This window comes from Bacillus sp. 1A (assembly GCF_052682215.1).
This window is the reverse complement of sequence record NZ_JBQYLZ010000001.1, coordinates 5769601-5884943: the sequence shown is the minus strand read 5'-3', so window position 1 is coordinate 5884943 and position 115343 is coordinate 5769601. Positions and strand designations below refer to the sequence as shown.

Below are 115343 nucleotides of genomic sequence, written 5' to 3'. Positions count from 1 at the left end.
AAATTGAAGGTTATTCCAGCCTATTCACTCGTTTATAAAAGTGAAAAACAGTCATTATCTACTGTAATGAACAAGCTAGAAGAATATAAGAAGAATCGCCATTTTGAATTTTTCGTTTTTCCTTATTCAGATGAAGTACAAGTGAAATTTACAAATGAAACAACGGGTAAAAAAAGTGACTTGAAATGGCATAAACTAAAGGTAGAGTTGCTTGAAAATAAGATGTTTTCTTTGCTATCTAAAGGATGTAAATGGTTTCCTTCTATAAGTAAAGGAGTAAGTCGATTATCGGCTAAAGCTGTACCGAATACAAAGATAGTTGGTCCGAGTTATGAAGTATTTGCTACGTCGCGTGCGGTTCCATTTTATGAAATGGAGTATAGTGTTCCTTCAAAGTATATGCGGGCTGTTGTAGAAGATATTTCAAACCTTATTGAAAAGAAAAAGTATAAAGTGCACTTCCCAATTGAATGCCGTTATGTGAAAAGGGATGATATATGGCTCAGTCCAGCGTACGGAAGGGATTCAGCGTATATTGCCGTTCATATGTATAAAGGTATGAAGTATGCTGCTTATTTTGGTGAGGTGGAGAAAATTTTTCTAAAGTATGAAGGGCGCCCGCATTGGGGGAAAATGCATACGTTAACGTACGAAAAATTACAAAATATATATCCAGAAATGCATTCGTTTCTAAAGGCGAGAAAGTTACTAGATGAAGCAGAAATGTTTTCAAACCCTTACACAGAAAAATTATTTACGATTATGAAAAAAAGCTGACAAAGTATTACTTGTCAGCTTTTTTTAGTATAATCGCATTTCTTGTTTGACTAATGCGCTCGTAAAATAGTAACTTATCACGACTAAATACATGTAATAAAACATGAATAATAAATAGACCGTTAATTACAAATTGGAATAATAGTATAACTAGTAATACTAAAGGCTCTGTATGATTTAAGATAGAGCTACTCGAAAGAATATAATTGATTCCGCCTAAAATGAAATAGAATATCCCGTAACGAATGAATAATTCTTTTAGTGTAATACGCTCAGCTTGTCCTTTAATGTAAATCCGAAGCAACGCTTTTCCTATTGTTCTTCCATTCGTAAAGTATGGAATGATAATAAAGTAAATGAAGATTGAACATGTAATGAAAAGGAGTTCGTATACATTTGTATAAGATTGGATGTTAGCGATAAATAGTGAATTTCCTTTATTTTTAATGAAAGGTACAACGATAGATAAGAAAATCCAATCAATTTGCATAGCGATGAGACGACGAATGAATCCGACTGGTTTCGTTTCTAAATCAATATGAATATCTAATTCGCTTGTTTTCGGAAGGAAGTACGTAAAGATTGGTGCAATGATAAAACCAATTACGCCGCCTAGCGTGTTTAAAAACAGATCGTCAATATCAAATAAGCGGTATGCACAATTATAAATACCATATAATCCAGTTACTTGTGTTAATTCAAAGAATAGTGAAAGACAAAAAGAAATACACACTGTTTGTAAGAAGCTACGTCGGAAATAATAACGTAAGTACATACCGAACGGAACGGTTAGTAAAACGTTAAAAGCGACTTGTAAAAACGCAGATTCCTTTAATAAATAGAAGTACGTAGCTGGCTTCGTTAAAATCGCCGAGGTATGATTACTAATCTCTTGTATGAAATAAAATGGCGAGAGTTGCATATGTTGCGTATTAGCCGGTTGTAAGCTACAAGTATCATACGTTTGTGGTAACGGCAAAATCACAAGGAAATAGGCATTTAATAAGTAAAGTAATAATGAATATAAAATAAATGAACGCCATTTATTCAAATAACCGTATTTGCGGTAATTAAATATTAAAAAAGGGATTAATAGAAACATTGCTAAAATAGGAAATAAAATAAATGCTGTTTTTATTGGAAATAAATATGCAGTCAAAATGAAGCTCCTTTCAATGGAATTTCGTTTATCATTATAACGTTAAAAGAACCTTAAAACAAAATTAAAATATTTCGAAATAAAAAAAATTTCAAATTTAAACGGGGTTAAGTTATACTAAATTTAATATAAGGATATTGTGATTATTATAAGTTGAGAGAGGGTACAAGATATGCGATATGAGCTTTTTTCTGTAAGTGGGGATCATATTACAACTTTTGAAAGTACATGGCGTTTTCAGGAGGGAGAACAGATTTTTGTTCATGATGATCAAACAAAACGAAATTTTATTATTATCCGCCTAACGCATGATGTATTTCAACAAAATAAACATGTTATTCGTTTGTATTGTCAAGAAAAGAAAGTATACGCATAAAAGGGACCCCTCTTACTGTACAGAAAGAGGGGATTTATCATTATAAAGATATAAAAAAGCGAGTCATCCTAGTTTAATAGAATGACTCGCTTTTCGCTTTGTAAGTTTCACTTTATAAGAAAATAAGAGTAAGTACACCTACGATAATACAATAGAAAGAGAAATATTTTAAATTTCCTTTTGCCATAATGTTCATAAACCATTTTAATGAAATGTACGTCATGATAAATGTTGCGATAAACGCAACGATATATGGCACGAATAATGTGTCTAGGTTTGGATCTTTTGCAATGTCTGTAATACTTAGTAATAAACCACCTAAGCTAACAGGGATATATAGTAAGAATGAGAAACGAAGAGCTGTTTCTTGCTTCATACCAAGTAACATCGCTGCGACGATTGTTGCACCTGATCGGCTTATTCCAGGAATTAATGCGCAAGCTTGTGCTAATCCGACAATAATTGCATCTTTCATAGAAAGATCGCCATCATTTTTACGTCCACGTAAGTTTCTAATAATCCAAAGGCCGACAGCAGTAATAAGAAGGGAAATCCCAACCATTTTCACACCTTTTAAGTACTGGTCGATGTAATCTTTAAATAAAACACCGATAACACCTGCTGGAATGGTCGCAATAACAAGGTAAATAATAAAGAAGAAATCTGATTTTGCGTCCTCTGCTCTTGTAAAGATATAAGATAGACCATTCTTCGTTAGACGAATTAAATCATTTCTATAAATAAGTAATACAGCTAATAATGAAGCTGAATTAACAAGTAGTTCGAAGCTGAACCCTTCTATTTTTAGTCCTAGCAAATGTTGTGCTAAAACGAGGTGACCACTTGAAGAAATCGGAATTGGTTCTGTTAGCCCTTGGAACAGACCGAGAATTAAATATTTTAAAATGTAGTGAAATTGTTCCATAATAACCTCCTTGTTTATTAGTCGAAAGAAACAACTTGTCCATTATAACAAAGATACGGATGAATATTGAGAAGAAATAAATATTCGAAATATAATAAAAATCCCTTATAAAAGTATAAGGGATTTTTATTATTAATGAGAAACTACTGTTTCTTCAAGACTTTTCGTTAATTGAATATCGACTTTCTCAGCATCATGAATGTGATTCATAATAGTAGTATTTAACTTTTGGAACATTTGTTGTGTATTAGCGAATTCACGTAATATATCATCATTACAAGATTTTTGGTTTTCGATAGCTTTAATAACATTGGTAGCACCGTTTTGTAACGTTTGAATCATAATTAAAATATTTTCGATTCTAGCGTTTGTATCGGCACTCATTTCTACACCTTCATCGACTAAATGTAAATTATCTTTTGTGTTATCGTATGCTTTTTCAATTTCTTCTTGAATTTTTTTCGTTAAGTTGCCTATGTTTTTTGTACTTTCCGCTGTACTTTCTGCTAGTTTTCTTACTTCATTAGCAACGACAGCGAATCCTTTACCGTGCTCTCCAGCACGCGCAGCTTCAATACTCGCATTTAAAGCAAGTAAATTTGTTTGTGCTGCAATGTTTTGAATGACTTCTACAATTTGCTCGATTTCTTTTGAACGTTCACTTAAATGATTCATACTGTTAGACGTACGCTGAGATTGTTCACCTAATTTGTTAATTACAATAAGTAAACGGTGAACAGATTCTTTACCTTCATTAGAACAGTCAATAATTTCTTCAATAGATTGAATTAAGCTTTGTTCTTTTTGTAACATTTCGTTATTCAATTCATTGGAATGTGTCGTGCGTGTTGAAACATTTTCGAAACATAAGTTTAATTGTTGAACTAAATTTTGAAGTGTATGGTGCTGGCTATTTACAAGTTTATGTTCTTGAACAACGCTTTGTACACGATCGTGGATAGAAGAAATAGTCTCTTGTTGTTCGATATCCTTTTGTTTTAATTCTGCTTCTAGTTCTTGTATACGACTTTCTAATTGATCAATTTTATGTTGGAGTGATTTCTTTTGAGTAAACATATATTTATTTCAACCGCCTTTAGAAGTTATATTTTCTCTATATTTGGATTTTAGCATCTTTTATAATTTTTAAATATAGGAATTGTTAAATATTTAAGAATCTATTACATTTTATGCATAATTCCCTTTTTTTCGTCATGAAAAATAAACTGTATTTAATGGTATTGTAAACAAACTGTAAAATAAATCATGTATAACTGTATAAGAAGGGAGTCGGATTATGAACTATTTTAAGCGAATCAGTAGTCTAGTATTAGCAGGAATTATAGGTCTTTCTAGTACAGTCGCTGTAAAAGCAGAGTCAAACGACGAGAAACTTAACAACATGCAACAGCAATTACAGCAAAACGATGCAGATATGCAAAAGAAAGAGCAAGAGAAGCAAGCTGTTAATAAAGAAATTAAAGGTATCGAAAACGAACTACATAATTTAAATAATACAATTGCAAAAAATAAAGAGGATCAAGCTGCTATTCAACGTAAAATCGATGAAACACATAAGCAGATTGAGCAAAAAAAGAATGAAATTGTCGTTTTAGAGGATAAAGTCCTTGCTCGTAAGGATATTATGAGAAAACGTATGGTTTCTGTTCAAAACAGTTCAAATACAAGTTTAGTAGTAGAAGTTGTAGTAGAGTCAAAAAACTTTGCAGATTTCTTACAACGTATGAACGCAGTTTCTACTATTCTAGAAGCAGATAAAGAAATTTTACGTCTACAAGAACAAGATCTTCGTCAAATTGAAGAAGATAAGAAAACAATTGATGAAAAAGAAGCATCTTTAGTAGTAGACAAACAAAAATTAGCAAAAGCACAAGCTGAGTTGCAAGATAACTTGAAAAAACGTCAAGCTAACTTACAAACAGTTCAAGATAAATATAATCAGGTTGCAAGCCAACTTAATTTAGCAGCAGAAGAGAAAGCTAAAATTGAGTCAAATATGAAGGCAGTGCAAGAAACAATTGCTCGTGAGCAAGAAGCAGCAAGAATTGCAGCAGAAGAGCGTGCGAAAGCAGAAGCAGCTGCAAAGGCTGAGCAAGAAGCTTTAGCTAAGGCACAGGCGGAAGTTGCTGAAAAGAAAAAGCAAGAACAAGCTAGTAAACCAGCCGAACCTGTTGCTAATAATAATTCGAAGGTAGAACCTGCACAACCTTCTAAGCCAACTGCTGGTGGAAAAGAACTTTATGTACATGCAACAGCGTATACAGCAGACCCAGCTGAAAATGGTTATGCAGCAGGTCAACAAGTATATTCTGCATGGGGAGGCTATAATTTAACTGCAAACCCAGGAATGAAATTAATTGCGGTAGATCCATCTGTTATTCCATTAGGTTCTCGCGTATATGTTGAAGGATACGGAGAAGCAATTGCAGCAGATACTGGTGGCGCGATTAAAGGTCACAAAATTGATGTTTTAATGCCGGATAAAGCTTCGTCTAGTAATTGGGGCAGAAAAAATGTTAAGCTTACAATTTTAAATTAATACGTAATCCAACTTTACAATACGTAAAGTTGGATTTTTTTATAAAAATAATGTTAAGTTGAGTTTACATTTTGTTAAGGAAAGCATACAATGAAATTGGGAGGTGGTAAATTTGTCCATTTTAAATAGAGTGAAGGAATTAAGAGCTCGATTTAATTTTTCGCAAAGTGTATTAGCAGAAAAGGTTGGAGTGACGAGACAAACAATCGCTGCAATTGAAAAAGGTGATTATGTTCCTTCATTGTTATTAGCACTTACGATTTGTGATGTATTCGAGTTAAAGATGGAAGATGTGTTTGTTTTAAATAAGGAGGGGGAAGAGGATGAATAGACTTGTATTTTCTTATATGTTAAATGTACTTTTAATGGTATTAGCAGGTTGGGCGTTTATTGAGTTGTATTATTTTACTATCGAAGTTGCTAACTTTATTCAAACGGAGAGAGTACCATTTGAAATTTCATTGAGTTTAATGCCGCTAACATTACTATTAATATTTAGTATTGTATCGACTATTCTTTATAAAATTCAAAAGAAAAAATATAAAAAGCTCTCGTATTGGATGTTTCCACTATTATTTCCTCAAGAAGATGAACGAGAAAAGGCAATTACAGAAAAAGCTTGTCGTACTACATTTATGTCATTATGGTACGTGTTGCCTTGTGCGGTTGGTTTTTTAACTCTTTCTCCAATTGCTAATCTATATATTCCTGCATATCCGGTATATATTGCATTTAGTATTTTCTTTATTCAAATGACGATTTTCCACGTATCCTTATATCGAAATAAAATCGCTTAAAAAGAAACCTTCTTGCATCGGCAAGAAGGTTTCTTTTTAGCTTATACTTGTACATATAGCAATATTATCTTATCATTTTATATAGAGTAAGATTTTGTATGGGAAAGGAATTGTATATGAATAAGCAAAGAATTTATAGTATAGTAGCAATCCTTCTATTTGTTGTAGGTGGTGTGTTAATCGGAAAGCCATTTTATGATGGATATCAGGCTGAAAAGAAACAGACTGAAAATGTGCAGGCTGTTCAAAAGATGGATTATGAAAAACATGAGACGGAATTTGTAGATGCTTCGAAAATTGATCAACCAGACTTGGCGGAAGTAGCGAGTGCATCATTAGATAAGAAACAAGTAATTGGTCGTATTTCGATCCCGAGTGTTTCATTAGAACTTCCTGTTTTAAAATCTTCTACTGAGAAAAACCTATTATCAGGTGCAGCAACAGTAAAAGAAAATCAAGTAATGGGAAAAGGGAATTATGCATTAGCGGGACATAACATGTCTAAAAAAGGTGTTTTATTTAGTGATGTAGCCTCTTTAAAAAAAGGCGACAAAATTTATTTGTATGATAATGAAAATGAATATGAATATGCGGTTACTGGTGTATCTGAAGTAACTCCTGATAAATGGGAAGTTGTAGAGGATCATGGGAAAGATGAGATAACACTTATTACATGTGTATCTGTGAAAGATAATTCTAAGCGTTACGTTGTTGCTGGTGATTTAGTAGGAACGAAGGCGAAGAAGTAAAAAAGAAGGTCAGCTCTTTAAAGAGTTGACCTTCTTTTTTACTAATGTTGAGAAATAATAGAATATTTTAGTTAGTATTTAAGTATTTTTCTATTTATGTATAATAAAGTTAGAATTCAAGATTTTGGGAGGAACAAGAGTGAAACAACAGGTGAAGAAACTTCTTTTAACAACAAGTGTAGCGTTATTGGTAGCTCCAATTTCAGCCTATGCGCATCCAGGGCGTACAGATGCTAATGGGGGACATACGTGTCGGACAAATTGTGAAAAATGGGGATTACAGTACGGGGAATATCATTATCACAATAAACCAGCTTCTAGTAGCGGTGCAACGAATCCAGCTCCTAGCACTAATAATGGTGCTGTAGAAGCTGAAAGACAAGTAGAAGCGCAGCGCAATGCTGAGGCTGAAAAACAACGTGCCGCAGAGGCGCAGCGTAAAGCTGAAGAAGAGAGACAACGTGTAGCGGAGGAACAAAGAAAAGCAGAGGAAGAGAGACAACGTGTAGCTGAAGAGCAAAGAAAAGCAGAAGAGGCACGTAAGCGAGAGGAAGCACAGCGTCAAGCTGATATGGAAAAAGGGCAGCTTGAGGGGCAAAAAAGTGGAGAGACTGATTTTAAAGCAGGGAAAAATGATAGGGAATCACATTTAGCTGGAAAATCAGATACATATAAAGAAGCATTCAAAACTGCATATGCTGCATCTTGGTCTTTAGAAGAGCAGAAGAAAACGCATTTTGAAAAAGGAAAAGAGCAAGGTTTAGCACAAGAGACGATGGAAGATAGTCAAATTGCTCCGGAGTTTAAGCCGAACTTTGCAGAAGGTTTCCAAGTAGGGAATAAAGAAAGAACAGAAAAAATTGAAAAAGAGCAAGCTGAACTAGGGGAAAAGGCAGGTAAGGAACTAGCCGGAAAGAACCCTGGAAATAGAGAGAAAGATGTGTACGTGAAGGCGTATGAAACAGCTTATGAAAAGGGCTATAAGTCTACAAAAAAAGCAGTAGAAAAGGCTGGCTATAAGTATGCATTTGAAAACTATGATTTGAAAGTTCCTGCTAAGTATGAAAAAAATGAATCGTTAAAGAAATGGTTTATTGAAGGATTTAAATCAAATAAAAAAGCAGCAGAAATTAGAGAAGAAGGATATAAAAAAGGAGACAGTTGGCTTGCATTCTTCTATAAGAATTTTGTGCCAAGTGAATATAAAGAACATAAAGAGCTGTACGAACAAGCGATAGAAAAAGGTAAGAATGCATAAAAAAAGATGAGGGGAATCCCTCATCTTTTTTTAATCCATCCATTTCACTAATTTCTTAGAAATTAGTAATAAAACACAACCTAATACAATTGCTACAGCTCCGATTACTGTAAATACTTCAGCATATCCAAGTGAAGTTGTGAAGCTTGCAAGTTGTCCGCCTAAAATGTTAGCAATTCCTGAGCTTGCTAACCATACTCCCATTAATAAAGAAGCAAGTTTTACTGGGGCAAGTGCACTAACCATTGATAGTCCAACAGGTGATAAGAATAGCTCACCTAACGTATGGAAAAGATACGTAAAGACGATAAATAGTAAGTTTGCTTTTTCTGTAATGTTATGTTCATCACTACCTGTTTTTAATGTAGCGATAACGAGAATGATATAACCGATACCAAGCAAGATCATACCAAGTCCCATTTTAGTTGGGATTTTTAAATCCCCGCGCTTGCGAGTTGCAAGTTTTGCCCATAATGCTGAAATGACTGGAGCAAGTAAAATAATAAATAATGGATTGACCGATTGGAACCAAGATGTTGGAACTTCCCATCCGAACACAGAGCGGTCTACAAATTTGTTTGTATATAATGTTAAAGAGCTACCAGCTTGTTCAAAGCCAGCCCAGAAGAAGACAACGAAGCATGTTAAAATGACGATAACTGCGGTACGTTGTTTTTCTTTTTTTGTTAACGGTGTATCTCCTACTGATGGTTGTCCATCTGTTGTTTGCAAATCACGAGTTGGTCTTTTACCGATATCACCAAGGAAGCGATTTGATAATGTTGTAAATAAAATTTGTCCAATGATCATTCCAATTGAAGCGGCTAAGAAACCGTAACGGAATCCAAAGTGAACAACGCCATCCACTGTTGTTTTGAATAAATTTTCTGATAAAAATCCGCAAACGAGTGGAGCTAAAAATGAACCGACGTTAATACCCATATAGAAAATCGTAAATGCACTATCACGTTTTGGATCGTTCTCTTCGTATAATTCCCCAACCAGTGTAGAGATGTTCGGTTTGAAAAATCCGTTACCGATAATAATAAGCGCTAATCCGAGGTATAGGCCGACTTGGTTTTGCATGGCAAATAGTGTAAGGTTACCGATTGCCATTGTTATACCACCAATTGTGATCGCTTTTCGTCTACCTAGGAACCGGTCTGTTAAGTATCCACCAATCATTGGTGTGAAATAACAGGCTCCAGTGTAAAATCCGTAAATGGAGAGTGCCCACGCAGGACTAAACCCAAGACCACCGCTTACTAAAGCTGTCGTTAAATATAATGTTAATAATCCTCGTAATCCATAGTAACTAAATCTTTCCCACATTTCTGTAAAGAAGAGTAAGTATAAACCTGGAGGATGTTTCTTTTTTCTTTGTTGTTCTCTTTCTAGTTGTATCGTTGATTCCATGTTATTTTCCTCCTGACACAAACAAAAACAAAGTTAATAATTTTGTACATTTAATATTTTACCTTATTAACTATTATAAGTCAATAAAGGTTGATTTTTCAGAAGAAATTGGAAAAGAGGGATAGCTATAGAATGGGTGTTTCTTTTATGTTAGACTATGGACTATGTTTTCTTTGTTAGGAAGCGGATTATTGCACTTTTTTATATGTGAAATTGATTTCATAAAAGATGAAATTAAAGAAGGAGAAACAAATGAAATTGTTACAGAAAAAAGAAATTTTACTGATTAGCCTTATGTTATTCTCGATGTTCTTTGGAGCAGGGAATCTTATATTCCCACCTTTCCTTGGGTATGAAGCAGGAGAACATGTGTGGATTTCATTAATAGGATTTATTATATCAGCAACAGGTCTTCCTATATTGGGTGTTATCGCTATTGCGAAAGCGGGAAGCTTTCAAACGTTAGCGGGTAGGGTTCATTCTTCATTCGCCATTATTTTCCCTTGTATCGTGTATTTATTTATTGGACCAGGTCTTGGTATACCACGTGCAGGAAGTTTAGCTTTTGAAATGGGACCAGGTCAGTTCTTCACGGAATTGGGAAGTGTAGTTTTATTATGTTACACGGTTATTTTCTTTAGTATTGTGTACTGGTTAAGTTTATCACCGTCTAAATTAATGGGGTTGTTCGGGAAAGTTTTAACACCGTTATTATTAGGTATGATTGCCCTTATTTTTATAAAGAGTATGTTTACATCAGTAGGCAGTGTGAAAGAGGCTGCTGGAAACTATGGACAAGCTCCTATGTTCCAAGGCTTTTTAGATGGATATTTAACAATGGATGCGCTAGCCGCTTTAATTTTTGGGATTGTTATTGCAAATGCTCTTCGTGCAAAAGGTGTTGAAGATGATAAAGGTTTAGCGAAATATATGAGTATTGCTGGAATTGGTGCAGGACTTTTATTATCTATTATTTACATCATACTTGGATATGTTGGTTCAATTAGCGGTTCGTTAGGTACATTTGATAATGGGGCGAACGTGTTAGCGCAAGTTATGACTACATTATTTGGACAAGGCGGGGTCGTTTTATTAGGTCTTATTTTTACGATCGCGTGTTTATGCGTTTCAATCGGGCTTGTTACATCTTGTAGTCAATTTTTCGCAAGTGCATTTCCGAAAGTAGCGTATAAAGTTTGGGCATTTATATTAAGTTTTGCTAGTATGATTTTAGCTAATTTAGGATTAACGCAAATTTTAAAAGTATCAGTACCGATTCTTGGATTTATTTATCCAGTTGCATTAACACTCATTATTCTAGGGTTATTCCATAAATATATTGGAAAGTATGCATACGTATATGCAGTAACTGTTGGGATTGTAGCAGTATTTAGTGCAATTGATATTTTCAATAAAAATGTGATGATGAATCAGTGGACGCCAATATTGAAATACATTCCGTTTTATACAGAAGGTGTTGGATGGATTGTTCCAGCTATTATAGGTGTTTGTATAGGCGTTATCGTGAGTAGCGTTCTAAATAAGAATAAATGAGTAAAAAGGTGTTTTCCTATTTCGGAAAATACCTTTCTTTTTTTGGAAAAATGGTATTGAAAATGAATAGACTAAGAGTATGATAAAGATAATTGGTAATATATAGATTTCGAATGAATGATGAGGGGGGAGCGTATGAAGGAGGATTTAAATAAGAAAATAGAAGCGCTCGAAACGGCAATTGAAACAATTCAAGAAGCGCTTTTTGAATTGAAAGCAAAACAAAAAGAAATAGAAGTAGAAAATGCTCAGCGACATGTTAGTAAAGAAAAGAAAGAATATATTGAAACGGTGATGGAGGAAAAGCAAAAAGAAGAAGTAGTTACAATAAAAGAGCCTGTACAAGAACGTGAGGTAAAACAAGTGGATATATCTGCTTTTAAACCAGAACCATTTAATATTATTAAGTTTTGCCAAACTTGGTTACCACGCATATTTGTCGGCATTATGTTACTTGGAGTAATCTGGTTATTTAAAGCAGGGGTAGATGCTGGGTTATTAACACCTGCAATACGAATTGTGTTTGGTATTGTCCTATCAATCGGTTTTTATTATATAGGTGATATTCAAATTAAACGAGAGCGGCAAGCGTTGGGTTTAGTATTAGCAGGAGGAAGTATTACGGGTATAGTTTTAACAACATTTGCGGCGCATTATTTATATGGGTTTATTCCAGCAAGTGTTGCGTTTGTATGTAATATTGCATGGGTCATTTTAGGTATTTATGTAGCGAAGAGGTATCAATCGGAATATCTTACTATATTCGTAGCCGTAGGAGCTTTCTTCGTGCCATTCTTATTAAATAGTACGACTCCTAATCCATATATTTTCTTTGGATATGAGACGATACTAACACTTAGCTTATTATGGTATGCGTTGAAAAATCGTTATCAGTATTTATATATGATTTCTTATGCTGTTGCTGCTATTGTCCTTTTTGTTTTCTTTGCTATTATGTCAATGTTAGTAGAGGATTTGCAAATACAGTTAACGGTTGTTTATGGTTTGATTCACTTACTATTATTTTGGCATATGTTTACGGAGAGAAGCTTTATATTAGAGCCACGCTTGGCGATATTTAGTGCGAATGCAGTTTTCTTTATATTAGCCATTTCAAAAATACCTGAATTTACAACATGGGGATTAATGATTAGTGCACTCGTTCACGCTACGATGTTCGTGTTTGAATATAGAAAAAATAGGCATTCTTCATTTACAAATCTTTTATTTGGTTTCGCAATGGGTGCATTTAGTTTAGCGATTTTATATGAGTATAGTTTAGTGAATGCAGCGATTGTATTATTATTACAAGGTTTTCTCGGTATGGTGACTGCTATTAAAGTAAAACAACAAATAAAATTATATGTTAGCGCGACGATTTACGCGATTGGAATGATACAGACTATTTTTAGCCCGTTCGATCATTTTGTTTCAGCTGGGTTTGTTGCTCATATTATTTTAATAGGTACATTTTATTACTGCATGAAACGAGCGAAAGATGTATTAACGAGCTTTGGAAAATATGTTTATTCTATAGCACTCTATTGGTTTATGGTTATCGTATTTATTGCAATTACTAGAGTCGGTGAAGTGCTGTCTACAGATGGAAGTATAATAAGCGTATCTGTATCGTTATTATGGATGGTATATGCATTATTTGCCGTTTGGCTTGGAAGGAATAAAAATATGAATGAAATATTGTATGCCGGCTTAGTCGTGTTAGTCGTAACGATAGGGAAGCTATTCCTTCTGGACTTACCAGAAGTATCGATGATGATCAGGGCTGTGCTATTCTTAATTGTAGGTAGTATAGGTATCGTTATTTCAAGAATGTTTTTCTCGAAAGAAGAGAAGTGAGAAGAAGGCAATCCGCATGCGGATTGCCTTTTTCATCATTTCTTATTAATCGTTACAGCCTCACTATATTTCGCTGTTGTATTTTGGCGTAGACGAAGTGTTGCTTGTCCAGTTGTATTTGAATCAAGTTGTACGTTCACAATTTTTTCAGCAGAACCAAAGCTGTTTGTTGTGAATGAGAAGGCGCTACTATATCCGAAAGTAGATGGCCAAGTGCCGTTTGTATTTTGGACTTTTGCTACTTGTGTTCCACCAGTCGAGAAGATACCTAAAGAATAGTTATTATAAGTTGTATTAGGTAATAAGTTGTTTACTTGAATCTTTATTTGGAACACTTCATTGTTTGGTAGAATGCTAGGGCGTGTAATCACATAATCATTTGCTGTTACGGCGCCGTTATATCCGTATGAACCAGATTTAAATGTATTTGTATTAAACCATTGGTAACCCGCGTTTGGTGCACTCCAAGGTTCTGGTTGTGGCTCTGTTGATAAGCTTGGTTGTTCAAATGTTTGTAAAGCAGTAGGTGAATCAAGTTGTAAACCGTTTACTTGATCTAAGCTTGTAAATGTTTCTTTATTCGATAGCCAATTTACGATATTTTCTAGTAAGATAGCATCGTTTTCTTCTTTATATCCATCGTAAGTTTTCTTTGTTTGGCCAGAATCTTCACGAACGTATTTTGGCGATGCATCTTCAACTGGAGAAGAATCACCGATAAAGGCAGCTTTTCCAAGTCCTACTTTTGCGATTGCAGCATATGGACCCTCTGCAACGCCACCGCCGTTATAAACACCACTATCAACAGCGTTATTCCATTTTGACGGATTTTCTGGAAGATAAACAAGTCCTTTTGCTAGTTTTGGATTTGTAATTGCTAGAGTAGAACCAGCATGCATTGCTACCGATGAAACACCTTTTGTAATTCCGAATGATTGTTCAGGCGAAACAATGTTTTTAGCTGAAACATCACCAAGTGCATTGTAACGGAAGCGAATACCGAAATTATTAGATAGCCAATCGGAACTTTCTACTCCTTGCATAGCTTGTGAGTTTGCTTCTTCGTTAGACATTCCTTTTGCGGGATTTTCCCAAGCACCGCGTCTATATCCATTAAATACTTCAGAAGAGTCCCAGCGATTTTTATTACGATCTGCATTATAATGATCGGCAATGAAGAAGATACTGCCGCCATTTTTTACATATTGTAACATTGCATCTTGTTCAGATTTTTTGTAAGGAATATTTGCCTCTGGAACGATAAACACGTTGTAATTTTTTAAGTCGTCGTATGTAATAGGTGTTGATTTACGAAGTTCTTTTACATGATATCCATTTTGGGCAATGCCGTTTCCGAAATCAGAAAAGCCGCCATCAATAACCCAGTCAGCTGTCCCTGCAGTTTGACCGTGCGTATTATCAAATAATACTTTCTTCCCATTGTTTTGATTTACAACCTTTGCAGCAATTTCTGGAGCTGGGTCTACAGAGCTTTCGGCATAAGTAGACGGTATGAACGAACTCCCCATACTAAGTGTAATTGCTGTTGCTAAAGAAAATGTAATCCATTTTTTATTCTTCATAGAAGAATCCCCCTAATAATAAATATATGTGCTTTAATAATGTAATTTATTTTTCTGAAAAAATAAAGACGGAAAACGTAAAAAATATTAAAAAATTGTAAAAATACCGTGAATTTTGTTGAGAAATATTTATATAGACAATAAAAAATCCCTTCCAATTAATAAGGAAGGGATAGCTTGTTTAACTAATCTTTGAATTAGGTGTTTCATCAATCTTATGAAATCCTTTCATATAATACACGATAGCTAAGCCAATAAGCCAAATAGGACCAACAATCAATGCAATTCTTGTATCTTCTGAATACGCCATAATACCTAATACGAGTGCAAGGAAAGCGAGTGAGAAATATGAACTGAATGGATGTAAAGGCATTTTATATGTTAGCTTGTCCTTTTTATCAGTTTGCAAACCTTTACGGAATTTAATTTGAGCGATTAAAATGATCCCCCAAGTCCAAATTGCCCCGAAAGTTGAAATACTAGTCAGCCATGTAAACACTTTTGCGGGCACAAGATAGTTTAATATAACACCAACGAGTAAAACGATAGCTGTTGCTACAATTCCTTGACTCGGAATACCGTTTTTATTTAAACGACCGAATCTTTCAGGAGCTTTCTTTTGTTGTGCCAATGTAAATAGCATACGCCCTGTACTAAATAAACCACCGTTACAAGAAGAAAGTGCAGCTGTTAATACGACAAAGTTAATAATACCTGCTGCTTTTGCAATGCCGATTTGTTGGAATGTTAATACGAATGGACTTCCTTTCTCGCCAAGTTCATTCCATGGATAAATTGCCATCATAACGAATAATGCCCCGACGTAAAAGATTAGGATTCTCCAAAATACGTTATCGATAGCTTTTGCGAGTGTTTTCTTCGGGTTTTGAGCTTCACCAGCTGTAACACCAATTAGTTCAACGCCTAAATAAGCGAATAATACCATTTGTAAGGAGAGTAGTAATCCGGAAAATCCATTTGGGAACCAGCCACCATGTGACCAAAGATTTGAAATACCAGTAGCGATACCACCATTTCCGAATCCGAATAAAATAATGCCAGCTCCAACTACTATCATACAGATAATTGTGACAATTTTGATGAGAGCAAACCAAAACTCAAGTTCTCCAAATACTTTTACTGATAAGAAGTTGAAAGCGCTCATTAATAATAGAGCGAGTAGTGCCCAAGTCCAGCGCGGGATATCTGGGAACCAGTACTGCATGTAAATGCCAGCCGCCGTAATTTCGGCCATACAAGTAACAACCCATAAGAACCAGTAGTTCCAACCAGTAATATAGCCAGCAAGTGGGCCGATATAATCATTAGCGTATTTACTAAAAGAACCGGCAACCGGTTGTTCAATTGCCATTTCTCCGAGCGCTCGCATAATGAAAAAAATAACGAGTCCAGCGATCATATAACCTAGTAAGATGGAAGGACCGGCTAGTTTAATAGCAGAAGCGGATCCTAAAAATAGTCCAACGCCAATAGCTGAACCGAGTGACATTAAAGTAATATGTCGTTCTTTTAAACCTCGATTTAAAGTTTCAGATTTGTTTGTGTGCTGCATAAGAAGAATCCTCCTTGTAGAGTGAACGATATTTGAATGCGTTTACTAAATATTTAACTATTTCAAATTATAAAACATTTCTATCTGTTATGCTACAAAAATAAACATGATTAACTGTACTACATCTGTACTTGTCAGACTTAAACTTAAAATTCGAACTATTAGTGAATATATTGACTCTTCTTTTTATTGATTGTTAAGATTAAGTATTATATTTTCTCACATACTAGTAAGAAAAGAATATGTGATAATAATTCAGATGTAGGAAGGGTACATAACCATGTTTCAATTACAAAAATATAACACTTCTGTGAAGCAAGAGCTTTTAGCTGGCATCACAACTTTTTTTACATTTGCGTATATTCTTGTCATCAATCCGAAAATATTATCTGATGCAGGTGTACCATTTGATCAAGCTTTTACGGCAACTATTATTGCGACTGTTATAGGGACGCTATGTATGGCGTTTTTAGCTAACTATCCAATTGTTATTGCTCCAGCTATGGGAATGAATGCGTATTTTGCTTATTCTGTTGTTCAACAGGCAGAGGGGATTACATATGTCATTGCGTTTTCAGCAGTATTTGTAACAGGTATCATTTTTCTTTTATTATCTTTCACTTCATTTAGGCAAAAGCTAATTGTCGCAATTCCTGATAGTTTAAAACATGCAATTGCAGGTGGAATTGGACTATTTATTGCTTTTATTGGATTACGCCTTTCTGGAATTATCGTTGATCATCCATCTAATTTAGTTACGATTGGTGATTTTCATTCTCCAGCCGTTATTTTAACTTTAATTGGTTTAATATTAGCGGCGGTATTAATGGCATTACGTGTGAGCGGTGCATTATTTATTAGTATGATTGTGACAGGAGTTATCGCCTTCTTTACAGGGCAATTGAAGTTTACGGATAAAATTGTTGCGATGCCTCATTTACCAGAGGGAATTATCGTTTCAAACCCAATCAATGCTTTTTCAGATGTAATTGAATACGGATTATATGGTGTTGTATTTTCATTTTTACTTGTACTGTTATTTGATACAACAGGTGCATTACTCGGTTTAATTAAACAAGCGGGTTTAATTACAGATAATACAGAGAAACGTTTTGGTAAAGCGTTTATTGCAGATGCAATTGGTGGGACTACAGGTTCTATCTTTGGAACAAGCCCAACAGCAGCGACGATTGAATCGTCAGCTGGTATTGCTGCAGGTGGTAAAACAGGATTAACAGGTATTGTAGTTGTCGGTCTAACGATTATAACGGCATTCTTCAGCCCTGTGATTGCTTCTTTATCAAGTGTAGCCGCTATTACAGCTCCTTCATTAATTATTGTAGGTAGCTTAATGGCGCAAAGTCTTCGTGATATTAATTGGAATGAATTTGAAGATGCATTACCAGCATTTTTAATTTTTATTGGTATTCCGTTAACGTCTAGCATTGCGAATGGAATTGCAATTGGATTTTTAGTGTATCCAGTCTTAAAGATTGTGAAAGGGAAAGGGATGGAAGTACATCCGTTACTATACTTATTTACAATTTTATTTGGATGTCATTTATTCTTATAATATAGGAGAGGGGGCTTCTTATGAGGGGCTCCTTTTTTGTGTATAATAAAGTGAAACTTAAATTAGCAACGTAAAATATAAATTGCTTATTGGAATATATATTATAATAAGGGTGGAGGAGAAAGAAACAGTAAACAAAAACATAGACAAAAGTAGGCATATATAGTGAAAAGTAATTATGAAACAATATAAACCGAAAGAATTTTCAGAAATGCTTAATGTCTCTGTTAAGACATTGCAAAGGTGGGACAATCAAGGTGTTTTACCTGCTTACCGAAACCCAAAAGGAAGAAGATATTATACAGAAGAACAGTATAAGAAATATATGGGTATTCAAGAAGAACTTGTTCAGGATTTAATATCTATCATTCATGTATTTAGCTGTAGAATATATGGGTTGAGAAAATACAAAAAGAAAATGTCGGAGGATGAAGACTTATGAAAAGAGCATATTTAATAGAAATCAAACCGACAACTGAACAAATTAGTAAAATCCGTCAAACTATTGGGGTGTGTCGATATGTATATAACCTGTATATCTCTAAAAATAAAGAGGTATATGAGTCGGAGGGGAAATTTCTTAGTGGTTATGACTTTTCCAAATGGTTAAACAACATTCATACAAAAGAGTGTGACCAGTGGATTAAAGAAGTGTCGAGCAAAGCGGTAAAACAAGCGATTATGAATGGAGATAAAGCTTTTAAGCGGTTTTTTAAAGGTTTATCTAAGTTTCCACGATATAAAAAAAAGAAGAAGCAAGATGTGAAGTGCTACTTTCCGAAAAACAACAAAACAGATTGGACAGTAGAAAGACATAGAGTAAAAGTCCCTACAATTGGTTGGATAAGGTTAAAAGAGTATGGATATATTTCAAAAAATACAACTGTAAAAAGTGGTACAGTATATCAAAGAGCAGGAAGATACTATGTGTCTATACTCTGTGAAGTGAAAGAGGTAAAACCAAATGCAACTCTCAATACAGTAGGTCTAGGAATTGATTTGGGAATTAAAGACTTCGCTGTACGTAGCGATGGAAAAACTCACAAAAATATAAATAAAACAGTACAAGTAAAAAAGATAGAAAAACGGTTAAAACGTGAACAACGCTCTTTATCACGCAAATTTGAAAATATAAGAAAGAGAGGTGAACAACCTGTTACTAATAAAAGAGCGAATATAAACAAAAATATTCTTAGGGTGCAACAACTACATGCTAGGCTAGCAAATATTCGATTAGCGTATGTAAAGTCTATTGTAAATGATGTGGTGAAAACCAAGCCAACGTTTATTGTAGTAGAAGATTTGAATGTGAAAGGTATGATGAAGAACAAACATCTATCTAAAGCTGTAGCGCAACAATGTTTTTATGCTTTTAAAACATGGTTATTAACGAAATGTAGGGAATATGGAATTGAACTACGGCAAGTGGACAGATTCTATCCATCTTCTAAAATGTGTTCATGTTGCGGTCAAAAAAAGTCGGATTTAAAGCTGTCTGACCGAGTATATACATGTGAATGTGGCAATGTAATAGATAGAGATTTAAATGCGTCAATCAACCTTTTACAAGCAAAAAAATATACAATACTAACGTAAATAGATTGTATATATGTACGGTGGGCTACATCGGAATTTACGCCTGTGAAGTGTCACAGCAAACTGTAGTAGCAAGTGATTAGCGAGGCAGGGCACGTAGAAGCAGGAATACTCTAAGAATATACATTTGTCTATATTTTTAGTAGCAGGAACATGAATGGCTGTAAGTAAAATAAAAGTCGCGCGTGTTCAGTTAGATTTAACACAGCAACAATTAGCAGAAAAAGTAGGCGTTACAAGGCAAACGATTAGTTTAATTGAGAAAGGGAAATACAACCCATCTTTAGATTTATGTTTGAAAATTTGTTATGCGGTAGACAAAACATTGAATGATTTATTTTGGGAGGAAGAGGAGTGAGAGGATGAGGATTGTGAAAGATGAACGTTTAATGATTGAGGGGCTAAAACATATTAGACTCGTTTTCATCTTACAAAATATCGTCATACTAGGTATTGTTTTTTATCGCTACGTTTTGCAAGGTGCAGAATATGAAAGTGTTTCTGATTTATTAATGGTATTTATGGGCGGGATAATAGTTATTAATTTTTTAAACTTAAAAAATTCGGTGGAAGTGTATGAGCATACAGGTGGAGTATCACGCAGCTATTTCATGAAATTATTATTCATTCCGGTAGGTATTGTTATTGGGATTTTAGCTATTTGTATCGTTGTAACACCGGATATTTCGATAAAAGAAATTAGCATAACAGGACTTATTATGTTTGCTTGTTTTTTAGTTCCTAGTTTGTTTATATACATATATATGAAAAAAATAAAAAATGAAGATTGAAATATAAGAAAAGCTTTCCCATATTGCGGAAAGCTTTTCTTATATTCTTTTATACAGTACTTTATGAAGGCCAATCGGTTCAATTTCAAAGATTTCACCATGTTCCTGAAAGCCTAAGCGCTTGTAATAGTCAGCTACAGTAATTCGGCCATTACACCATAATATATTTGCTTTACGTTCTTGCAAGACTTGCTTCGCCTTCTGAATTAAGGAGCTTCCAGCACGTTTGTTTCGAAATTCAGGTAATGTGGCCATTCCTCGTAGACGATAATGAACACCTGCTAGTAAGTCAGGGTATATCTCTTTTGAGAAGGAAGCGATACTAATTAGTTCATCATTTATAAATGCGCCTAAGTGAAAGGTGTCTGTTTCATAGTCGGAAGAGTATTTACAATCTGCTAATGTTTGATTCGGGCGTAAAATTTTTTGACGTAATACGTAAGTTTCAGATCCCTCAATATTTTTCACGGTAATCATATTAACATCCTTTCTTATAAGGCGTTTTCTGTTAGTTGTATAAAGAAATAGGCAGGTGCGGCGAAAAGTCCGAGTATGCTAGCAGTTCCGAGAAGGAGTGAAAGTAAGAGGCAAGAGTATTTTATTCCATTCGATTTTTTCCATCCGTAACTACAAATTTCAATGCTAACACCGATGAGAATAATGGCAACGAGTATTTCCGCCAATAATAAAAGAGCTAAAGTTACAATAGACATAATGTGATCCATCCTCATAATATGTGATAGTAACATTTTACCATATGGAATGGAAAAAAATGCCCCCTCAATTATGTGAGGGGGCATTTTTTATTCTAATATGCTTTTTAATGTATCGATATGCTCTTTTGAACCTGTGACAAGCAATGTATCACCATGTTGTAGTCTCGTATCACCATGCGGGATTAATGCGTTATTACCGCGGTAAATTTGAATGACGAGTACATCGCCTAAAAACGGAAGACGACGTAGTGCAACACCGTTATATGTATTGCTACGTAGTTCGACTTCACGGACTGTTTCGTTTGCTGTTGTAATTAAGCGAACGAGACTTGGTTTATCAATAAGTGCACGTAATAGAATACGTGTAGAGTTGATTGTTGAGAATACGGCGATATGTTCTTGCGTTGCCTTTTCTTGTAGAAGCGGATCTTCTACACTTGCGATAACATGTTCAACACCTAGTTCTTTTGCGTGTTCTGCTAATAATAAGTTTTGTTCATCATCACTTGTTGCAACAACAACACGATCTGCATGAAATGCTGTTTGTTCAGTTAATGATGCGATTGTGATGTCATCTAATTTCACGATAGGGAAGTCATGTGATTTTGCTTCCTCATCATTTATTTTATTTTGACGCATCATATATAGTGTTACGTCATAATCTTCTCGTTTTAAATCAAGTGATAACGGAAGGGTAATTCTGCTTGCGCCAATAATAGAAACTTTTGGTTTTGGTGTTTCTACTTTTGGGAACATTTTTTTAAATAATATAGGTGCAAAAATACAAGTAATAACTGCGCTTAAAATAAGGGAAGCAGATAAGCTTGGACTGATGATCCCTAGTTTTTCACCAATTTGTGCGGCTGCAATAACTAAAGAAAGTGTCGATGTTAATAAGATGGCACTTCCCAGTACGATATTACGTGGGTACCATTTTCGTAAAACGAGTGATGGTAGCAGTTTTGATATAAAGAGTCCCACAATTAAAATTGGAATCATTAGCATACTAGAAGGTTCTTTGAAAATAGACCAAACCTCTAAGTTTACACCAACCATCACGAAGAAAATAGGAATGAAGAAACCATATCCGATGGAATCCAGTTTTTCAACCATATCTTCATTTGGTGATAATAACGATACGAGTACCCCTGCTAAGAAGGCACCTAAAATATTTTCAGCTCCAACAGATTCAGATAACCCAACTAATATTAAGATGAGTGCAAAAACAGCTCGTGTATCAATTTGTACACTACCAGCTTTTAAGCTATCTAAGTATGGAATGTTTTTAAAGCGTTTTGCAACGAAGTAAATAACAATACCAGCGCCGAATAGAAGAAGAAGGAGCCACATGCTTTGACCGCTTTCGGAATTTAATCCGACAAATACAGCGAGTAAAATCATTGTAACTAAATCTGCAATAACAGCGACTAATAAAATGATTTGGCCGATTGCCGTTTTTCCTAAGTTATTTTCTTTTAATGTTGGTACAACAACACCTAAAGAAATAGTGGAAATAATTAAAGTCATAAACATTGCATTATCTACGAATCCTAGCCATACGAATAGTAATGATAGGGCATAAGATAAGATGAAAATAAATAAAAAGATAATGCTTGCTGCCTGGAATGTGTTTGGTTCGTTTGTCGTATTCTTTTTCCCTTTTTGTTTAAAGATAGAAAAATCAATTTCTAAACCGCTTAAGAACATTAAGAAGATAAATCCTAGTGTCGATAAGACTTGAAGCCACATATCTGGCTCAATAATATTAAACCCACTTTTACCTACAAAGATTCCTGCGATGATTTCTGCAACAACGACAGGAAGTGCTTTTAATTTAAAGCGTTGTAACAAAAGGGGAACGAAAAACGCGATTGCAACGACAACCATAAGTGATAGAACAGAAGTATGATGTTCCATTGCGTTCTCTCCCTTCAAATAAATATAGTACCTATTTAGCCATATAATAGGTAGAAAAGCAACGCATATGGATTCGATTTCATAAAGAAAGAGTTTTCTTAACATTTGTCATAATAAGTATATTTTTCGTGATTCTGTTGTTAATTCCGTAATGTGGATGTGATAGGGGAGGGGATAAAGTGAAACTTTAATCAGTGGGGTTATTGCTCATTAATGAGGGATAAAAAAAGACTGCTGAGGAATCTCAGCAGTCTTTTTCATGTACATTACATTGAGAAGAAGATCCATACAGTTAAACCAACTGTTGCAGTTGCAACGAAGAAACTGTATATCATTGTAAGAATTTGAACTCTTCCTTCTCCTTCTTTTAAATGCATGAACATAATTAATTGTAATAAAGCTTGCGCAACAGCCATTATGATAATAGTTGTTAAGACTGTTGAAAGTGGCAATGTTGTGTAAAGTGCCACGTATAACGCTAGAAACGTTAGTGCAAGCGATAAAATAAATCCGAAAACGTGTGACCAAGGGAATCCGCTATGCGCATGCCCGTTTGCTTGGTTGTTATTTTGATCCATTTACGCCACCATCCCGTTCAAGTAAACTAGTGTGTAAATAAAGACCCAAACAAGATCAAGGAAATGCCAGTATAAGCTGATAATGAATACTTTACGAGCTGTAACTGGTGTTAAACCTCGTTTTAAAATTTGGATAATAACACAAGTTGCCCAAATGATACCACCTGTTACGTGGGCACCATGCGTTCCAAGAAGAACGAAGAATGCAGATAGGAAAGCACTTGTTTGAATTGTTGCGCCTTCACCGATGTACATAATGAACTCTTCGATTTCAAAGAATAGGAAACCTGCACCTAAAAGTAATGTAAGGATGAACCATCCAAGCATTGCTTTTTGGTTGTGCTTACGCATTTCGTGAATTACGATACCACATGTGAAACTACTTGTTAAAAGTAGTAATGTTTGAATTAAAAGCGTTTTAAGTTCAAACAGTTGCGCTGGGGTTGGGCCATCTGCCGTACGACCAGCAAGTACTAGATAAGAGGCGAAAAGTGTTGCGAACAGCATAATTTCAGCCCCAAGAAAAATCCAAAATCCTAGGATATTCAATCTGCTTTGCTCGGATTGATATTCCAAAGGTAAGCTTTTATCTAAAGCCGCCATATCATTTCACCTCTCATGCTATATGTTCTGTTTCTTTAATTTCATCAACGCTTACGTAGTAGCCATCATCATAATCGAATGAACGATAGATTAAGCAAGCTAAAATACCAACGCCGCCGATTGCTGCAAGCCAGAACCAGCTAAATACTAATGCGAAACCTGCAAGACCGAAGAATAAAGACGCAATAATAGGCACACCAGAGTTACTTGGCATGTGAATTGGTTTGATATCTTCTGCTGCTGGTGTAACTGTTTCTCCGCGTTTTTTCATGTACCAGAAAGCATCAGCTTCTTTGATTTCAGGAAGTTTCGCGAAGTTGTAATGTTGTACAGGAGATTGAGTTGCCCATTCAAGTGTACGGCCATCCCATGGATCTCCAGTTGTGTCACGTTCACCGTGACGAGCACTCCAAATTACGTTGTAACAAAGAATTAGGAAACCAATACCCATCATTACCGCACCAACAGATGCGATTTGGTTTAGCCATCCCCATCCAAGACTTTCAGAGTAAGTGTACATACGACGAGTCATACCGTCTAAACCTAAGAAGTACATTGGGAAGAAACAGATATTGAATCCGCTCATAAAGATCCAGAATGTCCATTTACCTAGGCGTTCGTTTAACATATGACCAGTCATTTTTGGATACCAGAATGTGAATCCAGCAAGCATAGCGAATACTGTACCTGCGATTAATACGTAGTGGAAGTGAGCAATTAGGAAGTAGCTGTTATGGTACTGATAATCAGCTGCTGCCATACCAAGCATAACCCCTGTAACCCCACCGACTACGAAGTTTGGAATAAATGCCAATGACCAAAGCATTGGAACTGTAAAACGAATACGTCCTTTATACAGTGTAAACAACCAGTTAAAGATCTTAACCCCGGTTGGAATCGAAATCGCCATTGTCGAAATCGAGAAGAATGAGTTAACCGCTGGACCTGCACCCATCGTGAAGAAGTGATGAAGCCATACGACGAAACTTAGTAAAGAAATTGCAACCATTGAGTATACCATCGCACTGTAACCGAATAGACGTTTACGTGAGAATGTACTAATGATTTCAGAGAAAATACCGAATGCCGGTAAAATAACGATATATACTTCAGGGTGACCCCATACCCAGAATAGGTTGGCCCATAACATTGGCATACCGCCGCTCGCCATCGTAAAGAAGTGAGCATCGAATAGACGGTCAAATGTCATTAATGCAAGAGCAACTGTTAATACTGGGAAAGCGAAAATAATGATAACTGTTGTAATTAAGATTGACCAAGTAAACATTGGCATTCTCATTAAAGTCATACCAGGTGTACGCATTTTTAAGATAGTAACAAGGAAGTTAATACCGGTCATTAGCGTACCGAGACCTGAAATCTGTAATGCAATTGCGTAGTAGTTATTTCCTACACCAGAAGTAAACTCTGTACCTGCCATTGGGAAGTAAGAAGTCCACCCAGCGTCTGGAGAACCACCGATTACGAAAGCGATGTTGAATAACATTGCTCCGACAAAGAATAACCAGAAACTTAAAGCATTTAAGAACGGATATGCAACGTCACGAGCACCAATTTGTAATGGTACTACAAGGTTCATTAATCCCATAACGAATGGCATCGCCATGAAAAGAATCATAACTGTACCGTGTGTTGTGAAGATTCCGTTATAGTGTTCAGCATTTAAATAAGTTGTTTCTGGGAATGTTAACTGTGCACGGATCATTAAACCGTCCATACCACCACGGAATAACATGATAACCGCAGAAATAATATACATGGCCCCAATCTTTTTATGGTCAACAGTTGTTAACCATTCGTCCCAAAGCCATTTCCATTTTTTATACTTTGTTAGTACGAAAATGATTGCTAATGTCACAAGAACGATAGAAGCGTCTGCACCGTAAATAATCGGGTCACCTGTGACAAAGAATTCATCAAGCTTCACTGTGTTCACTCCAATCTGTTGGAATAATAGCTATTATTTTTTGTTTTTGTAGTAGTTGTAATCACAATATTCAAGTGATTTTGGATCTACATAACTTAAGTGGTGACTAGAGAATGTCATACGACCAACTACACCAGGTTTAACAATTTCGTTGTACTTATCTTCTGTTAGTTTAGGAGCAGTTTGTTGTACTTCTTTAACCCACTTGTCATATTTCTCTTTAGTTTTTGCTTCAACTTCGAACTCCATATGTGTGAATCCTTCACCAGAGAAGTTCGCACTACGGCCTAGGTAAGAACCAGGCTTATCAGCTTGTAAATAAAGATCCATAATCATGCCATCCATAGTGTACTTCATACCACCAAGTTCTGGTACCCAGAAAGCATTCATTGGACCGACAGAAGTCAGTTTGAATTGAATTGGTACACCAGCTGGGATGTTTAAATAGTTAACGGTTTCAATTTTTTCCTCTGGGTAACTGAATAACCATTTCCAGTTTGCAGATGTAACATAAATCTCAACTGGTTTAATATGTTTGGACTCTTGTGGAACCTCTTCCGAAGCATACGTTGCTTTTACTGTTGGAATCGATAATGCGATAACGATAATAACAGGAACAAGCGTCCAAATAATTTCTAATAATGTGTTACCGTGTTGTTCAGGTGGCTCGTAGTCCATATTCTCTGGTTTTTCACGATAACGAATCAAGATGACTGTAAACAAGATGAATACAATTGCGATAATTAATGACATAAGCAAGAATGACCAAACAATTAAATCATACTGTGCTTTTGCAACAGGTCCTTGCGGATTTAATACTGCGAGTTTCTTATCACAGCCGCCGAGGAACAGAAGTAATGATAACGGAAGAAGCGAAGCCAGCTTCCAAAACGTTTTCTTTAGTTGCACGATTGAAAATCTCCTTTCTCCTTGGATTGAAACTATGCCAATAAAACAATATAAACCTATTAATTTATAGATGGCAATAGTTTTTGTGATATTGTTAAAAAATAGACACAAATGCACACTTTTTAAGGTGAATATCATTTGTAACTTGATAACATTGTAAACTATTTTCCAGTGAAAAACGTGATTGTGGAAATTTTAAGATAAATAAAGTTATACCAAGATATCCAAGAAATAGAAAAAAGCTATCTTATGATAAGAAAGATAGCTGAATATTTTGTATATTTAGTTTACTTCTTTTTTTAGATTTATTTGTTGTTCAAATGTGACAACTTTTTTATATTTCAATTGGTATAAAATGTAACAAAAAATCATAAATGGAATACCACAATAAAGAGCAATTCTCTGATCTGGAATGAAAGCTAAACTAACAAATGTAATGAAATTGAGTGAGAATGCTACGATTGGATAAAATGGTAGCGATAATTTAAATCATTTTGTTCTACTTGTTGATTCATATGTCCCTCCCCCGTTATTTTCTTGTATGTATGAACTGATTTTTATTCCGAGTTTTTAAACATTAGTGGGGGATGTGACACATACTTGGCTTATTTATTATGAAATGAATGGAGTATGTAAAAATACGAACTATGACTAAATGCTCTAAGTGTGCTTTTTGTTAATGGGATGATATATTAATTATGTGAATCATTTTGGTTTCAGCAAAATGATTCAGAAAAGTATGTTGTTTTTTCTTTTTATTAAAATAATTAGAAATTTATAACGATAAAAGTGTGAACAATAATTCACAGAATCTTTCTAGCAAACTAGTAAGAAGAAAGGTACAATGATAAGAGGTATGTCTGTAAAATAATAATTAATGGAGTTTTGTTTAAAATGAAAAAGTTAAAATATCTTTTTGTTTTTGGAATTATATGTGCTGCTGCGTTTTTTATAGGGAAAGATAAAATTATACAAAAGGCGCAAGTGTTCCGTTTAGAGTTTCTATCTGAAATGAAAGAAGCGACTATGATTGAAAATGTTCCGTTTATAAAGCAGTTACCAGAATTACCTCGTGGATGTGAAGTTACAAGTTTGGCTATGTTGCTACAATACAAAGGTATACAAGTAGATAAGATGCAACTTGCTAGCGAAATTCATCGTGTTCCATTTGAACAAAATGGTTTACGTGGAAATCCTTATGAGGGGTTCGTTGGAAATATTTATACGAAGGCAGAGCCAGGGTATGGTGTATATAATCAACCCATTTTTAATTTAGCAGAAAAATATGCTCCTGAAAAAGTAGTTAATTTAACAGGTAGAGACGTGCAAGATATGTATAAAATAGTTAGTTCCGGTTCGCCAGTATGGGTCATTATTAATACAACGTTTAAGCCACTAGCCGAGAGTAGTTTTGAAACATGGAATACAAGCTCTGGCGAAGTGAAAATTACATATTATGAACATAGTGTAGTAATAGTTGGGTATGATCAAAACTTTGTATATGTAAATGATCCACTTAAAAATAATCCGCGTTTTGCTGTTCCGCGAGCAGAGTTTGAGAAAGCTTGGGAGCAAATGGGGAAACAAGCGATTACTATTTTATAATACTGAAAAAGTCATCTTTTTGATGGCTTTTTATTTTTAAGTTATTATAACGGAAAATTCGGAAGATTCTTTTAAAAGTTAACAATTCACGTTATAATAACATTTAACTTGGTGAAGAAGGGGCGAAGAGAAATGGATGTTGCAAAGGAACTGGTTTTATCGAAAAATCAATTAATTGAGTGGAGAAGGCATTTTCATAAGTATCCAGAGTTATCTTTTCAAGAAGAAAAAACATCACAGTTTGTATTCGATATACTTCGAAAAATCCCATATTTAGAAGTGTCAAGACCTACTAAATATAGTGTAATGGCAAGGTTAATTGGTAAGCAACCTGGTAAAACCATCGCGGTTCGTGCTGACATGGACGCTCTTCCTATTCATGAAGAAAATGAGTTTGATTTTATTTCTACACATTCAGGTGTGATGCATGCATGTGGCCATGATGGACATATAGCGATATTACTTGGGGTCGTACATAAGTTAGTAGAAAAAAGAGAGAAGATTAAAGGAGAGATTCGTTTTCTCTTCCAACATGCAGAAGAAAACTTTCCTGGCGGTGCAGAGGAAATGGTTGCAGCGGGTGCAATGGAATGTGTGGATTATATTATTGGTGCTCACCTTTGGGCATCGTTAGAGGTTGGTAAAATAGGTGTAATTTATGGTCCTGCAATGGCTGCCCCAGATGTTTTTAAAATTACGATAGAAGGAAAAGGTGGACATGCTGGAATCCCTCATGAAACGGTTGATAGTATTGCAATCGGTACACAAGTCGTTTCGCAACTTCAGCACATTGTATCTCGCCTCACGAATCCGTTAGATTCCCTTGTAGTATCTGTTACGCAATTTCATGCTGGGACAACCCATAATGTGATTCCAGAACAAGCGGAGATTGAAGGGACAGTGCGGAGTTTAAGACATGAGTTGCGAGAAGAAACAGAGAAAAGGATTGAACGGATTGTGAAGCATGTGACGGAATCTTACGGGGCGAAATATACATTTTCTTATGAATATGGATATCGACCAGTAGTAAATGATTATGAAGTTACAGAGATTATTGAGCAAACAGCATTACAGCTTTATGGAAGAGAGCAAGTTACTCGTTTACAGCCGACGATGGCTGGAGAAGATTTTTCAGCATTTTTACAAAAGGCGCCAGGTACATTCTTTTTTATCGGAGCGGGAAATAACGAGAAAGGAATTATATATCCTCATCATCATCCTCGTTTTACGATTGATGAAGATGCATTACCGATTGGAGTGGAAGTCTTTGTATCATCCATTATGAATTTTATAAGTAAAGGAGAATGAGATGAAGAAAATACACGTATTAGCGCTTATTCCAGTTTTTTGTTTAGTTATTGGACCCGTATTTGCTAATTCAGTTACTCCTTACGTATTAGGGATGCCATTTTTATTGTTTTGGATATTATTATCGGTACTCATTACGTCTCTTTGTATGGGGCTTGTGTACGTATTTGATCCTGCTAATAAGGGGGATGTAAAATGACCGCCTTACTTATCATTATTTTATTTTTGTTTCTCGCACTATTTTTAGGAATTCGGGCACAACATGGAAAAGATATGAATTTAGAGCAATGGTCAGTTGGTGGAAGAGGATTTGGCACTATTTTTATTTTTCTTCTTATGGCAGGTGAAATTTATACGACGTTCACATTTTTAGGCGGAAGTGGATGGGCGTATAGTAAAGGAGCACCTACTTTCTATATTTTAGGTTATGGTGCACTAGCTTATATTTTATCTTACTTTTTATTGCCGCCAGTTTGGAAGTATGCGAAAGAGCATAATCTTGTTTCGCAGCCAGATTTTTTTGTGAAGAAATATAAGAGTCAGACACTTGGCATTATCGTTTCTGTCATTGGGGTTATTTCGATTATTCCATACCTTGTTTTACAGTTAAAAGGACTAGGAATTATCGTTTCGGAAGCATCTTACGGAAGGGTATCACCGGTTATTGCAGTGTGGATTGGTGCAATTGTTATAACGATATATGTAATGGTTTCAGGTATACACGGCTCTGCTTGGACAGCAGCTTTGAAGGATATTATGATACTGTTTATCGTTATGTTTTTAGGTATATATTTACCGTACCATTATTACGGGGGATTTCAGCCGATGTTTGAAGCGGTAGAAGCAGCGAAACCAGGATTTTTATCTTTACCTGATGAAGGGATGAGCATTTCTTGGTTTGTTTCTACTATTGTATTAACAGCTCTCGGTTTCTATATGTGGCCCCATACATTTGCTTCTGCTTTCTCTGCAAAAAATGAAAAAGTATTTAGGAAAAACGCGGCGCTCATGCCCCTTTATTCTTTAGTATTGCTTTTCGTATTCTTTGCAGGTTTTGCTGCTATACTGCAAGTTCCAGGGTTAAAGGGAGGGGATGTAGACCTTTCGTTATTCCGTCTCGCTCTTCAAACATTTGATCCATGGTTTATTGGGATTATTGGTAGTGCAGGAGTATTAACAGCATTAGTTCCGGGTTCCATGCTTGTTATGGCGGCGTCTACTTTATTAGCAAAAAACATTTACCGAACAATGGTCCCATCTGCTTCAGATAGACAAGTTGCTAAAGTGGCAAAATTATTTGTGCCTGTAGTAACGCTTGTAGCTGTTTTGTTCACTTTTAAAGGTGGAGAAACAATAGGGGCACTTCTTTTAATGGGATATAGTATAGTGACACAACTTTTCCCTGCACTTGTATGTAGTTTGTTTCCACGTCAAGTTATTACGAAGCAAGGGGCAATTGCAGGGATGGGGATTGGGTTGTTAGTGGTCGCATATATTACTTTATCTGGTTCAACTATAGCTACGATGTTTCCAGCTTTCCCTCAATATATAAAAGATTTAAATGTAGGTATAGTCGCATTGTTAATGAATATGATTGTAATGTTTATTGTTAGCGGGTTCACGAGAAATGTGTCTATAAAGACAGACAATATAATAGTAGAAAAGTAATCCGTGTGCTAGAGCTATCTTTGAAAAGAGATAGCTCTTTTTTGTATATATTTTCTTCTATTAGCGTAATCTAACTAAAAACTTGTTGAAAAGGAAGTTAGGTGGGGGAATTGTTAGAGTTAAAAGGTAACTTATTTGAAGTTATGAAAGAAATTAGGAATGAGTTAGGTTCGCCTAATGATTTAACAATTAGGGAAGTTGCCCTTGCTGGTAGTTTTACGCGCTGTGCGGTTATCTTTTTATGTGGGTTAACAGATAAGGATAATGTTTATAAATATGTAGTTCGTACACTTCAATATGAAGAAGTACAAAAAGAAGAAGCTGTTGTTCAAACATTATTGGATCGTTTTATTTCTATTGCAGAAGTCGGTATGAAGACAACGTTTCCAGACATTATAAATGCGATTTTAGCAGGAGACACAGTTATATTAATTGATAATATTCAAACCGCTATTGTCATTAATAGCCGAGCATGGGAAAAAAGAAGTCTAGAATCTCCAGTAACAGAAGATTTAATACGTGGACCAAGAATTGGATTGAATGAAGATATTAACGTAAATAAGATGTTAATTCGCCGCAGCTTACGTGATCCGAAGTTAAGGTTTCGATCCTATATTATGGGGAAGCGATCGCAAAAAGAAGTAACTTTAGTCTATATAGAGGATATTATTAACCCTTATATTGTAGACGAATTAGATCGACGGCTTCAATCAATAGTGGCAGACGTTATTCTTGAGACAGGAACGATTGAGCAATTAATTCAAGACAATAATTTATCACCATTCCCGCAATTTTTGAATACAGAAAGACCTGATAATATAGTGGCTGCGCTAGCGAAAGGAAAAGCGGCCATTTTAGTGGACGGATCACCATTTGCTCTTATCGCTCCACTAGTGTTTGTTGATATTTTTCAATCTGTGGAAGATCATTATGAGCGCTGGGTAATTGGTACGTTATTAAGAATTTTACGTATGGGATCAGGTATTGCTGCTGTTTTACTACCTGCCATGTACGTAGCGCTTGTATCGTATCATCAAGGGCTTATTCCATCTAAATTAGCTTATTCTATTGCGGGAGCGAGAGAAGGAGTACCATTTCCAGCATATATAGAAACGTTAATGATGGCATTAACGATGGAGTTAATACGAGAAGCGGGAATTAGGTTGCCAAAACCGATGGGGCAAACGATTGGGATTGTAGGTGGTCTTGTAATTGGAGAAGCTGCGGTGAACGCAGGGATTGTAAATCCATTTTTAGTAATTATTATTGCAGTTACTGCAATTGCTACATTTTCACTGCCTGTATATAGTATTACGATTACGTTTCGGATTTTACTTTTTGTCTTTGTTTTAGCGGCGACTGCTTTTGGGCTATATGGAATTATTTTAGCTCTTATTGCACTTGCGGTTCATATTACAAATTTAACAAGTGTTGGTGTACCGTATACAACTCCAATTGCTCCTGCATTTTATAAAGATTGGAAAGAAGAGTTTATTCGCATGCCAAAATCGATGTTGAAAGATAGACCAGAGTATTTACAAACGAAAGATTCTACAATACGTCCAAAGGAGGGAGAATAATTGAAACCATTTGAGTATGGCGATGAAGAAATTGGATCTCGGGAAATTGGGTTTGCGGTATCATCGACCATTATTGGTATAGGCGCATTATCTATGCCGAGGGATATTGCCAACCAAACTTTATTTTCAGATGGTTGGATTATTTTGCTTTTGGGTGGATTGATATGTGCAGTTTTAGGTTGGTTTGTAACGAGGGTGGCTATTTTATTTCCGAAACAAAACTTTGTTCAATATACAAGTACACATTTGACGAAGCCTGTTGCATACACAATTAGTAGTATTTTAGTATTGACGTTTGCTGCTTTGACTGCATATGAATCGCGAATGATTGCAATTATTTCGCAAACGTATTTATTTAGTGATACGCCGGTACAGCTACTATCTTTCTTCTTCTTATTAGTTGTTATTTATGGAATAGCAGGATCGAGAGCAGCTTTATTACGATTAAATGTTATGTTCTTACCTATTGTTTTAATTGCGATAATGCTTCTTTCTTTATTAAATATAAATTTAATGGAAATAAATAATTTATTTCCAGCTTTTCAAACGAAAGTAAGTCAATACGCTGTTGGGGTTAAAAATTCTATATTCACATTTATTGGATTTGAGGTAGCTCTGTTTTATGCTGTGTTGTTGAATGATAAGACAGCGAAAAAGGCACCAATGGCAGTTGCAAAAGCCGTGATAGTAAATGTGCTCTCATACATTTTAATTTATGTAACTTGTATTAGTGTTTTTACGTATATGACAACTCGTGGATTGACATATCCAACGATTGAATTAGGGAAAGAAATTGAAATTGGTGGGGGGTTTTTAGAAAGATTTGATGCGATTTTTTTTACGACTTGGATTATTACTATTTATAACACGACAGCAATGTATTATGACGTCGCATCTTTATTGTTCTGTGCTATGTTTCCGAAAGTGAAGAAACATATTTTTATTTTCGTAAGTGCTCCTATTATTTTTATGGTGAATATGCTCCCTGGTAATTTAGATACGTTATCAAGTTACGGAACGTATTTAGCGTGGATAGATATGGGGTTTGTCGTATTAGCTCCTTTGTTAGTTTTGATTGTATATAAAATAAAAAGAAGGAATGGTAGAAATGAAACACCTTCTTAAAATTATAATGGTTATGGTTTTAGCTGGATCTATTAGTGGGTGCTCTGAACTGGAAGAAATAGAAGAAAGAGGATTTGTAGTAGGCGCAGCTTACGATATTGTGAAGAAAAAGAAATCAAATCCGATTATGAAAGGGACGTATCAGATGGTACTTCCCAGTAAGTTAGCACAACAAGGTGGACAGGGCGATGGAGGTAGTGAAAATTATATTAATGTGAGTGCAAAAGCAGATAGTGTCTTTGAGCAAATCCGAATTATTGCTAAAAAAATTAGTCGAACATTATTTTTTCCACATATACAAGTGATTATTTTTTCGGAAGAATTACTGGCGAATCCGTATGTTTTGCAAAATACGTTAGATGTATATATTCGTGATCATGAAATGAGAAGAAATATTCGTTTGTTTGTTTCTGAGAAAGATGCAGAATCTATTTTAAAACAGAGTGCAAAACCTGAAAATTTACCGGCACAATATATTGATATGTTAGCTGAACATCCTCCGAAAAACGCTCAAATGATTGAGGCGGCGAGAATTGGTGAAGTGCAGGGGAAAATGATTGCAAATCGAAGTTTTGCATTACCTCTTTTAGGGCTAACAAAACAAGGTGTGCAAATGGAAGGAGCGGCATTGGTTCGTGGAAAGGATAATAAGTGCGTTGGAACTTTGAGTGGAGAACAAACATTAGGAATGAACTATATAATAGGTAAAAAAATTGGGGGGTTCTTTACTGTTCGTAAAAAGAATCAGCTCATTACATATGAAATTCATAAGTTGCGCCGAAAGATCCAGGTTTCTACTGAAAATGCTACAAAACCGAAGTTTGATATTCATTTGTCCACAGAAGGCATATTAGCTGAGTTGCATTTTAATGAACCGAAACAAGTGATGAATGAAAAACTTTTAAAGAAAGAGATTTCAAAGGAAATGACGAAGCGTATTGAAAAGTCTATACAGCTTGTTCAAAAAAAATATAAGGTAGATGTATTGGAATTAGGAGAGGTATATAAGAGGCATAATTATAAAGAGTGGAAAAAAATAAGTAAAAATTGGGATCAAGGCCAGAATTATTTTAGTAATGCTGAAATTCACGTTCATGTTGATCCAACAATTGAACATTCAGGTTCAGCTTTACCAAAGAAAGTGAAATAAGGTGATGGAAGTTGTTTACTGGATTGGGGATTAGTTGCACGATATTAATGGCGGTTCTTCCGGGAGCCATATACTTTATTCATAAGAAACTCACAACGTATGGAGCACAGCCTTGGAATACTGATGCACAAAAAAAGAAACCTGAATGATTTCAGGTTTCTTTCGCGCAAAGCAAATTTGAAGGGGGATACCTTCTATGTATGCTTTGCTTATACAAGCCCTAACCAATGTACCAATTGTGTAGAGAGGAATGTCACAACAATGGCGATAACGGTAGGGATTGCAAACGATAAGAATGTCCATTTTGCACTTTTTGTTTCTTTATATATGTTAACCAGTGTTGTTCCACATGGGAAATGAAGAAGTGAGAACAACATTGTGTTTAACGCTGTTAACCAAGTCCAGCCATTTTCTAAGAATAGATTTTTAATTTGGTTAAAATCATCTATTTCAGTTAAAGCTCCGGTTGATAAGTAAGACATTAATAAAATCGGGATAACAATTTCATTTGCTGGTAGTCCAAGAATGAACGCAGCTAAAATGAATCCATCAAGTCCTAACATTTTAGCGAATGGATCTAGGAAGTTTACAAAATACATAAGTAAGCTTGTGTCACCGATGAAAATATTAGCTAGTAACCAAGTTAATGCAGCCGCAGGGGCAGCTACAACGATAGCTCGTTTTAAAACATAAATTGATTTATCGAGTGTTGCACGTACAATTGTATTCCAAACTTTTGGCTTACGGTACGGTGGTAACTCAAGAGTGTAGTGAGTTGGCACACCTTTTAAAGCTGTTTTTGATAGTACCCAAGAAACAGTTAATGTCATAATAACACCAATTACAACCATTCCAACTACAACGCCAGCAGTAACTAATGTTTGCATACTACCTGTATAACCAGCAGCCATAAATAATGAAGCCATTAAAATTAACATAGGCCAGCGACCGTTACAAGGAACGAAGTTGTTTGTTAAGATTGCAAGCATACGTTCACGTGGTGATTCAATAATACGCGTTGACATAATAGCGGCTGCATTACAACCAAATCCCATTGCCATTGTTAAAGATTGTTTGCCATGTGCACCGGAACGTTTAAATAAGCGATCCATATTAAAAGCGACACGTGGTAAATATCCGTAGTTTTCTAATAGTGCAAACATAGGGAAAAAGATTGCCATAGGTGGCAACATAACGCTAATAACAGCACCGATACCACGGAATAAACCAAGTATTAAAATGCCATGTAACCATTCAGGTGCATGTGCTGCCTGGAACCAAGATGTTAAATATCCTTCGGCCCATCCGAAAAACTCAGCAATCATATCAGATGGTACGTTAGCACCTGCAATTGTAAGATAAAAAATAATAGATAAAATACCGAGCATAATTGGAAATCCCCAGATTGGAGATGTGAAAATTTTATCTAGTTTTTCAGAACGATACAATTTATCAGTATTTGTATATTGAACAGACTCTTTACATATGCTTGCAGATGTTCGATAAATATCTCCGACAATATCATCTCGTATATCTTCTTTTGAGAGTGCTTGTGCATGTTGAATAATATAGTCTAATGGAAGAGCTTTACTGGCTGAGTGAGATTCCATTCATTACGACCTCCCTTACAAGTGGTTCATTATGGTGTTTTTGAAGTGTAGTTAAGAAATTTTTATCTCCATCTAATATACGTAACGCAATCCAACGTGCTGGATACGTATCACCGAACACTTTATAAATTTGTGGTTCTAATTCCTGAATCATATTTTCGATTTTTTCACTGTAAGAAATTTTAATTGGTGTTGGAATTAATTTTTTATTTGCTACTTTAGCGATAACACTTAGCAAATGTCCAATACCTACTCGGTTACGAGCAGAAATCTTAACTACAGGTACACCGAGCGATTTTGCTAATTTCTTTTCATCAATAACGATGCCTTTTTTCTCCGCTTCATCAATTAAATTAATACAAATGACTACGTTGCTCGTCATTTCCATCACTTGGAGTGCTAAATTTAAATTTCTCTCCATAGCAGTTGCATCTATAACAACTACAGTTACCTCTGGTTTTTCAAATATAATATAATCTCTTGCTACTTCTTCATCCGCAGAATTTGAATATAGTGAGTAAGTTCCAGGTAAATCTATTAATGTATATTTACTGCCGTTATGTTCATATTCCCCTTCAGCTTTTAAAACAGTTTTTCCCGTCCAGTTTCCAGTATGTTGTTTTAAGCCTGTTAAAGTATTAAATAATGTACTTTTCCCGGTATTCGGGTTACCAGCTAAAGCAATGCGATGTTTGCTCATCTGAAATCATCTCCTATTAATACCCCGAAAATAAGGGAACTTTCTTCCTTGCGTAGTGCAATAGTTGTGTTGCTTACTTGATAAGCGACCGGATCTCCGAGAGGACTGCGCTGTAATACTTTAATTGTTGCCCCAGGAATAAATCCTAAGTCTAATAACCGCCGTTTCATAGTTCCTTCTAATTGTATCTTCTCAATTTGTACGAACTCTCCTGTCTTAAATTCGGAAAGTGGTTTTGTATTAGCCGATACCATAAAAGTTACCTCATCTCTATATTGTTAGTTTAAGTTTAAAAAGTTTCCTTAGGTAAACTTTTTGTTAGTAATATAGTAGACTACATTGGATGATGCTGTCAATTGGTACTTTAAAAATATTCATTTATTTTTAGAATTGTTCCAATTTATTTAGTTGTACTAAAAAATATTACTGAAATTCTGTTTAATGTAAATAAAGTAAGAGTGTAAAAGTTAAAAAATACAATGGATTTGTAAATGTATCTTTAACTAAAAGGGGAAAAGAGCGAAAAATATTTACATTGAATTTACATTGTTAAGAATAAATTTACATTACAGCTTAATTAGTGTGGATTTTGTTGGATTCTTTAACTATAAATGTTGGGATTCCTAGCTTTTAAGGGTTATTATCGTCATTTACTTAAAATTAAAAATTGCTTAACACTCACATAATATTGTTGTCCTACAATGAATTTGTGTTCGAAAGAAAATGAATTCGAAAAGCGATAATCCAAATGGGGGTACAAGAAATGGTTATGAAAAAAGGTATTAAATTTTCTTTAGCGGCTTTAGTGGTAGCAGGAGCGTTAGTTGGATGTGGGAAAGCAGAAGATACAGCTAGTAAAGAAACTGCTAAAGGAAGCGATAATACAAAACAAGAATTATCAGGTACGATTGCGGCGGCTGGTTCTACAGCTCTTCTACCTCTTGCGGAGGAAGCTGGAAAGAAATTCATGGAGAAAAATTCAAAAGTTTCTATTCAAGTTCAAGGTGGCGGTAGTGGAACTGGGATTAACCAAGTAGCATCGGGTGCAGTACAAATTGGTAATTCAGATGTTCCGTCGGGAGATAAAATAAAAGATGCTGAAAAAGCGAAAGAATTAGTAGATAACAAGGTTGCGGGTATTGCATTCGCACTTGTCGTAAATAAAGATGTAAAAGTTGATAACTTAACAGTGCAACAAGTACAAGATATCTTCACTGGGAAAGTAACAAACTGGAAAGAGGTAGGCGGGAAAGATGAAAAAATCAACGTAATTAACCGTCCAGCTTCATCTGGTACACGTGCTACATTTGAAAAGACAGTTATGAAAGAAGCGAAAATTAACGATGGAACTGGTACAACACAAGATTCTAACGGTGCAGTAGAGCAAGCGATCAATTCTACTCCAGGTTCAGTAAGTTATTTAGCAATGTCTTACATGGTTGGCGATAAAAAAGGTGCGCTACAAACAGTGAAAATTGATGGTTCTGAACCAAAAGTTGAAAACATTTCGTCTGGTAAATATCCATTCTGGTCTTACGAGTACATGGTAACAAAAGGTGAAGCGAAAGAAGCAACGAAAGCTTACATTGATTATGTAAAAGGCAAAGACTTTGAAAAGCAAGTAGAAGATATGGGTTACATCCCAATGTCTAAATTAAATAAGTAATAAATTTTTATGGGGCTGGCTGCAAGGCCAGTCCTGTTCATTTCAATCTATGAAGTGGGGTCTGACCTGTGATGAAGGGGAAAAAACAAATTAATTACGTAAAAAGTGAATATATAGGAAGATCGCTTGTTACGTTTTGTGGTATTTTTATTGTTTTAATTACATTAGCTATTATTGCTTTTATTTGCGGTAAAGGTATTCAATCTTTTACACAAAGTGGTATCTCATTTACTGAGATGTTAACATCGACAAAATGGAATCCAAATGCTGACGAAGGAACCTTCGGGGCTTTGATTTTTATTGTAGGTTCAACGGTGGTTTCGTTAGGTGCGGTTATTATTAGTGCGCCAATTGCTATAGCTCTTGCTATATTCATGAATTTAATTTCGCCAAAGTTTGGAAATAAAGTATTGAAGCCCGTTTTAGAATTATTAGTTGGTATTCCTTCGGTTGTATACGGATTATTAGGGGTTACGATTTTAGTGCCGCTATTACGTGATTCGTTCGGGGGAGTGGGATTTAGTCTAATTGCGGGTATTGTTGTATTAAGTATTATGATTTTACCTACTATTGCTAGTATCGCTTCTGATGCAATACGCTCTGTTCCATTTGATTATTTAGAAGCTTCTTATGGTCTAGGATCAACGAAATGGCAAGCGGTTAGCCGAGTGATTGTTCCTGCTGCGAAAAAAGGGATTTTAACAGGTGTTGTTTTAGGTTTAGCGCGTGCTTTTGGTGAAGCATTAGCGGTTCAAATGGTAATCGGGAACACAATTAAATTACCAGAAGGAATATATAGCCCGACAGCGACGTTAACTGGTATTTTGACAATGGACATGACAAATACATTAAACGGAACTGCTTGGAATAATGCGCTATGGACTTTAGCGATGATTTTACTTGTTATTTCATTCCTGTTTATTTTAGTAATTCGAGCGATTGGGCAAAGAGGTGAGCGATAATAATGAATGCAAGAACGGTAAATAAAGTTTGGACAGGTATCTTTTATGCAGTTGCAGCTTTAGTTGTAGCTCTGCTAGTATTCTTAGTGTTTGAAATTCTGCAAAAGGGATGGGGATTTTGGGATCCTGATTTCTTGTTTGGAGAACCAAGTAATACAAGAGCTGGTGGTGGGATTGGTCCACAGTTATTCAATTCCTTCTACATGCTTGTTATAACGCTTGTTATATCTATTCCTCTTGGGTTAGGTGCTGGAATATATTTAGCAGAGTACGCAAAACAAGGGCGTTTTTTAAATTTTGTTCGTTTATGTATTGAGACAATGGCGTCGTTACCTTCGATTGTTGTTGGTTTATTCGGTTTGTTAGTGTTCGTTACCATGACAGGTTGGGGATACACAGTAATGGGCGGTGCTCTTGCTTTAACTATTTTAAACTTACCAGGTTTAACACGTGTTTGTGAAAATGCGATTTCAGAAGTGCCTCATAATGTAAAAGAGGCGAGTCTTGGATTAGGTGCAACGAAATGGCAAACAATCGCTCGTATTATTATTCCGTCGTCATTACCGCAAATTATTACAGGTATTATTTTAGCGGCGGGTCGTATATTTGGTGAAGCGGCAGCGTTAATTTACACAGCGGGTTTAACATCTCCGATTTTAAATTCAGCGGCGGACTTCTCAAGTCCTGCGCATCCTTTAAATCCGTTTAGACCAGCTGAAACGTTAGCGGTTCACATTTGGAAGTTAAATTCTGAAGGAGTTATTCCGGATGCAAAGTTGATTGCGACAAAATCTGCAGCTGTATTAATTATTATGGTATTACTATTCAACGTTATTTCACGCTTGGTAGCATCTGTATTGCACAAACGTTTTACAGGAACGAAAAGAAAAAGTAAAACGACGAAGAAGGTAAAAGCAGCATAAAATACAAAAAGAACTCTCTACTTATAAGTAGAGAGTTCTTTTTGTATTTTAATATAGAAGGAATGGATGTCATGATTGTTGAATTTGTAATTGATTATATAGATGAATAGGTTCGGATGAGAGGGGGAGTTAATTTGTTTTTTCTGCAAATGTCAGGTTTTCCTGGATCGGGAAAATCGACAGTTTCTAGGCATATAGCGAAGTTAACAGGTGCTGTAATTGTAAATCATGACGTTTTGAAATCGGCATTGTTACAATCCTTAGAAATGAAAGGGATTGAATCGACGATTGTTGGAGGAGTATCATACGATGTTGAATGGGCATTACTTGATTCTTATTTAGGACAAGGGCATAGTGTTATATTGGATAGTCCATGTCTATATGAAGATATGGTTGAAAAAGGAATTAAGCTTTCTAATAAACATGGTGTGAAATATAAATATATTGAGTGTTATCTGAATGATATGGAAGAGATTAATAATAGGTTACAAACACGTAAGCGTATGGTCAGTCAAATTGAAAAGGTAGAGTCGGAAGTAGCTTTTAAAAAGTGGTTAGATGGTAGTAAAAGACCTCTAAATAGTGAATATCTTATTGTGGATTCTAGTAAACCTCTAGAGCAATATGCGGAAAAAATGATGGATTATATGTGTAGGTAGAGAAAAAAGCGTTATCTTCATTCGTGAAGATAACGCTTTTTCTTTAAATATCAGGTGTTTCTGTAGAAGTGCTTATTTTTCTGCGAGAGCGTCTTTTTCTTCCGATTTTATCTAATAGTTCATACATAACTGGAACAACTACTAATGTAAGAACGGTTGAAACTGCTAAACCACCGATGACAACGACTGCCAAACTTTTTGATACCATACTTCCTGCTTGGGATTGGCCGAATAGGAGTGGTAGCATAGCGACGATTGTCGTTATAGCTGTCATAATAATTGGACGTAATCTAGTGGATCCTGCTTCTAGTAAGGCATCTCTTGTTTCCATTCCATGTTCCCGATTTTGTTGCACTCTTTCTATTAATACAATCGCGTTTGTAACGACAATCCCGATTAACATTAATGCACCGATCAAGGAATTTACATCAACGGGTGTTCCTGAAATGATTAATCCTAAAATACCGCCAACAGCAGCTAATGGCAGGGAGAACAAAATTGCAAAAGGAGCCCGCGCCTGTCCGAAGGTGATAACCATAATTAAATATACAATCCCGATTGCAATCCCCATAATTTTGAATAAATCTGTGAAGTTCTCTTGCATAGATTCAGTTGCACCTGCAATAGTTACTTTTGCGCCGCTAGGTAAGTCTAAGTTAGCTATCGTTTCGTTTACTTCTGCGCTTACTTTACTTAAATCTTCATTTGAGGCCTCGGCAGTAATTTGAATCGTTTCTTTTCCGTCTTTATGGAAGACTTCTGTTTGAAGTTGCTTTTCTGAAATAGTTGCGATGTCTTTTAAAGGAATTGGTCCATTGATAGGTGATAGTATGTTTGTGTTTAAAATGTCTTCTTGTTTAGTAATGTTTTCTTTTTTGTGTTCTATTATAATAGTTGTTTTTTCATTATTAATTGAAACTTCACCAATAGGTGATTTCTTCATAAGGAATGCTACTTGTTGTGCTGCTAATTCTGGTGTTAAGCCTAGTTGTTCGGCCTTTGTTTGATCAACATGGATTTGCCATTCTTTCTTAGAGTCTTCTAAATTTGTTTTTACTTTAGAGAGAGCAACCATATCTTTTAGTTTTGTTTCGGCGATAGTAGCAGCCTCTTTTAAATTCGTTTCGTTAGTTGCTGTTACGTTAAATTGCAAATTGTTGCCACCACCAGAGCTTGAATAACTTGTTTTTATATAATCTAGTTCAGCAGGCTCAAAAGCTTTATGTTCTTTCTTTAACTCTTTAATATATTGATCAATATCAGAGCCTTTCTTGAAGACTACAAATATACTGGCAAGATTATTTTTTGTCGTTTGTCCCCATTGTGCATCTTCTGCGCTAGATCCCATTCGTAAAATAACATCTGTTACATCCGAATTAGAAAGTAATTTCTTTTCGAAATCGAAGGCTTTTTGTTTTTGCGTTTCAGGAGCGTAATCAGCTGGGAAAGTCATATTAATAGATAACATTGTGTCGTCTTCAGATTTTATGTTCGCTTTCGGTAGTAATACATAGGCTGCGATTGATCCTGCGAATAATAAAAAGGCGGTAAGTAGAATAATGAATTTATGCGAAAGAGCCCACTTTAATGTAGCGACATATCGTGGTGAAGAACTTGGCTTTTTGTGTTTTGTTTTTTTGAGTAGTAAAAACGCCATAAGTGGAACAACTGTTAGTGCAACGATTAAGGATGATAGTATAGAATATACAACTGCTAATACCATAGGTAACATTAATTTTCCGATTACTCCTGATACGAGGCCGATAGGTAAGAAAACAGCGACTGTTGTTAAAGTAGAAGAAGTAATTGCGACGGCGACCTCTTTCGTTGCATCGAGAATAATATCTTTAGAGAAAGATTCTTTTTGTAAACGACGGAAAATATTCTCGATGACAACGATACTATCATCAACGAGACGTCCAACTGCAACTGCTAAACCACCAAGCGTTAAGGTGTTAAGTGTGATGTTAGATTGGTGTAGTAAAAAGAGTGTTAATAAAATAGATAATGGAATACTGACAACGGCGATGAGTGTCGTTCGGAAGTTACGCAAAAAGATTAAGATAATTAGAGTCGCAGCAATTGCTCCAAGAATTACTTCTTTGCCCATACTAGTAACAGCATTTTCAACTTGCTCATGAGTTGAGGCTAAAAGTTTAATAGAAAACTGATCTTTATATTGTTTACTTATATCTTTGATTTTCTTATCGATTTCCTTTCCGATTGCAACTGCATTTTTACTTGGCTCTTTCATAATGATTAATCCGGTTCCTTCTTCTCCGTTTATATGTGAGATTGTATCGTAGTGTTGTTTAAGTTCAATTTGAGCAACATCTTGTAATTTTACTTGAGGTGCAACGGTTATGTTTTTAATATCATCTACATTTTTTATATCCCCAATGACACGAAGGTTATATTCTTCTTTATTAACGGTAATTGCTCCAGCTGGAGTGGAAGTTTCTTTTCCTTGTAAAACCTTTAATATTTGTTCTGTTGTTACGTTTTTATCTTTTAATTGGTTTGGGTCTAGTATGATAGATAATTCAGAGGCTGATTTTCCGAAAAACATAACGTTGGCAACACCATCAATGCTTTCGAGTTGTGGTACGATTTCTTTTTCGATTTGTTTTTCATCTGCTTTTGAAAATCCGTTTTGCTTCTGGATAGCAATTTGAGCGAGTGGAATCATAGAAGTATTTAGTTGGCTAACTACGGGTTTCATTGCATGTTTAGGTAATTTAATTGTATTAATGGTTTTTTCGACTTCACGTGCTGCGTCTTTCATATCTGCTTTGGATGTATATGTAATGTCGATACGTGATAATCCTTCGTGTGTGGAGGAAGTGATGCCATCAATATGTTCTAAATTACGAAATTGTTTTTCGAGGGGATCAGTTACTTCCTTGGTCATCGTTTCAGCATCAAGCCCTTGAGATAATGTCGTGACAGTTATTGCGGGATTATCGATGCTTGGCAAAAACTCCATCGGCAATTTAGAACCAGAATAAACGCCGAGTATGGAAATGAGAAAAACCATGATAATAATAGCGGCTCGGTTTTTTAATGAAAACTTTGTTAACCTATCCATAAGATAATTCCTCCATTAGTATTTATAGTTTTGTGGGCACTTCCTTACTATATAACAAAAAATGGATATTTTTCATTAATTAAATGTAAAAAAATTCTAACAATAATCTTAAGTTAATGTTTTTGTTGGAATTTCGTTATTTATTCCGCTATTCGCCGAGCGATAAGACTATTACCTAATCGAGCTGTCTGTAAACAACCGATTCGTTCAATTAATAGTTTGTGTGGAGGAACAAAACTAAAAGTCGGCATGTTCGCTTTATGTAGGAAGTGGTGAATCTATTTTTTAGTTTGGATTGATTTGTTTTTATATTGTTAGTCTATAGAGAAGCAAATGATCAGGACGTTAATATAGAAGAGAATGAAAATCTAGGAAGGGGTTATGAAATACAGTTTGGTTAACTAGAGTGTATTGGTATACAATTTAAATAGCTGTTTTCCGTAGATGGGATGAGGCGTCTCTATATAGAAGAAAGTAGGATGGATATTTTTTTGTTTTTTTTAAAAAAACACTTGTTATTTAAAAATCATGATGGTATATTAATAAACGTCGCTGATGCGGAAACGCAGAAAACGACAAAAAAGAAATTTTAAAACTTAGTTGACATCAAAAAACGAAGATGTTAATATAATGAAGTCGCTTTTGGAGTGGCAGACAAGTTCTTTGAAAACTGAACGAAACAAACAACGTGAAACGTCAATTTTTATTTTTAGATGCTAGACAAACTAACTTTATTGGAGAGTTTGATCCTGGCTCAGGATGAACGCTGGCGGCGTGCCTAATACATGCAAGTCGAGCGAATGGATTGAGAGCTTGCTCTCAAGAAGTTAGCGGCGGACGGGTGAGTAACACGTGGGTAACCTGCCCATAAGACTGGGATAACTCCGGGAAACCGGGGCTAATACCGGATAACATTTTGAACTGCATGGTTCGAAATTGAAAGGCGGCTTCGGCTGTCACTTATGGATGGACCCGCGTCGCATTAGCTAGTTGGTGAGGTAACGGCTCACCAAGGCAACGATGCGTAGCCGACCTGAGAGGGTGATCGGCCACACTGGGACTGAGACACGGCCCAGACTCCTACGGGAGGCAGCAGTAGGGAATCTTCCGCAATGGACGAAAGTCTGACGGAGCAACGCCGCGTGAGTGATGAAGGCTTTCGGGTCGTAAAACTCTGTTGTTAGGGAAGAACAAGTGCTAGTTGAATAAGCTGGCACCTTGACGGTACCTAACCAGAAAGCCACGGCTAACTACGTGCCAGCAGCCGCGGTAATACGTAGGTGGCAAGCGTTATCCGGAATTATTGGGCGTAAAGCGCGCGCAGGTGGTTTCTTAAGTCTGATGTGAAAGCCCACGGCTCAACCGTGGAGGGTCATTGGAAACTGGGAGACTTGAGTGCAGAAGAGGAAAGTGGAATTCCATGTGTAGCGGTGAAATGCGTAGAGATATGGAGGAACACCAGTGGCGAAGGCGACTTTCTGGTCTGTAACTGACACTGAGGCGCGAAAGCGTGGGGAGCAAACAGGATTAGATACCCTGGTAGTCCACGCCGTAAACGATGAGTGCTAAGTGTTAGAGGGTTTCCGCCCTTTAGTGCTGAAGTTAACGCATTAAGCACTCCGCCTGGGGAGTACGGCCGCAAGGCTGAAACTCAAAGGAATTGACGGGGGCCCGCACAAGCGGTGGAGCATGTGGTTTAATTCGAAGCAACGCGAAGAACCTTACCAGGTCTTGACATCCTCTGAAAACCCTAGAGATAGGGCTTCTCCTTCGGGAGCAGAGTGACAGGTGGTGCATGGTTGTCGTCAGCTCGTGTCGTGAGATGTTGGGTTAAGTCCCGCAACGAGCGCAACCCTTGATCTTAGTTGCCATCATTAAGTTGGGCACTCTAAGGTGACTGCCGGTGACAAACCGGAGGAAGGTGGGGATGACGTCAAATCATCATGCCCCTTATGACCTGGGCTACACACGTGCTACAATGGACGGTACAAAGAGCTGCAAGACCGCGAGGTGGAGCTAATCTCATAAAACCGTTCTCAGTTCGGATTGTAGGCTGCAACTCGCCTACATGAAGCTGGAATCGCTAGTAATCGCGGATCAGCATGCCGCGGTGAATACGTTCCCGGGCCTTGTACACACCGCCCGTCACACCACGAGAGTTTGTAACACCCGAAGTCGGTGGGGTAACCTTTATGGAGCCAGCCGCCTAAGGTGGGACAGATGATTGGGGTGAAGTCGTAACAAGGTAGCCGTATCGGAAGGTGCGGCTGGATCACCTCCTTTCTATGGAGAATTGATGAACGCTGTTCATCAATATAAGTTTCCGTGTTTCGTTTTGTTCAGTTTTGAGAGAACTATCTCTCATATATAAATGTATGTTCTTTGAAAACTAGATAACAGTGTAGCTCATATTTTTTAATTTTAGTTTGGTTAAGTTAGAAAGGGCGCACGGTGGATGCCTTGACACTAGGAGTCGATGAAGGACGGGACTAACGCCGATATGCTTCGGGGAGCTGTAAGTAAGCTTTGATCCGAAGATTTCCGAATGGGGAAACCCACCATACGTAATGGTATGGTATCCTTGCCTGAATACATAGGGTAAGGAAGACAGACCCAGGGAACTGAAACATCTAAGTACCTGGAGGAAGAGAAAGCAAATGCGATTTCCTGAGTAGCGGCGAGCGAAACGGAACATAGCCCAAACCAAGAGGCTTGCCTCTTGGGGTTGTAGGACATTCTATACGGAGTTACAAAGGAACGAGGTAGACGAAGCGACCTGGAAAGGTCCGTCGTAGAGGGTAACAACCCCGTAGTCGAAACTTCGTTCTCTCTTGAATGTATCCTGAGTACGGCGGAACACGTGAAATTCCGTCGGAATCTGGGAGGACCATCTCCCAAGGCTAAATACTCCCTAGTGATCGATAGTGAACCAGTACCGTGAGGGAAAGGTGAAAAGCACCCCGGAAGGGGAGTGAAAGAGATCCTGAAACCGTGTGCCTACAAATAGTCAGAGCCCGTTAATGGGTGATGGCGTGCCTTTTGTAGAATGAACCGGCGAGTTACGATCCCGTGCGAGGTTAAGCTGAAGAGGCGGAGCCGCAGCGAAAGCGAGTCTGAATAGGGCGTTTAGTACGTGGTCGTAGACCCGAAACCAGGTGATCTACCCATGTCCAGGGTGAAGTTCAGGTAACACTGAATGGAGGCCCGAACCCACGCACGTTGAAAAGTGCGGGGATGAGGTGTGGGTAGCGGAGAAATTCCAATCGAACCTGGAGATAGCTGGTTCTCCCCGAAATAGCTTTAGGGCTAGCCTTAAGTGTAAGAGTCTTGGAGGTAGAGCACTGATTGAACTAGGGGTCCTCATCGGATTACCGAATTCAGTCAAACTCCGAATGCCAATGACTTATCCTTAGGAGTCAGACTGCGAGTGATAAGATCCGTAGTCAAGAGGGAAACAGCCCAGATCGCCAGCTAAGGTCCCAAAGTGTGTATTAAGTGGAAAAGGATGTGGAGTTGCTTAGACAACTAGGATGTTGGCTTAGAAGCAGCCACCATTTAAAGAGTGCGTAATAGCTCACTAGTCGAGTGACTCTGCGCCGAAAATGTACCGGGGCTAAATACACCACCGAAGCTGCGAATTGATACCAATGGTATCAGTGGTAGGGGAGCGTTCTAAGTGCAGTGAAGTCAGACCGGAAGGACTGGTGGAGCGCTTAGAAGTGAGAATGCCGGTATGAGTAGCGAAAGACGGGTGAGAATCCCGTCCACCGAATGCCTAAGGTTTCCTGAGGAAGGCTCGTCCGCTCAGGGTTAGTCAGGACCTAAGCCGAGGCCGACAGGCGTAGGCGATGGACAACAGGTTGATATTCCTGTACCACCTCTTTATCGTTTGAGCAATGGAGGGACGCAGAAGGATAGAAGAAGCGTGCGATTGGTTGTGCACGTCCAAGCAGTTAGGCTGATAAGTAGGCAAATCCGCTTATCATGAAGGCTGAGCTGTGATGGGGAAGCTCCTTATGGAGCGAAGTCTTTGATTCCCCGCTGCCAAGAAAAGCTTCTAGCGAGATAAAAGGTGCCTGTACCGCAAACCGACACAGGTAGGCGAGGAGAGAATCCTAAGGTGTGCGAGAGAACTCTGGTTAAGGAACTCGGCAAAATGACCCCGTAACTTCGGGAGAAGGGGTGCTTTCTTAACGGAAAGCCGCAGTGAATAGGCCCAAGCGACTGTTTAGCAAAAACACAGGTCTCTGCGAAGCCGTAAGGCGAAGTATAGGGGCTGACACCTGCCCGGTGCTGGAAGGTTAAGGAGAGGGGTTAGCGTAAGCGAAGCTCTGAACTGAAGCCCCAGTAAACGGCGGCCGTAACTATAACGGTCCTAAGGTAGCGAAATTCCTTGTCGGGTAAGTTCCGACCCGCACGAAAGGTGTAACGATTTGGGCACTGTCTCAACCAGAGACTCGGTGAAATTATAGTACCTGTGAAGATGCAGGTTACCCGCGACAGGACGGAAAGACCCCGTGGAGCTTTACTGTAGCCTGATATTGAATTTTGGTACAGTTTGTACAGGATAGGCGGGAGCCATTGAAACCGGAGCGCTAGCTTCGGTGGAGGCGCTGGTGGGATACCGCCCTGACTGTATTGAAATTCTAACCTACGGGTCTTATCGACCCGGGAGACAGTGTCAGGTGGGCAGTTTGACTGGGGCGGTCGCCTCCTAAAGTGTAACGGAGGCGCCCAAAGGTTCCCTCAGAATGGTTGGAAATCATTCGTAGAGTGCAAAGGCATAAGGGAGCTTGACTGCGAGACCTACAAGTCGAGCAGGGACGAAAGTCGGGCTTAGTGATCCGGTGGTTCCGCATGGAAGGGCCATCGCTCAACGGATAAAAGCTACCCCGGGGATAACAGGCTTATCTCCCCCAAGAGTCCACATCGACGGGGAGGTTTGGCACCTCGATGTCGGCTCATCGCATCCTGGGGCTGTAGTCGGTCCCAAGGGTTGGGCTGTTCGCCCATTAAAGCGGTACGCGAGCTGGGTTCAGAACGTCGTGAGACAGTTCGGTCCCTATCCGTCGTGGGCGTAGGAAATTTGAGAGGAGCTGTCCTTAGTACGAGAGGACCGGGATGGACGCACCGCTGGTGTACCAGTTGTTCTGCCAAGGGCATAGCTGGGTAGCTATGTGCGGAAGGGATAAGTGCTGAAAGCATCTAAGCATGAAGCCCCCCTCAAGATGAGATTTCCCATAGCGTAAGCTAGTAAGATCCCTGAAAGATGATCAGGTTGATAGGTTCGAGGTGGAAGCATGGTGACATGTGGAGCTGACGAATACTAATAGATCGAGGACTTAACCATATAATATGAAGCAATGTTATCTAGTTTTGAAAGAATATAAAAAACTTGTTGACTTTAAAAGTTAAATAAGTTAAAATGATTCTTGTCTTAAATGAATATAGTCTGGTAATGATGGCAGAGAGGTCACACCCGTTCCCATACCGAACACGGAAGTTAAGCTCTCTAGCGCCGATGGTAGTTGGGACCTTGTCCCTGTGAGAGTAGGACGTTGCCAGGCAAAATGGAGGATTAGCTCAGCTGGGAGAGCACCTGCCTTACAAGCAGGGGGTCGGCGGTTCGATCCCGTCATCCTCCACCATATATGTCGGAGGGGTAGCGAAGTGGCTAAACGCGGCGGACTGTAAATCCGCTCCTTCGGGTTCGGCAGTTCGAATCTGCCCCCCTCCACCATTCTTAATTAATGGGCTATAGCCAAGCGGTAAGGCAACGGACTTTGACTCCGTCATGCGCTGGTTCGAATCCAGCTAGCCCAGCCATTAAGAGCCATTAGCTCAGTTGGTAGAGCATCTGACTTTTAATCAGAGGGTCGAAGGTTCGAATCCTTCATGGCTCACCATTTTAACAAAATATGCGGGTGTGGCGGAATTGGCAGACGCACTAGACTTAGGATCTAGCGCCTTTGGCGTGGGGGTTCGACTCCCTTCACCCGCACTTTTAATAAAATAACTCAAACATGTCTTGCGGAAGTAGTTCAGTGGTAGAATACAACCTTGCCAAGGTTGGGGTCGCGGGTTCGAATCCCGTCTTCCGCTCCAATTTTCAATATGACATGCCGGGGTGGCGGAACAGGCAGACGCACAGGACTTAAAATCCTGCGGTGGGTGACCACCGTGCGGGTTCGACCCCCGCCCTCGGCACCATATGCGCCCGTAGCTCAATTGGATAGAGCGTTTGACTACGGATCAAGAGGTTAGGGGTTCGACTCCTCTCGGGCGCGCTTTTATTAACGGGAAGTGGCTCAGCTTGGTAGAGCACCTGGTTTGGGACCAGGGGGTCGCAGGTTCAAATCCTGTCTTCCCGATATTCCCAAAAACATGGGGCCTTAGCTCAGCTGGGAGAGCGCCTGCCTTGCACGCAGGAGGTCAGCGGTTCGATCCCGCTAGGCTCCACTTTATTTATTATATGTCTCGGAGGTATACCCAAGTTCGGCTGAAGGGATCGGTCTTGAAAACCGACAGGCGGTGAGAATCGCGCGGGGGTTCGAATCCCTCTACCTCCTCCATTTTCTTTTTAAATGGTTTAGATACATATAATAATAAAATTTTTATTTTTTCCTTCATGGAGGTATACCCAAGTTCGGCTGAAGGGATCGGTCTTGAAAACCGACAGGCGGCGAGAGTCGCGCGGGGGTTCGAATCCCTCTACCTCCTCCATTTTTTAAAAAACATTATATTGTCGTGGGGTGGAGCAGCACGGTAGCTCGTCGGGCTCATAACCCGAAGGTCGCAGGTTCAAATCCTGTCCCCGCAACCAAATGGTCCCGTGGTGTAGTGGTTAACATGCCTGCCTGTCACGCAGGAGATCGCCGGTTCGACCCCGGTCGGGACCGCCATTTATGTTGGCTCGGTAGCTCAGTCGGTAGAGCAGAGGACTGAAAATCCTCGTGTCGGCGGTTCGATTCCGTCCCGAGCCACCATTTTTTTATGCCGACTTAGCTCAATTGGTAGAGCAACTGACTTGTAATCAGTAGGTTGGGGGTTCAAGTCCTCTAGTCGGCATCCTTTAGGGGCATAGTTTAAAGGTAGAACTGAGGTCTCCAAAACCTCCAGTGTGGGTTCGATTCCTACTGCCCCTGTAAAAGTGTATGGGCCTATAGCTCAGCTGGTTAGAGCGCACGCCTGATAAGCGTGAGGTCGATGGTTCGAGTCCATTTAGGCCCACCATATATTATTCCGCAGTAGCTCAGTGGTAGAGCTATCGGCTGTTAACCGATCGGTCGTAGGTTCGAGTCCTACCTGCGGAGCCATGGCCCGTTGGTCAAGTGGTTAAGACACCGCCCTTTCACGGCGGTAACACGGGTTCGAATCCCGTACGGGTCATAAAAAAAAGAGTCAGCAATATGCTGACTCTTTTTTATTTTGTGGAATCCTCCTTTATCAACTGATTTTCCTGAAATAAATAAAGGGATTTAGGAAAAGCTATGGTATGTATAAAAAGGAGGAGACAAAAATGACACGAGTGAGAGACTTTATGAGTACTGATGTTGTACATTGTACACCGCTAGACAATGTATATGAGGCTGCTGTAAAGATGAAAGAAGAATCGATTGGATTGATTCCAGTTGTTGAAAATGAGCAAGTTGTTGGGCTTGTTACGGACCGAGATTTAGTTGTTCGTGGGATTGCTGAGAAACATCCTGGATCTAATAAAATTACAAATGTAATGACAACAAACATTGTTTCAGTTTCTCCAGATGAACCTATTGAAAAGGCTACAGAGTTAATGGCACAGTATCAAATTAGACGATTGCCAGTAGTTGAGAGTGGTCAACTCGTTGGGATGTTAGCACTAGGAGATTTAGCTATAAAAGAATCGGCAGATGATCAAGCGGGATTTGCTTTAAGTGAAATATCAGAGCATACGGAATGAAGTGAGACTTTAATTAGTGGAATAAGTTACGTATAAACATCAGATACATTATTCTAGTATATAGGGTTAAGCTAATATGTTAGCATGATGTATCTGAGCCATTATATAATAAGTATACAGTTAGTAATTTCAACAGTTTATTTAAATTTGTCATTCTTAATTTTAAATAAGAGAAAAAATGATATACTGATAGATATAAGTATTATGATAGATTTCGAATATAACAATATTCATTGTTAATGATGTAATAATGGATTAATATTTCCTATGTAGACAAAAGGGAAGGGGAATTATATGAGGGCTGTACAGCGCGATCCAAATTGGAATTTGGTTACAGATACATATATAGAACCAAATAATTTCGCTGAATTATTTTCTTTACTTGTACCTTGTCATCCGAAAGGTGAAGGGAAAGAAAGAACTATATTAGTGTGGAAAGAAAAAGAATTTTATAAAGAAGAAAATTTAGCGGCATTTATCGTATATGGAATGGATAAAGCAAAAAATTTACCACAGTTTCATAAAGATGAAATTCCAACTTTATTACGTATTCTTCGTTTATGCCAAGAGATTGGCTGGTATGAAGAAGCAAATACTTTTATGGTAACTCAAGGACTAGCTGAGTTTGTTCACACTTCATTAGAATATGAAACGTGGGATCTTTTGACACAAGCGGTTGCTTTAAACTATTTAATTATTAAATATCGTATTGGTGAATTAACTGATGAGGATGTAGCAATTTGGGATAGAGTTAAATTTAATGAGAAATGTATAACGGACTGTAAACATTTATTATCCCATAAAGAAGTATTAGAATTTACATTCTTTTATATGTGTAAGAGAGCTAAATCTCTATCAAAAGAGCAATTAAATAGTGATATGATGAGTCTAGCGATGTATTGTAATACGTTTGTATATGACTTATATACACATGACTTATTACGAAAATATCGTAAGTGTACAGACTTCCTATCATACTATGGACCTAGTCAAGCGGTGTTAGCTTGTCAAAGAGCTGTACTTTCTCAAATTTCAGATCGATTAGACCCACTCAAGACTACTCATGTAGATGATTATTTATATGTAATGAAAGATATGATGGAGCATATGACGATAGGAATAATGGATCGATATGATCATTTTATCGGGAAGTTATTATCATATGTGCCATTTTTCGAAATGATTCAAGTTCCACAACATGCGTATTATTGTGAAGAATTATTGTATATTTGTAAGGGCATTGAATATAAAGAAGAAATATTACGCAATTATATATTTATACAATTACATGATTGTTTACCATCATTCTTTAAGCTATTTCTTAAAAATAAACGTTATGCAACAATTCATGATATTCTGTTCTATTGGTGTGATGATGAACAAAGAATGAGCTTAGAGAAAAAATATAATCTTAGCTTTATTTATGAAAAATATGCTTGCGGATAAAAAGCATTTTCTATATAAATTAAAAAGGATCTCAAGTTTATGTGAGATCCTTTTTTTATTAGTAAAGCAAGGAGAACGCAATTAAGACGAGAAATAACATTCCATAAAGGAGAAATTGTGCCGTATTACTTCCTTGTATACCAAAAAAAGTATTTATTTTTGTGTATAAATTCAATATATATTTTATCGGATTATCTTTGAAAGATTGATACACAGTGTCTCCTCTTTCTAAGCTTCTTGTTCGTGTTTTTTTGTATTAGGAACATGAATGTATCTAGCTATGAATAATAAAACAGCCATAAAGAATACAGGAAATACGGTAGATAAATAAAAACCATTACTAATAATATTTGTTATTAGGGCACTTAATAGAAAGATGGCATTATATATATGAGCAATTTTTTGTTTTAGTTGTACTTGAAAGGATTCCATCATAATTTCTAAAGCAACAAAAGCAATGATAATAGATAAAAATACAGTGTTTGTATTGTAAATGATTAAACAACAGATTAAACCTAAAAAGGCGAAGTATTCAATTAAGAGAGGTATATTGATATTGCGTTGCATACAATTTACCTAACTAAATATGGCAGTGGGTTTACTGCATTTGTTTTTTCAAAATTCCATTCTCCATTGTGTAATTCAAAATGAAGATGTTGCCCGTATGAATGACCTGTGTTTCCCATATGACCTACTAATTGTCCAGCTTGTACTTGATCACCAGCTTGTACAGTGCGATCTTTCATGTGTGCATAGACTGTCGTATATAATTTCCCGTTTATTTGATGGGCGATGAACACAACATTGCCATAGCTAGCTGAATAATATGATTTCACAACTTTACCTGCAGCTGCCGCCTGGATCGAGACATTACCTTGAGCTGCAATATCTATACCATAATGCATTTGTTCCCAACGCATATCAAAGGTTGAGCTAATTCTTCCTTGAGTAGGGAATTTGAAAACTGCTGGAATGGAAGTAGGTTGAGCCGTTTGAGCTTGTGATTGCATTTGATTTTGCACCACATAATGTTTTGCCACGTATCCGTATCCTGTGCCAAAACGAATTTTATACCAAGTTCCTACAGTTTCCACTACTTGTATTTGTGTACCATTTTGTAATGAACCAAGTAGTGCACCACTTGTACTAGCGTTGCCACGTACATTAAGTTTAGGTGTTGCAACTGTGTATTTCGTATTAGTTTGAACTGTGATGCCTTTTACTAAAGGTTGTGAACCATTAGATACGAATGCTTTTTGTACGTAACCTGTTTTGCCATTATGTAAAATTTTATACCACTCGCCTTGTTCTTCTTGAATGGTAACGAATTTTCCATTTGGTAATACATCTAAAATTGAAGATTCTAAATTAGGTTCAGAACGAACGTTTAATGCATTGGCATTAACGATGTATTGATTATTAGATTGAAGTTTGTTTTTTAGTAGAATAGCATCTTTTTGTACGTAACCTACTTTATTATTAACGGATACTTTATACCAGCCATTAGTTGTTTCAAGTATGTTCACTTTCGTATTAAAGCGAATTGTATCAATTGAAGAGCTATTTGCGTTATCTTTTGTATGTAAGGCTACTTGATCGACTTTGACATATCCAGTTTTCACATTAGATAATTGTTCAGCGTTGGCTGTTTGTACATTTGTTTCTCCCATAGAAGGAAGTAAAGAGGCAATTGCGACAGTAGTTGCTGTTAAAGCAGTAGCTTTCATATTCATATAATAGAGACCTCCTCTAGTTGTATAGTTGTAATTTTATTATAGTATAAAGATATAATATAGTGGGTGTATTCACATAAATGTAATATGAAATCAATATAAAAATAAATTTTTTGAGGATAATGATTCCTTTTTATCCAATTAATTAGGATAATAATTTCTAACATAGAATATAAGTATTATATAGTTTTGTTATTTTGTTGACAATTGAGAAAATTAAAATAGTTGATGATGTCTTATTACGGTGTTATACTGACAGTGTTAATTTCATAGTTTGCTAGGAGAGCTGGTGTTGCCAGCTGAGAGTAGGCCGTAAGCCTTTGATCCTTTTCATTACCTGATCTAGATTATGCTAGCGTAGGGAAGCAATACGGACACTAATAATGAATCCCCGTTTCTTTGCGTATAGAAACGGGGCTTTTTTGTTTGAAAATTTCATATTGAAACCACTAGGGGTGCTTGTTGTGCTGAGAGAGGAATAATCCTTAACCCTTACAGACCTGATCTAGGTAATACTAGCGAAGGGAAGTGGAGCAACGAATAAATTATAATTTTATTTGCTGTAACCACTTCTTATTTAGAAGTGGTTTTTTATTTAGATATATAAATTGAAAGGGGATAGAGAAATGAAATTTTGCGATAGATTATTAGAAACTGTACAACCAGTTTGGGAGATGAGTCATAATCACCCGTTTGTAGTAGGTATGGGAGATGGCACATTAGAAAAAGATAAGTTTCAGTATTATATTATTCAAGATTATTTATATTTGTTAGATTATGCAAAGCTATATGCGATTGGTGTTGTAAAAGCAACGAATCCACAAGTAATGGGGAAATTTGCTGAACAAATTGATGGCATATTAAATGGAGAAATGACAATCCATAAACAATATGCAAAAAGACTTGGTATTTCTATAGAGGAGATAGAATCTGCAAAACCATCTGCTAAAAATTTAGCCTATACAAATTACATGATGTCTGTATCTCAAAATGGCACACTTGCGGAATTAATAGCGGCACTTCTTCCATGTATGTGGAGCTACTGGGAAATTGGAAAGCGTTTAAACGATATTCCTGGAGCAAGAGATCATGAGTTCTTTGGTGAGTGGATTCAAGGATATAGTTCGGAAGAATACGGTAGCCTTTGTATTTGGTTAATCGATTTATTAAATGAAATGGCAGTTGGAAAGTCTGACAAAGAGCTAGATCGATTAGAGGAGATATTCCTATATTCCAGTCGATTTGAATATTTATTCTGGGATATGTCCTATCGTAAGGAGATGTGGGGATTTGAGGAGCAAGAACATACTACAGTTTCATAATGTTTCTTTTCATTATGATGAGAAACCAATCATCAATGAATTAAATGCTTCTATACAAGATAAAGAGTTTGTAAGTATTATTGGACCGAGTGGATGCGGCAAAAGCACTCTATTTCGCCTTATTACAGGTTTAGAAGAAGCAAGTACGGGACAGATAGAGCTGACAGAAATAAAGAGCCATCCTGTAGGGTATATGCCCCAAAAAGATATGCTCCTGCCATGGAGAACGATTATTGAGAATGCTGCCCTACCGCTAGAGTGCCAAGGTGTACAGAAGAAAGAAGCACAAATAAAGGCAAAGGAACTGTTACATAAATTTGGCTTACAAGGGTATGAGACAAAATATCCGAAAGATTTATCTGGTGGTATGAGACAACGCGTATCTTTTATTCGAACTTTATTAACAGGCGGGGAGATATTGTTGTTAGATGAACCGTTTAGCGCGTTGGACGCTTTAACGAAGGCATCTTTGCAAGAATGGCTGTTTGAACAATGGAAAGAGTGGGAAAAAACAATTTTATTTATCACTCATGATGTGGAAGAAGCGTTGTTTCTTTCTAATCGAATTTTAGTAGTAGAGCAGCAACCGATAACTACTTTAACCGAGAGGGTTGTACCACTTGATCGTAATCGAGCAAGAAAAGATTTATATAAGCCTGAAGTGTTAGCGCTTAAAGATGAGCTTCTTAGTATGTTACAAAGGCAGGTACTCGTATGATGAACCGGTTGAAGGAGCTATTACCTGCCCTTACACTTACTAGTATTTTACTTGCCTTTTGGGAAGTAGGCGCAAGAATCGTAGACGAAATGTACATTTTACCGTCACCGTCTGCAATTGTGATGAAGATCTGGAAACTAAAAGATATATTATTTACGGTTCATTTGCCGGCAACCTTATCCGTCGTTTTAATAGGGGTGGCTATTTCTATCGTACTTGGGGTAGGGCTAGCGATGTTAATGAATGCGAGTAATTGGATGGAGAGAGCATTTTATCCACTATTAGTTGCCTCACAAACGATTCCGATTACAGCGCTTGCTCCGCTCTTCGTTTTATGGTTTGGATATACGATCTGGAGTAAGGTTGTTGTTACTGTTTTAATTACGTTTTTCCCAATTGCGGTCAATACGTATGATGGACTACGCAGTACGAAAAAAGAATGGGAGGAGCTATTAGTTACGTATGGGGCAACGAAAAAAGATGTTTTTCTTAAATTAAAATTGCCGTCTGCTCTTCCTTATTTTTTCTCAGCTTTAAAAATTGCAGTTCCGCTTAGTGTAATTGGGGCAGCAATCGGTGAATGGCTCGGTGCACAAGCTGGGCTTGGATATTTCAGTAAAAGAATGATGACGCAGTTAGACGGAGCAGGTGTATTTGCACCAATTGTATTGTTATCATTATTAGCTATTTTCTTCGTCATACTTATTTCGATTTTAGAAAAGAAATTTATTAGTTGGAGGAAGCATTCATGAAATTTTTAAAACGCATCTTTGTGTTGACATTATTAGTTGCAATGATTACTGGATGTTTTAGTAATTCAGCGTCAGATAAGGGTAAAAAGGAAAAAGAAATAACGGTCATGCTTGATTGGTACCCAAATGCGGTACATAGCTTTATTTATGCAGCAATTGAAAAAGGCTATTTTAAAGAAGAAGGAGTAAAGGTGAATATAAAATTCCCTTCTAATCCGACTGATCCATTAACTTTAGCGGCTGCAGGAAAAGTAACGGTTGGCTTATATTATCAGCCAGATGTTGTCATGGCAAAAGCAAATGAACAAATTCCAGTGAAATCAATTGGAGCTGTCGTACGTTCACCATTAAATCATGTTGTATCGCTGAAATCAGCAGGCATTCAATCGCCAAAAGATTTAGAGGGGAAAACAGTTGGATATTCTGGAACACCTTTAAGTGAGATGTATTTAAAAACGATGGTAAAAGAAGCTGGTGGTAATCCAGATACAGTGAAAGTAGTCGATGTTGGCTTTGATTTAGTACCGGCATTAATTACGAAGAAAGTGGATGCGGTAACAGGGGCATACATTAACCATGAAGTACCTGTTATGCGTCATGAAGGTCATGAACCAGCATACTTTAATCCAGCCGATTACGGTGTACCGAATTATCATGAGCTTGTATTTGTAACAGGTGATAAAACGTTGAAAAAAGATAAAGAAGCGTTGCAAGCCTTCTTACGTGGTACGAAAAAAGGCTATGATTTCATGAAGAAAAATCCGGATGAAGCATTAAATATTTTATTAAATCATCAAGAAAAAGAAAACTTCCCGCTTGTACCAGAAGTTGAAAAAGAAAGTATGAAAATTTTATTAGAGAAGATGGAAACGAAAGATGAGCCATTCTTATCGGATTCAAAAGAGTCATGGGAGAAACAAAATAAATGGCTGAAAGATAAAGGAATGACGAAAGAAATCATTCCGGCTGAGGAATTATTCGAAAACATTTTAAAGTAGGCGAATGAATATGAAAAATGAGCTTCATGTAATCTCAAATGGTCACATGTCATTCGAAGAGTTAGTGAATGTAGCGATGCAAATTGAAAGTGAGATTGATTATTTGCATATTCGTGAACGTGAGAAAAGTACGAAGGAATTGTATGAAGGTGTGGAAAGTCTTTTGAAGAAAGGTTTTCCGGCATCGAAAATAGTGATAAATGATCGAATTGATATTGCTATTTTATTAAACATTCCGCGCGTGCAGCTAGGATATCGAAGCGCAAATGTAAGGTCAGTGAAAGAAAAGTTTTCTTATTTGCATGTCGGTTATTCTGTACATTCCTTAGAAGAGGCAATCGATGCATTTAAGAATGGAGCGGATTCACTCGTCTATGGTCATGTATTTCCGACAGATTGTAAAAAAGGTGTGCCAGCGAGAGGGCTTGAAGAAATTTCAGTCATTGCAAAGTGTTTATCCATACCGATTACAGCAATTGGAGGAATCACCACGGAAAACACAGGGGATGTTCTTACTAACGGTGTCAGTGGTATTGCTGTTATGTCTGGGATTATAAGTAGTAGTAATCCATATAGCAAAGCAAAATCTTATAAGGAATCAATAAGAAAGTGGGCGGAAAAACATGTGTAAGAAGTATGATGTAGCGATTATTGGCGGAGGTGTAATTGGTAGCTCAGTTGCACATTTTCTAGCAGAAAGAGGACATAAAGTAGCGATTGTAGAGAAGCAAAGAATTGCATCTGAAGCCTCGAAAGCAGCCGCTGGTTTACTTGGGGTTCAGGCAGAATGGGATGCGTATGACCCACTATTTGAACTTGCTAGAGAAAGCCGTGCTATATTTCCACAACTTGCAGAAGTTTTACGTGAAAAAACAGGCATCGATATTGGGTATGAAGAGAAAGGCATTTATCGCATTGCCCAAAATGAAGATGAGAAGGAAAGAATTCTTCACATTATGGATTGGCAGCAGAAAACAGGTGAAGATTCTTATTTTCTAACAGGCGACTTTTTACGAGAGAAAGAGCCGTTTCTATCTGAGTCAATTATAGGTGCTGTATATTATCCAAAAGACGGTCATGTTATTGCACCAGAGCTTACGAAAGCATTCGCACATTCCGCATCATTCTCGGGTGCTGATATATATGAACAGACAGAAGTGTTTGATATTCGTATTGAAAATAATAAAGTGACTGGGATTGTTACAAGCGAAGGTATTATCGCGTGCGAGAAGGTTGTGATTGCGGGTGGTTCATGGAGCACGAAGTTACTAGGTTATTTTCACCGCGAATGGGGTACATATCCAGTTAAAGGAGAAGTAGTAGCGGTAAGAAGTAGAAAGCCACTTTTAAAGGCGCCTATTTTCCAAGAAAGATTTTACATTGCCCCAAAGCGTGGTGGACGTTACGTAATTGGAGCAACGATGAAGCCTCATACGTTTAATAAAACAGTGCAACCAGAAAGTATTACTTCTATATTAGAGCGTGCTTATACAATATTGCCAGCTTTAAAAGAAGCAGAGTGGGAAAGCACATGGGCAGGATTAAGGCCACAATCAAATCACGAAGCTCCTTATATGGGAGAGCATGAAGAAATAAAAGGTTTATATGCTTGTACTGGACATTATCGAAATGGCATTTTATTAAGCCCGGTTTCTGGTCAGTATATGGCTGATTTAATAGAAGGAAAGCAGGAGAATCACTTGCTAGATTCATTGCTTTCTAAACCGGTTTAGAAAGGGGATGGAAGTTTGAATTTAAAAATTAATGGTAATCAAATGGAAGTGCCAGAGAGTGTAAAAACAGTGGCTGAGCTACTTACACATTTAGAGTTAGATAACAGAATTGTAGTAGTAGAGCGTAATAAAGATATTTTACAAAAAGATGATCATACAGATACATCTGTTTTTGATGGAGACCAAATTGAGATTGTAACTTTCGTAGGAGGCGGTTGATTATGTTAAACATTGGACCATTTTCATTTCATTCTAGACTTTTATTAGGAACAGGGAAATTCCCTGATTTTGATGTACAGCAAAAGGCAATTGATGTATCTGAGGCTGAGGTTTTAACGTTCGCAGTACGTCGTATGGATATATTTGATGCAAAGCAGCCTAATTTATTAGAGAAACTTGATGTGAAAAAATATAAGTTATTACCGAATACAGCTGGAGCAAAAAATGCTGAAGAAGCTGTTCGTATTGCAAAATTAGCAAAAGCTTCGGGGCTTTGCGATATGATCAAAGTAGAAGTTATTGGTGATGATAGAACGTTATTACCTGATCCAGTAGAAACGTTAAAGGCATCTGAAATGTTACTAGAAGAAGGATTTATCGTTCTTCCGTATACATCTGATGATGTTGTATTAGCACGTAAATTACAAGAACTAGGTGTGCATGCAATTATGCCAGGAGCATCACCAATCGGTTCAGGGCTTGGTATTGTAAATCCATTAAATTTAAGTTTCATTATTGAACAAGCGACAGTGCCAGTTATCGTTGACGCTGGTATCGGTAGCCCGGCTGATGCGGCATTTGCGATGGAATTAGGAGCGGATGGTGTGTTATTAAATACGGCTGTATCGGGAGCAAAAGATCCAATAAAAATGGCACAAGCAATGAAATTAAGTATTGAAGCAGGACGATTAGGATTTGAAGCGGGGCGTATTGCACGTAAACGTTGTGCAACAGCAAGCAGTCCTTTAGAAGGAATGAGCGTAGTTGAATAATCGATATTCTCGCCAAGAATTATTTTCTCCAATTGGAGAAGAGGGGCAACGAAAGATAAGAGAAAAGCATGTACTCATTATCGGTGCAGGTGCATTAGGTAGTGCAAATGCAGAGATGTTTGTAAGAGCAGGTGTTGGCACAGTAACGATTGTTGACCGAGATTATGTCGATTGGAGTAATTTACAAAGACAACAATTGTACGCAGAGAGTGATGTAGAAAATAATCTTCCGAAGGCTGTAGCGGCAAAAAAACGTCTAGCAGAGATCAATCGTGAAGTAAGAGTAGAGGCTCTCGTTCAAGATGTAACAGCTGAGGAATTAGAAGAGCTTGTTACAAACGTAGATGTAATGATTGATGCAACTGATAATTTCGAAACACGTTTTATTGTGAATGATATAGCGCAAAAACATTCTATTCCATGGATTTACGGAGCATGTGTAGGGAGTTACGGCCTTTCTTACACAATTCTTCCTAGTAAAACGCCATGTTTATCTTGTCTATTACAATCGATTCCGCTTGGCGGGGCGACATGTGATACAGCGGGTATTATATCACCTGCTGTATCTCTCGTCGTTTCTCATCAAGTAACGGAAACTCTTAAACTGTTAGTGGAAGATTACGAGTCACTTCGAGATGGACTTGTATCGTTTGATGTATGGAAGAATGAATATTCATGTATGAATGTGCAAAAGCTTCGTAAACACAATTGTCCTTCGTGCGGAGAGAATGCATTATATCCGTATTTAAATAAAGAAAACACATCAAAAACAGCAGTTTTATGCGGAAGAAATACAGTTCAAATTAGGCCACCTCATAAAGAAGAAATGGATTTTGAACGATACAAAGAGCTGCTGAAAGATCGCGTAAATGATTTAAATGTAAATCCATATTTATTATCATTTTCAGTTGAAGAAAAGAGATTAGTTGCTTTCAAAGATGGACGTGTACTCGTACATGGAACGAAAGATATAAGCGAAGCAAAAACAATTTATCATCGCTATTTTGGATAGAAAAGGATGAGTGGGATGAAAGTAAATAAAGCTTTAACAATTGCAGGATCTGATAGTGGCGGCGGTGCCGGCATTCAAGCGGATTTAAAAACATTCCAAGAGCTTGGTGTGTATGGGATGACGGCTATTACGGCAATTACTGCTCAAAACACGCTTGGCGTTCAAGGGGTATATCCAGTTTCGTTAGAAGGTATTACGGAACAGTTGAATTCAATTGGTACGGATTTAACACCAGATGCTGTGAAACTAGGAATGTTATTTAGCAGTGAAATTATTCAAATTGTAGCAGAACATATTAATAAATTTGGCTGGAATAATATTGTACTAGATCCTGTTATGATTGCTAAGGGTGGTGCATCATTATTACAACAAGAAGCAGTACAAGCATTAAAAGAATATTTATTACCAGTAGCAACTGTTGTAACACCGAACGTGCCTGAAGCAGAAGTGTTAACTGGAATGGAGATTCATAATATTGAAGATAGTAAGGAAGCTGCGAAAGTACTGCATGAATTGGGTGCAAAATATGTGCTTATGAAGGGCGGACATGCAGAGTATCAAGGTAATGAAGTAGTTGATTTACTCTTTAATGGTGAGCAGTTTATCGAATTTAAAAGTGAAAGAATTCCTTCAAAGCAAACGCATGGAAGCGGGTGTACATTTGCTTCAGCGGTTACAGCAGGACTTGCGAAAGGATGCTCGATTGAAGAGGCAGTTCAAGAAGCAAAACGATTTATTAGTATAGCAATTGAAGAGCCATTGAATATTGGAAGTGGTCATGGACCGACGAATCATTTTGCATATAAAGTGAATAAAACGCGTGTATAAGTAAGTGGAAAGTCAGTTTTGTAACTGGCTTTTTTTCTGTTTACTTTTTCCAATTACAGGAGTAATATATCAGCCAGAATACATTTTTTGTAATACGCTGAGTCCAATTGTATGGAGCGGAGGAACCAATTTGTGCAGTGTCACTAGGGGTGAATCTTTCAATTTTGAAAGTAGGGCTACTCTCAAAGTCCGAATCCGACAGCTAACTTCGTAAGCGTCTTGAGAGAGGACGGTGCCATGATGGATACATCACTTCATCGATCTGATTAGTATAGGGGAATATCAATCTATGTTTGAGTTCTTTTATGCTAAGGAGGATGAGGTACATGGAATTAACACTTATTTGTGTTGGGGAAGAAAGCAAGGTAAATAGTTTAATAGATTTAGTAGCATATCAACATGAGTTAATTATTTTCACAGCAAATGAAGAGATAGCGGCCGAAGTGAGGAATTGTGGATTTGATTGGACGTATAGTTGTAGTAAGGAGCAAGATTTTACTAGTATTTGTGAGTGTATTAAGAAGGTAATTTTACTAGGGGATGAGCTTCCAATCGTTAGCTTCTTCACAGAACACATTCGCTTTTCTTTTCAAGCACCTATTACTGTTGTTACAAGGAATAAACGATATCCAGCGAGGCTCTATGAAACAATTGGAGCTGCATTTGTCGTGTTTACGAATTGTGATAATATATCTTTTTTATTTTTTGAATAGGGTGGGTGAAAAGAAGATGAAGGTGTTGTTACTAGGAGATATAGCGAATCGTTGGGCGGTATCAGTAGAGCGAGTTCAAGAATTGGTGGTGCTTGATCCTATTTTTCCAAGGCCCTATATCATATTGCCATCGAAAGACGCTTTATATTTAAAAACAGATGTTATCGAATATGAGCAGCTACATGCAGAATTGTCACAAGTTTATATTCGCGGGAGAAATTTGCGCGCGTTTTTGCGTGGAGAATAAATAGTGAAAAAAAGAGCGAATGCTGAGTGCAATAAGCTATGCACTTCATCTCATTCGCTCTTTTTATTTCGTATTTAAAAGATCATTTCTGTGAAAAAGAAAGAAAAGACGAGAAAACAGATGAAATAATATTAATAACACTCAATGTAAGCGTTTAAATAGATGGATATTTTCTTATTTTAAGTAATTTGACTCTTTACAAGTTAAATATAGAGGAGTATATTTACTCTCATAAATCATTCATAAAATTTCCAAAAAAACCTAAAATCGCTGAGTTCCAGAAATGGAGCGGGGGAACCAATTTTGTGCATCGTCACTTGGGGTGAATCTTTCAGTTTTGAAAGTAGGGCTACTCTTTAGGCCCGAATCCGACAGCTAACCTCGTAAGCGTTTAGAGAGGAGGTTTACTTTGTGTTGTTCATTTCGAACACTAAGTAGAGCTTAGTGTTCTTTTTTTGATAATTTAATGGTAAATTTTTACAGAAAAGAGGGGTAGCTATGTTAGATGTTGTAATGATCGGGATTTTTGTTGTGTTAGTCGCATCGATGGTAAGTCTTGCAAGTTGGTCAGATAAAGTTGTGAAAGAAGGGAAGCAATCATGACGGTTGCCTTATCGGTTATTGTTGCAGCAATTACTGTGTACTTAGTGTATGCATTATTAAATCCAGAAAAGTTTTAATTAGGGGGAATCATTCATTATGATTTGGGTCGCAGTTGTTATTACCATGCTGTTGTTTATTCTTGTGGCAAAGCCAATGGGGATTTATTTAGAGAAAGCCTTTCAAGGTAGTAAAAAGTTAGATAAAGTATTCGGGCCTTTTGAAAAACTTATTTTTAAAATTACGGGTGTAAAAGAATACAATCAAACGTGGAAACAGTACGCATTGTCATTAGTTTTATTAAATGGATTTATGATTGTTGTCGTATATTTCATTTTCAGACTACAAGGAGTATTGCCATTAAATCCAGCGCATATTGAAGGGATGGAGCCTACGCTTGCTTTTAATACAGCAATTAGTTTTATGGCTGATACAAACTTACAGCATTATAGCGGTGAAAATGGTTTATCTTATTTATCACAATTAATCGGAATTACATTTTTAATGTTTGCAGCACCAGCAACGACTTTAGCACTTGTAATGGCGTTTATAAGAGGGCTTGCTGGGAAGGAACTCGGTAACTTTTTCATTGATTTTACGAGAGCTTTAACGAGAGTATTTCTTCCTATTGCGTTTGTTGCAGCGCTAATCTTTGTCGCACTTGGTGTACCACAAACGTTAGACGGGGCAGTTACAGCACAAACAATTGATGGGGCAAAGCAAAGTATATTACGTGGGCCTGTTGCATCATTCGTGTCCATTAAGGAACTCGGAAATAACGGCGGTGGATTTTTCGGAGCAAACTCTACACATCCTTTCGAAAATCCAGGGCAAATGAGTAATATTTTACAAATGATGCTTATGATGTTATTGCCAACAGCACTTCCATTTACGTACGGACGAATCGTAGGAAATAAAAAACAAGGTCGTATCCTTTTCGTATCACTATTCATGGTGTTTTTACTAGGATTTATAACAATTACTACATCTGAATTACATGGGAATCCAGCGTTAAATGGAATGGGCATCGAACATGTACAAGGGAGTACAGAAGGAAAAGAAGTACGATTTGGAACAGTATTTTCTTCCCTATACGCAACAGTGACGACAGCTGCTGAAACAGGAGCCGTTAATACGATGCATGATACGTTAACACCAATTGGCGGGTTAGTACCACTCGTAAATATGATGTTAAACACAGTGTACGGCGGCGTTGGAGCTGGTTTTGTGAACATTGTTATGTATGCGATTATCGCAGTCTTTATATCTGGATTGATGGTTGGACGGACACCAGAGTTTTTAGGTAAGAAAATTGAAGGTAAGGAAATGAAATTAATTGCGGTAACGATACTATTTCATCCACTGCTTATTTTAGGGTTTTCAGCATTAGCTCTTTCAACAAGTTTAGGAACGGATGCCATTTCTCATTCTGGTTTCCACGGTTTAACGCAAGTGGTATATGAATACACATCGTCAGCTGCGAATAACGGATCCGGATTTGAAGGGTTAGCGGATAATACACCGTTTTGGAATATTACAACTGGCTTAGTTATGTTTTTAGGGCGCTATTTCAGTTTAATTACGATGCTAGCTGTTGCAGCTTCATTGAAAGAAAAGACAGTAGTACCAGAAACAGTCGGAACGTTCCGTACGGATAATAGTTTATTTGGCGGCATTTTCATCGGAACAATTGTAATTGTCGGTGCATTAACATTCTTCCCAATGTTAGTACTCGGCCCAATTGCAGAATTTCTTACATTGAAGTAATGGAGGGTAAATGATGAGACCGGTAGTAGTAAAAGAAAAGAGAGTAAATGAGTCACAAATACATGCTGTAGAAGATGAAGTTAGACAAGCGAAAACGATGGATCGTGATATCGTGAAACATGCGATAAAACAATCCTTTGCGAAATTGAATCCGAAAGTCATGATAAAAAATCCGATTATGTTTGTTGTAGAGATTGGATTTATCATTACGTTCATTTTATCGTTTCTTCCAAGTCGTTCTAGTAGTGTAGCAGGATGGTTTAATATAACAGTTTCTCTCATTCTATTATTTACAGTTTTATTTGCTAACTTTGCAGAAGCGTTAGCGGAAGGACGGGGGAAAGCGCAAGCCGATTCTTTAAAACAGTCGAAGAAAGATGTGTTTGCAAATGTTGTAAAAGAAAATGGAGACATTGTTCAAGTTTCAGCAACTGATCTGAGAAAAGATGACGTTGTTATTGTAAAACAAGGAGAAATGATTCCGAGTGATGGGGAAGTAATTAAAGGATTAGCGTCTGTTGATGAATCTGCGATTACAGGGGAATCAGCTCCTGTAATAAAAGAAGCGGGCGGCGATTTTTGTTCTGTAACAGGCGGGACGATGGTCGTAAGTGATGAGATTACAATTGTCATTACGAGTAATCCTGGTGAATCATTTATTGATAAAATGATTTCGTTAGTAGAAGGAGCTGCTCGTCAAAAAACGCCGAATGAGATTGCTTTAAATACAGTATTAACGAGTTTAACGCTTATTTTTTTAATCGTTGTTGTGACGTTGCCGATTTTTACAAACTATTTAGGGTTTCAAATTGATACAGCTGTACTTGTAGCGTTGTTAGTTTGTTTAATTCCAACGACAATTGGTGGTTTATTATCAGCAATTGGTATTGCCGGGATGGACCGCGTGACAAAGTTCAATGTGTTAGCGATGTCGGGTAAAGCAGTAGAAGCTGCGGGTGATATTAATACAATCATTTTAGATAAAACAGGTACGATTACTTTCGGGAACCGAATGGCACATACATTGCTTCCTGTAGGAAATGAAACGATTGAGCAAGTAGGAAAATGGGCTGCGATTAGTTCAGTTTTAGATGAAACACCAGAAGGTCGATCGGTTATAGAATATGTAAAAATGAAATCTATATCATATAATCGAGAAATTGCAGAACAAGGTGAGTTTGTTCCGTTTAAAGCAGAAACGAGAATGAGTGGTGTCGATTTACAGGACGGAACGAAAGTGAGAAAAGGTGCTGTAGGTAGCGTAATTGAATGGGTTAGGTCACAAGGTGGAACGATTCCGAAAGATGTAAATCAAAAAGCAGATTCCATTTCCAAAGAGGGCGGGACACCACTTGTAGTTGCAGTGGATAATCGTATTTACGGTTTAATTTATTTAAAGGATACAGTAAAGCCAGGTATGCGTGAGCGTTTTGAGCAATTGCGTCAAATGGGGATTAAAACGGTTATGTGTACAGGTGATAACCCGTTAACAGCAGCAACGATTGCAAAAGAAGCAGGGGTAGATGAGTTTGTTGCTGAGTGTAAGCCAGAAGATAAAATTGCGGTTATTAAAGCAGAGCAAGATAAAGGGAAACTTGTAGCGATGACGGGTGATGGTACAAATGATGCGCCGGCATTAGCGCAGGCTGACGTTGGATTAGCGATGAATAGTGGTACGACAGCTGCGAAAGAAGCAGCGAATATGATTGATTTAGATTCGAACCCGACAAAAATTATTGAGGTTGTAGGGATTGGTAAGCAATTGTTAATGACGCGCGGTGCGTTAACGACGTTTAGTATTGCGAATGATATCGCAAAATATTTTGCAATCATTCCAGCAATGTTTACACTTGCGATTCCGCAAATGGAAGCATTAAACATTATGAAACTAACATCACCACTGTCAGCGATTTTATCAGCATTAATATTTAATGCAGTTATTATTCCATTACTCATTCCATTAGCGATGAAAGGTATCGCATATAAACCGATGAGTTCGAATGCACTACTTAGCCGAAACCTACTTATTTATGGACTTGGCGGGGTTATTGTACCGTTCATTGGAATTAAAGTAATTGATATAATTGTCGGCTTGTTCATATAAGGGAGAGGGAAAAAGATGGCGAAGAAACAAAGTATACTATCATCGATTGTCCGTATTACTTTTACATTTTTAGTGTTGTGCGGCCTTGTATACCCGCTTATTGTAACTGGTATTGCACAAGCGGTAATGAAGGATAATGCGGATGGAAGTCTAATATATAATGATAAAAATGAAGTGATTGGTTCTACATTAATCGGTCAAAATTTCACAGATCCACGTTATTTTCATGGACGTGTTTCTAGTATTGAATATAAGGCAGAAGCATCTGGTTCAAATAACTATGCACCGTCTAATCCAGATTTAGAGAAACGAGTAGAGAAAAGTATTGAAGAGTGGAAGAAACAAAACCGGGCTGTTCCGGTAACAGAAGTGCCGATGGATCTAGTGACGAATTCAGGTTCAGGGCTTGATCCTGACATTAGTCCGCAGGCAGCTTCTGTGCAGGTGGATCGTATTTCTAAATTAACGAATATTCCGAAAGAAACACTAAATCAGTTGATTAAAGATCAAACGGAAGGTGCGGCACTTGGCTTATTTGGAGAGAACCGCGTAAACGTTTTAAAGTTAAATGTAGAATTACAGAAACTACTGAAATAGTAACAGTGCTACCTCAATCTAACGGATTGAGGTAGCGTTGTTTCGAAAGGAAGGTTGTGAGTGTTTTGTATGCGGATGACTATAAACCGACGTTTCAAAGACGAACGCCAGAGGAATATTTAGAATATATTCGTCAGCAAAACCGCGGGAAGTTAAAGCTATATGTAGGAGCAGCTCCAGGAGTAGGGAAAAGTTATAAAATGCTCTTTGATGCAAGAGAGATGAAAAAAGACGGTATGGATATTGTAATTGGTTTAATTGAAACGCATGGAAGAAAAGAGACAGAAGAAGCAATTGCTGATTTAGAAAAAGTTCCTTTAAAAGAAATAGATTATAAAGGGAAAGTATTTTATGAACTCGATGTAGAAGGAATTATAAAACGTGCACCGCAAGTAGTTGTAGTGGATGAACTTGCGCATAGTAATATTCCTGGATCTAAAAATAAGAAACGTTATATGGACGTACAGGAATTGCTAGACGCTGGTATATCCGTATTATCAGCATTTAATATTCAACATTTAGAAAGTGTTCACGATATTGTAGCTCAAATTACGAATGTAAAAGTAAGAGAACGTATTCCAGATTTTATTTTACAAAAAGCAAATGAAATTCAGCTCGTCGATGCAACGCCGGAGGTATTAAGGAAGAGATTAATAGACGGGAAAATATATAAAGAGGAAAAAATTCAGCAAAGCTTACAAAATTTCTTTACACTTAATAATTTAGGGGCACTAAGAGAATTATCGCTTCGTGAAGTGGCAGATGATATGGAAGAGAAAATTAGTCAAACCGTTATAGAACCGATTGGTGTAAAAGAAAAAATTCTCGTTTGTGTACAATACAGTTCAACAGCAGCGAAATTAATAAGACGGGGATGGCGCATGGCGGATCGGTTAAACGCTGAATTGTATGTATTAAATGTTGAAAGAGAAAATATAGAGTCCCTTTCAGCAGGGAAAAAGCAAACGATTGAAGAGTGGAAGTTGCTAACGAATCAATTTGATGCGAGTTTTGTTTTAGAAGAGGCAAAAGGAAGAAAGCCAGCGGATGTTATTATTGAAGTCGCGAAAGGACTACAAGTAACACAAATTTTACTCGGACAATCGGCAAGAACACGTTGGGAAGAAATACGAAAAGGTTCAATTGTAAATGAAATTATGAGAGAAACGAAGTATATTGATATTCATATCGTTGCAGATCAAAGAGTTTAGAATAGAGACCATCTATAGGTCTCTATTTTGCCTCTTGTGTGGCAGGGAAGCGTAGCATTCTCATCGCATATAAGATTATGAATAGAAACATAATTGCACCTAGGAAGAAAATCCAAAAGTAATTTTGATTAAATAAAAGAAATCCACCTACAAGTGGTCCTGTTCCCATACCGAGATAGCGAATAAAGTTGTACATACCGATAGCAGTTGCGCGTTCTTGTACGAATTCTTCTGTTAATAAAGTAGTGTGAGTTGGCATAGAAAGTCCCATACTAAAACCATATAAAGATGTAACGATAATGATGAATGAGATATTGATGCTATATGTGAAAGAGAATAAAGTGACACATATAATATTGAAGAAACTAGTGATGAATAAAGCTTGCTTTGTTGTGAGGCGTTTTTGCAAAAGCTTGTAGCAATAACTTCCTAACATAATAGAAAGGGACATAGGTACAAATATAAGACCAATTTCACTTGCAGTTAAGTGAAATAAATTTGTTAAAATACTCGGTAAAAAAACGAGGAAGCAAAAGTAAATACAAAATTGAATGAAGCCAATAAGAGTAATAGAAAATCCAGTTTTATTTTTTAAGATAAACCAGTACTTCTTTTTTGCTTGCGGTTGCTTAATTACAGTGGGTTTTGTTTCTGGAAGTAGTGAAATGTTTATAATTAATAAGAGAATGCCAAGTGTAGATAAAAACAAAAATACGTATAAATGGCCATTTATACTGCCGAGATAACCACCTATAAGAGGGCCAATTGCAGGTGCGAGAGCAAGTAACATTTGATAAAGGCTCATCGCTTCTCCGCGTTCTTTTCCTTCAAATAAATCACCGATAATCGTTGCTGCAACTACAGGTATAGCCGCTATTCCTATAGCTTGAACAGCTCTAAAAAATAGAAATAAATAAACGTTCGCCGAAAAAGCACATCCGATTGAACCAATTGTACTAATGATTAAACTAGGGATAAGGATAGATTTTCTCCCTTTTGTATCAATTAAAGGTCCATATATGAGCTGCATAATTGCAAGAACGAATGTGAATAGTGAAACTGTTAAATTTACTAGATAAAGAGAAGTGTGAAAAGAAGCTTGAATCATAGGCAAGATAGGTGTGTAAATATTTTGAGCGAAGGAACCGAGTAAGGCACTCATACAGACAACGTATAAAATGAAATGTAGTTTGGATTTTTTCATTATGTTAACCTCCTTGTAATTTAGTTTCGTTGGAAACTAAATTTATTTTAACATGTTTTTCTCACTTGTAAATATGAAAAAATGATTTTAAAATGGTATATAGTTAAATTGTTTCTTTGGAAACTTAGGGGGCGAACGGATTGGATCATGCAACGAAACAAATGGAAATACTTTCGGACATTCGTACACTTTTGCATAAAAAAGAAGAACATTTGAAAGGGCAAAATGAGAAGTTTCTTCGTGAGACAGGTATAAGTGGTATGTCTTTATCTGAACTACATGTGATCGAGTGTATCGGAAAAAATGCTCTGATGAATGTAACTGCTATTACGACAGAAATGGGAATGACAAAGGGTGCAATCTCTAAAATTTGTACAAAGTTGTTTCAAAAGCAATTCGTTGAGAAGATGCAAATGTTAGATAATCAAAAAGAAATTTTCTTTCGCTTAACGGAAAGCGGAAATGAAATATATAAAGCTCATGATAAATTGCATAAACAAGCTGAAGAAAAGTGGCTGCTATTGTTAGATGGATATACGGAAGAAGAGCAAGATTTTATTCAAAGGTTTATAAAGGATGTCTCCGGTCATTTGGAAATATAATTGGAAGAAAAAACTCCTTTATTTCAAGCCTTTTGAATATAATTTCTAAAAGAACTCATATATAATAGAGAAAGATACTTAACATGGTGAATAATTAAAGAGTCAATATATAAAGAGGAGAGAATAACATGCTTGAAAATACGGGGTTAGTATTAGAAGGCGGCGGTATGCGTGGTGTATATACGGGCGGGATATTAGAATACTTTATGGAACAAGATTTATATTTTCCATATGTAATTGGTGTATCAGCTGGTGCTTGTCATGCAGCGTCGTATCTTTCCAGACAAAGAAATAGAAATAAAACGGTCAATATTGATTATGCATCACACCCACAATATTTATCGTATAAAAATTTATGGAGAAAACGCCAATTGTTTGATATGGAGTTCATTTTTCATGAAATTCCAGAAAAACATGTCCCGTTTGATTTTGAAACATATTTTAATAGCCCAGAGCGTTTCCTTGTAGGAACAACAGATTGTGAAACAGGACAGTCTGTTTATTTTGAAAAAGAAGGAACGAATGATGATGCACTAAATTTATTACAAGCATCTAGTTCATTACCTTTCATTGCACCTGTAGTAAATTACCGTGGTAAGCAGTTATTAGATGGTGGGATTTCTGATCCAATTCCAGTTCGTAAAGCACAGGAAGATGGGTTTAAAAAATCAGTCGTTATTTTAACGAGAAATCATGGTTACGCGAAGAAAAAGTCAAAGTTTGGATGGGTGGCAGCGAAAGCATATAAAAAATATCCGAACCTTGTGAACACGATGTTGAATCGTTATGAAGTATATAATGAAACACTTCACTACATTGAAAAAGAAGAGCAAGCCGGGAATTTATTTGTTATTCGCCCAGAAGTGCCGCTTCAAGTAGATCGTATGGAAAAAGATACAGCAAAACTACAAAATCTATATGAGCAAGGCTATGAAGATGCAAAGAGACAGTTTGCAGATTTACAGTCGTTTTTACAAAAATAAGTATTAGACTGCGGGGAAGAGTTTCTCCGCAGTCTTTTTTGTATTGCTTGCTTATCCGTTACTTTTTAAAAATGTATGAATGTTTAAGTGTTTAAAGAGTTTGTAAAACATATGGGTGTCTTATTGAGGAGAATTTACTTGAGAGGTATTATGACGATGTAGCGCTACAAAAAACTATTTAATTTACGAGGTGATTGTTAATGAAGGGAAAGTTTTTTTCGATTACGACTTTAGTATTATTAGCAACATCAATCTCAACAAGTGCATTTTATCCAACTTTAAGTGGCCACAAAAGCGGTAACTTACTATCTTACAGAGCTCAAACGACTACGAATCAAAACGCATCTCGCTGTTCAGTAGCGATTTCTTTTATTAATTCAAAAGGAAGTTATTCATATATTGAAAGTGCTTCGGATAAATTAGGATCACATGAATCGGGAAGAGCATTAAATGCCACTGTTAGTAATGGCGCATATAACGCCTTTGGTGCAAAGGGGCTATATTCTGAGCATTATGCCAATGAGAATAATGACTATCAAGAAGATACACACAAAGGTACTTTTGATAGTAACGGTAACTTACGATTACAGTGGTAAAAAATATTAAATAGTTGTCTTTATAAATATTTGGATAAGGAGAAGGGGATGTGCATCATCTCCTTCTTATCTAAAAGGAGCAGAGACATGTATTTAGCTTTTAAAAATATAAAAAACAACAAACTGTTTTCAGTCATTCTTCTTATGTCATTTTTTATTTCGTTTCTTTCTATATCAGTAGCTGCGCTTTTAACAGAATCTAAACGAAATTTCATATCTGCTTTTCAAATCGGCTTTCCAGAAAAGAATCAAACGTTAACTGTTCCGATAGCGAATACAACTGAATTGGAAGCGATAATTCCTGTCATACAAGATATTTTTGTAAAAAGTGATATTTACGTAGAGCATTTAAAAGCATTAAATAGTTCAGGTGCAATAAAAATCGTAGCTGTGAATTTAAAAGATGATTATTATTGGAAGCCATATATTTCTGAAGGACAATATTTTTATCGTGAAAATGTAAACGATATGGTTGTTGGCGATCAAACGAATGTAGAGGACTTATATGAATTTGATGATACATATAAAAAAATAGGAACTATATCGAGAAAAGACAGTGACGTCGGTGTATCAGACATATACATCCCACTTCAAAATTTACCTACTATATCTAAAAAAGGTATTATCGCGAGTAAACAATTACAATTAACAGTTGTTAACCCTACATCATCTATCCATAACGAAATAAAAAAATTTATGAGTAAGAGCAAAGAAGTAATTTCGGGAGATGTTCAAATACTGAATAAAAGAGACCTCCAGGAACTAAATGTAACATACATAGATCCAGCAAATAAGTATTATTATAAATTCATTCTTGTAGCAATTGTTTCTGGCATTTTTGCAGTTTTATTTTGGATTTATAAAAAAGAAAGAGAGATTTCATTAAAAAAAGCAGTAGGTGCTTCTAATATATCTATTTACTGCGAACTATATATTCAAATTTTGTTTATTTCTCTAGCAGCGATGTTCTTAGTTTTTATTACGTTAGAAATATTTTCGGGAACAATTCATACTTATTTTCAGACATACTTAGTAAAACCGTTAACACTATATGTATTGATATGTAATGTTGTTTTTATAATTTTTCTTACAATTTTTGTTACTGTAATTCCAATTAAGCACATTATAAATATATATCCCGGAAAACATTTAAGAACATAGGAGGTCGTCATGTTTTTTATATTTGATTCTATACGGTCTGTGAAAAAACGGCTATTACCAAGTTTGATTATAGTAATTTCTTTAATTATTGCATTTTCTTCAGCAATGGAATTTGTTAGTAATCTTTTGGGATATCGAAAAATGATGACGGTAGCAAATAATTTATCGACTCATAAAAATTTCTATGAACTTTATGCGACGCAAGATATAACATTGTTTAGCGAAGAAAAAGCAAAAAGTGATTATCAACATTTCATTCAAGGGTTATCTAATACGATACCAATAACAAATAAAACTAATTATTTGTTCCGTAACTATTCACTTAGTTTAAAAAAAGAAAATGGAACGATAAAGACTCTTATTGTTGATAAAGATATTAATAAATACTTCCATATACGAATTTCACAAGGAAGATATTTTGAGGAATTGGAATTTCATAAATCAGTATTTGATATTAGACCTGTTATATTAGGGGCTAATTATAAAGGAAAGGTATCTATTGGTGATATCATACCATCTGGAAAAATGAAGCTAAAAGTAATTGGCTTTTTAGAAAAAAATTCAGCATTTACATATCCTCGGAGCGGTGAAATATCGGATAATCGTATTACATTATTAGATGACATGGCTATTTTACCAATTGGAACAGAAGAAATAGAATTTTATAGTGTAGAACTTTTATACAATGGGCTAATTATAGAAACAAATGGAAAAGTGGATATAAATGAATTTCAAAAGAAAGTATTAAAGGTAACAGAAGGTAAGGGATATTCGTATTATGTTACAAATCCGGATAAATTATTAGAAAATGAAAAGCAAGGCATTGATAATATGTCATATCCCTTATTATTAAGCGGTACAGTCTTATCTTTTTCATTTATATCTATTTTATTAACATCAATGGCCACGCTTTATATGGAACGTAAAAATATTTCTATTAAATCAGCATTAGGAGCAAGTAATTTTCAACTATGTCTTCCGTTTGTTATTGAGTATATGTTGTTATTCATTCTATCTATATGTATAGGAATTATGTATTTCCAATGGGAGAATAGCGGAGTAATTGAAATTCAGAAAGGGCTAGAAAATAGTATAGTATCTTTCTTTGGAACGTTAAAAGTCTCTATAGAATCATTGATTGTTATAGGTGCTTTATCAATTGTAATGATCCTCGTTATATATGCAATCATTTATTTCAATGTACTAAAAATAAAAAATACATATATGAAAGAGGTGTTATAGATGATTCAGCTCGCAAATGTGGCTAAGGGATACGGAAAGAGTAATTTTATTGCTTTAAAAGATATTAATCTTACAATAGAAAAAGGCGAAATGATAGCCATTATGGGACCATCTGGTTCAGGGAAATCAACCTTGCTTAACATTATTGGCTTAATTGATAGCCCCTCTACTGGAAAGTATTTTTTAGATGGCATGGATACGAGTACATTAAAGTCAAACTATCATAAGTATAGAAATAAGGAAGTTGGATTTGTGTTTCAGAACTTTTCGCTACTAGATGATTATACAGTTATTGAAAATGTAATGCTCCCGCTTATATATAGAAAAATCTCTCATACGAAACGTATACAAATATCAAAAGAAATGCTGGAAATGGTAGGGCTGGAGAGACATATTAACAAGTATCCTCACGAATTATCTGGAGGAGAGCAGCAAAGGACAGCGATAGCGAGGGCATTAGCACAAGATACAAAAATTATACTTGCTGATGAACCGACTGGTGCTCTCGATCAAGAAAACGGAGAAAAAATTATGAGCATTTTAAAAGAGGTTCATAAACAAGGAAAAACGGTGCTAGTTGTTACACATGATCAAAAGGTAGCTGCATACTGCCAGAGGACAATACGTTTGCTCGATGGATGTGTGGTGTAATATGGATAAAAGTATGTGAAGAGGTGATACATATGGAAAATGTATATAAAGGTCTTAGGCATACTGGATTTACTATGTTGCTTATTTTTGGTGGTGTATTTTTACTGCGCTGGTTCATTCATGATGAAATGCTACTGGATCAGCTTATTGGATTTAGTGTAGGGATGGTAATGGTTATTTCATCTGTTTTCATTCAAAAGTATAGTAAAGAATTACAGGTGAATGAAAAATATTAATAATTTTTAACTCCTTTTATCTTTTTCATAGTTTAGGAATAGTGGAGGCTTTCGTATGATTTTCTTATTTGTAGTATATTTTGTGATCATTATGACATTAGTAATTACGTTTCTGCTTTCAAAAAAATCATATAAGAAGCCTATTATTAAATATATACCAACGTTAATATTGTTTATTTTGGCTTTCATTTCTTCTGTTATGTTTGTATTGAATAATGGAATGGGAGAGCTGATAATAGCGGTATTTTTAGGGATTGCAGCGATAGTGAACGGTCTTTTACTTCTTGTATTGAAAGTAGTTCGTGTGATTGTTGCAAAAGGAAAATAGAGCATCGAATTCGATGCTCTACTTTTTTATTTATGAAAAAATCCCTCTTTATGAGGGATTTTAATGTGGTAAGAAAACTAATTGATAAGCGAACAAAATTCCGAATACATACACAAGTGGGTGAACAGAACGGAATTTACCTTTTGCCACTTTCATAAGTGGGTATGAAATAAATCCAAGTGCGATACCTGTTGCGATACTTGATGTAAGTGGCATGCTTAATATTACTAAGAATGCTGGGAATGCTTCATCAAATGCATCCCAATCAATGTGGCGAACTGATCCCATCATAAGACTACCAACGATAATTAATGATGGTGCAGTAATAGCTGATACACCAGAAACAGCACTTACTAATGGTCCGAAGAATGCTGCTAGTGCGAATAAAACAGCTACTGTAACAGTTGTTAAACCAGTACGACCACCAGCTGCAACACCAGCAGATGATTCAATGTAAGCTGTTGATGGTGTTGTTCCGAACATAGAACCGATTGTTGCTGAGAATGAGTCAGATAGAAGAGCTCGTCCAGCTTTTGGAAGCTTTCCATCTTTCATAAATCCACCTTGTTGAGCTACGCCAAGTAATGTACCTGTTGTATCGAATAATGTAACAAGGAAGAATGAAAATACAACGCCGTATAATCCGTAGTTAATTACATCAGATACAGCAGTAATTGGATTGGAAACGATGATTCCTTCTGGTAATCCAGGCATTGATGTAACGCCGTTTGAGAATGTTAATTGTCCTGTGAAGTAAGCGATAATACCAGTTAATAGCATTCCAATAAATAGTGCACCATTTACATTTAAAGACATAAGGACAATTGTAATTCCAAGTCCAGCTAATGCTAGTAGTACTGGAGCAGAGTGAAGATCACCAAGTCCAACTAAGTTTGCATCATTTTTTGTAACGATACCTGTTAAACGTAAACCGATAAAGGCGATGAAAAGACCGATACCAGCAGTAATTGCATGTTTTAAGTTTTCAGGAATTGCTTCCATTAATTTTGTACGGAAAGATGTGAATGATAACAAAATTAAAATCATACCTGCTACGAATACAGCAGAGAATGCAATTGCGAAAGTCATGCCTTCATGAGCTTTTACAACAGAGTAAGAGAAGTAAGCATTTAATCCCATACCTGGTGCAATTGCGATTGGTAAGTTTGTAAAGATCGCCATAAATAATGTTCCGACAACAGCAGCGATAATTGTTGCTGTAAATGCTTGTTCAAATGGAACTCCTGCATCTCCAAGGATGACAGGGTTTACGACAATGATATATGCCATTGTTAAGAAGGTAATAATACCTGCCATAATTTCAGTTTTAATAGAAGTTTTATGTTTTGAAAGGTTAAACATATAAACATCCTTTCTGTTTACGAATAATTTTCACAACAGTTATATATAATATTCGTTTTTTAACTATTTTGCAATAGTTTTGCATAAAAAGTTTATAACAATTCATATTTTGTGTCTTAAATTCGAATATTAATCGTAAACCGATGTGCGAATTTCAGTTTTTATTGTGCGCATTATAAGGAAAAGGAGTTGAAAGAAGCTATGCCACAGCAAAAAAACTTTGTAACAATGCCTGCGCAACATCAAAATAAACAGCCTGGTATTGAATCATTAATGAATCCACTTCCGCAGTTTGAAGATCCAAACTATAAAGGAAGCGAAAAGTTAAAAGGAAAGAATGTATTAATTACAGGAGGGGATAGCGGGATTGGACGAGCTGTTTCCATCGCTTTTGCGAAAGAGGGAGCGAATATTGCGATTGCGTATTTAGATGAAGATGGAGATGCAAATGAGACGAAGCAACGTGTAGAACAAGAAGGTGTAAAGTGTGTGTTGTTACCGGGTGATTTAAGTAATGAACAGCATTGTAAAGATATTGTAGAAGAGACCGTCAAACAGCTAGGTAGTGTAAATGTTTTAGTAAATAATGTCGCGCAGCAATATCCACAGCAAGGGCTAGAGTATATTACAGCAGAACAGTTAGAAAAGACTTTTCGTATTAATATTTTTTCTTATTTTCACGTTACGAAAGCAGCACTTTCTCATTTAAAGCAAGAGGATGTCATTATAAATACGGCGTCTATCGTTGCGTATGAAGGAAATGAAACTTTAATTGATTACTCGGCAACGAAAGGAGCAATCGTTGCTTTTACAAGGTCACTTTCCCAATCGTTAGTGCAAAAAGGGATTCGTGTAAATGGTGTTGCGCCTGGGCCAATTTGGACACCACTTATTCCATCAAGCTTTGATGAGAAGAAGGTTGCTCAGTTCGGGAGCAATGTTCCGATGCAAAGGCCTGGTCAACCGTATGAATTAGCACCAGCATACGTATACTTAGCGTCTAGCGATTCATCTTATGTTACCGGACAAATGATACATGTAAATGGGGGCGTTATTGTAAATGGATAGTTTTCATTTATAAGAGCAAAGTAAAGTTAATTCCACTTATTATAGTGGCGCTAGGGGAGGGATATAGGTGAAAAAATTATGTTTCGTCATACTATTATTTTTCATCCTACCGGTTAGTGCCTTTGCTGATACAGATCATCTAATATTAGTGAATCTTACGACAAACCAATTATCTTTTTTTGAAAATGGAAATTATACAAAAACATTTCCCGTAACAACTGGAAGAGATCGTACACCTACGCCTGAAGGTAATTTTTGTATTATAACTAAATATAAAAATAAAGAATACCATCGGAAAAAAATAGCTGGTGGTGCACCGAATAACCCTCTTGGTACGAGATGGCTTGGACTAGATAAAAATGAATATGCGATTCACGGGACAAATCGGGAATGGACAATTGGAAGTAGGGAATCAAATGGTTGTATTCGTATGCATGACAGAGATATACAGTGGCTATATGACCGAGTCCAATTACAAACAAAAGTAATCATTTCCCGTTTTCATACGAGCCCTGAATATGAAGCAAATAAGCTTGGCTACCGCGTCGTGAGCTGGAATGGTCGTAAAGTAGAGGAAGAGCAAATTGGCGTGCTTACGTTAGTAGACCGTGCCGATATATATTGGCAAGAACCAAATGGGCAGTTAACAAAAGTGAAAACGGTATTGCCAAACGAAAGATATCCAGTGTATTCAAAACGAAAAGATGGAATATATTATATAGGAAACAATTTGTATATTGTGGATGAAACAGGAGAAAAAATTCGTTATGAGCAAATTCCTTCTTCGGTTTTAAGTAATATATATAAACGGAAATATAATGTTCCGTTATAGGCTACCGTATTATAGACGGTAGCTTATTTCTACTTCGAGTTTAACTGCAACTATTGTATTTTGCTGAATATAATACAGTACAGATAGGGGGACGGTTACATTATGAAAAGTGAATTTGCTTTTAAAATTTTCTTAGTAACGACCTGTTTATTTATCGTGTATTTGTATGCGTTTCTCGTTTTTTCTTTTTATGTTCCATATGTTGATTTAATATTGTTCTTCGGATTTATTTGGGCATTTGTGAAAGCAAGAGAAGGAGAGAAGAGTATATATCGGCGCATTACCTTATGTGGGACAGTTGTTCTCGTTATTTTGTACTTTTTTATCATGCATGATTTTTGGAGAGGAATGTAAAAAAGCATACGAGTACTCGTATGCTTTTTTTGTTTAATATTTTGGCTTAAATGTATGACAACAAGTCTCTACACTCGTTGTTACAGAACTTTCTAGCGTCTCGTTTGTTAAAACCGCGCTTGTATATGAATCATTTGTATCCGAACCAGTTTCTTGTGCATCTGGTTGAACAATGATTGCACTAGCTTGACAAAAGTTACCTTGTCCCCAAAATGAGCAATTGGAAACAGAGCATTTCACTTCTGGCATAAAACCCCCTCCTTATACATTAGTTTGGGACTTTACGCCCATTTCATGTGTAGAAGGAGTTTCCTTTTCTCGTTATTTCTTCGTTTGCTCAAGCCATTCTTTTAATTTGTCTTCCGGCTGTTCACCACTAATACGGCTTACTTCTTTGCCATCTTTAAAGTGAATGATTGTTGGAGTTCCTTTAATTTTATATTCATCCCAAGGAACATCTAGGTTTTCAATATCCATAACTTTCATATCGACGTTCAAGTCTTTAGCCATTGGTACTACGACAGGAGATAGCTTTTGACAATGAACGCAAGATGTTTGATAAAAGTATACTGTTTCTTCTTTTTTCTCTTTTAAATTCTTTTGAAGATCTGAAAGAGAGATTTTATTTGTGTAGTAGTCAGGGCCATTGGTCTTACTATCAGTAGGATTATCAATTTTTTGGCTAGTAGCGTTTTTTTCTTCCATTTGTGTGACAGCGAAAATTGCTACAAACAAGGCGATAATAATACCACCAAATATAAGCATTTTTTTCATTTGTTCATCTCCTTATTTGTTTTTTATTACAATAAAACTACAAACAGCGATTGTAATAAAGCCGATAAGTGCTAAAAACGGGATTGTAATAAAACCAAACCAGTTTATGAATTCTCCGGTGCAAGGTACACGGCCGCAAGCTGCCCCAGCTGCTGAAAATGCAGCGACTTTTTGAATTGCATAGTGATATAAAGAAATACAAGCACCAATACTTGCAATTGGTAAAGAATAACTTGCGATGCGATAATCTTTCTTTGCTACAGCGATACCAAGCCATAAAACGAATGGATACATAATAATACGTTGATACCAACAAAGTACACAAGGCTCAAATTTCATGATTTCGGAAAAATAAAGACTTCCTAGTGTAGCGATAAAAGAAGCTCCCCATGCGGTAAGTAAAGCATATTCTTGCTTTTTTTCTCGTCCCATATTTTATACCTCTCTTATAATAGTTACATACTAAATTATAGTATGAAGTGGCACAGAAAAGAAAGAAAAAATATGTTTATCAATAAAAGTTTTATAAGGAAAAACTTTTATTGATATCGATATTTAAAAAAGCGCCATTCTCCTGAAGAGAATAGCGCTATATTTTACATTTGAATTTGCTCTACTTCTTCTATATGTGACTTTTGGGATGCGTGGTCAATATATTGAAATAGGAGCTGCAATTGTTTATCAACTTCTGGCATTTCTTTACTGTATTGATAAGCGTGTAAAAAATGTTCAATACGCTTAGAAAATAGTTGATCGTTCGTTTGAACCATAAGAACGAGTAATTTATCCCAATTACAGCAATACGTGTAATAGAGAGCTTTATCATAGTCGTTATATGTTTGCACTGTGTACCCTCCTTACTGAGGAGTTATATATAGTGTGTGACAAGCAAGGAGAAATACACTTGAAAGAATTTGTTAAGAAAAAAAGCGAATGAAAAGAAAAAACGAGGAATTTCCTCGTTTTTAAGCTTTCGGCATTGGTGTAGGTGTTGGCTTGCCATAGCCCTCTTTGTATTTATTGTCGATATAGTTACGAATTTCAAGCGTTGATTTTCCTTTTTGTTTCATGGAAGCCGATTCAACTGCTATTTCTAAGCAATTGACACAAGTTGTTGCATGGGAGTCCCAAACGACTTCACCATTCTTTTTCATTTCACGAATAAAGCAGTTTTTATTATTTTTATGTCCCACACTCTCACCGCAACCACAGTAACATGGAATCCAATCTAATAGCTCTGCATTTTGTCCAGCGACAGTGTATATATCTTTCATTTGTGGATCAAGCTTGTCTAGGAAGGTAGGAAGTGTGTCTACTCCTTTTGTTTTTTCTTGAATGTCAGCTTGCTGAGTGTGCGATGCGTGGTCATGCTCTTCTTTTGATTCAGATGATTTTTTTTCGTTTGTACTAGTAGCTCCGCAACCGGCAAGAATTAAACTCAGTACTGCAAGTAAAGAAAATACATATTTCTTCATACGCTTGTCCCCTTTACAAATGTATTACTCAAATTGTATCAGAGATTATGGTGTATCGGTTGAAGATTTTTTCGACGGATTTTTGAAACGCCATCGTACTGAATGGAATAGAAATAAAATTGGGATATAAGCGTATACAATATATAAGCCAGCTTGAGACAGTACTGTATTTAATGTGTTTATACTTTCACGGTTTTTAAAAAATAAAGAAGCTATAAAAACGATGAAAAGAAAAAACGGTAATGTAAATTTAAATGAAATATGAAATGAACGCTTCATCGTTTGACATGATGACCAAATGGTTAAACAAAGATTTGGCAAAATAATTAAAAACCAAACGAAAATAATAATATATTCAAAGCGTTGAATGAAAGGAACTTTAATAATTTTTAACATTGTTAAAGTAGGCCAAATCGTGTGATTTAATTGGCCCTCGCTATAATACATAAAAGATACGATGGCTAAAACTACATAAATTAAGGTGCTAAAAGCAATACCTGCATGGGCCCATCTCTTTAATGATTTTCCTTTTTCAATAAATGGATAAAAAATAAGAATTGTTTCAAAGCCAAGAAACTCTAATGCAGATTGTTTTGCAGATATAAGCATGTCAAAAGGTGAATGTGTAAAAATAGGTAAAATATTACGGAAATGAGCATATTTCATTGGATAGATTAAAAAGAATACAACGAAAATAGGAAGTACAATACCCCAAAAACATATCCCTGTCACAGAACGGAAGCCACCTTTTATAATGTAGTAAGTGACTAATAAAAACATAAGCGTAAGTTTCCATAACTTAATGGTAGGGAAGATCCAAACTTGTATTACTTCCATATATGTACGAAGAACAGTAAGGCAAAATAATAAGCAATAAAGAGTGAAAATTACAGAAAATATAGAGCCAAACCATTTTCCGAAACTTGTTGTATGAATGCTAATTAAATCCCTATCTTTTTCCAACATTTTCAACATACAAAACAGCACAATATGAGTTGCAATTCCCGCAATAATAAGAGAAATCCAGGCATCATAACCAGCGTTTTTTATAATCACACGTTGATATCCAAGAACTCCTATTCCGATTTGAAGAGAATGTAATAAGATAAATGCAAAGTATGGAGAGACTGTCTTTGCTTTATTCATTGTGTTCATTGCTTATTTCACCTCACTATTCCCCGATTCCAGATTGTACAATATTAAGATCTAAATTTATATCCACCGCTACATTTTTATACATATTTCGAATTTGTTTTATATTCCATTTTCTCGTATGGCTTTTAATTTCATCTCGTATTCCTAAAGGATCAATTTCCTTTTCTTGAAATTGTTTTATTAAATCTTCGCAGTCTTTTTCAACATTTCGTTCAATTTGTTTTTTTATATAATTGATATTTGTCTTTTTTCTTAAATCAATCCAATTAGGAGAGTTTTTAATTAATCCATTTAATTTTAAATGGATTTTTACTTTTGGTATGTCGCCAGTTTGATCTATATCATATTTATTTTTCCCAGCTAAGTTTTGTATAACGACCATACCTTTATGTTTATCCTTTGTTATCGCTGCCTCGTAACGTCCATTTTTCGTAGGATTAATAAGTAATTTTGCTAAAACAGAATGTCTTTTATCTGTATACATAACGACTTTATCGCCTTTTAAAAAGGCAAGTCCTTTGACAGCGACGGAATGATTATCGCCCATTTTAATATAAGGGACGTAGGCATCACATACAGCAGAGTAGTAATTATATAAAAAAATATTTAATGAGGTTTGTGGAATGTTCTCATTTCTTATATTTTGCTCGAGTAAATCAGCAATATATAACGATCCATTTTGTTTGCCATAATTTAAAAGCTCTTCAGCCGATCCATCTACAATTGCTAGTTGTACATCACGCCCGATATTCGGGTCACGTTGTAAGTTAGTAATAATTTCCCCCATTCCTTGTTCTCCTAGATCTTTTCCAAATAGAACGACACGCATTTGACCTACAACAACATTGTGAGGGGATTTCGCATTTAATCGTGAAGCGATTGTTTCAAGTGAACGAGCAGATGTTGATTGAGTTTCTGGTTTAGACTTTACACCATGTGTATACTCTGGAAATAAGATCGTTCCCTGGAAGCTTTTGTTTTTTTTTATGTCAAATCCAGCAATATGAATAATACGCTGCGCATCCACTACATACGTTTGTGTACAGCCAGTTTGTAGAACAAAAAAGATTATAATAAGGAACAATAAGAGTTTTTTCATTCATTATCACCATCACGTTTTTGCTTCGCTTTGTTTGGATTATAGCGCCATTTAGATTTTGGTCTAAGGAAAGAGGGCCTTTGTGCAGTTTGGCTAAACGGTAAACGGAAAAATCCTTCCGCTGTACCTAAACCACGAAATGGATATAAAGGTAATAAATAAGGTGATCCAAGTGATTTTAATTTAATTAAATGAGCTAAAATAAACACAAACCCGACAATAAGACCTAATCCACCAAATGCACCAGCTAAAAGAATAAGCGGAAATCGTAACAACCGAATAGTAGAAGACATTTTTACAGTCGGCGTTGTGAAAGATGCAAGAGCGGATAAAGCAACTGCAATTAATAAAATCGTACTCGTTAAAGCGGCTTCAACAGATGCTTGCCCAATTACAATCCCGCCAACAATACCAATTGTTTGTCCGACTTTTGTCGGTAAACGTGCTCCCGCTTCACGAAGCAATTCGATTGTAATCTCTAAAAAAAGTGCTTCTAGAATAGGCGGGAAAGGTACGTTCGCTCTCGAGAAAATAATAGGTCCTAGTAAATCAGCAGGAATCATTTGATAATGATATGTTAAAGCTGCTGTATAAATAGCGGAGGAAAAAAGAGAAAATATAGCTCCGAAAAAACGGATAACGCGAAAGAACGATCCAATCATCCATGGTAAATAATAATCTTCTGGTGAAATGAAAAAGTCTAGTAACGTTGTCGGTCCTGATAAAGCATATGGAGAGCCATCTGTTAAAATTAAAACTTCCCCGTTAATTAATGCAAATACTGCTCGATCTAATCGTTCTGTAGGTAATAGAACAGGGAACGGTGAATTGCTATTATCACTAATAAATTGCTCAATCATAGTCGAATCAAATGGAACATCAAAGTCAATGTCTTCTAGTCGTTGTATTGCAGTGTTGATAAATTGTTCATTTGTAACCCCTTCAATATAAGCAACTGCTACTTTCGTTTTTGACATAGATCCAACGATAACTTCTTTGAAAATGAGTTGCTCCGTTACAATATTTCGGCGCAATAAGTGTATATTTGTGTCAAGGTTTTCAACGAAACCGATTTTAGGTCCAATTACGCTATACTCATTTTCTGTATCGTTATATAATCGTGTTCCTAAAACAGTACTTTCGGCACGAATTAAAGCATATTGATCGGGATTCGAATTGCTTTTTAAGCGTACTAAAATATATCCACCTAATAATTTCTCACGAATATCATCAATAGAGGGAGAGGTAATAATATCTTCAATGGAGACAATATTACATAGGTCAGAGATATTCTGAATATGTTCTGATTCCTTTTTCATAGGAGTTAAAATAAACTGTTTAATAATAAGTGCTTCCACGACAGATTTATAATAAAACAAGCATAACGTTTCATCTTCAAGTACGTTATAAGAGACAAAATCGCTAGATTCTTTCATGGTTTGTACAAATTCTGGAATAGAACAAAGTGTTTTTGTGTTAGTCTTTTTGGATTTCTTAGATGATAAACCGAACATTTTCACACCCCCTAACATATATCATTTACTTGTGTTAGTTTTTGGGAAAGACGGGAATTTATACTTGAAAATTGAAAGTTCATAAAGAAAAGGAAGAGTATTGAAAATCTCTTCCTTTTTGGTGTATTAATTTGTTTTCTTCTCCTTAATAGACTTTACTAATTTAATCATTTCTGCTCGTATATCTTCTTTTTTTACATTTAATTTTTCAGCAATTTGTTTCATATCCATTCCGTCTTTTTTCATTTTTAGCACATCATCAAGGGGAGTATTACTTTTTTGAGAGATGATTGTTAATACCGTGAGCTGACGTAATCCGATATTATATTCTTTCATTTTTTGTTTTAGTCCATCTGGTGTAGATTTTTGCATATTTGCTAATTCTTGCAGTAGTGCTTTTTTTGTTTCTTTATTCATATGATGCTTTTTCAACTTACTTGGATCTACACCGAAATGCTCGGCTGTTGTCTCCCAAGATTTATTTTGTTTATAGTAAGCTAAAACATCTTTCATTTCTTTTTTACTCATTTTTGCAATGTGGGTAGCTTTCCAAATTTCATGTTTGTTATAGCCGAGTTTTTCGAGCGACTGCATTTCTTCTTCTGAAATTGGTTTATGATGATGGAATGTTACTTCTTTTAGCGTGGCAGCGGAAGCAGGGAAGGTAGATATCCCGCATAATAATGCTGCCATAGTCATACTTACTACGATTTTTTTGTACATGTAAATTCCTCCTAGATAGATAATGTGGAAAACTGTACACATATCATTTCCATAAAATGTGAAAAACTTGTGAACAAGCTAAGTTTTTTTATTCACAGTATGAAATGATGTTTTGAAAGTTTTCCAACATAAAACATTGATTAATAGTAAAAAACTAGGGTATAATCGAAATTGAAAATCAATATCAATAACAAACGTATACATATAGATGAAAATAAGGGAGAGAAAAATATGACTATGACTACATATACTTCCATCGCAAATGTGATTAAAGAAAGACGTTCTGTTCGTACATTTACAGATAAAGCAGTAGATAAAGAGTTATTAATTGAATTATTAAACGACGCAACGTGGGCGCCAAATCATAAACACCGTGAACCATGGAATTGTAAATTATACATTGGAGAAGGCCGCCAGAAATTAGTAGATGCAGTATTAAACTCTTTCACAGAAGAAGAAAGAGCGAAACGCGGTAAAATTTTATCAGATCGTTTCTTAAGCACGCCTGCACAAATTGTTGTTTATATTAATGAAGATCCACGTCAAATTCAACGCGACGAAGATTACGCTGCAACATGTGCATTTATGCAAAACTTCCAACTACTTGCTTGGGAGCGCGGATTAGGGTGTGTTTGGAAATCAGGCGGATTAAACTACAATCCATTATTTATAGAAGGACTCGGTTTAACAAGAGGCCAACGCATCGTTGGAATTCTTCATCTTGGCTATTTCGATAAAGCACCAGAAGGAAAAGCTCGTACACCGATTACGGAGAAGATGGAGATTATTGAAGGTTAATAGATAAGACATTCTCGTTTTTATGAGGATGTCTTTTTATTATGCAATCAATCCTCATGAAAGCTTGTTCCTCATCATACACTTTCTTAAGGGAAAGTGTAAGGAGGGAAAATAATGAGAGCAAGTGAAGATAAAGCGCTGCAATATGCGATTGCGGAAATTACGGAAATTGCGACTGGATTTGGGCTTGATTTTTATCCGATGCGTTATGAAGTATGTCCAGCGGAAATTATTTATACATTTGGTGCATATGGGATGCCGACGAGGTTTTCGCATTGGAGTTTTGGAAAGCAATTTTTCAGAATGAAATTACAATACGATTTAGGACTTAGTAAAATTTATGAACTCGTTATTAACTCTAATCCATGTTACGCCTTTTTATTAGATACGAATTCTTTAATTCAAAATAAATTAATCGTGGCGCACGTTTTAGCGCACTGTGATTTCTTCAAAAATAATATTCGTTTCTCTAATACGAAACGCGATATGGTGGAGAGTATGGCAGCGACAGCAGATCGTGTGAAGGCGTATGAACATAAGTATGGAAGAGAAGAGGTAGAAACGTTCTTGGATGCAGTACTTGCCATTCAAGAACATATTGATCCATCGCTTATGCGTCCGAAACTTGCTTGGAGTATTGGAGATTTAGAAGAGGATGTAGAAAAGAAAAAGATATCACAGTACGATGATTTATGGAATTTAGATGATCGAAACAAAAAGAGGGAACGACCTAATATGCATAAAAAGAAGAAAATCCCACCGCAGCCAGAAAAAGATTTACTCCTCTTTATTGAAGAATATAGCCGTGAGCTAGAAGAGTGGCAGCGCGACATATTAACGATGATGCGCGAGGAAATGTTATATTTCTGGCCACAGCTTGAAACGAAAATTATGAATGAAGGCTGGGCTTCCTTCTGGCATCAACGCATACTTCGTGAAATGGACTTAACATCTTCTGAAGCGATTGAATTCGCAAAGCTTAATGCAGGTGTAGTTCAACCATCAAAAACAAGCATTAACCCATACTACCTCGGTATTAAAATGTTCGAAGATATTGAAGAACGCTACAATAACCCGACAGAAGAAATGAAGCGACGCGGTGTAAAACCAGGATCTGGTCGAGACAAAATTTTTGAAGTACGCGAAATTGAATGGGATGTATCGTTCTTAAGAAACTACTTAAATAAAGACCTCGTAATGAGAGAAGATATGTACTTATTCCAGCGCCAAGGAAAAGAGTATAAAGTAATAGATAAAGAGTGGGAACATGTACGTGATCAACTTGTAAATATGCGTACTAATGGAGGTTTCCCGTACTTAGTAGTAGAAGATGGAGACTACTTAAAGAATGGGGAATTGTACATTAAACATAGCTATGAAGGAATTGAACTAGATTTAAAATACTTAGAAAAAGTATTACCGTATCTTCATCAGCTATGGGGAAGAACGGTGCATATGGAGTCCATTGTGGAGAGTAAGGGCGTTGTGTTTTCTTATGATGGGAAGATGGTGCATCGGAAGTATGTGTGAAGGAAAGAACGGACATAGAATGCTATGTCCGTTCTTTTTTATTTGGAACAAGGTTAAATATGCTATTCTTGAAAAAGGGAGTTACATAGAGAAATGGAGCGATTCAAATGAGCAAAATAGGGGTATGCAAGGTGGATATTACGCCGCCTGTCGGTATTGATTTTGTCGGATACCATAGAGAGACAGGAATAAATAATATTGAAGAGCGTATTTACGGGACGGTCTTTGTATTTGAAAAAAATGAAATGAAAACGGTGTTTATAAGTGTTGATAATATTGGGATGTTAGTAGAAGATACGAATGTTATTCGTGAGCGAGTAGCTAGTAGGCTTCATGTGCCATTTGAGCGAATAACAGTTGTTTATACACATACACACTCTGGTCCAGAAACAGTCGGTGAGCAACCTTTAGTAAATTCATATAAAACGATTTTAGTAAATAATGTAGTGCAAGGTGCGGTTACTGCGGATAACAACTTGAAGCTCTGTGAAGTTGGCTGGGGTGTTATGACAGGTGATATTGGGGTCAACCGAAGAGAGAGAACATCTGATGGAAGAGCAAAGATGGGAACAAATATAGAGGGTGTTGTAGATAAACGAATTGGTATGTTAGCCATAAGAAATGCTGAAACGAAGGAGCTATCTGGGATTGTAGTATTTTGTACGGCTCATCCAAATGTTTTAAAAGGTGATAGTGATGTGTTATCAGCGGATTATCCTGGAATGACGAGAGAGGTTCTTGAGAAGATAGTAAACTGTCCTGTTATTATTGTGCAAGGGGCTGCTGGTAATGTAAATGCGAAGTATCGCGGTTCAAGAGAAGCATTAAAGAAAATGGCTTACACACTTAGTGGACATGTATTAACGATGTTGCCAACAGTTACATACAGCCCAATTGTAAATTTAAGAACGATTTCGAGTACGATGCAAATGAAGTTGAAAGATATTCCTGAAATGAATGAGATACGAAGCATGGCTCGATTGGCCGAGAAGCAGTGGGGGATGAATACGGATGAATGGCTTACTATCATTTTAGAGAAATATAAGCAAGGTATTCGGCAGTTACGTATCGATTTAGAAGTTCAACTGTTTCAGGTTAATGATGGTATGTTCTCTGGTATACCGATGGAACCTTTTTCAGAAACTGCGTTAGAAATGAAAGAGCGTCTTCAAAATGAACTAGCTTTCTTTGGTGGATATACGAACGGATATATTGGTTATTTACCTACAAAGGAAGAGTATGTATATGGTGGATATGAAGTGGAATTAAGTCCTGTCGTATATGGGCCAGCTACAAATTTGTTGATGCCACCGGAGGAGAATACGGCGAGTTTGATTGTGCAGAGAGTTATGAAATCATATAATGTTTAAAATATAGACTTTCATGTATTTAATATAAAATTTAAAAGAAACAATAATTATTAATAAAACTGTAAAAAACGAATCCATTTTGAAAAAGAATAATCAAAATGGATTCGTTTTTATATGGAGTTTTTGTTTACCAAACAGGTCGGATATTTGATGATAATTTCCCTGTATTTTCTTTAGTAGCGAATGTTGTTAAGTCTTCCTTGAGCATTTGCATTCGTTCAGCGCCTATGTTTTCAATCCATCGCTGTTCTATTTCAGCTATTATTTCTTCTTTTGCTTTCATTACTGACAAACCACGTTCGGTTAAAACAATGATCTTACCTCTTTTATCAGTAGGATGCGTTTTACGTGTAACGTAACCACTACTCTCAAGAGAATCTACCATTTTACTTACAGCTTGTTTGGAAATCCCTAAATACTCAGCTAGTTCTATACCAGTTGCTCCATTAGGAAGGATGCGTTTGAACATAAAACCATGTGCTGGTCTAATATCTTCAAATCCCAATTCACTTAATCTGTCATGTAGCTCAGTAATTAATGTACTAAAGGATAATGATAAAAGTGAAGTAAGGTCTAGTTCGTTAAATGTTGAATGATCCATGTATATAACCTCCGTAATTATAGTCAATTAAGTTGACTACATGTGAAACCTATTGTACTATACGGAATATAGTCAATCAAATTGACTATATTCCGTATAGTACAAATAATGATTTATATAAATAGAATCAATGGAGGTTTCACATGGTTAATATCGTTAAAATTAGAGGGAGTGTATTTGCACCATATGCATCGCTGGAACCTATTAAGGATTCTGCAACAGGAAGAGTGTTTGAATATGCTGGAGATGCACGTGAGTTTACACCATACGCTGTGAACACAAAGCGTTCAAGATTAGAACAAGAAGTGAATATTGATTTTTATAAAAAAGAAATTTTCACATATGCAGATGCTTGTATCGTCACTGTGAAGATTACAAATCCAGATGGCTCAATTGAGTATCAAAAAGGAGAAACAAGTACAGAAAGCATTGTATGTACAAATATCGTATGGAGTGAAGATGAAGTTTCATTTGAAATGAGAGCAAGTGCAAGTAATCCGTTAAACACGACAGCACCTGCAGCTGACTATTTTTTGACTATACGAGTTAATGAATGTGGTACTGTGCATGTTGAAGGTGTACACGATGGTTTCCCTTGCTATGAATTTTATAAACAAATAGACTTTGGTTCATTTGAATTAATATACACACATGATTTCAGAGAAACGGATGATACCCCAGCAGCACTAGCTGGAGAAATGGAATATAGTTTTAAAACGACAATCTAATAAATATAGCGCTATTTTTCAGAAGGAAGTAGCAAACGTTAAAAGAGAAATCTATTGATTATGGGACCGAAATTGTGATCTGTTTTACTCAGTGATATGCAGTATTTAAAATAAAATTATAGAGGTGTTTCTTATGACTAATATCGTAAAAATTAGAGCCAGTGTCTTTATTCCAATTTCTTGGACAGAAGCTAAGAAGGATATGGAAACAGGAAAAATAATTCAATTCGAAGGTGATTCGCGTGAATTTACACCACATGCGGTAAATACGATGCGCTCTAGAGTTGAGCAAGAGGTAGTAGTGGATTTTTATAAAGAAGAAGTGTTTTCATATGCGGAAACGGGTATTACAACAGAGAAGGTTACAAACCCAGATGGTTCGGTGAATAAAAGAACAGGAAAAGCGAGTACTGAAAATATTGTGTGTACGGATATTGAATGGAATTCTGATGGTGTGCAATTCAAAATGAGAGCAAGTGCAAGTAATCCGTTAAATGTGTATGCTCCTCCTGTGGACTATTTATTAACTGTATGTGTGAAAAAGGATGGTAGTATCGATATTCAAGGAGAACATGATGGTTTCCCTTGCTATGAATTTTATAAGCAAGTAGATTTCGGTTCATTTGAAAAAATATATACACATGATTTTAGAGAAACTGGTGATACAGCTGCAGCACTAGGTGGAGAAATGGATTATAGTTTTACAAAGAGTTTATAAGAAGTAAGATAATAATACAGTGTAGTTGAGAAATGCAAAAGTCAATAAAATCAGTGGCTTTTGCATTTTTACTATACTTTAGAAAGGTTCAAAAAAATAAAATGCTTTACAATATACCCTTGAGGGTATATGATATTATACAAAGTTACAAAGTAATGTATAATATCGTTATAAATACGGAGGTGGTCTACAGTGGAATACAATCAAGATATGAAAAATAGATTGAAACGTATTGAAGGTCAAGTTCGTGGTGTACTTCGTATGATGGAAGAAGGAAAAGATTGCCGAGAAGTTATTACACAGTTAACGGCATCTCGTTCTGCACTTGATCGTACAATTGGACTTGTTGTTGGAACAAATTTAGAGCAATGTTTACGTGAACAGTTTGAAAGTGGTAATGGTTCAAATGAAGAGTTAATTAAAGAAGCTGTTCAATTACTTGTAAAAAGCCGATAATCTGTCAAACATAATTGTTGACAGATTTTCAAAAACATTTTAATATACCCCTACAGGTATATGTATATAAGTTGTGGAGGAATCGACTATGAGTATAAAAGTGGATATGAGTTTAGATTGTAAAGGATTGGCTTGTCCGATGCCGATTGTGAAGACGAAGAAGGCAATGGAAGGTTTGGCATCAGGGCAAGTGATTGAAGTTCAGGCAACAGATAAAGGATCTACTGTAGATATACAAAGTTGGGCGAGTAAAGTAGGCCATCAATATATCGGGACGAAACACAAAGGTGATTTATTGATGCATTACGTTCGAAAAGCACACGAGCATGAAGTGAATGAAATAGTGAAATATCCTCAAACAATTACGCATTCGGAATTGGAAGAGATATTATTAAGTGGTGAAGAGTGTATTGTAGTAGATGTTCGTGAAGCGGCGGAATTCGCTTTTGGTCATATTCCATCGGCTGTTTCAGTGCCGTTAGGAGAATTAGACAGTGCAGCGTTAGATCAGAAGAAGCAAATTTATGTTGTTTGCCGAACTGGTAACCGTAGTGATGTAGCTTGCCACATGTTGAAAGCGAAAGGTTATGCAAATGTGAAAAATGTCATTCCAGGCATGTTAGAGTGGCAAGGCAATGTGGAAAAATAAAATTTTTTAAATGAAAATATACCTATGGGGGTAATGAGATGAACGTTAAACCGTTACAAACAAAAGATGTTGCAGAGAAAGTTTTATTCGGAGAGTTATTTATTTTAGATGTTCGTAATGAGGCGGATTATGAAGAGTGGAAAATTGAAGGAAAAGAAGTTACTTCAATGAATGTGCCGTACTTTGATTTATTAGAGGGTGTAGATCATATTGTAAGTGAACTACCTAAAGATAAAGATGTTTTAGTAGTATGCGCAAAAGAAGGGTCTTCTATATTTGTGGCAGAGCAATTAACAGAGGCTGGATTAGAAAATGTTTATTATTTATCTGGTGGTATGAAGGCTTGGAGTGAATATATAAAGCCTATAAAAGTTGGAGATTTAAAAGATGGCGGAAGTATGTATCAGTTTAACCGTCTTGGAAAAGGTTGCTTATCTTATATGGTCGTTTCAAACGGTGAAGCAGCAGTTATTGATGCAGTAAGAACAGTTGAAGTGTACGAAGAGTTTGCGAAAGAGCATGGTGTTACGATTACGAATGTAATGGATACACATTTACATGCAGACCATATTTCTGGCGGGCGTAAGTTAGCGGAAAAAGTAGGTGGTACGTATTGGTTGCCGCCAAAAGATGCGGAGGAAGTTGTGTTCTCATATAAACCACTTGTTGAAGGATCTGTTATTACGGTGGGGGGTACTAAAATTGAAATTGACGTATTATACTCACCCGGGCATACGATTGGAAGTACGTCATTTATTGTAGATGATTCCTATTTATTATCAGGCGATATTTTATTTGTAGATTCAATTGGGCGTCCAGATCTTGCTGGGAAAGCTGAAGATTGGGTAAGTGATTTACGAGAAACTTTATATAAACGATATAAATTATTATCTCAACAATTAATTGTGTTACCAGCCCATTATTCAAAAATAAGTGAAATGGACGAGAGTGGCATTGTTAGTGCTAAATTAAAAGATTTATTTGCGTATAATGCAGGACTAAATATTGAGGATGAGGGAGAGTTTCGTAAAGTTGTAACGGAGAATTTACCACCTCAGCCGAATGCATATCAAGAAATTCGTCAAACAAATATGGGGCGATTAAATCCAAGTCAAGACGAAGAGCGTGAAATGGAGATTGGTCCAAACCGTTGTGCTGTTCATAATTAATTCGGTTTCAAATGAAATAAAAATAGGAGGTATATAAGATGAAGGTGAAAGAAGTATTAGATGTAAAAGGATTAGCATGTCCAATGCCAATTGTGAAAACAAAGAAGGCAATGGAAGCATTACAATCGGGGGAAGTGTTAGAAGTACACTTAACAGATAAAGGTGCGATTAAAGATATTCCAGCATGGTCACAAAAAGGCGGTCATGAAGTGTTAAAACACACGGAAGAATCTGGTGAATTAAAATTCTGGATCAAGAAAGCATAGCAGTTCAATAACAAGTGGAAGATTACATCCTATGCTTATTATTGAAAGTAAAGAGGATAATCATATATGTTTTATATAGTTATATCTCTACTAGTATGGATGCTAGGAATTTTAGTAAAACGTTACATTCCGGTTTTAAACGTTGCATATATTTCGTTAGAACAAGTAAGGAAAATGGAAAGTGTTGTTGTAGATGTACGCAATTATACAGAGAGTCACAGTGATAACACTTCTAGAATTATGTGTATACCGTATGCGTATTTAAAACGGTATTATCATGAAATACCAAATAAGCCTTTGCATCTTATTGTTCATAATAAAGTGGATCGGAATTTAAGTGTTCGTTTTTTAAGAAAGAAAGGGTTCCATATTCAAAGCTATAGTATATATTTGGACGGGAAAAAAGCACAAAAGGAGTTTAAATAGTTTTATGGATGTAAAGACAATATTAAATGTAATCTTAATTGTACTTGTATCGTGGTTTATTATTTCTCGCTTCTTACCAGTTAGAGGAGTAAAAAATATTTCAGGAAAAGATTTAAAACGGATGATGGGGCAAAAGAATAAACAATTTATCGATGTTCGTACAGTAGGTGAATATAGAGGAAATCATATGAAAGGGTTTCAGAATATCCCATTAAATGAGTTAGCTAGTAAAGCAAATCAATTAGATAAAAATAAGGAAGTAATCGTTATTTGTCAGAGCGGGACGAGAAGTAAGCAAGCAGCAAAAGTATTAAAAAAATTAGGATTTCAGCACGTTATCAATGTTTCGAGTGGTATGAATGGTTTGTAAGGAGGGAATTTATAATGAAAGAAATGACAGTAAAAGAATTAGAAGAAAAATTGTTATGTAAAGAGGCAGTAAATATCGTAGATGTACGTGAAGTAGAAGAAGTCGCCGATGGGAAAATTCCAGAAGCAAGTAACATTCCACTAGGACTATTAGAATTTCGTATGCATGAGTTGGATAAAAAGAAAGAGTATATTATCGTTTGTCGCTCTGGTGGGAGAAGTGCAAGAGCAGTTCAGTTTTTAGAGAGCTACGGTTTTCAAGCAATCAATATGGTAGGTGGTATGCTAGCGTGGGAAGGTAAAGTCGTATAGTACAGATATAAATGATTTGAGCCTTTTTACAAATAATAAAATACCCCTACAGGTAATTGGAGGGAGAACAACATGGAACAACAGAAGAAAACAACAATCGTTTTATTTAGCGGAGATTATGATAAAGCGATGGCTGCTTATATTATTGCAAATGGTGCAGCGGCGTATGATCAAGAGGTAACTATTTTTCATACTTTTTGGGGATTAAATGCTTTAAGGAAAGATGAACATGTGAAGGTGAAGAAAACTTTCATAGAAAAAATATTTGGAAAAATGATGCCGCGTGGTGCAGACAAGATGGGATTATCAAAAATGAATTTTGCCGGTATGGGACCAAAGATGATTAAAGGTATTATGAAAAAACATAATGCGATGCCTTTACCAGATTTAATGGATTTGGCGAAAGAACAGGGGATTAAACTTGTAGCTTGTCAAATGACGGTAGATTTATTAGGGTTAAAAGAGGAAGAGATTATGGAAGGGGTAGAGTTTGCAGGAGTAGGAGCTTATTTAGCAGATGCTTCGGATGGGAATGTGAATTTATTCATTTAAATCACCTTCTTTTTAGAAGGCGGGGGATATAAGGTGAGTTTAGTCGTATTACTTTTTATAATTGGGTTTATAGGATCGTTTATATCAGGAATGGTTGGAATTGGCGGTGCGATTATTAATTATCCAATGATCCTATACATTCCGGTATTGCTAGGATTTACTGGTTATACGTCACATGAAGTGAGTGGTATTACAGCGGTGCAAGTATTCGTTGCAACTTTTGCAGGTGCATGGGCTTATCGAAAAAGTAATGATATGGATAAAACGCTAGTTGTGTATATGGGAGCTAGTATTTTAATAGGAAGTTTCATAGGGAGTTTTGGTGCTAACGTATTAGCGGAACATACGGTCAATGTTGTTTATGCAGCGTTAGCAACAATTGCTGCTATTATGATGTTCGTACCGAAACGAAATAATAGTGGTGAAGTGACATATAATAAATGGTTAGCAAGCTTGTTAGCGTTTATTGTAGGAGGAGCATCAGGCATTATAGGTGCTGGAGGTTCTTTCTTATTAGTTCCTATTATGCTAGTTATTTTAAAATTGCCGATACGTACAACAATAGCAACATCCATCGCTATTACGTTTATTTCCTCTGTAGGAATTACGACTGGAAAAGTGATAACTGGTCAAGTAGTTGTAATTCCAGCTCTTATTATTGCGGTTGCAAGTATCTTTGCTGCGCCGCTTGGAGTGCGAGTCGGGAAGAGGATCAATCAAAAAGCATTGCAATATATGTTATCGATTTTGATTGTAGGCACTGCTGTTAAGATGTGGATTGATATGATATCGAAATAAAAGGATGGCGCTGCTTGCAGCCCATCCTTTTATCTATCCCGCTATTTGAAGGTAGTAAACGCCCGATTGGTGCAGGCTGATTTATGCCCAAATAACTTTCATTAAGTTTTTATATTCGTCATTTGCTAATTTATATAGCATTCTCGTATGTTCAAAGACAAGTGCTGGATTGAAATTTGGTTCTGAGAATGCAAGTGATGCTGAAATATCAATTGCATTTTGCTTATTTAACGTGAATTTTGCAAATCGGTAAGATGTGTTTAATTCATTGATGACATGCAAAATATCATTTGTTGATGTTGCATCAGGTACGTGAGCAACATTGAAGCAGTATATATCCACAGTAGGATGTTCGTTTTGGAATGCAGCGATAAGTTGAATTTTTGCGCCAGCTTCGGTCTCTAATCCTACCGAAAAATGAACAGAACCGTCATTTTCATCTATATTTTCTTCCATGTATATATCGTTGGATTTTAAGTAGTCTTTAAAATCTGAGATGTTATGTTTTACTGCAGCTTTCATATGTATGAGCCCCCTGATAATTGGAATAGATTGCTACTATTTATTATAATTTAAAAATATTAAAAAAGATAGTTAGAAAGTTCTGATTTTTAATTCCGAAGAAATAAAAAGAAGCAGTACTCTACCTCCATAGAGAACTGCTTCTTTTTTATTCATTGTCGTTAGATGATGTTTCTGTATCTTCACTGCTATTTTTATTCTTATTTTTCACGTCATTGTTACTTGATTCGCGTTCACTTGTATTTTCAGACTTAGATTCTTTTGTTTTCTCTGTACTTGTTTTCTTTGAATCAGAGTCTGTTTGTGTATATGCAGGTAATCCAAGGTGAGTACGAAGTTCGTTTGTAACTTTTGCTAATTCTTTTTTATCTGGATTGTAGTAATATGTTCGTCCGCCACCAGCAGATTTGCTACATGTATCATCACCTTTTTCCATATAGCAGTCGTCACCTTGAATTTGTAATTTCTCAATTGAAGAATCCGCCCCATATTTATAGAATGAAAGCATATCATCAAATGTTAAGTTTGTAACGAATTGTCCGTTAATATCATCAATGATGTTACCAACTTTTGTTACAGATCCAGCGCTTGTTAGTTTCTTTAAAATTGCTTCAATAACGAGCTGTTGACGTTGCCCACGCATTGCATCACTATCAATGTGTCGCGTTCTAGCAAGAGCAAGAGCTTCTTCACTATTTAGCTTTTGAACACCTTTTTTCAGGTGAATTGCATCAGCATTGTCGTTACTATCTTGTTCAGTAAATTCAACTGGTACATCGACTTCAATACCACCTAAATCGTCGACAATTTTCATAAATGACTTGAAGTTAAACTTTACAAAGTAATCAACGGGAACATTCATTAATTTTTCAACTGCATCAATGCTTGCTTGGGGTCCACCATCTTTTCCGTTTTTAGTAGAACCGTATGCATGAGCGTGTGTAATTTTATCTTTTTTCTTTTCCACTGGGATATAAGTATATGTATCTCGTGGAATACTTAATAGTTTTACAGTTTTGCTATCTTTATTAAACGTTGCAAGTAGTAGTGCATCCGTTCTTATAGCTTCTCCATATTCTTTCCCGCGGACATCGCTTTCATCAACACCCATGATTAAGACGGAGACGTTATTTGTGATAGGTTTTACAGCTTTATCACGTAAATCAGATTTATCACCGCGCGCTAAATCGTGTGCGGCATTTCGAACAGCAGAAGATGCTTTATTTACTAAAAACCAAGTATAACCGCCACCTATTATTAAAAAGAATAGAATAACGCTTATAATAATTTTTGTTTTTTTCCTACTTTTTTTCGGTTTACTGCGTGTATTTTCTTGCAAAGATGGGTTTTGCTCCATTTCCTGTACTCCTTCATTTGGATTGAAATACGACACTCATATCCACTTATTATAATGAAATTTGACGAAAAAAGACATTACAAATCATTTACATTTCGTAAAAATTCAATATATTTATAAAAAGTCAGATTTTCTATATTTTATTTTTCAGATGTAGAATAAGTATAAGTTGTTTTAGTGGAAATGAAAACATGTATTGTGAGAAAGTGATAGAGAAGTAAGATTTGTTGAAATATAGCCAAGAAGAAATGAGTAGGTTTACTTGTTTCTTCTATATAATAAAGAAGAATTTTACGGATAAAGGAGCGGGCATAGTGAATCATACATCATTCCGAGCAATCGTTGTGAACGAAACAGAAAGTAAGCAGTTTGTAAGAAACGTTGTAGAGAGAGAAGTAAGTAGTTTACCTGAGGGGGACGTATTAATACAGGTTCACTATTCTTCAGTGAACTACCCACCACTTAGTATCTCTTACGAGCCTACCCCGAGTGGGGGCTTCTCGGTTCATCGCTACTTTTGATAGCTAACGAATTTGTCCTAGGACAGCCGAGCTAACTCCCTTGTTCCAAAGGTTATTTTGTTACTATTTATGCCAACATTAATAAGCGGATAGCTTCCTTTTTGATATTGATCGCTGCATTATAATCACGGCCAATTGTGAGTCCACACAAACACGCATACTTGCGTTCACATAATGGCATTTCTTTTTTATTTCCACAACGACTACACATCTTTGTAGAAGGAAACCATTTATCTATTTTTATAAGCCGTTTTCCTTGTTCTTGTAGCTTATATGCTAAAAATGTCGTGAACATCCTCCAACCGTTGTCCGCTACACTTTTACCAAAGCGAAGTGCTCGTGACATACCTTTCATATGTAAGTCTTCGATTGCTACAACGTCAAAATTCGCAGCTAATTCTTTAGACTTGTGATGAAGGAAATTTTTACGTTGATTGGCGACCTTTTCATGCAACTTCGCTACACGAATGCGTTGTTTATTCCAGCGTTCTGAACCTTTCACACGTCTTGCTAACACTCGCTGTGCCTTTGCTAATCTATCTAACATCTGACGATAAAAGCGAGGATAATTGGCTTTCTCATCTTCGCTACTCACGTACAATTCAGCCATTGCGAAGTCTAATCCAACTACACGTTCTACTTCTTTTGGAGCGATTTCTTTTTCATATTCGGTCAAAATAGACACGTAATACTTACCAGTTGGTGTCATCGAAATCGTGCACGATTTGATTATATGGTTTTGCGGTATCTCTCTATGTTGCTTCAATTTCACCATTTTCAATTTCGGTAATTTGATATAACCATGAAATAACATAATATTTCCGTTTACTCGATTCGTTGTATAAGATTTTCTACTTTTTTTACTTTTGAATGTAGGAAAATCACTTTGACCACTAAAAAAATTCTTATAAGCAGTTTGCAAGTTTAATTGAGCGTTAGCCAATGCTAATGAATCGACTTCTTTCAACCATTCATACTCCACTTTGTATTTCGCAGGAGTAGGGAATTTTTGTTTCTTTAGTTCTTCCTTGTTCTCTTTGTATGTTTCATATATTTCTTTCCGCTCAGCCAGCATTTTATTATACACAAAGCGTACACACCCGAAAGTTTTACGAATGAGATGTGCTTGTTCTTCTGTTGGATACAGACGAAATTTGTACGCCTTATTATGCTTTGTCATATCAATTCATCTCACTTTTCGCTTCATTTCCCATAAGCTATGACGGTGATCACACAATCTGAACACTACAAAATTATTATCTACTTTCATTGTTATACCAAACTTTACCTCTTATAAGAATAATTATATCAGAGGCGAAATAAATAGGAAAACCAAATGTTTGGCTACGCCAAACCGAAATTCATCTCCCATCTGCCGTTAGACTATCGTCTTTCACACGCCTGGGGAAGGAGACTTCTTTCGGATAATACGTTAAATTATAAAGATGCGCTGTCAGCCACAGGTAATAAAGGTGTTACGAGAACATATCCTCATACGCCAGGAATTGATGCAGCAGGAGTGGTTGTGAGTAGTGAAGATGCTACCATTAAGGCAGGAGATCAAGTCATTGTAACGGGATATGATTTAGGGATGAATACTTCTGGTAGTTACGGAGAATATATTCGCGTGCCGGCATCTTGGATTGTCCCTTTACCAGAGGGCATGTCATTAAAGGAAAGTATGATGTACGGAACAGCAGGTTTTACAGCTGCTTTATCAGTATATAAGCTTATTGGAGCAGGCATAACGCCTAGTATGGGAGATGTTTTAGTAACGGGTGCCACAGGCGGCGTAGGGAGTGTAGCTGTTAGTATTTTAAGTAAGCTAGGATTTAACGTAGTAGGAGCGACAGGGAAAATGGAAGAGGAAGAGATGCTACTACGTCTAGGAGCGAAACAAGTGATTCATCGCACGGAGTTGAATGATGAATCAGGAAGACCAATGTTAAAAGGGATATACGCCGGGGTTATCGATACTGTAGGTGGACATATGCTAGAAACCGCTTTAAAAACGGTAAAGTATGGTGGTTGTGTAACGACATGCGGTAATGTAGCAGGGCAGGAATTACAAACAACGGTATATCCGTTCATTTTGCGAGGCATAAGTCTTTTAGGAATAGATTCTGTGCAATGCCCAGTGGATGTGAGAAGAGATGTGTGGACGCTCTTAGCAAGTGAATGGGAAAATAATGAGTTACTATCTTATACAGAAGAATGTACATTGGAAGAGTTAGATGAGAAGTTTACACTTATATTGCAAGGAAAGTTAAAAGGAAGAACGGTTGTAAATATGAAATGAAAAAAGAGACGCTAAACTTAAGCGTCTCTTTTTTATTATAATGATTGTTTTAAATTGATTTTACCTTGTTCACCTAAAACACCATCAGCAATATTTACAGCGTGATCACCGATACGCTCTAAGTTACTTACCATATCAACGAAAATGATACTTGCATCACCTGAACAGCTGCGTTCGTTCAGACGTAATACGTGACGTTTACGAAGAACACGTTCCATTTGATCAATTTTACGTTCTTTTGCAATTACAGTTTGAGCTAGTTCAGTGTCAAAGTTTGTTAAAGCATTGATTGCATCTTGTAATGTTGAAATTGTTAATTCAAGCATTTCATTTAGTTCAGCTAGTGCTTCATCTGATAGTAAAACGCGGTTTGAAATTTGGAAATCTACAAGTTCTACAAGGTTTTCTACATGATCACCGACACGTTCAATATCTCCAACAACACCTGCTAAAACTGAATGTTTTTCAGAGTCTGTAGGTGAAAGTGGTTTTTCTGATAGTAAAACTAAATACTCGGTAATTTTTTTATCTAAATTGTTAATAGCTGCTTCTAATTGAGTAGCCATGTCAGCGTGTTTTTTATCTTGTGTATTTAAAAATTGATTTGCTTCTTTTAATCCATGTAATGAGAACTCAGCCATGCGAATAATTTCTTTTTGCGCTTCTGTTAGTGCGATAGCAGGAGATTGTTCAATAAAGATTGGATTTAAATGTTGCGGTTTAAAATCAATAGCGGAATCTTCACCGCGAATGATTTTTGTTACAATCCATGCTAATACTGCAATGAATGGGAACTGAATAACTGCATTCGTTACGTTAAATGTTCCATGAGCAAATGCAATTGTCATTTCTGGATTTAAGTTTAATGACGTTTGGAAATATTGAATTAAACTTGTAAATGGTACTAATAAAATTGTAAAGATGATTGCACCGACGATATTAAAGATAACATGAACTAATGCTGCACGTCTTGCTGCAATAGAAGTACCGATTGCTGCTAAAACTGCTGTAATTGTTGTACCGATGTTATCACCGAATAATACAGGAAGAGCAGCTTTTAAATCAATTGCACCTTGACCGAATAATTCTTGTAAAATACCGATTGTTGCACTTGAACTTTGTACAATTAAAGTGAACACTGTACCGACAATAATTCCTAAAATTGGATTGTCACTCATGCTAACCATTAACTCTTGGAATGCCTCTAAAGAACGAAGAGGTTTCATACCTGCGCTCATTAATTCTAAACCGAAGAATAACATACCAAAACCGAATATAACTTGACCTAAAGAATGTACTTTTTTATTTTTAAAGAAGAATAATAAGATAGCTCCAATTGCCATAATTGGGAGAGCGTATTCTCCGATTTTAATTCCGATAATAAATGCAGTAACTGTCGTACCGATGTTCGCACCCATAATAACACCAATTGCTTGTCTTAATGTCATAAATCCGGCACTTACAAGTCCGACTGTTAAAGCTGTTGTTCCTGAACTTGATTGAATTAATACAGTAACTAGCATACCTGCTAGTACACCCATAAGTGGGTTTGTTGTAAAACGATCTAGAATATCGCGAAGACGATCTCCAGCTGCTTGTTGCAGTCCATCGCCCATGTATTTAATCCCGAATAAGAAAATACCTAATCCACCAATGAACTGGAAGATCATATCTTGAATATTGTATTCCACGCATTCCACTCCTTAAATTTCATGTACGATGTAATTATTAACTAAACCTCAAGGTACTGTAAACGGTTTACTAGTAAAATTTACACTAAATTTACAAAGGGATAAAAAGTTTACAAATCTTTAAAGAAACAGCTGGATTTAATTGGTTTTATCCCTATATAAACAGTGTTTTTTGTAAAGAAATCACACTTTTTAGAATAGTATTGTTTAGTTGAATATGAAGGAAAGCGTCTGCGAGTTCATCGTATATTTTTTGATGAAAGTTAAGAAAATATGTAGGAAAATGATTATATTAATTTTTCCTTATGACTCACTCCGCTTTTGCATATAAAAAAGCTACTGAATTATCCAGCAGCTTTTTCTCTGTTTTTATCTCCATGCTTTTGCTTTCTTATACTTGTAATGTAAATGAACAGGAAAGCAATAAGTAATAGAGAGGAATAGCGATATACAGTTGCGTAGTTTGTAAAATGTGCAATGAATCCAAATATAATTGCGCCAGCGCCAATGCCGAGGTCAAATGCTGAGAAGAATGTAGCTGTTGCGACTCCTCGTCGGTGCGGTGCTACTCGGTCGATCATCCATGCTTGTAGTGCAGGTTGAATCGCTCCAAAACCACTTCCGTAGCATGCTGCTGCAATAATTAAACTCGGAATGGTAGTTGTATACGACAATAAAATAATACCTGTAAACGTAATGATAACCCCTGGAATAATAACGAATGCATGACCTTTCGCATCGTATAACTTTCCAGAAAACGGACGAGTGACAGCGATTGCAAGTGCATTAAATAAGAAGAAGAGGCTTATATCAGCAATTCCGACTTCCGTAGCAAATAATGTAATAAAGCTCCCGATTCCGCCGTACATTAATGTAATACATAATATTAATAATGAAGGAAGTAAAGCTTTGCGCTCAATAAATCCATCGAGAAAAGTACCAGATGTTTGCTGTGGTGGTTGCGGCGATTTTTTGATTTGAAGTAGTTTCGTTAATATTAATGAAACAATTGTACATGAAAGTGCACATAAAAAAAGAATTGTGAAGTTATATGTTTGCATGAGCCAAAGTCCGATAAGTGGACCGAGCGCCATTGCAATCGTTCCAGAAAGACCGAAATATCCCATGCCTTCGCCGCGACGAGCTTGCGGAATTAAATCTGAAACGACAGTTCCATATGTAGTCGTTGTAATACCAAAGCCAGCTCCGTGTAAAATTCGCACGGCAAGCAATAGGAAGACGGTTGAAGCGAAAAGATAACTACCCATAGCGAGTAAACAAATAGCAGTACCGATCATTAAAATGATTTTTTTGTTGAATTTTTGCAAGGCGTTTCCAGTCAGTGGTCGAACAAAAAGTGCCGCCACGGTAAACATGCCTACAACAAATCCGATATTAGAACTTGTGCCGCCAATTTCTTTCACATAAACAGGTAAAGTAGGAATTAACATTTGAAACCCTAAAAACATACATAAGTTTGCAAAAATTAAAGCGACAAACTCTTTCGTCCATAACGATTCTCGTTTTACGAGTATTGCTTCTCCCATATATTCATCCCCTATATAAAATTTTCTCTTTTCTTTCGAGTATATGTATTGGTCAATGTAACAGTCAAGGAAGGTGCCTTGGAAACGTATAACAATTTTCGAGGTGGAAAAACTGACAAATTTGTGTAAAAGCTACACAACTATGAAAAAAAGTTGTAAAGTATAGATGTATAGACTTGTAGTTGTTATGAATGATAGAAATTGTTTTTTCTTTAAAGAAAGCGGATTCAAAAAGTAGTGAATGAGAAGGGGATATATACTTTTTCACTACATATATTTGAAAAGGTTTACAAAACAATGAAGAAAGAGGCGTGTAAATATGAGACGATTAGGTATTTCTATTTATCCAGAACATTCAACAGTAGAGAAAGATAAGGAATATTTAACATTAGCAAGTAAATACGGATTTACACGTGTATTCACATGCTTATTGTCTGTAGATGGAGAAAAAGAGAAAATTATAGAAGAGTTTAAAGAAACAATCTCTCATGCAAATGCATTAGGGTTCCAAGTATTAGTTGATATTAGTCCGTCTGTTTTTACACAATTAGGTATTTCATATAATGATTTATCTTTCTTCCATGAGCTAGGAGCGTACGGTATTCGTCTAGATGTCGGATTCTCTGGTTTAGAAGAATCGATTATGACTTACAATCCATACGGCTTAAAAATTGAAATTAATATGAGTAACGGTACGAAATATGTAGATAACATTATGAGCCATAGACCAAATCGTGAAAATTTAATTGGTTGCCATAATTTTTATCCGCATCGTTATTCAGGATTATCATACGATCATTTCATTAAATGCTCGAAACAATTTAAAGATTACGGTATGAGAACAGCTGCGTTTATATCATCATTTGATGCAACATACGGACCTTGGCCAGTAACAGAAGGGTTATGTACGTTAGAGCAGCATCGTGAATTACCGATGACAACACAAGCGAAGCATTTATTTGCGACAGAATTAATTGATGATGTTATTATTGCAAACGCGTATGCGTCCGAAGAAGAATTACAAGCGCTAGGTGCATTAAATAAAGAGAAACAAACATTTGATATAGAGTTATATGATACAACAACAGAATTAGAAAAAATTATCGTATTAGACGAGCCTCATTTTTACCGCGGAGATGTATCTGAATATATGATTCGTTCGACACAAAGTCGTGTGAAATATAAGAAAGAAGAGTTCAAACCGCATAATACACGCGAAATTAAACGCGGTGATCTTTTAATTGATAATGAACAGTATGGTCAATATAAAGGTGAATTACAAATTGCTTTAAAAGATATGGTGAATACAGGAAAAACAAATGTAGTTGGCCGAATTGTGGAAGAAGAAATTTTCTTATTAGATTATTTACAAGCATGGGATAAATTCGGATTTACATTAAAGAAATAGATAAAATGAAAAAGGAAAAAACTACTGACTTCAGCAGCTTTTTCCTTTTTATATATAAATTGTGAGAGGAAGAGCTATGACAAAAGTGCATCAGCGATTAATTTCTATTTTAGAGGAGTTTTTAGAAGAGAAATCGATGTTAAATCGAGCTTTTTTAGCGAACCGTTTACATGTATCAACGAAGACGATTCAAAAAGATATAAAGTTATTAAATGATATATTGGAAGAAAACGGAGCGAAAATTGAATCGCAAAGAGGGACTGGATACGAACTAGAAATTATACAAACGAAGAAGTTTGAAGAGTTTTGCGTGGGTCTATTTCAAAAACAGGCTGAAAAGATCCCAACTTCTTATGAAGAAAGGATAGCGTACATCCTGCAACGTATTGTAACGACAGAGGGATATGTGAAGCTTTCACAGTTAGCAGAGGAGATTTATGTGAGTAAATCGACTGTAAATTTAATTATGAAAGATGTTACAGATATATGTTGTCGTTATCAATTACAAATTGAAAAGAGACCGTATTATGGTATACGTATTGTGGGAGAGGAGTTTCATATTCGTTCTTGTTTATCACAATATGGTTTACCGCGCTATGATCATACTCCGTTTCATGAGCAATTTGAGCAGAGGGATACATATTTATCGTTACCTCATATACCGCTTATCCGTTCGGTTATATTAAAGTATATCGAGGGAGGAACGATATATTTATCAGATATTGAAATTGATAATTTAGTCATTCATATTGCAATTGCATTAAGGCGTTGTGAAGATCAACATTATATGAAAGGACTAAATGCGGAGCAATCAGAACTTATCATAAAGAAAGAATATACAATTGCGAAACAGATTGTAGGGGATTTAGAGAAAGAGTTGCATCTTTTATTTCCAGAAGAAGAAGTTTTATATGTGACGATGCATTTATTAAGTACTGCTGTTACAGCGAAAGATCGTTATGAAAATGTGGAAGAGCTATTAGGGAAAGATCTATATGCATTTATGCAACATATTCTTTTTAAAGTAGCGGAAGAACGGAATCTTATTTTTTATTATGATGAAGAATTATTATTTGGATTTGGTGTTCATTTAAAAACGTTATTAAACCGTTTGAAGTATAAGTTAAATACGAGAAATCCTCTTTTGACAGAAGTGAAAAAGAATTATCCGTATGCTTTTGAAATTGCGGTTCTCGTTGGAGATATAATAGGTGATTATACGGGAGAATCGATTCCGGAAAGTGAAATTGGTTATATTGCGATTCACTTCGGGGGAGCGATGAGTCGTTTACAGGAACAGAATCAAAAGAAAAGATGTTTACTAGTTTGTGCGACTGGTCAAGGAAGCGCCCAGCTATTGAAATATAAAATTCTATCACAGTTCCGAGATAAATTAGAGATTGTAGGGATTACAGGTTATTATCAATTGAAAGTGGAAGACCTTTATAAAGATAAAATAGATTGTATTATTAGTACGATTCATATACCGAGTGGTTTGCCTGTGCCTGTTATAAAAGTGAACTCAATATTTGATGATAAAGAGATTAAGTCAATAGGTCAGCAGTTGTTTACGCATGTGAATACTAGTGTGCAGCAGTATATAAAGGAAGATTTAATCTTTTTAAATCATAGCGCTTCTACGAAGGAAGAGGTTATTCAGTTTTTATGTGAGAAAGCTGCTGAGAAAAACTATGTACTAGAAAACTTTTATGATTCTGTTATGGAAAGAGAGAATACATCTCCGACAGCGGTTGGGAATTTAGTTGCAATTCCACATCCGATGCAGTTATTAAGTGAGAAAACATTTTTGATGTTTTGTACACTTAATAAAGCGGTTGACTGGGGAGATAAGAAAGTACAAGTTATTATTTTATTTAGTGTAAAGCGCAATAATAATGAAGATTTACAAAAGCTTTATGATTTTTTATATGATATTATGTCTAGTCAGCATACGATAGAGAAATTAACTCAGGCTGGAATGATTGAAGAATTTCAAGAGATTTTACTATCGTTTTGAAAAAGTATATAAAAACTTCCGTTACACAACGGAAGTTTTTTATGTTTAATTGTATGCGTTTTCATAATAAGATAACAATATAGAAAAAAGATAGCTTGGGGGAATTTAAAATGAATGATATGCAAACTCCATTTGCGTTAATTTTACATGGTGGCAATGCGAGAAGCGCGGCGCTTGAAGCAATTGCTTTTGCAAGACAAGGAGATTTTGAGAATGCGAGTGAAAAGATGATACTTGCTAGTGAAGAGATTTCAGCAGCTCATCGCATTCAAACAGACTTAATTCAAAAAGAAGCAAGAGGAAATCATGCAGAAATCAGTTTATTGTTAGTGCATGCACAAGATCATTTAATGAATGCAATTACAGTGAAAGAACTTGCTGAAGAATTTATTACTCTTCATAAACGAGTGGAAGAGAAAGTGACAGTATAAGATGTACATTTTATTATGTTGTGCAGCAGGCATGTCAACGAGTATGGTTGTAAGAAAAATGCAAGAAGAGGCAATGAAACAAGGGAAGGATTATAAAATTAAAGCAGTTGATTCAGAACTTGTGAAACTGGAAATAAAAAATGCTGATGTTGTTTTAATCGGGCCACAGGTGAAGTATTTGTTTCCAGCGGTACAGTTTCTTGCGAAATCATACGATATACCGGTTGCAATAATAGAACAACGAGATTATGGCATGTGTGACGGTTTAAAAGTACTGAAACAAGCAGAACAATTAGTTGTAGCATAATTATATTTTTTTAAATATAAACATTATAATGTTATAACTTTATTTTGTTCTTTCGTAGTGAAGAGAAAGAGGAGGGGTATTGATGAATGGTTTTATGAGTTTTATGGAACAAAAGATTATGCCAACAACGCAAAAGATTGCAGGACAACGACATTTATTAGCAATTCGAAACGGAGTTATTTCTACATTGCCGTTAACGATTGTCGGATCATTTTTCGTTATCTTTTTAAATTTACCAATTGATGCGTATATGGAGTGGATTGCACCATTTCGCCATATTTTAGATATTCCATTCCGATTCACAGTAGGTTTAATGGCGTTATACGCAGCATTTGGGGTAGGAGCTTCACTCGCAAACTTTTATCAGCTCAATCAGTTAAGTGCAGGGTTGTTATCTGTACTCGCCTTTTTACTAGCATCAGTTGAACCAATTCAAATTACGAAAGCTGTACCAGGTGTTATTGATGCGGGAAGATATATTTCAGTAGGAACATTAAGTGCAACGTCTTTATTCGGCGCAATTGTTACAGCTTTAATTGCAGTAGAAATTTATCATTTTATGATTAAGCATAATATCTCGATTAAATTACCAGATAGTGTACCACCAGCAGTTGCAAACTCGTTTGCAGCATTAATTCCAACTTTAGTCGTTATTCTTTTATTCTGGGGTATTCGTTACGGTTTAAAATTTGATGTAAATACAACAATCACATATTTAATCGCACCACTAAAATCAGTATTAGTAGGAAATAATTTATTCGGCGGTTTATTAACAGTATTCTTAATCGTGTTCTTCTGGTCATTCGGTATACATGGCCCAGCGATTTTAGGACCAATTATTCGTCCGATGTGGGATTCAGCAATTCTTGAAAATATGGAAGTATTCACAGCTACAGGAAATGCACATCAATTGCCAAACTTATTTACAGAGCAATTTATTCAATGGTTCGTATGGATCGGTGGATCAGGCTCAACATTAGCTTTAGTTATTATGTTTATGTTCTCTAAATCTAAATTCCTAAAAGAGTTAGGTAGATTATCATTCGTGCCAGGTTTATTCAATATTAACGAACCGATTATTTTCGGGGCACCAATTGTAATGAACCCAATTTTAATTATTCCATTCGTTATTACACCGTTAGTGACAACGACAGTATCATATTTCGCAGTTGTTTCAGGCATGATTCCGCTCATGATGGCGAAGTTGCCATTTACGATGTTAGCACCAATTGCAGCGATTATTAGTACAGACTGGACAATTATGGCTGGTGTACTTGTACTTGTTAACTTTGTGATCTCATTCGTTATTTACTATCCATTCTTCAAAATGTATGAGAAACAGCAATTAGCAGGAGAGGAGAAAACAGAATGCTCGGAGCAATTATCATCTTAATTACATTTGTAGCGGGGCAGTGTATTGCACATTATTCAAAATGGGTACAAAGTAAATCTTTATTAGTGTTACTACTCATATCAATTGTATTTATCGGTAGTTCAATGGGTACATATGTAATGCTAAGCTTACAATCACCGTACGTAATTATTGTACCAACGATTTTATGTGCCACATGTTTATCTGCAAAATATAGATTTACGAGCATGGCATTAATACAACGTGTGAAGGAGATGCAAAAGCATGGAGCGTAAATTAGGAATTTCACTTTATCCAGAGCATTCAACGAAAGAACAAGATATGGCATACATTTCGGCAGCGGCATGCCACGGTTTTTCAAGAATATTCACATGTCTATTATCTGTGAATCGTCCAAAAGAAGAAATTGTAGCTGAATTTAAAGAAATTATTAATCATGCAAAAGATAACAAGATGGAAGTTATTTTAGATGTAGCTCCGGCGGTATTCGATCAACTCGGTATTAGCTATAGCGATCTATCATTCTTTGCAGAGTTAGGTGCAGATGGTATTCGTTTAGATTTAGGTTTTGATGGATTAACAGAAGCGAAAATGACGAATAATCCGTATGGCTTAAAAATTGAACTGAACGTAAGTAACGATATTGCCTACTTAGAAAATATTCTTTCACACCAGGCGAATAAACCAGCTTTAATTGGTTGTCATAACTTCTATCCGCAAAAATTTACTGGACTTCCGTACGACTATTTTATCCGCTGTAGTGAACGCTTTAAAAAACACGGTATTCGCACGGCAGCATTTATTACGTCACATGTAGCCGACATTGGTCCATGGGATATTAATGACGGATTATGTACGTTAGAACAACATCGTAACTTACCGATTGAAGTACAAGCGAAACATTTATGGGCAACAGGGCTTATTGATGATGTTATTATCGGAAATGCTTATGCTAGTGAAGAAGAGTTAGAGAAACTAGGAAACTTAAATCGTTACATGTTACAGCTAAAGGTACACTTTGTAGACGAAGCGACGGAAGTAGAGAAGAAAGCGACACTGCAAGAGTTACACGTAAGACGCGGCGACATAACAGAATATATGGTGCGTTCTACAGAAGTACGTAAAAAGTATAAAGACTATGACTTCCCAGTGCGCGAAAGTGTATTACAGGAAAGAGGGCAAGTTGTAATAGGTAACAACTCATTCGGTAAGTATAAAGGTGAACTGCAAATCATTCTAAAAGAGATGCCGATAGATGAACGGAAAAATATTGTCGGTACAATTGCAGAAGAAGAGTTATTCTTACTAGATTATGTAGGAGCTTGGACACAGTTTACTTGTGTGGAATAGGGAAGTATAGGGGCTGTCCGAATTTTGGGCAGCCTTTTTATCATAAAGTACTTTTCAATGTCAAAGTTTGTCGGTAAATTGATATTCCTTGTCGAATCGTTGATATATTATAAGTTACGATAGATATATTCGGAAAATCGTGGATATATTGTAGGTTACGATAGATATATTTGAAAAATCGTGGATATAATTTCAGGTAGAGTATATTTTCCTTTAGAAGGAACGCAAAAAAAGTCAGCCTCAATGAGACTGACTTTTTTTATACGAACTAGTTTAATACTTTAACTGTAACTGTTTTACGTCCCCAGTTACTTGATGTACCTTTGTCTGGCATTAAAACGTCGATTTTATTTCCTTTAATAGCTCCACCAGTATCACCAGCGATTGCTACTCCGTAACCTTCAACCCATACTTTTGAACCTAATGGAATTACACTTGGGTCAACTGCA

At 36.2% G+C, this 115343-nt stretch carries 114 protein-coding genes, 20 tRNA genes, 3 rRNA genes, 3 pseudogenes and 4 riboswitches (2 of these 144 only partly in view); of the genes and pseudogenes, 102 read left to right on the top strand and 38 right to left on the bottom strand.

Translation table 11 applies throughout. The features are described 5' to 3' along the window. Positions 1-777 carry the 3' portion of a D-arabinono-1,4-lactone oxidase gene (locus ACUN0F_RS30220; protein WP_445540688.1) on the top strand. 537 nt of this gene lie to the left of the window's left edge, so 777 of the gene's 1314 nt are visible here — the last part of the coding sequence; the start codon falls outside the window, past its left edge; its stop codon occupies positions 775-777. A 7-nt stretch (positions 778-784) separates the two neighbouring features. On the opposite strand, the gene ACUN0F_RS30215 is transcribed toward ACUN0F_RS30220, so the two are convergent. After that, a complete protein-coding gene (locus ACUN0F_RS30215; RefSeq protein WP_445540687.1) occupies positions 785-1936 on the bottom strand; it encodes a VanZ family protein in 1152 nt (383 codons plus the stop codon). 172 nt (positions 1937-2108) lie between these two features. Here ACUN0F_RS30215 and ACUN0F_RS30210 point away from each other — a divergent pair, with 172 nt between their 5' ends. Then, positions 2109-2312, top strand: a complete 204-nt coding sequence (locus ACUN0F_RS30210) for a hypothetical protein (RefSeq protein ID WP_001268334.1) — start codon at positions 2109-2111, stop codon at positions 2310-2312. 112 nt (positions 2313-2424) lie between these two features. Here the strand turns inward: ACUN0F_RS30210 and ACUN0F_RS30205 are convergent, their stop codons facing one another. Together ACUN0F_RS30205 and ACUN0F_RS30200 are read right to left on the bottom strand one after the other, a co-directional pair. Further along, positions 2425-3237, bottom strand: coding sequence for an undecaprenyl-diphosphate phosphatase (locus tag ACUN0F_RS30205; protein ID WP_044791332.1), 813 nt, complete (start codon positions 3235-3237; stop codon positions 2425-2427). Positions 3238-3369: 132 nt separating this feature from the next. Further along, complete coding sequence (locus tag ACUN0F_RS30200; protein ID WP_445540857.1) at positions 3370-4050, bottom strand: methyl-accepting chemotaxis protein; 681 nt, start codon at positions 4048-4050, stop codon at positions 3370-3372. Between the two features lie 484 nt (positions 4051-4534). Here ACUN0F_RS30200 and ACUN0F_RS30195 point away from each other — a divergent pair, with 484 nt between their 5' ends. The 5 genes from ACUN0F_RS30195 (at position 4535) to ACUN0F_RS30175 (ending at position 8601) form a co-directional block, all read left to right on the top strand. Next, a complete protein-coding gene (locus ACUN0F_RS30195; protein ID WP_193673801.1) occupies positions 4535-5797 on the top strand; it encodes a 3D domain-containing protein in 1263 nt (420 codons plus the stop codon). A 112-nt stretch (positions 5798-5909) separates the two neighbouring features. Further along, entirely contained in the window at positions 5910-6128 is a 219-nt protein-coding gene (locus tag ACUN0F_RS30190; RefSeq protein WP_141542835.1) for a helix-turn-helix transcriptional regulator, read from the top strand. Continuing rightward, positions 6121-6594, top strand: a complete 474-nt coding sequence (locus ACUN0F_RS30185; RefSeq protein ID WP_001977888.1) for a hypothetical protein — start codon at positions 6121-6123, stop codon at positions 6592-6594. The genes ACUN0F_RS30190 and ACUN0F_RS30185 overlap by 8 nt, the downstream gene beginning before the upstream one ends. Before the next feature lie 116 nt (positions 6595-6710). Continuing rightward, positions 6711-7343 (top strand): class A sortase, encoded by a 633-nt coding sequence (locus ACUN0F_RS30180; RefSeq protein WP_327987989.1) that lies wholly within the window; start codon positions 6711-6713, stop codon positions 7341-7343. Between the two features lie 139 nt (positions 7344-7482). Continuing rightward, complete coding sequence (locus ACUN0F_RS30175) at positions 7483-8601, top strand: YHYH domain-containing protein (protein WP_445540686.1); 1119 nt, start codon at positions 7483-7485, stop codon at positions 8599-8601. Positions 8602-8631: 30 nt separating this feature from the next. Here the strand turns inward: ACUN0F_RS30175 and ACUN0F_RS30170 are convergent, their stop codons facing one another. Continuing rightward, the gene (locus ACUN0F_RS30170) at positions 8632-10017 is read right to left on the bottom strand and encodes a peptide MFS transporter (protein WP_445540685.1); all 1386 of its coding nucleotides are present in this window, start codon (positions 10015-10017) and stop codon (positions 8632-8634) included. Positions 10018-10269: 252 nt separating this feature from the next. Here ACUN0F_RS30170 and brnQ1 point away from each other — a divergent pair, with 252 nt between their 5' ends. After that, positions 10270-11571, top strand: coding sequence for a branched-chain amino acid transport system II carrier protein BrnQ1 (gene brnQ1 / locus ACUN0F_RS30165; RefSeq protein ID WP_327974817.1), 1302 nt, complete (start codon positions 10270-10272; stop codon positions 11569-11571). A gap of 135 nt (positions 11572-11706) precedes the next feature. Further along, on the top strand, positions 11707-13428 hold the full coding sequence (locus tag ACUN0F_RS30160) for a DUF2339 domain-containing protein (RefSeq protein WP_445540684.1): 1722 nt from the start codon (positions 11707-11709) through the stop codon (positions 13426-13428). 35 nt (positions 13429-13463) lie between these two features. Here the strand turns inward: ACUN0F_RS30160 and ACUN0F_RS30155 are convergent, their stop codons facing one another. Both ACUN0F_RS30155 and ACUN0F_RS30150 read right to left on the bottom strand, forming a co-directional pair. Further along, a complete protein-coding gene (locus ACUN0F_RS30155; RefSeq protein WP_000791525.1) occupies positions 13464-15011 on the bottom strand; it encodes a DNA-binding protein in 1548 nt (515 codons plus the stop codon). A 181-nt stretch (positions 15012-15192) separates the two neighbouring features. Beyond that, the gene (locus ACUN0F_RS30150; protein ID WP_445540683.1) at positions 15193-16584 is read right to left on the bottom strand and encodes an amino acid permease; all 1392 of its coding nucleotides are present in this window, start codon (positions 16582-16584) and stop codon (positions 15193-15195) included. A gap of 280 nt (positions 16585-16864) precedes the next feature. On the opposite strand from ACUN0F_RS30150, the gene ACUN0F_RS30145 reads away from it, so the two are divergent. The 5 genes from ACUN0F_RS30145 to ACUN0F_RS30125 all read left to right on the top strand — a co-directional run bounded on the left by ACUN0F_RS30145 (position 16865) and on the right by ACUN0F_RS30125 (position 20544). After that, positions 16865-18157 carry an NCS2 family permease gene (locus tag ACUN0F_RS30145; RefSeq protein WP_000487200.1) on the top strand — a complete coding sequence of 431 codons (1293 nt, stop codon included), beginning with the start codon at positions 16865-16867 and terminating at the stop codon, positions 18155-18157. A gap of 178 nt (positions 18158-18335) precedes the next feature. After that, complete coding sequence (locus tag ACUN0F_RS30140; protein ID WP_000816201.1) at positions 18336-18599, top strand: MerR family transcriptional regulator; 264 nt, start codon at positions 18336-18338, stop codon at positions 18597-18599. Next, on the top strand, positions 18596-19753 hold the full coding sequence (locus ACUN0F_RS30135) for an RNA-guided endonuclease InsQ/TnpB family protein (RefSeq protein WP_063535666.1): 1158 nt from the start codon (positions 18596-18598) through the stop codon (positions 19751-19753). Before ACUN0F_RS30140 ends, ACUN0F_RS30135 begins: the two co-directional genes overlap by 4 nt. Positions 19754-19910: 157 nt before the next feature. Continuing rightward, positions 19911-20111 carry a helix-turn-helix transcriptional regulator gene (locus tag ACUN0F_RS30130; protein ID WP_000301181.1) on the top strand — a complete coding sequence of 67 codons (201 nt, stop codon included), beginning with the start codon at positions 19911-19913 and terminating at the stop codon, positions 20109-20111. A gap of 4 nt (positions 20112-20115) precedes the next feature. Then, positions 20116-20544, top strand: coding sequence for a hypothetical protein (locus ACUN0F_RS30125; protein WP_264462368.1), 429 nt, complete (start codon positions 20116-20118; stop codon positions 20542-20544). Between the two features lie 39 nt (positions 20545-20583). Here the strand turns inward: ACUN0F_RS30125 and ACUN0F_RS30120 are convergent, their stop codons facing one another. The 8 genes and pseudogenes from ACUN0F_RS30120 to ACUN0F_RS30085 form a co-directional block, all read right to left on the bottom strand. Beyond that, on the bottom strand, positions 20584-21021 hold the full coding sequence (locus ACUN0F_RS30120; protein ID WP_264462369.1) for a GNAT family N-acetyltransferase: 438 nt from the start codon (positions 21019-21021) through the stop codon (positions 20584-20586). A gap of 14 nt (positions 21022-21035) precedes the next feature. Further along, complete coding sequence (locus ACUN0F_RS30115) at positions 21036-21293, bottom strand: DUF4022 family protein (RefSeq protein WP_000926994.1); 258 nt, start codon at positions 21291-21293, stop codon at positions 21036-21038. 54 nt (positions 21294-21347) lie between these two features. Next, a complete protein-coding gene (locus ACUN0F_RS30110; RefSeq protein ID WP_000399986.1) occupies positions 21348-23177 on the bottom strand; it encodes a monovalent cation:proton antiporter family protein in 1830 nt (609 codons plus the stop codon). A 266-nt stretch (positions 23178-23443) separates the two neighbouring features. Further along, on the bottom strand, positions 23444-23755 hold the full coding sequence (gene qoxD / locus ACUN0F_RS30105; RefSeq protein ID WP_000372612.1) for a cytochrome aa3 quinol oxidase subunit IV: 312 nt from the start codon (positions 23753-23755) through the stop codon (positions 23444-23446). Further along, positions 23756-24358: a cytochrome aa3 quinol oxidase subunit III gene (gene qoxC / locus ACUN0F_RS30100; protein WP_000729314.1), complete on the bottom strand. Its 603-nt coding sequence runs from the start codon at positions 24356-24358 to the stop codon at positions 23756-23758. A 13-nt stretch (positions 24359-24371) separates the two neighbouring features. Then, positions 24372-26306 carry a cytochrome aa3 quinol oxidase subunit I gene (qoxB, locus tag ACUN0F_RS30095; protein ID WP_000762383.1) on the bottom strand — a complete coding sequence of 645 codons (1935 nt, stop codon included), beginning with the start codon at positions 26304-26306 and terminating at the stop codon, positions 24372-24374. A gap of 33 nt (positions 26307-26339) precedes the next feature. Continuing rightward, a complete protein-coding gene (locus tag ACUN0F_RS30090; RefSeq protein WP_001176183.1) occupies positions 26340-27215 on the bottom strand; it encodes a cytochrome aa3 quinol oxidase subunit II in 876 nt (291 codons plus the stop codon). 282 nt (positions 27216-27497) lie between these two features. After that, positions 27498-27689: pseudogene (locus ACUN0F_RS30085) on the bottom strand (amino acid permease); the annotation flags it as partial. A gap of 420 nt (positions 27690-28109) precedes the next feature. Here ACUN0F_RS30085 and ACUN0F_RS30080 point away from each other — a divergent pair. The 7 genes from ACUN0F_RS30080 to gerLC all read left to right on the top strand — a co-directional run bounded on the left by ACUN0F_RS30080 (position 28110) and on the right by gerLC (position 35651). Next, positions 28110-28820 carry a C39 family peptidase gene (locus ACUN0F_RS30080; protein WP_445540682.1) on the top strand — a complete coding sequence of 237 codons (711 nt, stop codon included), beginning with the start codon at positions 28110-28112 and terminating at the stop codon, positions 28818-28820. A 132-nt stretch (positions 28821-28952) separates the two neighbouring features. After that, positions 28953-30128 carry an amidohydrolase gene (locus ACUN0F_RS30075; RefSeq protein WP_445540681.1) on the top strand — a complete coding sequence of 392 codons (1176 nt, stop codon included), beginning with the start codon at positions 28953-28955 and terminating at the stop codon, positions 30126-30128. A gap of 1 nt (position 30129) precedes the next feature. Then, a complete protein-coding gene (locus ACUN0F_RS30070) occupies positions 30130-30327 on the top strand; it encodes a DUF3311 domain-containing protein (RefSeq protein ID WP_000719854.1) in 198 nt (65 codons plus the stop codon). Next, positions 30324-31796: a sodium:solute symporter family protein gene (locus ACUN0F_RS30065; protein ID WP_445540680.1), complete on the top strand. Its 1473-nt coding sequence runs from the start codon at positions 30324-30326 to the stop codon at positions 31794-31796. Before ACUN0F_RS30070 ends, ACUN0F_RS30065 begins: the two co-directional genes overlap by 4 nt. A 101-nt stretch (positions 31797-31897) precedes the next feature. Beyond that, positions 31898-33376, top strand: coding sequence for a spore germination protein GerLA (gerLA, locus tag ACUN0F_RS30060; protein ID WP_445540679.1), 1479 nt, complete (start codon positions 31898-31900; stop codon positions 33374-33376). Then, positions 33377-34501: a spore germination protein GerLB gene (gene gerLB, locus ACUN0F_RS30055; protein WP_098816098.1), complete on the top strand. Its 1125-nt coding sequence runs from the start codon at positions 33377-33379 to the stop codon at positions 34499-34501. Continuing rightward, positions 34485-35651, top strand: coding sequence for a spore germination protein GerLC (gene gerLC / locus ACUN0F_RS30050; protein ID WP_060486958.1), 1167 nt, complete (start codon positions 34485-34487; stop codon positions 35649-35651). The genes gerLB and gerLC overlap by 17 nt, the downstream gene beginning before the upstream one ends. A 209-nt stretch (positions 35652-35860) precedes the next feature. Here the strand turns inward: gerLC and ACUN0F_RS30045 are convergent, their stop codons facing one another. From ACUN0F_RS30045 to ACUN0F_RS30035, 3 genes are read right to left on the bottom strand one after another with little or no spacing between them, the layout of a single operon-like run. Beyond that, positions 35861-37261 carry a nucleoside recognition domain-containing protein gene (locus tag ACUN0F_RS30045; protein ID WP_046953770.1) on the bottom strand — a complete coding sequence of 467 codons (1401 nt, stop codon included), beginning with the start codon at positions 37259-37261 and terminating at the stop codon, positions 35861-35863. After that, on the bottom strand, positions 37239-37961 hold the full coding sequence (locus ACUN0F_RS30040) for a FeoB small GTPase domain-containing protein (protein WP_046953769.1): 723 nt from the start codon (positions 37959-37961) through the stop codon (positions 37239-37241). Before ACUN0F_RS30040 ends, ACUN0F_RS30045 begins: the two co-directional genes overlap by 23 nt. Beyond that, positions 37958-38215 carry a FeoA family protein gene (locus tag ACUN0F_RS30035; protein ID WP_000252989.1) on the bottom strand — a complete coding sequence of 86 codons (258 nt, stop codon included), beginning with the start codon at positions 38213-38215 and terminating at the stop codon, positions 37958-37960. Before ACUN0F_RS30035 ends, ACUN0F_RS30040 begins: the two co-directional genes overlap by 4 nt. 509 nt (positions 38216-38724) lie before the next feature. On the opposite strand from ACUN0F_RS30035, the gene ACUN0F_RS30030 reads away from it, so the two are divergent. The 4 genes from ACUN0F_RS30030 to ACUN0F_RS30015 all read left to right on the top strand — a co-directional run bounded on the left by ACUN0F_RS30030 (position 38725) and on the right by ACUN0F_RS30015 (position 42171). After that, positions 38725-39627: a phosphate ABC transporter substrate-binding protein PstS family protein gene (locus ACUN0F_RS30030; protein WP_000245106.1), complete on the top strand. Its 903-nt coding sequence runs from the start codon at positions 38725-38727 to the stop codon at positions 39625-39627. A gap of 71 nt (positions 39628-39698) precedes the next feature. Beyond that, complete coding sequence (gene pstC, locus ACUN0F_RS30025) at positions 39699-40589, top strand: phosphate ABC transporter permease subunit PstC (protein WP_000676675.1); 891 nt, start codon at positions 39699-39701, stop codon at positions 40587-40589. Between the two features lie 2 nt (positions 40590-40591). Continuing rightward, entirely contained in the window at positions 40592-41512 is a 921-nt protein-coding gene (pstA, locus tag ACUN0F_RS30020; RefSeq protein ID WP_000994136.1) for a phosphate ABC transporter permease PstA, read from the top strand. A 134-nt stretch (positions 41513-41646) separates the two neighbouring features. After that, positions 41647-42171, top strand: a complete 525-nt coding sequence (locus ACUN0F_RS30015) for an AAA family ATPase (protein WP_445540678.1) — start codon at positions 41647-41649, stop codon at positions 42169-42171. A 43-nt stretch (positions 42172-42214) separates the two neighbouring features. Here the strand turns inward: ACUN0F_RS30015 and ACUN0F_RS30010 are convergent, their stop codons facing one another. Further along, positions 42215-45259 (bottom strand): efflux RND transporter permease subunit, encoded by a 3045-nt coding sequence (locus ACUN0F_RS30010; protein WP_445540677.1) that lies wholly within the window; start codon positions 45257-45259, stop codon positions 42215-42217. A gap of 731 nt (positions 45260-45990) precedes the next feature. Between ACUN0F_RS30010 and ACUN0F_RS30005 the strand changes: the two genes are divergently transcribed. The 25 genes from ACUN0F_RS30005 (at position 45991) to ACUN0F_RS29885 (ending at position 54644) form a co-directional block, all read left to right on the top strand. After that, a 16S ribosomal RNA gene (locus ACUN0F_RS30005) occupies positions 45991-47542 on the top strand. Positions 47543-47687: 145 nt separating this feature from the next. Beyond that, positions 47688-50609: ribosomal RNA gene (locus ACUN0F_RS30000) — 23S ribosomal RNA — on the top strand. 101 nt (positions 50610-50710) lie between these two features. Next, positions 50711-50826 (top strand): 5S ribosomal RNA (rrf, locus tag ACUN0F_RS29995). The 16S, 23S and 5S rRNA genes sit together here with 20 tRNA genes alongside, the layout of an rRNA operon. A gap of 5 nt (positions 50827-50831) precedes the next feature. Continuing rightward, positions 50832-50907: transfer RNA gene (locus ACUN0F_RS29990), tRNA-Val, on the top strand. Positions 50908-50915: 8 nt separating this feature from the next. Then, positions 50916-50999: transfer RNA gene (locus tag ACUN0F_RS29985), tRNA-Tyr, on the top strand. Between the two features lie 11 nt (positions 51000-51010). Then, positions 51011-51085: transfer RNA gene (locus tag ACUN0F_RS29980), tRNA-Gln, on the top strand. A gap of 4 nt (positions 51086-51089) precedes the next feature. Further along, positions 51090-51165, top strand: a tRNA-Lys gene (locus tag ACUN0F_RS29975). A gap of 14 nt (positions 51166-51179) precedes the next feature. Next, positions 51180-51260: transfer RNA gene (locus tag ACUN0F_RS29970), tRNA-Leu, on the top strand. A gap of 29 nt (positions 51261-51289) precedes the next feature. Next, positions 51290-51364 (top strand) — tRNA-Gly (locus tag ACUN0F_RS29965). 16 nt (positions 51365-51380) lie between these two features. Beyond that, positions 51381-51469 (top strand) — tRNA-Leu (locus ACUN0F_RS29960). A 3-nt stretch (positions 51470-51472) separates the two neighbouring features. After that, positions 51473-51546 (top strand) — tRNA-Arg (locus tag ACUN0F_RS29955). A gap of 10 nt (positions 51547-51556) precedes the next feature. Then, positions 51557-51630: transfer RNA gene (locus ACUN0F_RS29950), tRNA-Pro, on the top strand. 15 nt (positions 51631-51645) lie between these two features. Next, positions 51646-51718, top strand: a tRNA-Ala gene (locus tag ACUN0F_RS29945). A 20-nt stretch (positions 51719-51738) separates the two neighbouring features. Continuing rightward, positions 51739-51831: transfer RNA gene (locus ACUN0F_RS29940), tRNA-Ser, on the top strand. Between the two features lie 58 nt (positions 51832-51889). Next, positions 51890-51982: transfer RNA gene (locus ACUN0F_RS29935), tRNA-Ser, on the top strand. Positions 51983-52005: 23 nt separating this feature from the next. Then, positions 52006-52082 (top strand) — tRNA-Met (locus tag ACUN0F_RS29930). Between the two features lie 3 nt (positions 52083-52085). Beyond that, a tRNA-Asp gene (locus ACUN0F_RS29925) sits at positions 52086-52161 on the top strand. A gap of 8 nt (positions 52162-52169) precedes the next feature. Next, positions 52170-52245: transfer RNA gene (locus ACUN0F_RS29920), tRNA-Phe, on the top strand. A 9-nt stretch (positions 52246-52254) separates the two neighbouring features. After that, positions 52255-52327 (top strand) — tRNA-Thr (locus tag ACUN0F_RS29915). A gap of 6 nt (positions 52328-52333) precedes the next feature. After that, positions 52334-52404, top strand: a tRNA-Trp gene (locus tag ACUN0F_RS29910). Positions 52405-52415: 11 nt separating this feature from the next. Continuing rightward, positions 52416-52492: transfer RNA gene (locus tag ACUN0F_RS29905), tRNA-Ile, on the top strand. Positions 52493-52500: 8 nt separating this feature from the next. Beyond that, positions 52501-52575: transfer RNA gene (locus ACUN0F_RS29900), tRNA-Asn, on the top strand. A gap of 1 nt (position 52576) precedes the next feature. Further along, a tRNA-Glu gene (locus ACUN0F_RS29895) sits at positions 52577-52648 on the top strand. A gap of 130 nt (positions 52649-52778) precedes the next feature. Next, a complete protein-coding gene (locus ACUN0F_RS29890) occupies positions 52779-53198 on the top strand; it encodes a CBS domain-containing protein (protein WP_087985846.1) in 420 nt (139 codons plus the stop codon). A 294-nt stretch (positions 53199-53492) separates the two neighbouring features. Continuing rightward, positions 53493-54644, top strand: coding sequence for a DUF3965 domain-containing protein (locus ACUN0F_RS29885; protein WP_445540676.1), 1152 nt, complete (start codon positions 53493-53495; stop codon positions 54642-54644). A 228-nt stretch (positions 54645-54872) separates the two neighbouring features. Here ACUN0F_RS29885 and ACUN0F_RS29880 read toward each other — a convergent pair whose 3' ends face one another. Together ACUN0F_RS29880 and ACUN0F_RS29875 are read right to left on the bottom strand one after the other, a co-directional pair. Next, positions 54873-55211 (bottom strand): hypothetical protein, encoded by a 339-nt coding sequence (locus ACUN0F_RS29880; RefSeq protein ID WP_075312195.1) that lies wholly within the window; start codon positions 55209-55211, stop codon positions 54873-54875. 5 nt (positions 55212-55216) lie between these two features. Next, positions 55217-56377 (bottom strand): SH3 domain-containing protein, encoded by a 1161-nt coding sequence (locus ACUN0F_RS29875; RefSeq protein ID WP_001056052.1) that lies wholly within the window; start codon positions 56375-56377, stop codon positions 55217-55219. Positions 56378-56646: 269 nt separating this feature from the next. Continuing rightward, a riboswitch (TPP riboswitch) is annotated at positions 56647-56758 on the top strand. 60 nt (positions 56759-56818) lie between these two features. After that, positions 56819-56921: riboswitch (TPP riboswitch) on the top strand. Positions 56922-57003: 82 nt separating this feature from the next. Between ACUN0F_RS29875 and tenA the strand changes: the two genes are divergently transcribed. From tenA to kdpDN, 18 genes are all read left to right on the top strand, one after another. After that, a complete protein-coding gene (gene tenA, locus ACUN0F_RS29870) occupies positions 57004-57699 on the top strand; it encodes a thiaminase II (RefSeq protein WP_000666832.1) in 696 nt (231 codons plus the stop codon). Further along, positions 57668-58417: an ABC transporter ATP-binding protein gene (locus ACUN0F_RS29865; protein WP_445540675.1), complete on the top strand. Its 750-nt coding sequence runs from the start codon at positions 57668-57670 to the stop codon at positions 58415-58417. The genes tenA and ACUN0F_RS29865 overlap by 32 nt, the downstream gene beginning before the upstream one ends. After that, positions 58417-59169 (top strand): ABC transporter permease, encoded by a 753-nt coding sequence (locus ACUN0F_RS29860; protein ID WP_002006941.1) that lies wholly within the window; start codon positions 58417-58419, stop codon positions 59167-59169. Before ACUN0F_RS29865 ends, ACUN0F_RS29860 begins: the two co-directional genes overlap by 1 nt. Then, positions 59166-60167, top strand: coding sequence for an ABC transporter substrate-binding protein (locus ACUN0F_RS29855; protein ID WP_445540674.1), 1002 nt, complete (start codon positions 59166-59168; stop codon positions 60165-60167). Before ACUN0F_RS29860 ends, ACUN0F_RS29855 begins: the two co-directional genes overlap by 4 nt. A 10-nt stretch (positions 60168-60177) precedes the next feature. After that, positions 60178-60798: a thiazole tautomerase TenI gene (gene tenI, locus ACUN0F_RS29850; RefSeq protein ID WP_264462254.1), complete on the top strand. Its 621-nt coding sequence runs from the start codon at positions 60178-60180 to the stop codon at positions 60796-60798. Beyond that, on the top strand, positions 60791-61900 hold the full coding sequence (gene thiO, locus ACUN0F_RS29845; RefSeq protein ID WP_445540673.1) for a glycine oxidase ThiO: 1110 nt from the start codon (positions 60791-60793) through the stop codon (positions 61898-61900). The genes tenI and thiO overlap by 8 nt, the downstream gene beginning before the upstream one ends. Positions 61901-61915: 15 nt before the next feature. Then, positions 61916-62119, top strand: a complete 204-nt coding sequence (gene thiS, locus ACUN0F_RS29840) for a sulfur carrier protein ThiS (RefSeq protein WP_001049512.1) — start codon at positions 61916-61918, stop codon at positions 62117-62119. A 2-nt stretch (positions 62120-62121) separates the two neighbouring features. Beyond that, positions 62122-62892 (top strand): thiazole synthase, encoded by a 771-nt coding sequence (thiG, locus tag ACUN0F_RS29835; protein ID WP_000931990.1) that lies wholly within the window; start codon positions 62122-62124, stop codon positions 62890-62892. Then, a complete protein-coding gene (locus ACUN0F_RS29830; RefSeq protein ID WP_445540672.1) occupies positions 62885-63904 on the top strand; it encodes a thiazole biosynthesis adenylyltransferase ThiF in 1020 nt (339 codons plus the stop codon). The genes thiG and ACUN0F_RS29830 overlap by 8 nt, the downstream gene beginning before the upstream one ends. Before the next feature lie 6 nt (positions 63905-63910). Next, positions 63911-64732 carry a bifunctional hydroxymethylpyrimidine kinase/phosphomethylpyrimidine kinase gene (thiD, locus tag ACUN0F_RS29825; protein WP_445540671.1) on the top strand — a complete coding sequence of 274 codons (822 nt, stop codon included), beginning with the start codon at positions 63911-63913 and terminating at the stop codon, positions 64730-64732. 85 nt (positions 64733-64817) lie between these two features. Then, a riboswitch (cyclic di-AMP (ydaO/yuaA leader) is annotated at positions 64818-64965 on the top strand. 93 nt (positions 64966-65058) lie between these two features. Next, positions 65059-65445 (top strand): hypothetical protein, encoded by a 387-nt coding sequence (locus ACUN0F_RS29820; protein WP_000424076.1) that lies wholly within the window; start codon positions 65059-65061, stop codon positions 65443-65445. A 16-nt stretch (positions 65446-65461) separates the two neighbouring features. Beyond that, positions 65462-65692 (top strand): hypothetical protein, encoded by a 231-nt coding sequence (locus ACUN0F_RS29815; RefSeq protein ID WP_000866315.1) that lies wholly within the window; start codon positions 65462-65464, stop codon positions 65690-65692. A 258-nt stretch (positions 65693-65950) separates the two neighbouring features. Continuing rightward, a riboswitch (cyclic di-AMP (ydaO/yuaA leader) is annotated at positions 65951-66096 on the top strand. A 94-nt stretch (positions 66097-66190) separates the two neighbouring features. Further along, positions 66191-66295, top strand: a complete 105-nt coding sequence (locus tag ACUN0F_RS29810; RefSeq protein ID WP_000887892.1) for a SipW-dependent-type signal peptide-containing protein — start codon at positions 66191-66193, stop codon at positions 66293-66295. Next, entirely contained in the window at positions 66292-66372 is an 81-nt protein-coding gene (gene kdpF, locus ACUN0F_RS29805) for a K(+)-transporting ATPase subunit F (RefSeq protein ID WP_000214976.1), read from the top strand. Before ACUN0F_RS29810 ends, kdpF begins: the two co-directional genes overlap by 4 nt. A 19-nt stretch (positions 66373-66391) precedes the next feature. Continuing rightward, on the top strand, positions 66392-68059 hold the full coding sequence (gene kdpA, locus ACUN0F_RS29800; RefSeq protein WP_445540670.1) for a potassium-transporting ATPase subunit KdpA: 1668 nt from the start codon (positions 66392-66394) through the stop codon (positions 68057-68059). Between the two features lie 13 nt (positions 68060-68072). Further along, positions 68073-70163, top strand: a complete 2091-nt coding sequence (kdpB, locus tag ACUN0F_RS29795; protein ID WP_445540669.1) for a potassium-transporting ATPase subunit KdpB — start codon at positions 68073-68075, stop codon at positions 70161-70163. Positions 70164-70178: 15 nt separating this feature from the next. Next, entirely contained in the window at positions 70179-70760 is a 582-nt protein-coding gene (gene kdpC / locus ACUN0F_RS29790; protein ID WP_445540668.1) for a K(+)-transporting ATPase subunit C, read from the top strand. A gap of 56 nt (positions 70761-70816) precedes the next feature. Next, positions 70817-71971, top strand: a complete 1155-nt coding sequence (gene kdpDN, locus ACUN0F_RS29785) for a KdpD-like non-kinase potassium sensor (RefSeq protein ID WP_445540667.1) — start codon at positions 70817-70819, stop codon at positions 71969-71971. Between the two features lie 22 nt (positions 71972-71993). Here the strand turns inward: kdpDN and ACUN0F_RS29780 are convergent, their stop codons facing one another. Then, positions 71994-73175, bottom strand: coding sequence for an MFS transporter (locus tag ACUN0F_RS29780; RefSeq protein ID WP_445540666.1), 1182 nt, complete (start codon positions 73173-73175; stop codon positions 71994-71996). A gap of 140 nt (positions 73176-73315) precedes the next feature. On the opposite strand from ACUN0F_RS29780, the gene ACUN0F_RS29775 reads away from it, so the two are divergent. From ACUN0F_RS29775 to ACUN0F_RS29740, 8 genes are all read left to right on the top strand, one after another. Further along, positions 73316-73777 carry a MarR family transcriptional regulator gene (locus tag ACUN0F_RS29775; protein ID WP_088061991.1) on the top strand — a complete coding sequence of 154 codons (462 nt, stop codon included), beginning with the start codon at positions 73316-73318 and terminating at the stop codon, positions 73775-73777. Between the two features lie 128 nt (positions 73778-73905). Then, complete coding sequence (locus tag ACUN0F_RS29770) at positions 73906-74760, top strand: patatin-like phospholipase family protein (RefSeq protein ID WP_087985830.1); 855 nt, start codon at positions 73906-73908, stop codon at positions 74758-74760. 200 nt (positions 74761-74960) lie between these two features. Next, positions 74961-75356 carry a hypothetical protein gene (locus ACUN0F_RS29765; RefSeq protein WP_137012262.1) on the top strand — a complete coding sequence of 132 codons (396 nt, stop codon included), beginning with the start codon at positions 74961-74963 and terminating at the stop codon, positions 75354-75356. 87 nt (positions 75357-75443) lie between these two features. After that, entirely contained in the window at positions 75444-76517 is a 1074-nt protein-coding gene (locus ACUN0F_RS29760; RefSeq protein ID WP_445540665.1) for an ABC transporter permease, read from the top strand. A gap of 9 nt (positions 76518-76526) precedes the next feature. Further along, positions 76527-77759: an ABC transporter permease gene (locus ACUN0F_RS29755; RefSeq protein ID WP_445540664.1), complete on the top strand. Its 1233-nt coding sequence runs from the start codon at positions 76527-76529 to the stop codon at positions 77757-77759. Next, the gene (locus tag ACUN0F_RS29750) at positions 77760-78410 is read left to right on the top strand and encodes an ABC transporter ATP-binding protein (RefSeq protein WP_445540663.1); all 651 of its coding nucleotides are present in this window, start codon (positions 77760-77762) and stop codon (positions 78408-78410) included. Continuing rightward, entirely contained in the window at positions 78398-78646 is a 249-nt protein-coding gene (locus ACUN0F_RS29745) for a hypothetical protein (protein WP_445540662.1), read from the top strand. Before ACUN0F_RS29750 ends, ACUN0F_RS29745 begins: the two co-directional genes overlap by 13 nt. 55 nt (positions 78647-78701) lie before the next feature. After that, positions 78702-78974 (top strand): hypothetical protein, encoded by a 273-nt coding sequence (locus tag ACUN0F_RS29740; RefSeq protein WP_000576485.1) that lies wholly within the window; start codon positions 78702-78704, stop codon positions 78972-78974. Between the two features lie 60 nt (positions 78975-79034). On the opposite strand, the gene ACUN0F_RS29735 is transcribed toward ACUN0F_RS29740, so the two are convergent. Then, positions 79035-80336, bottom strand: coding sequence for an NCS2 family permease (locus ACUN0F_RS29735; protein WP_445540661.1), 1302 nt, complete (start codon positions 80334-80336; stop codon positions 79035-79037). 201 nt (positions 80337-80537) lie between these two features. On the opposite strand from ACUN0F_RS29735, the gene ACUN0F_RS29730 reads away from it, so the two are divergent. From ACUN0F_RS29730 to ACUN0F_RS29720, 3 genes are all read left to right on the top strand, one after another. Then, positions 80538-81404, top strand: a complete 867-nt coding sequence (locus ACUN0F_RS29730; protein ID WP_264462270.1) for an SDR family oxidoreductase — start codon at positions 80538-80540, stop codon at positions 81402-81404. Positions 81405-81471: 67 nt separating this feature from the next. Then, entirely contained in the window at positions 81472-82236 is a 765-nt protein-coding gene (locus ACUN0F_RS29725) for a L,D-transpeptidase (protein ID WP_264462271.1), read from the top strand. A gap of 102 nt (positions 82237-82338) precedes the next feature. Further along, a complete protein-coding gene (locus ACUN0F_RS29720) occupies positions 82339-82590 on the top strand; it encodes a hypothetical protein (protein WP_000834190.1) in 252 nt (83 codons plus the stop codon). A gap of 33 nt (positions 82591-82623) precedes the next feature. Here ACUN0F_RS29720 and ACUN0F_RS29715 read toward each other — a convergent pair whose 3' ends face one another. From ACUN0F_RS29715 to ACUN0F_RS29675, 9 genes are all read right to left on the bottom strand, one after another. Continuing rightward, positions 82624-82839, bottom strand: coding sequence for a DUF1540 domain-containing protein (locus ACUN0F_RS29715; RefSeq protein ID WP_001115398.1), 216 nt, complete (start codon positions 82837-82839; stop codon positions 82624-82626). A 72-nt stretch (positions 82840-82911) separates the two neighbouring features. Next, on the bottom strand, positions 82912-83364 hold the full coding sequence (locus ACUN0F_RS29710; protein ID WP_264462272.1) for a thioredoxin family protein: 453 nt from the start codon (positions 83362-83364) through the stop codon (positions 82912-82914). A 12-nt stretch (positions 83365-83376) separates the two neighbouring features. Beyond that, positions 83377-83796, bottom strand: a complete 420-nt coding sequence (locus ACUN0F_RS29705) for a disulfide formation protein C (protein ID WP_000532270.1) — start codon at positions 83794-83796, stop codon at positions 83377-83379. Between the two features lie 164 nt (positions 83797-83960). Then, the gene (locus ACUN0F_RS29700) at positions 83961-84209 is read right to left on the bottom strand and encodes a YhdB family protein (protein ID WP_001195460.1); all 249 of its coding nucleotides are present in this window, start codon (positions 84207-84209) and stop codon (positions 83961-83963) included. Between the two features lie 120 nt (positions 84210-84329). Then, positions 84330-84839, bottom strand: coding sequence for a PCYCGC domain-containing protein (locus ACUN0F_RS29695; RefSeq protein WP_048545771.1), 510 nt, complete (start codon positions 84837-84839; stop codon positions 84330-84332). A gap of 45 nt (positions 84840-84884) precedes the next feature. After that, positions 84885-85994, bottom strand: coding sequence for a GerAB/ArcD/ProY family transporter (locus ACUN0F_RS29690; protein ID WP_264462273.1), 1110 nt, complete (start codon positions 85992-85994; stop codon positions 84885-84887). A 16-nt stretch (positions 85995-86010) separates the two neighbouring features. Next, positions 86011-87093 carry a Ger(x)C family spore germination protein gene (locus tag ACUN0F_RS29685; RefSeq protein WP_172555355.1) on the bottom strand — a complete coding sequence of 361 codons (1083 nt, stop codon included), beginning with the start codon at positions 87091-87093 and terminating at the stop codon, positions 86011-86013. Beyond that, positions 87090-88607: a spore germination protein gene (locus ACUN0F_RS29680; RefSeq protein ID WP_137052584.1), complete on the bottom strand. Its 1518-nt coding sequence runs from the start codon at positions 88605-88607 to the stop codon at positions 87090-87092. The genes ACUN0F_RS29685 and ACUN0F_RS29680 overlap by 4 nt, the downstream gene beginning before the upstream one ends. A 126-nt stretch (positions 88608-88733) precedes the next feature. Then, positions 88734-89330 carry a hypothetical protein gene (locus ACUN0F_RS29675; protein ID WP_445540660.1) on the bottom strand — a complete coding sequence of 199 codons (597 nt, stop codon included), beginning with the start codon at positions 89328-89330 and terminating at the stop codon, positions 88734-88736. Positions 89331-89567: 237 nt separating this feature from the next. Between ACUN0F_RS29675 and ACUN0F_RS29670 the strand changes: the two genes are divergently transcribed. From ACUN0F_RS29670 to ACUN0F_RS29660, 3 genes are all read left to right on the top strand, one after another. Further along, entirely contained in the window at positions 89568-90128 is a 561-nt protein-coding gene (locus ACUN0F_RS29670; RefSeq protein ID WP_000214810.1) for a nitroreductase family protein, read from the top strand. A 114-nt stretch (positions 90129-90242) separates the two neighbouring features. Then, positions 90243-91658 (top strand): stage V sporulation protein SpoVR, encoded by a 1416-nt coding sequence (gene spoVR, locus ACUN0F_RS29665; protein ID WP_001202728.1) that lies wholly within the window; start codon positions 90243-90245, stop codon positions 91656-91658. A gap of 107 nt (positions 91659-91765) precedes the next feature. Then, complete coding sequence (locus ACUN0F_RS29660) at positions 91766-93028, top strand: neutral/alkaline non-lysosomal ceramidase N-terminal domain-containing protein (RefSeq protein WP_445540659.1); 1263 nt, start codon at positions 91766-91768, stop codon at positions 93026-93028. 127 nt (positions 93029-93155) lie between these two features. Here the strand turns inward: ACUN0F_RS29660 and ACUN0F_RS29655 are convergent, their stop codons facing one another. Further along, positions 93156-93629: a MarR family winged helix-turn-helix transcriptional regulator gene (locus tag ACUN0F_RS29655; protein WP_445540658.1), complete on the bottom strand. Its 474-nt coding sequence runs from the start codon at positions 93627-93629 to the stop codon at positions 93156-93158. A 143-nt stretch (positions 93630-93772) separates the two neighbouring features. On the opposite strand from ACUN0F_RS29655, the gene ACUN0F_RS29650 reads away from it, so the two are divergent. The 11 genes from ACUN0F_RS29650 to ACUN0F_RS29600 all read left to right on the top strand — a co-directional run bounded on the left by ACUN0F_RS29650 (position 93773) and on the right by ACUN0F_RS29600 (position 100072). Continuing rightward, complete coding sequence (locus ACUN0F_RS29650) at positions 93773-94357, top strand: DUF3238 domain-containing protein (protein ID WP_088062022.1); 585 nt, start codon at positions 93773-93775, stop codon at positions 94355-94357. Between the two features lie 133 nt (positions 94358-94490). After that, positions 94491-95075: a DUF3238 domain-containing protein gene (locus ACUN0F_RS29645; RefSeq protein ID WP_264462277.1), complete on the top strand. Its 585-nt coding sequence runs from the start codon at positions 94491-94493 to the stop codon at positions 95073-95075. A gap of 192 nt (positions 95076-95267) precedes the next feature. Then, positions 95268-95531 (top strand): metal-sensitive transcriptional regulator, encoded by a 264-nt coding sequence (locus ACUN0F_RS29640; RefSeq protein WP_000456206.1) that lies wholly within the window; start codon positions 95268-95270, stop codon positions 95529-95531. 88 nt (positions 95532-95619) lie between these two features. Then, complete coding sequence (locus tag ACUN0F_RS29635; RefSeq protein WP_445540657.1) at positions 95620-96180, top strand: sulfurtransferase TusA family protein; 561 nt, start codon at positions 95620-95622, stop codon at positions 96178-96180. 38 nt (positions 96181-96218) lie between these two features. After that, positions 96219-97349, top strand: coding sequence for an MBL fold metallo-hydrolase (locus ACUN0F_RS29630; RefSeq protein ID WP_445540656.1), 1131 nt, complete (start codon positions 96219-96221; stop codon positions 97347-97349). 38 nt (positions 97350-97387) lie between these two features. Beyond that, positions 97388-97615, top strand: a complete 228-nt coding sequence (locus tag ACUN0F_RS29625) for a sulfurtransferase TusA family protein (protein WP_000864996.1) — start codon at positions 97388-97390, stop codon at positions 97613-97615. Between the two features lie 66 nt (positions 97616-97681). Next, positions 97682-98041, top strand: a complete 360-nt coding sequence (locus tag ACUN0F_RS29620) for a sulfurtransferase (protein WP_088062030.1) — start codon at positions 97682-97684, stop codon at positions 98039-98041. Positions 98042-98045: 4 nt separating this feature from the next. Continuing rightward, positions 98046-98411, top strand: a complete 366-nt coding sequence (locus tag ACUN0F_RS29615; RefSeq protein ID WP_445540655.1) for a rhodanese-like domain-containing protein — start codon at positions 98046-98048, stop codon at positions 98409-98411. A 14-nt stretch (positions 98412-98425) separates the two neighbouring features. Beyond that, the gene (locus ACUN0F_RS29610; protein ID WP_445540654.1) at positions 98426-98722 is read left to right on the top strand and encodes a rhodanese-like domain-containing protein; all 297 of its coding nucleotides are present in this window, start codon (positions 98426-98428) and stop codon (positions 98720-98722) included. 72 nt (positions 98723-98794) lie between these two features. Continuing rightward, positions 98795-99274, top strand: coding sequence for a DsrE/DsrF/DrsH-like family protein (locus tag ACUN0F_RS29605; protein ID WP_000437726.1), 480 nt, complete (start codon positions 98795-98797; stop codon positions 99272-99274). A 33-nt stretch (positions 99275-99307) separates the two neighbouring features. Next, positions 99308-100072: a sulfite exporter TauE/SafE family protein gene (locus tag ACUN0F_RS29600; protein ID WP_000060745.1), complete on the top strand. Its 765-nt coding sequence runs from the start codon at positions 99308-99310 to the stop codon at positions 100070-100072. A gap of 81 nt (positions 100073-100153) precedes the next feature. Here ACUN0F_RS29600 and ACUN0F_RS29595 read toward each other — a convergent pair whose 3' ends face one another. Both ACUN0F_RS29595 and ACUN0F_RS29590 read right to left on the bottom strand, forming a co-directional pair. After that, positions 100154-100594, bottom strand: a complete 441-nt coding sequence (locus ACUN0F_RS29595) for a hypothetical protein (RefSeq protein ID WP_000642361.1) — start codon at positions 100592-100594, stop codon at positions 100154-100156. A 148-nt stretch (positions 100595-100742) separates the two neighbouring features. Beyond that, positions 100743-101951 carry an LCP family protein gene (locus ACUN0F_RS29590; protein ID WP_000437426.1) on the bottom strand — a complete coding sequence of 403 codons (1209 nt, stop codon included), beginning with the start codon at positions 101949-101951 and terminating at the stop codon, positions 100743-100745. A gap of 227 nt (positions 101952-102178) precedes the next feature. On the opposite strand from ACUN0F_RS29590, the pseudogene ACUN0F_RS29585 reads away from it, so the two are divergent. Further along, positions 102179-102406 (top strand): annotated as a pseudogene (locus ACUN0F_RS29585) (oxidoreductase); the annotation flags it as partial. Between the two features lie 133 nt (positions 102407-102539). On the opposite strand, the gene ACUN0F_RS29580 reads toward ACUN0F_RS29585, so the two are convergent. Further along, entirely contained in the window at positions 102540-103652 is a 1113-nt protein-coding gene (locus ACUN0F_RS29580) for an RNA-guided endonuclease TnpB family protein (protein WP_445540653.1), read from the bottom strand. A gap of 246 nt (positions 103653-103898) precedes the next feature. Here ACUN0F_RS29580 and ACUN0F_RS29575 point away from each other — a divergent pair. After that, positions 103899-104771, top strand: a pseudogene (locus ACUN0F_RS29575) (YhdH/YhfP family quinone oxidoreductase); the annotation flags it as partial. 35 nt (positions 104772-104806) lie between these two features. Here ACUN0F_RS29575 and ACUN0F_RS29570 read toward each other — a convergent pair. After that, complete coding sequence (locus ACUN0F_RS29570) at positions 104807-106462, bottom strand: Na/Pi cotransporter family protein (protein WP_445540652.1); 1656 nt, start codon at positions 106460-106462, stop codon at positions 104807-104809. Between the two features lie 344 nt (positions 106463-106806). After that, the gene (locus ACUN0F_RS29565) at positions 106807-108009 is read right to left on the bottom strand and encodes an MFS transporter (protein ID WP_048562484.1); all 1203 of its coding nucleotides are present in this window, start codon (positions 108007-108009) and stop codon (positions 106807-106809) included. Between the two features lie 319 nt (positions 108010-108328). On the opposite strand from ACUN0F_RS29565, the gene ACUN0F_RS29560 reads away from it, so the two are divergent. The 7 genes from ACUN0F_RS29560 to ACUN0F_RS29530 all read left to right on the top strand — a co-directional run bounded on the left by ACUN0F_RS29560 (position 108329) and on the right by ACUN0F_RS29530 (position 114894). Then, the gene (locus ACUN0F_RS29560; protein WP_445540651.1) at positions 108329-109417 is read left to right on the top strand and encodes a DUF871 domain-containing protein; all 1089 of its coding nucleotides are present in this window, start codon (positions 108329-108331) and stop codon (positions 109415-109417) included. A gap of 76 nt (positions 109418-109493) precedes the next feature. Then, positions 109494-111434 carry a BglG family transcription antiterminator gene (locus ACUN0F_RS29555; protein WP_445540650.1) on the top strand — a complete coding sequence of 647 codons (1941 nt, stop codon included), beginning with the start codon at positions 109494-109496 and terminating at the stop codon, positions 111432-111434. A gap of 110 nt (positions 111435-111544) precedes the next feature. Continuing rightward, positions 111545-111865, top strand: coding sequence for a PTS lactose/cellobiose transporter subunit IIA (locus ACUN0F_RS29550; RefSeq protein WP_445540649.1), 321 nt, complete (start codon positions 111545-111547; stop codon positions 111863-111865). Position 111866: 1 nt separating this feature from the next. Beyond that, the gene (locus tag ACUN0F_RS29545; RefSeq protein ID WP_000275650.1) at positions 111867-112172 is read left to right on the top strand and encodes a PTS sugar transporter subunit IIB; all 306 of its coding nucleotides are present in this window, start codon (positions 111867-111869) and stop codon (positions 112170-112172) included. Positions 112173-112254: 82 nt separating this feature from the next. Further along, positions 112255-113565, top strand: a complete 1311-nt coding sequence (locus ACUN0F_RS29540; RefSeq protein WP_001013048.1) for a PTS sugar transporter subunit IIC — start codon at positions 112255-112257, stop codon at positions 113563-113565. After that, positions 113541-113819, top strand: a complete 279-nt coding sequence (locus tag ACUN0F_RS29535; RefSeq protein WP_264462287.1) for a hypothetical protein — start codon at positions 113541-113543, stop codon at positions 113817-113819. Before ACUN0F_RS29540 ends, ACUN0F_RS29535 begins: the two co-directional genes overlap by 25 nt. Beyond that, positions 113809-114894, top strand: coding sequence for a DUF871 domain-containing protein (locus ACUN0F_RS29530; RefSeq protein ID WP_445540648.1), 1086 nt, complete (start codon positions 113809-113811; stop codon positions 114892-114894). The genes ACUN0F_RS29535 and ACUN0F_RS29530 overlap by 11 nt, the downstream gene beginning before the upstream one ends. A gap of 268 nt (positions 114895-115162) precedes the next feature. Here ACUN0F_RS29530 and entC read toward each other — a convergent pair whose 3' ends face one another. Continuing rightward, positions 115163-115343, bottom strand: partial view of a cell wall-binding protein EntC gene (entC, locus tag ACUN0F_RS29525; protein ID WP_445540856.1) — the 3' end only. Its footprint extends 1211 nt past the window's final position; the window shows 181 of its 1392 coding nt (coding positions 1212-1392); the start codon falls outside the window, past its right edge — the gene reads right to left on this strand; the stop codon is at positions 115163-115165.

Excerpts from the sequence above, each read along its gene's own strand:
- ACUN0F_RS30210 (WP_001268334.1), top strand. The coding sequence starts at position 2,109 with ATGCGATATGAGCTTTTTTCTGTAAGTGGGGATCATATTACAACTTTT.
- ACUN0F_RS30205 (WP_044791332.1), bottom strand. The coding sequence starts at position 3,237 with ATGGAACAATTTCACTACATTTTAAAATATTTAATTCTCGGTCTGTTC.
- ACUN0F_RS30200 (WP_445540857.1), bottom strand. The coding sequence starts at position 4,050 with ATGTTACAAAAAGAACAAAGCTTAATTCAATCTATTGAAGAAATTATT.
- ACUN0F_RS30195 (WP_193673801.1), top strand. The coding sequence starts at position 4,535 with ATGAACTATTTTAAGCGAATCAGTAGTCTAGTATTAGCAGGAATTATA.
- ACUN0F_RS30185 (WP_001977888.1), top strand. The coding sequence starts at position 6,121 with ATGAATAGACTTGTATTTTCTTATATGTTAAATGTACTTTTAATGGTA.
- ACUN0F_RS30180 (WP_327987989.1), top strand. The coding sequence starts at position 6,711 with ATGAATAAGCAAAGAATTTATAGTATAGTAGCAATCCTTCTATTTGTT.
- ACUN0F_RS30170 (WP_445540685.1), bottom strand. The coding sequence starts at position 10,017 with ATGGAATCAACGATACAACTAGAAAGAGAACAACAAAGAAAAAAGAAA.
- brnQ1 (WP_327974817.1), top strand. The coding sequence starts at position 10,270 with ATGAAATTGTTACAGAAAAAAGAAATTTTACTGATTAGCCTTATGTTA.
- ACUN0F_RS30160 (WP_445540684.1), top strand. The coding sequence starts at position 11,707 with ATGAAGGAGGATTTAAATAAGAAAATAGAAGCGCTCGAAACGGCAATT.
- ACUN0F_RS30155 (WP_000791525.1), bottom strand. The coding sequence starts at position 15,011 with ATGAAGAATAAAAAATGGATTACATTTTCTTTAGCAACAGCAATTACA.
- ACUN0F_RS30150 (WP_445540683.1), bottom strand. The coding sequence starts at position 16,584 with ATGCAGCACACAAACAAATCTGAAACTTTAAATCGAGGTTTAAAAGAA.
- ACUN0F_RS30145 (WP_000487200.1), top strand. The coding sequence starts at position 16,865 with ATGTTTCAATTACAAAAATATAACACTTCTGTGAAGCAAGAGCTTTTA.
- ACUN0F_RS30140 (WP_000816201.1), top strand. The coding sequence starts at position 18,336 with ATGAAACAATATAAACCGAAAGAATTTTCAGAAATGCTTAATGTCTCT.
- ACUN0F_RS30135 (WP_063535666.1), top strand. The coding sequence starts at position 18,596 with ATGAAAAGAGCATATTTAATAGAAATCAAACCGACAACTGAACAAATT.
- ACUN0F_RS30130 (WP_000301181.1), top strand. The coding sequence starts at position 19,911 with ATGGCTGTAAGTAAAATAAAAGTCGCGCGTGTTCAGTTAGATTTAACA.
- ACUN0F_RS30125 (WP_264462368.1), top strand. The coding sequence starts at position 20,116 with ATGAGGATTGTGAAAGATGAACGTTTAATGATTGAGGGGCTAAAACAT.
- ACUN0F_RS30120 (WP_264462369.1), bottom strand. The coding sequence starts at position 21,021 with ATGATTACCGTGAAAAATATTGAGGGATCTGAAACTTACGTATTACGT.
- ACUN0F_RS30115 (WP_000926994.1), bottom strand. The coding sequence starts at position 21,293 with ATGTTACTATCACATATTATGAGGATGGATCACATTATGTCTATTGTA.
- ACUN0F_RS30110 (WP_000399986.1), bottom strand. The coding sequence starts at position 23,177 with ATGGAACATCATACTTCTGTTCTATCACTTATGGTTGTCGTTGCAATC.
- qoxD (WP_000372612.1), bottom strand. The coding sequence starts at position 23,755 with ATGGATCAAAATAACAACCAAGCAAACGGGCATGCGCATAGCGGATTC.
- qoxC (WP_000729314.1), bottom strand. The coding sequence starts at position 24,358 with ATGGCGGCTTTAGATAAAAGCTTACCTTTGGAATATCAATCCGAGCAA.
- ACUN0F_RS30080 (WP_445540682.1), top strand. The coding sequence starts at position 28,110 with ATGAAAAAGTTAAAATATCTTTTTGTTTTTGGAATTATATGTGCTGCT.
- ACUN0F_RS30075 (WP_445540681.1), top strand. The coding sequence starts at position 28,953 with ATGGATGTTGCAAAGGAACTGGTTTTATCGAAAAATCAATTAATTGAG.
- ACUN0F_RS30070 (WP_000719854.1), top strand. The coding sequence starts at position 30,130 with ATGAAGAAAATACACGTATTAGCGCTTATTCCAGTTTTTTGTTTAGTT.
- ACUN0F_RS30065 (WP_445540680.1), top strand. The coding sequence starts at position 30,324 with ATGACCGCCTTACTTATCATTATTTTATTTTTGTTTCTCGCACTATTT.
- gerLC (WP_060486958.1), top strand. The coding sequence starts at position 34,485 with ATGAAACACCTTCTTAAAATTATAATGGTTATGGTTTTAGCTGGATCT.
- ACUN0F_RS30045 (WP_046953770.1), bottom strand. The coding sequence starts at position 37,261 with ATGGAATCTCACTCAGCCAGTAAAGCTCTTCCATTAGACTATATTATT.
- ACUN0F_RS30040 (WP_046953769.1), bottom strand. The coding sequence starts at position 37,961 with ATGAGCAAACATCGCATTGCTTTAGCTGGTAACCCGAATACCGGGAAA.
- ACUN0F_RS30035 (WP_000252989.1), bottom strand. The coding sequence starts at position 38,215 with ATGGTATCGGCTAATACAAAACCACTTTCCGAATTTAAGACAGGAGAG.
- ACUN0F_RS30030 (WP_000245106.1), top strand. The coding sequence starts at position 38,725 with ATGGTTATGAAAAAAGGTATTAAATTTTCTTTAGCGGCTTTAGTGGTA.
- pstC (WP_000676675.1), top strand. The coding sequence starts at position 39,699 with ATGAAGGGGAAAAAACAAATTAATTACGTAAAAAGTGAATATATAGGA.
- pstA (WP_000994136.1), top strand. The coding sequence starts at position 40,592 with ATGAATGCAAGAACGGTAAATAAAGTTTGGACAGGTATCTTTTATGCA.
- ACUN0F_RS30010 (WP_445540677.1), bottom strand. The coding sequence starts at position 45,259 with ATGGATAGGTTAACAAAGTTTTCATTAAAAAACCGAGCCGCTATTATT.
- ACUN0F_RS29890 (WP_087985846.1), top strand. The coding sequence starts at position 52,779 with ATGACACGAGTGAGAGACTTTATGAGTACTGATGTTGTACATTGTACA.
- ACUN0F_RS29885 (WP_445540676.1), top strand. The coding sequence starts at position 53,493 with ATGAGGGCTGTACAGCGCGATCCAAATTGGAATTTGGTTACAGATACA.
- ACUN0F_RS29880 (WP_075312195.1), bottom strand. The coding sequence starts at position 55,211 with ATGCAACGCAATATCAATATACCTCTCTTAATTGAATACTTCGCCTTT.
- ACUN0F_RS29875 (WP_001056052.1), bottom strand. The coding sequence starts at position 56,377 with ATGAATATGAAAGCTACTGCTTTAACAGCAACTACTGTCGCAATTGCC.
- tenA (WP_000666832.1), top strand. The coding sequence starts at position 57,004 with ATGAAATTTTGCGATAGATTATTAGAAACTGTACAACCAGTTTGGGAG.
- ACUN0F_RS29860 (WP_002006941.1), top strand. The coding sequence starts at position 58,417 with ATGAACCGGTTGAAGGAGCTATTACCTGCCCTTACACTTACTAGTATT.
- ACUN0F_RS29855 (WP_445540674.1), top strand. The coding sequence starts at position 59,166 with ATGAAATTTTTAAAACGCATCTTTGTGTTGACATTATTAGTTGCAATG.
- tenI (WP_264462254.1), top strand. The coding sequence starts at position 60,178 with ATGAAAAATGAGCTTCATGTAATCTCAAATGGTCACATGTCATTCGAA.
- thiO (WP_445540673.1), top strand. The coding sequence starts at position 60,791 with ATGTGTAAGAAGTATGATGTAGCGATTATTGGCGGAGGTGTAATTGGT.
- thiG (WP_000931990.1), top strand. The coding sequence starts at position 62,122 with ATGTTAAACATTGGACCATTTTCATTTCATTCTAGACTTTTATTAGGA.
- thiD (WP_445540671.1), top strand. The coding sequence starts at position 63,911 with ATGAGTGGGATGAAAGTAAATAAAGCTTTAACAATTGCAGGATCTGAT.
- ACUN0F_RS29820 (WP_000424076.1), top strand. The coding sequence starts at position 65,059 with ATGGAATTAACACTTATTTGTGTTGGGGAAGAAAGCAAGGTAAATAGT.
- ACUN0F_RS29815 (WP_000866315.1), top strand. The coding sequence starts at position 65,462 with ATGAAGGTGTTGTTACTAGGAGATATAGCGAATCGTTGGGCGGTATCA.
- ACUN0F_RS29810 (WP_000887892.1), top strand. The coding sequence starts at position 66,191 with ATGTTAGATGTTGTAATGATCGGGATTTTTGTTGTGTTAGTCGCATCG.
- kdpF (WP_000214976.1), top strand. The coding sequence starts at position 66,292 with ATGACGGTTGCCTTATCGGTTATTGTTGCAGCAATTACTGTGTACTTA.
- kdpA (WP_445540670.1), top strand. The coding sequence starts at position 66,392 with ATGATTTGGGTCGCAGTTGTTATTACCATGCTGTTGTTTATTCTTGTG.
- kdpB (WP_445540669.1), top strand. The coding sequence starts at position 68,073 with ATGAGACCGGTAGTAGTAAAAGAAAAGAGAGTAAATGAGTCACAAATA.
- kdpC (WP_445540668.1), top strand. The coding sequence starts at position 70,179 with ATGGCGAAGAAACAAAGTATACTATCATCGATTGTCCGTATTACTTTT.
- ACUN0F_RS29780 (WP_445540666.1), bottom strand. The coding sequence starts at position 73,175 with ATGAAAAAATCCAAACTACATTTCATTTTATACGTTGTCTGTATGAGT.
- ACUN0F_RS29770 (WP_087985830.1), top strand. The coding sequence starts at position 73,906 with ATGCTTGAAAATACGGGGTTAGTATTAGAAGGCGGCGGTATGCGTGGT.
- ACUN0F_RS29765 (WP_137012262.1), top strand. The coding sequence starts at position 74,961 with ATGAAGGGAAAGTTTTTTTCGATTACGACTTTAGTATTATTAGCAACA.
- ACUN0F_RS29760 (WP_445540665.1), top strand. The coding sequence starts at position 75,444 with ATGTATTTAGCTTTTAAAAATATAAAAAACAACAAACTGTTTTCAGTC.
- ACUN0F_RS29755 (WP_445540664.1), top strand. The coding sequence starts at position 76,527 with ATGTTTTTTATATTTGATTCTATACGGTCTGTGAAAAAACGGCTATTA.
- ACUN0F_RS29750 (WP_445540663.1), top strand. The coding sequence starts at position 77,760 with ATGATTCAGCTCGCAAATGTGGCTAAGGGATACGGAAAGAGTAATTTT.
- ACUN0F_RS29745 (WP_445540662.1), top strand. The coding sequence starts at position 78,398 with ATGTGTGGTGTAATATGGATAAAAGTATGTGAAGAGGTGATACATATG.
- ACUN0F_RS29740 (WP_000576485.1), top strand. The coding sequence starts at position 78,702 with ATGATTTTCTTATTTGTAGTATATTTTGTGATCATTATGACATTAGTA.
- ACUN0F_RS29735 (WP_445540661.1), bottom strand. The coding sequence starts at position 80,336 with ATGTTTAACCTTTCAAAACATAAAACTTCTATTAAAACTGAAATTATG.
- ACUN0F_RS29730 (WP_264462270.1), top strand. The coding sequence starts at position 80,538 with ATGCCACAGCAAAAAAACTTTGTAACAATGCCTGCGCAACATCAAAAT.
- ACUN0F_RS29720 (WP_000834190.1), top strand. The coding sequence starts at position 82,339 with ATGAAAAGTGAATTTGCTTTTAAAATTTTCTTAGTAACGACCTGTTTA.
- ACUN0F_RS29715 (WP_001115398.1), bottom strand. The coding sequence starts at position 82,839 with ATGCCAGAAGTGAAATGCTCTGTTTCCAATTGCTCATTTTGGGGACAA.
- ACUN0F_RS29710 (WP_264462272.1), bottom strand. The coding sequence starts at position 83,364 with ATGAAAAAAATGCTTATATTTGGTGGTATTATTATCGCCTTGTTTGTA.
- ACUN0F_RS29705 (WP_000532270.1), bottom strand. The coding sequence starts at position 83,796 with ATGGGACGAGAAAAAAAGCAAGAATATGCTTTACTTACCGCATGGGGA.
- ACUN0F_RS29695 (WP_048545771.1), bottom strand. The coding sequence starts at position 84,839 with ATGAAGAAATATGTATTTTCTTTACTTGCAGTACTGAGTTTAATTCTT.
- ACUN0F_RS29690 (WP_264462273.1), bottom strand. The coding sequence starts at position 85,994 with ATGAACACAATGAATAAAGCAAAGACAGTCTCTCCATACTTTGCATTT.
- ACUN0F_RS29685 (WP_172555355.1), bottom strand. The coding sequence starts at position 87,093 with ATGAAAAAACTCTTATTGTTCCTTATTATAATCTTTTTTGTTCTACAA.
- ACUN0F_RS29680 (WP_137052584.1), bottom strand. The coding sequence starts at position 88,607 with ATGTTCGGTTTATCATCTAAGAAATCCAAAAAGACTAACACAAAAACA.
- ACUN0F_RS29675 (WP_445540660.1), bottom strand. The coding sequence starts at position 89,330 with ATGTACAAAAAAATCGTAGTAAGTATGACTATGGCAGCATTATTATGC.
- ACUN0F_RS29670 (WP_000214810.1), top strand. The coding sequence starts at position 89,568 with ATGACTACATATACTTCCATCGCAAATGTGATTAAAGAAAGACGTTCT.
- spoVR (WP_001202728.1), top strand. The coding sequence starts at position 90,243 with ATGAGAGCAAGTGAAGATAAAGCGCTGCAATATGCGATTGCGGAAATT.
- ACUN0F_RS29660 (WP_445540659.1), top strand. The coding sequence starts at position 91,766 with ATGAGCAAAATAGGGGTATGCAAGGTGGATATTACGCCGCCTGTCGGT.
- ACUN0F_RS29655 (WP_445540658.1), bottom strand. The coding sequence starts at position 93,629 with ATGGATCATTCAACATTTAACGAACTAGACCTTACTTCACTTTTATCA.
- ACUN0F_RS29650 (WP_088062022.1), top strand. The coding sequence starts at position 93,773 with ATGGTTAATATCGTTAAAATTAGAGGGAGTGTATTTGCACCATATGCA.
- ACUN0F_RS29645 (WP_264462277.1), top strand. The coding sequence starts at position 94,491 with ATGACTAATATCGTAAAAATTAGAGCCAGTGTCTTTATTCCAATTTCT.
- ACUN0F_RS29635 (WP_445540657.1), top strand. The coding sequence starts at position 95,620 with ATGAGTATAAAAGTGGATATGAGTTTAGATTGTAAAGGATTGGCTTGT.
- ACUN0F_RS29630 (WP_445540656.1), top strand. The coding sequence starts at position 96,219 with ATGAACGTTAAACCGTTACAAACAAAAGATGTTGCAGAGAAAGTTTTA.
- ACUN0F_RS29625 (WP_000864996.1), top strand. The coding sequence starts at position 97,388 with ATGAAGGTGAAAGAAGTATTAGATGTAAAAGGATTAGCATGTCCAATG.
- ACUN0F_RS29620 (WP_088062030.1), top strand. The coding sequence starts at position 97,682 with ATGTTTTATATAGTTATATCTCTACTAGTATGGATGCTAGGAATTTTA.
- ACUN0F_RS29615 (WP_445540655.1), top strand. The coding sequence starts at position 98,046 with ATGGATGTAAAGACAATATTAAATGTAATCTTAATTGTACTTGTATCG.
- ACUN0F_RS29610 (WP_445540654.1), top strand. The coding sequence starts at position 98,426 with ATGAAAGAAATGACAGTAAAAGAATTAGAAGAAAAATTGTTATGTAAA.
- ACUN0F_RS29605 (WP_000437726.1), top strand. The coding sequence starts at position 98,795 with ATGGAACAACAGAAGAAAACAACAATCGTTTTATTTAGCGGAGATTAT.
- ACUN0F_RS29595 (WP_000642361.1), bottom strand. The coding sequence starts at position 100,594 with ATGAAAGCTGCAGTAAAACATAACATCTCAGATTTTAAAGACTACTTA.
- ACUN0F_RS29590 (WP_000437426.1), bottom strand. The coding sequence starts at position 101,951 with ATGGAGCAAAACCCATCTTTGCAAGAAAATACACGCAGTAAACCGAAA.
- ACUN0F_RS29580 (WP_445540653.1), bottom strand. The coding sequence starts at position 103,652 with ATGACAAAGCATAATAAGGCGTACAAATTTCGTCTGTATCCAACAGAA.
- ACUN0F_RS29565 (WP_048562484.1), bottom strand. The coding sequence starts at position 108,009 with ATGGGAGAAGCAATACTCGTAAAACGAGAATCGTTATGGACGAAAGAG.
- ACUN0F_RS29560 (WP_445540651.1), top strand. The coding sequence starts at position 108,329 with ATGAGACGATTAGGTATTTCTATTTATCCAGAACATTCAACAGTAGAG.
- ACUN0F_RS29555 (WP_445540650.1), top strand. The coding sequence starts at position 109,494 with ATGACAAAAGTGCATCAGCGATTAATTTCTATTTTAGAGGAGTTTTTA.
- ACUN0F_RS29550 (WP_445540649.1), top strand. The coding sequence starts at position 111,545 with ATGAATGATATGCAAACTCCATTTGCGTTAATTTTACATGGTGGCAAT.
- ACUN0F_RS29545 (WP_000275650.1), top strand. The coding sequence starts at position 111,867 with ATGTACATTTTATTATGTTGTGCAGCAGGCATGTCAACGAGTATGGTT.
- ACUN0F_RS29540 (WP_001013048.1), top strand. The coding sequence starts at position 112,255 with ATGAATGGTTTTATGAGTTTTATGGAACAAAAGATTATGCCAACAACG.
- ACUN0F_RS29535 (WP_264462287.1), top strand. The coding sequence starts at position 113,541 with ATGCTCGGAGCAATTATCATCTTAATTACATTTGTAGCGGGGCAGTGT.
- ACUN0F_RS29530 (WP_445540648.1), top strand. The coding sequence starts at position 113,809 with ATGGAGCGTAAATTAGGAATTTCACTTTATCCAGAGCATTCAACGAAA.